The organism is Pseudaeromonas paramecii (assembly GCF_039540575.1).
GTDB lineage: Bacteria > Pseudomonadota > Gammaproteobacteria > Enterobacterales > Aeromonadaceae > Pseudaeromonas > Pseudaeromonas paramecii.
On the sequence record NZ_BAABFC010000009.1, the window covers coordinates 1 to 115,343 of the forward strand.

106 protein-coding genes, 2 tRNA genes and 1 other RNA gene (1 of these 109 running past the window's edge) are annotated in these 115,343 nt (G+C 58.5%); 28 read left to right on the forward strand and 81 right to left on the reverse strand.

Going from position 1 to position 115,343, the window contains the following annotated elements; genetic code table 11:
- Positions 1 to 59: 59 nt before the first annotated feature.
- From ABD847_RS05405 to ABD847_RS05495, 19 genes are all read right to left on the reverse strand, one after another.
- Positions 60 to 135 (reverse strand) — tRNA-Val (locus ABD847_RS05405).
- A gap of 5 nt (positions 136 to 140) precedes the next feature.
- A tRNA-Lys gene (locus tag ABD847_RS05410) sits at positions 141 to 216 on the reverse strand.
- Between the two features lie 147 nt (positions 217 to 363).
- Positions 364 to 1,131 (reverse strand): tol-pal system protein YbgF, encoded by a 768-nt coding sequence (gene ybgF, locus ABD847_RS05415; RefSeq protein ID WP_345011447.1) that lies wholly within the window; start codon positions 1,129 to 1,131, stop codon positions 364 to 366.
- A 13-nt stretch (positions 1,132 to 1,144) separates the two neighbouring features.
- Complete coding sequence (gene pal, locus ABD847_RS05420; RefSeq protein WP_345010804.1) at positions 1,145 to 1,642, reverse strand: peptidoglycan-associated lipoprotein Pal; 498 nt, start codon at positions 1,640 to 1,642, stop codon at positions 1,145 to 1,147.
- A 28-nt stretch (positions 1,643 to 1,670) separates the two neighbouring features.
- Entirely contained in the window at positions 1,671 to 2,972 is a 1,302-nt protein-coding gene (tolB, locus tag ABD847_RS05425) for a Tol-Pal system beta propeller repeat protein TolB (protein WP_425568406.1), read from the reverse strand.
- An 11-nt stretch (positions 2,973 to 2,983) separates the two neighbouring features.
- Positions 2,984 to 3,334, reverse strand: a complete 351-nt coding sequence (tolA, locus tag ABD847_RS05430) for a cell envelope integrity protein TolA (protein ID WP_345010808.1) — start codon at positions 3,332 to 3,334, stop codon at positions 2,984 to 2,986.
- A gap of 12 nt (positions 3,335 to 3,346) precedes the next feature.
- Positions 3,347 to 4,402 (reverse strand): cell envelope integrity protein TolA, encoded by a 1,056-nt coding sequence (gene tolA, locus ABD847_RS05435; RefSeq protein WP_345010810.1) that lies wholly within the window; start codon positions 4,400 to 4,402, stop codon positions 3,347 to 3,349.
- 16 nt (positions 4,403 to 4,418) lie between these two features.
- On the reverse strand, positions 4,419 to 4,853 hold the full coding sequence (tolR, locus tag ABD847_RS05440) for a protein TolR (RefSeq protein ID WP_345010812.1): 435 nt from the start codon (positions 4,851 to 4,853) through the stop codon (positions 4,419 to 4,421).
- Positions 4,853 to 5,545: a protein TolQ gene (gene tolQ / locus ABD847_RS05445; RefSeq protein WP_345010814.1), complete on the reverse strand. Its 693-nt coding sequence runs from the start codon at positions 5,543 to 5,545 to the stop codon at positions 4,853 to 4,855. Before tolQ ends, tolR begins: the two co-directional genes overlap by 1 nt.
- Positions 5,532 to 5,942, reverse strand: coding sequence for a tol-pal system-associated acyl-CoA thioesterase (gene ybgC, locus ABD847_RS05450; protein WP_345011449.1), 411 nt, complete (start codon positions 5,940 to 5,942; stop codon positions 5,532 to 5,534). The genes tolQ and ybgC overlap by 14 nt, the downstream gene beginning before the upstream one ends.
- A gap of 158 nt (positions 5,943 to 6,100) precedes the next feature.
- Positions 6,101 to 6,208 carry a cytochrome bd-I oxidase subunit CydX gene (gene cydX, locus ABD847_RS05455; RefSeq protein ID WP_345010816.1) on the reverse strand — a complete coding sequence of 36 codons (108 nt, stop codon included), beginning with the start codon at positions 6,206 to 6,208 and terminating at the stop codon, positions 6,101 to 6,103.
- A gap of 13 nt (positions 6,209 to 6,221) precedes the next feature.
- Positions 6,222 to 7,361, reverse strand: coding sequence for a cytochrome d ubiquinol oxidase subunit II (cydB, locus tag ABD847_RS05460; RefSeq protein WP_345010818.1), 1,140 nt, complete (start codon positions 7,359 to 7,361; stop codon positions 6,222 to 6,224).
- Positions 7,362 to 7,374: 13 nt separating this feature from the next.
- A complete protein-coding gene (locus tag ABD847_RS05465; protein WP_345010820.1) occupies positions 7,375 to 8,931 on the reverse strand; it encodes a cytochrome ubiquinol oxidase subunit I in 1,557 nt (518 codons plus the stop codon).
- A 466-nt stretch (positions 8,932 to 9,397) separates the two neighbouring features.
- Entirely contained in the window at positions 9,398 to 10,408 is a 1,011-nt protein-coding gene (gene ruvB, locus ABD847_RS05470) for a Holliday junction branch migration DNA helicase RuvB (protein ID WP_345010821.1), read from the reverse strand.
- 9 nt (positions 10,409 to 10,417) lie between these two features.
- Positions 10,418 to 11,026: a Holliday junction branch migration protein RuvA gene (gene ruvA, locus ABD847_RS05475; protein WP_345010822.1), complete on the reverse strand. Its 609-nt coding sequence runs from the start codon at positions 11,024 to 11,026 to the stop codon at positions 10,418 to 10,420.
- Between the two features lie 66 nt (positions 11,027 to 11,092).
- Entirely contained in the window at positions 11,093 to 11,623 is a 531-nt protein-coding gene (ruvC, locus tag ABD847_RS05480; RefSeq protein ID WP_345010824.1) for a crossover junction endodeoxyribonuclease RuvC, read from the reverse strand.
- 130 nt (positions 11,624 to 11,753) lie between these two features.
- On the reverse strand, positions 11,754 to 12,494 hold the full coding sequence (locus ABD847_RS05485; protein WP_345010826.1) for a YebC/PmpR family DNA-binding transcriptional regulator: 741 nt from the start codon (positions 12,492 to 12,494) through the stop codon (positions 11,754 to 11,756).
- A gap of 72 nt (positions 12,495 to 12,566) precedes the next feature.
- The gene (gene aspS, locus ABD847_RS05490) at positions 12,567 to 14,348 is read right to left on the reverse strand and encodes an aspartate--tRNA ligase (protein ID WP_345010827.1); all 1,782 of its coding nucleotides are present in this window, start codon (positions 14,346 to 14,348) and stop codon (positions 12,567 to 12,569) included.
- Between the two features lie 24 nt (positions 14,349 to 14,372).
- Positions 14,373 to 14,627: an FmdB family zinc ribbon protein gene (locus ABD847_RS05495; protein ID WP_345010829.1), complete on the reverse strand. Its 255-nt coding sequence runs from the start codon at positions 14,625 to 14,627 to the stop codon at positions 14,373 to 14,375.
- A gap of 216 nt (positions 14,628 to 14,843) precedes the next feature.
- On the opposite strand from ABD847_RS05495, the gene cmoA reads away from it, so the two are divergent.
- The 5 genes from cmoA to ABD847_RS05520 are packed head-to-tail and all read left to right on the forward strand — an operon-like array spanning position 14,844 to position 20,096.
- Positions 14,844 to 15,587, forward strand: a complete 744-nt coding sequence (cmoA, locus tag ABD847_RS05500; RefSeq protein WP_345010831.1) for a carboxy-S-adenosyl-L-methionine synthase CmoA — start codon at positions 14,844 to 14,846, stop codon at positions 15,585 to 15,587.
- Positions 15,580 to 16,569, forward strand: a complete 990-nt coding sequence (gene cmoB / locus ABD847_RS05505; RefSeq protein ID WP_345010833.1) for a tRNA 5-methoxyuridine(34)/uridine 5-oxyacetic acid(34) synthase CmoB — start codon at positions 15,580 to 15,582, stop codon at positions 16,567 to 16,569. The genes cmoA and cmoB overlap by 8 nt, the downstream gene beginning before the upstream one ends.
- Before the next feature lie 58 nt (positions 16,570 to 16,627).
- Positions 16,628 to 17,584 (forward strand): ATP-dependent zinc protease family protein, encoded by a 957-nt coding sequence (locus ABD847_RS05510; protein WP_345010835.1) that lies wholly within the window; start codon positions 16,628 to 16,630, stop codon positions 17,582 to 17,584.
- Between the two features lie 27 nt (positions 17,585 to 17,611).
- On the forward strand, positions 17,612 to 19,120 hold the full coding sequence (locus tag ABD847_RS05515) for an inactive transglutaminase family protein (RefSeq protein WP_345010837.1): 1,509 nt from the start codon (positions 17,612 to 17,614) through the stop codon (positions 19,118 to 19,120).
- 1 nt (position 19,121) lies between these two features.
- The gene (locus tag ABD847_RS05520; RefSeq protein WP_345010839.1) at positions 19,122 to 20,096 is read left to right on the forward strand and encodes an alpha-L-glutamate ligase-like protein; all 975 of its coding nucleotides are present in this window, start codon (positions 19,122 to 19,124) and stop codon (positions 20,094 to 20,096) included.
- Between the two features lie 52 nt (positions 20,097 to 20,148).
- Here the strand turns inward: ABD847_RS05520 and ABD847_RS05525 are convergent, their stop codons facing one another.
- From ABD847_RS05525 to rnm, 6 genes are all read right to left on the reverse strand, one after another.
- Positions 20,149 to 21,822 (reverse strand): hypothetical protein, encoded by a 1,674-nt coding sequence (locus ABD847_RS05525; protein ID WP_345010841.1) that lies wholly within the window; start codon positions 21,820 to 21,822, stop codon positions 20,149 to 20,151.
- Between the two features lie 66 nt (positions 21,823 to 21,888).
- Positions 21,889 to 23,337, reverse strand: coding sequence for a hemolysin family protein (locus ABD847_RS05530; protein ID WP_345010842.1), 1,449 nt, complete (start codon positions 23,335 to 23,337; stop codon positions 21,889 to 21,891).
- A gap of 12 nt (positions 23,338 to 23,349) precedes the next feature.
- A complete protein-coding gene (gene queC, locus ABD847_RS05535; RefSeq protein ID WP_345010844.1) occupies positions 23,350 to 24,069 on the reverse strand; it encodes a 7-cyano-7-deazaguanine synthase QueC in 720 nt (239 codons plus the stop codon).
- Between the two features lie 12 nt (positions 24,070 to 24,081).
- Complete coding sequence (gene rluB, locus ABD847_RS05540; RefSeq protein ID WP_345010846.1) at positions 24,082 to 25,071, reverse strand: 23S rRNA pseudouridine(2605) synthase RluB; 990 nt, start codon at positions 25,069 to 25,071, stop codon at positions 24,082 to 24,084.
- A 56-nt stretch (positions 25,072 to 25,127) separates the two neighbouring features.
- Positions 25,128 to 25,748, reverse strand: coding sequence for an L-threonylcarbamoyladenylate synthase (locus ABD847_RS05545; protein WP_345010848.1), 621 nt, complete (start codon positions 25,746 to 25,748; stop codon positions 25,128 to 25,130).
- Entirely contained in the window at positions 25,745 to 26,611 is an 867-nt protein-coding gene (rnm, locus tag ABD847_RS05550; RefSeq protein ID WP_345010849.1) for an RNase RNM, read from the reverse strand. The genes ABD847_RS05545 and rnm overlap by 4 nt, the downstream gene beginning before the upstream one ends.
- Positions 26,612 to 27,036: 425 nt before the next feature.
- On the opposite strand from rnm, the gene ABD847_RS05555 reads away from it, so the two are divergent.
- The 9 genes from ABD847_RS05555 to ABD847_RS05595 all read left to right on the forward strand — a co-directional run bounded on the left by ABD847_RS05555 (position 27,037) and on the right by ABD847_RS05595 (position 35,760).
- Positions 27,037 to 28,605 (forward strand): anthranilate synthase component 1, encoded by a 1,569-nt coding sequence (locus ABD847_RS05555; protein WP_345010851.1) that lies wholly within the window; start codon positions 27,037 to 27,039, stop codon positions 28,603 to 28,605.
- Positions 28,598 to 29,188 carry an aminodeoxychorismate/anthranilate synthase component II gene (locus tag ABD847_RS05560; protein WP_345010853.1) on the forward strand — a complete coding sequence of 197 codons (591 nt, stop codon included), beginning with the start codon at positions 28,598 to 28,600 and terminating at the stop codon, positions 29,186 to 29,188. Before ABD847_RS05555 ends, ABD847_RS05560 begins: the two co-directional genes overlap by 8 nt.
- Positions 29,189 to 29,190: 2 nt before the next feature.
- On the forward strand, positions 29,191 to 30,216 hold the full coding sequence (gene trpD, locus ABD847_RS05565) for an anthranilate phosphoribosyltransferase (protein ID WP_345010855.1): 1,026 nt from the start codon (positions 29,191 to 29,193) through the stop codon (positions 30,214 to 30,216).
- The gene (gene trpCF, locus ABD847_RS05570) at positions 30,213 to 31,616 is read left to right on the forward strand and encodes a bifunctional indole-3-glycerol-phosphate synthase TrpC/phosphoribosylanthranilate isomerase TrpF (protein ID WP_345010857.1); all 1,404 of its coding nucleotides are present in this window, start codon (positions 30,213 to 30,215) and stop codon (positions 31,614 to 31,616) included. The genes trpD and trpCF overlap by 4 nt, the downstream gene beginning before the upstream one ends.
- 29 nt (positions 31,617 to 31,645) lie before the next feature.
- Complete coding sequence (trpB, locus tag ABD847_RS05575) at positions 31,646 to 32,836, forward strand: tryptophan synthase subunit beta (RefSeq protein WP_345010859.1); 1,191 nt, start codon at positions 31,646 to 31,648, stop codon at positions 32,834 to 32,836.
- A complete protein-coding gene (trpA, locus tag ABD847_RS05580) occupies positions 32,836 to 33,642 on the forward strand; it encodes a tryptophan synthase subunit alpha (RefSeq protein ID WP_345010861.1) in 807 nt (268 codons plus the stop codon). Before trpB ends, trpA begins: the two co-directional genes overlap by 1 nt.
- A gap of 107 nt (positions 33,643 to 33,749) precedes the next feature.
- Positions 33,750 to 34,286 carry a septation protein A gene (locus tag ABD847_RS05585; protein ID WP_345010863.1) on the forward strand — a complete coding sequence of 179 codons (537 nt, stop codon included), beginning with the start codon at positions 33,750 to 33,752 and terminating at the stop codon, positions 34,284 to 34,286.
- Between the two features lie 63 nt (positions 34,287 to 34,349).
- Positions 34,350 to 34,646 (forward strand): YciI family protein, encoded by a 297-nt coding sequence (locus ABD847_RS05590; protein ID WP_345010865.1) that lies wholly within the window; start codon positions 34,350 to 34,352, stop codon positions 34,644 to 34,646.
- A 166-nt stretch (positions 34,647 to 34,812) separates the two neighbouring features.
- The gene (locus ABD847_RS05595; RefSeq protein ID WP_345010867.1) at positions 34,813 to 35,760 is read left to right on the forward strand and encodes an L-lactate dehydrogenase; all 948 of its coding nucleotides are present in this window, start codon (positions 34,813 to 34,815) and stop codon (positions 35,758 to 35,760) included.
- On the opposite strand, the gene cysQ is transcribed toward ABD847_RS05595, so the two are convergent.
- Entirely contained in the window at positions 35,761 to 36,528 is a 768-nt protein-coding gene (gene cysQ, locus ABD847_RS05600; RefSeq protein WP_345010869.1) for a 3'(2'),5'-bisphosphate nucleotidase CysQ, read from the reverse strand.
- Positions 36,529 to 36,742: 214 nt separating this feature from the next.
- Between cysQ and ABD847_RS05605 the strand changes: the two genes are divergently transcribed.
- Complete coding sequence (locus ABD847_RS05605) at positions 36,743 to 37,054, forward strand: ComEA family DNA-binding protein (protein ID WP_345010871.1); 312 nt, start codon at positions 36,743 to 36,745, stop codon at positions 37,052 to 37,054.
- A gap of 127 nt (positions 37,055 to 37,181) precedes the next feature.
- Positions 37,182 to 38,093: a UTP--glucose-1-phosphate uridylyltransferase GalU gene (galU, locus tag ABD847_RS05610; protein WP_345010873.1), complete on the forward strand. Its 912-nt coding sequence runs from the start codon at positions 37,182 to 37,184 to the stop codon at positions 38,091 to 38,093.
- A 34-nt stretch (positions 38,094 to 38,127) separates the two neighbouring features.
- On the opposite strand, the gene ABD847_RS05615 is transcribed toward galU, so the two are convergent.
- From ABD847_RS05615 to ABD847_RS05630, 4 genes are all read right to left on the reverse strand, one after another.
- Positions 38,128 to 39,087, reverse strand: a complete 960-nt coding sequence (locus ABD847_RS05615) for a response regulator (RefSeq protein ID WP_345010875.1) — start codon at positions 39,085 to 39,087, stop codon at positions 38,128 to 38,130.
- 108 nt (positions 39,088 to 39,195) lie between these two features.
- On the reverse strand, positions 39,196 to 39,669 hold the full coding sequence (locus ABD847_RS05620) for a response regulator (protein ID WP_345010877.1): 474 nt from the start codon (positions 39,667 to 39,669) through the stop codon (positions 39,196 to 39,198).
- Positions 39,662 to 40,981 (reverse strand): sensor histidine kinase, encoded by a 1,320-nt coding sequence (locus tag ABD847_RS05625; RefSeq protein ID WP_345010879.1) that lies wholly within the window; start codon positions 40,979 to 40,981, stop codon positions 39,662 to 39,664. Before ABD847_RS05625 ends, ABD847_RS05620 begins: the two co-directional genes overlap by 8 nt.
- Positions 40,978 to 42,393: an SLC13 family permease gene (locus tag ABD847_RS05630; protein ID WP_345010881.1), complete on the reverse strand. Its 1,416-nt coding sequence runs from the start codon at positions 42,391 to 42,393 to the stop codon at positions 40,978 to 40,980. Before ABD847_RS05630 ends, ABD847_RS05625 begins: the two co-directional genes overlap by 4 nt.
- A 242-nt stretch (positions 42,394 to 42,635) precedes the next feature.
- Between ABD847_RS05630 and ABD847_RS05635 the strand changes: the two genes are divergently transcribed.
- Together ABD847_RS05635 and ABD847_RS05640 are read left to right on the forward strand one after the other, a co-directional pair.
- Positions 42,636 to 43,316, forward strand: coding sequence for a DnaT-like ssDNA-binding domain-containing protein (locus ABD847_RS05635; RefSeq protein WP_345010883.1), 681 nt, complete (start codon positions 42,636 to 42,638; stop codon positions 43,314 to 43,316).
- A 10-nt stretch (positions 43,317 to 43,326) separates the two neighbouring features.
- Positions 43,327 to 44,142, forward strand: coding sequence for an ATP-binding protein (locus ABD847_RS05640; protein ID WP_345011451.1), 816 nt, complete (start codon positions 43,327 to 43,329; stop codon positions 44,140 to 44,142).
- Between the two features lie 212 nt (positions 44,143 to 44,354).
- Here the strand turns inward: ABD847_RS05640 and ABD847_RS05645 are convergent, their stop codons facing one another.
- The 3 genes from ABD847_RS05645 to gcvH all read right to left on the reverse strand — a co-directional run bounded on the left by ABD847_RS05645 (position 44,355) and on the right by gcvH (position 48,323).
- The gene (locus tag ABD847_RS05645; RefSeq protein ID WP_345010885.1) at positions 44,355 to 45,779 is read right to left on the reverse strand and encodes a diguanylate cyclase domain-containing protein; all 1,425 of its coding nucleotides are present in this window, start codon (positions 45,777 to 45,779) and stop codon (positions 44,355 to 44,357) included.
- On the reverse strand, positions 45,776 to 47,773 hold the full coding sequence (locus tag ABD847_RS05650; protein WP_345010887.1) for a putative bifunctional diguanylate cyclase/phosphodiesterase: 1,998 nt from the start codon (positions 47,771 to 47,773) through the stop codon (positions 45,776 to 45,778). The genes ABD847_RS05645 and ABD847_RS05650 overlap by 4 nt, the downstream gene beginning before the upstream one ends.
- A gap of 145 nt (positions 47,774 to 47,918) precedes the next feature.
- Positions 47,919 to 48,323 carry a glycine cleavage system protein GcvH gene (gcvH, locus tag ABD847_RS05655; protein WP_345010889.1) on the reverse strand — a complete coding sequence of 135 codons (405 nt, stop codon included), beginning with the start codon at positions 48,321 to 48,323 and terminating at the stop codon, positions 47,919 to 47,921.
- A 222-nt stretch (positions 48,324 to 48,545) separates the two neighbouring features.
- Here gcvH and ABD847_RS05660 point away from each other — a divergent pair, with 222 nt between their 5' ends.
- Positions 48,546 to 50,927: a putative bifunctional diguanylate cyclase/phosphodiesterase gene (locus tag ABD847_RS05660; RefSeq protein WP_345010891.1), complete on the forward strand. Its 2,382-nt coding sequence runs from the start codon at positions 48,546 to 48,548 to the stop codon at positions 50,925 to 50,927.
- Positions 50,928 to 50,939: 12 nt separating this feature from the next.
- Here ABD847_RS05660 and ABD847_RS05665 read toward each other — a convergent pair whose 3' ends face one another.
- Genes ABD847_RS05665 through ABD847_RS05680 form a run of 4 tightly spaced genes read right to left on the reverse strand, consistent with a single transcriptional unit; the run spans position 50,940 to position 54,594 of the window.
- Positions 50,940 to 52,106 (reverse strand): FAD-dependent oxidoreductase, encoded by a 1,167-nt coding sequence (locus ABD847_RS05665; RefSeq protein ID WP_345010893.1) that lies wholly within the window; start codon positions 52,104 to 52,106, stop codon positions 50,940 to 50,942.
- The gene (gene ubiH / locus ABD847_RS05670) at positions 52,103 to 53,299 is read right to left on the reverse strand and encodes a 2-octaprenyl-6-methoxyphenyl hydroxylase (protein ID WP_345010895.1); all 1,197 of its coding nucleotides are present in this window, start codon (positions 53,297 to 53,299) and stop codon (positions 52,103 to 52,105) included. The genes ABD847_RS05665 and ubiH overlap by 4 nt, the downstream gene beginning before the upstream one ends.
- Positions 53,286 to 54,017, reverse strand: a complete 732-nt coding sequence (locus ABD847_RS05675) for a hypothetical protein (protein WP_345010897.1) — start codon at positions 54,015 to 54,017, stop codon at positions 53,286 to 53,288. The genes ubiH and ABD847_RS05675 overlap by 14 nt, the downstream gene beginning before the upstream one ends.
- A 28-nt stretch (positions 54,018 to 54,045) precedes the next feature.
- The gene (locus ABD847_RS05680) at positions 54,046 to 54,594 is read right to left on the reverse strand and encodes a UPF0149 family protein (RefSeq protein WP_345010899.1); all 549 of its coding nucleotides are present in this window, start codon (positions 54,592 to 54,594) and stop codon (positions 54,046 to 54,048) included.
- A gap of 180 nt (positions 54,595 to 54,774) precedes the next feature.
- Here ABD847_RS05680 and zapA point away from each other — a divergent pair, with 180 nt between their 5' ends.
- From zapA to rpiA, 4 genes are all read left to right on the forward strand, one after another.
- Positions 54,775 to 55,092 carry a cell division protein ZapA gene (gene zapA, locus ABD847_RS05685; protein WP_345010901.1) on the forward strand — a complete coding sequence of 106 codons (318 nt, stop codon included), beginning with the start codon at positions 54,775 to 54,777 and terminating at the stop codon, positions 55,090 to 55,092.
- A 25-nt stretch (positions 55,093 to 55,117) separates the two neighbouring features.
- Positions 55,118 to 55,298: non-coding RNA, 6S RNA (ssrS, locus tag ABD847_RS05690), on the forward strand.
- A gap of 4 nt (positions 55,299 to 55,302) precedes the next feature.
- Complete coding sequence (locus tag ABD847_RS05695) at positions 55,303 to 55,890, forward strand: 5-formyltetrahydrofolate cyclo-ligase (protein WP_345010903.1); 588 nt, start codon at positions 55,303 to 55,305, stop codon at positions 55,888 to 55,890.
- A 63-nt stretch (positions 55,891 to 55,953) separates the two neighbouring features.
- Positions 55,954 to 56,616 (forward strand): ribose-5-phosphate isomerase RpiA, encoded by a 663-nt coding sequence (rpiA, locus tag ABD847_RS05700; RefSeq protein ID WP_345010905.1) that lies wholly within the window; start codon positions 55,954 to 55,956, stop codon positions 56,614 to 56,616.
- 64 nt (positions 56,617 to 56,680) lie between these two features.
- Here the strand turns inward: rpiA and ABD847_RS05705 are convergent, their stop codons facing one another.
- The 34 genes from ABD847_RS05705 to dnaQ form a co-directional block, all read right to left on the reverse strand.
- Positions 56,681 to 57,709 carry an MraY family glycosyltransferase gene (locus ABD847_RS05705; RefSeq protein ID WP_345010907.1) on the reverse strand — a complete coding sequence of 343 codons (1,029 nt, stop codon included), beginning with the start codon at positions 57,707 to 57,709 and terminating at the stop codon, positions 56,681 to 56,683.
- 139 nt (positions 57,710 to 57,848) lie between these two features.
- A complete protein-coding gene (locus ABD847_RS05710) occupies positions 57,849 to 59,015 on the reverse strand; it encodes a nucleotide sugar dehydrogenase (protein WP_345010910.1) in 1,167 nt (388 codons plus the stop codon).
- 86 nt (positions 59,016 to 59,101) lie between these two features.
- Positions 59,102 to 60,838, reverse strand: a complete 1,737-nt coding sequence (locus tag ABD847_RS05715) for a PglL family O-oligosaccharyltransferase (protein ID WP_345010912.1) — start codon at positions 60,836 to 60,838, stop codon at positions 59,102 to 59,104.
- 129 nt (positions 60,839 to 60,967) lie between these two features.
- Complete coding sequence (locus ABD847_RS05720; protein ID WP_345010914.1) at positions 60,968 to 62,350, reverse strand: MBL fold metallo-hydrolase RNA specificity domain-containing protein; 1,383 nt, start codon at positions 62,348 to 62,350, stop codon at positions 60,968 to 60,970.
- 114 nt (positions 62,351 to 62,464) lie between these two features.
- Positions 62,465 to 63,892, reverse strand: coding sequence for a phosphomannomutase (locus ABD847_RS05725; RefSeq protein ID WP_345010916.1), 1,428 nt, complete (start codon positions 63,890 to 63,892; stop codon positions 62,465 to 62,467).
- On the reverse strand, positions 63,892 to 65,316 hold the full coding sequence (locus ABD847_RS05730; protein WP_345010918.1) for a mannose-1-phosphate guanylyltransferase/mannose-6-phosphate isomerase: 1,425 nt from the start codon (positions 65,314 to 65,316) through the stop codon (positions 63,892 to 63,894). Before ABD847_RS05730 ends, ABD847_RS05725 begins: the two co-directional genes overlap by 1 nt.
- A gap of 3 nt (positions 65,317 to 65,319) precedes the next feature.
- The gene (locus tag ABD847_RS05735) at positions 65,320 to 65,805 is read right to left on the reverse strand and encodes a GDP-mannose mannosyl hydrolase (RefSeq protein WP_345010920.1); all 486 of its coding nucleotides are present in this window, start codon (positions 65,803 to 65,805) and stop codon (positions 65,320 to 65,322) included.
- Positions 65,789 to 66,754: a GDP-L-fucose synthase gene (fcl, locus tag ABD847_RS05740; RefSeq protein ID WP_345010922.1), complete on the reverse strand. Its 966-nt coding sequence runs from the start codon at positions 66,752 to 66,754 to the stop codon at positions 65,789 to 65,791. Before fcl ends, ABD847_RS05735 begins: the two co-directional genes overlap by 17 nt.
- A gap of 5 nt (positions 66,755 to 66,759) precedes the next feature.
- Positions 66,760 to 67,878 (reverse strand): GDP-mannose 4,6-dehydratase, encoded by a 1,119-nt coding sequence (gene gmd, locus ABD847_RS05745; protein WP_345010923.1) that lies wholly within the window; start codon positions 67,876 to 67,878, stop codon positions 66,760 to 66,762.
- On the reverse strand, positions 67,875 to 68,582 hold the full coding sequence (locus tag ABD847_RS05750) for a WecB/TagA/CpsF family glycosyltransferase (protein ID WP_345010925.1): 708 nt from the start codon (positions 68,580 to 68,582) through the stop codon (positions 67,875 to 67,877). Before ABD847_RS05750 ends, gmd begins: the two co-directional genes overlap by 4 nt.
- 1 nt (position 68,583) lies before the next feature.
- Positions 68,584 to 69,600, reverse strand: coding sequence for a glycosyltransferase family protein (locus tag ABD847_RS05755; RefSeq protein ID WP_345010927.1), 1,017 nt, complete (start codon positions 69,598 to 69,600; stop codon positions 68,584 to 68,586).
- Between the two features lie 3 nt (positions 69,601 to 69,603).
- On the reverse strand, positions 69,604 to 70,392 hold the full coding sequence (locus ABD847_RS05760; RefSeq protein WP_345010929.1) for a glycosyltransferase: 789 nt from the start codon (positions 70,390 to 70,392) through the stop codon (positions 69,604 to 69,606).
- Positions 70,393 to 71,559 (reverse strand): EpsG family protein, encoded by a 1,167-nt coding sequence (locus ABD847_RS05765; RefSeq protein WP_345010931.1) that lies wholly within the window; start codon positions 71,557 to 71,559, stop codon positions 70,393 to 70,395. It lies immediately after the preceding gene.
- Positions 71,560 to 71,570: 11 nt separating this feature from the next.
- Positions 71,571 to 72,500: a glycosyltransferase family protein gene (locus tag ABD847_RS05770; protein WP_345010933.1), complete on the reverse strand. Its 930-nt coding sequence runs from the start codon at positions 72,498 to 72,500 to the stop codon at positions 71,571 to 71,573.
- 4 nt (positions 72,501 to 72,504) lie between these two features.
- Positions 72,505 to 73,953: a lipopolysaccharide biosynthesis protein gene (locus ABD847_RS05775; protein WP_345010935.1), complete on the reverse strand. Its 1,449-nt coding sequence runs from the start codon at positions 73,951 to 73,953 to the stop codon at positions 72,505 to 72,507.
- The gene (locus ABD847_RS05780; RefSeq protein WP_345010937.1) at positions 73,953 to 74,981 is read right to left on the reverse strand and encodes a TDP-N-acetylfucosamine:lipid II N-acetylfucosaminyltransferase family protein; all 1,029 of its coding nucleotides are present in this window, start codon (positions 74,979 to 74,981) and stop codon (positions 73,953 to 73,955) included. The genes ABD847_RS05775 and ABD847_RS05780 overlap by 1 nt, the downstream gene beginning before the upstream one ends.
- Positions 74,971 to 76,191 (reverse strand): glycosyltransferase, encoded by a 1,221-nt coding sequence (locus ABD847_RS05785; RefSeq protein ID WP_345010939.1) that lies wholly within the window; start codon positions 76,189 to 76,191, stop codon positions 74,971 to 74,973. Before ABD847_RS05785 ends, ABD847_RS05780 begins: the two co-directional genes overlap by 11 nt.
- On the reverse strand, positions 76,191 to 77,144 hold the full coding sequence (locus tag ABD847_RS05790) for a Gfo/Idh/MocA family protein (RefSeq protein WP_345010941.1): 954 nt from the start codon (positions 77,142 to 77,144) through the stop codon (positions 76,191 to 76,193). Before ABD847_RS05790 ends, ABD847_RS05785 begins: the two co-directional genes overlap by 1 nt.
- Before the next feature lies 1 nt (position 77,145).
- On the reverse strand, positions 77,146 to 77,913 hold the full coding sequence (locus ABD847_RS05795; protein ID WP_345010943.1) for an NDP-hexose 2,3-dehydratase family protein: 768 nt from the start codon (positions 77,911 to 77,913) through the stop codon (positions 77,146 to 77,148).
- The gene (locus tag ABD847_RS05800) at positions 77,903 to 78,319 is read right to left on the reverse strand and encodes a sugar 3,4-ketoisomerase (protein ID WP_345010945.1); all 417 of its coding nucleotides are present in this window, start codon (positions 78,317 to 78,319) and stop codon (positions 77,903 to 77,905) included. The genes ABD847_RS05795 and ABD847_RS05800 overlap by 11 nt, the downstream gene beginning before the upstream one ends.
- A complete protein-coding gene (gene rfbA / locus ABD847_RS05805; RefSeq protein WP_345010947.1) occupies positions 78,316 to 79,188 on the reverse strand; it encodes a glucose-1-phosphate thymidylyltransferase RfbA in 873 nt (290 codons plus the stop codon). The genes ABD847_RS05800 and rfbA overlap by 4 nt, the downstream gene beginning before the upstream one ends.
- Position 79,189: 1 nt before the next feature.
- On the reverse strand, positions 79,190 to 80,266 hold the full coding sequence (gene rfbB, locus ABD847_RS05810) for a dTDP-glucose 4,6-dehydratase (protein WP_345010949.1): 1,077 nt from the start codon (positions 80,264 to 80,266) through the stop codon (positions 79,190 to 79,192).
- Between the two features lie 31 nt (positions 80,267 to 80,297).
- Positions 80,298 to 81,353, reverse strand: a complete 1,056-nt coding sequence (gene wecA / locus ABD847_RS05815; RefSeq protein WP_345010952.1) for a UDP-N-acetylglucosamine--undecaprenyl-phosphate N-acetylglucosaminephosphotransferase — start codon at positions 81,351 to 81,353, stop codon at positions 80,298 to 80,300.
- 192 nt (positions 81,354 to 81,545) lie between these two features.
- Positions 81,546 to 83,618 carry a YjbH domain-containing protein gene (locus ABD847_RS05820; RefSeq protein WP_345010954.1) on the reverse strand — a complete coding sequence of 691 codons (2,073 nt, stop codon included), beginning with the start codon at positions 83,616 to 83,618 and terminating at the stop codon, positions 81,546 to 81,548.
- Positions 83,615 to 84,379: a capsule biosynthesis GfcC D2 domain-containing protein gene (locus ABD847_RS05825; protein ID WP_345010956.1), complete on the reverse strand. Its 765-nt coding sequence runs from the start codon at positions 84,377 to 84,379 to the stop codon at positions 83,615 to 83,617. The genes ABD847_RS05820 and ABD847_RS05825 overlap by 4 nt, the downstream gene beginning before the upstream one ends.
- Positions 84,379 to 85,044 (reverse strand): YjbF family lipoprotein, encoded by a 666-nt coding sequence (locus ABD847_RS05830; protein WP_345010958.1) that lies wholly within the window; start codon positions 85,042 to 85,044, stop codon positions 84,379 to 84,381. Before ABD847_RS05830 ends, ABD847_RS05825 begins: the two co-directional genes overlap by 1 nt.
- Positions 85,045 to 85,125: 81 nt before the next feature.
- Positions 85,126 to 85,323 carry a hypothetical protein gene (locus tag ABD847_RS05835; RefSeq protein WP_345010960.1) on the reverse strand — a complete coding sequence of 66 codons (198 nt, stop codon included), beginning with the start codon at positions 85,321 to 85,323 and terminating at the stop codon, positions 85,126 to 85,128.
- 295 nt (positions 85,324 to 85,618) lie between these two features.
- Positions 85,619 to 86,626 (reverse strand): Wzz/FepE/Etk N-terminal domain-containing protein, encoded by a 1,008-nt coding sequence (locus ABD847_RS05840; RefSeq protein ID WP_345010962.1) that lies wholly within the window; start codon positions 86,624 to 86,626, stop codon positions 85,619 to 85,621.
- Between the two features lie 70 nt (positions 86,627 to 86,696).
- Complete coding sequence (locus ABD847_RS05845) at positions 86,697 to 89,465, reverse strand: SLBB domain-containing protein (protein ID WP_345010963.1); 2,769 nt, start codon at positions 89,463 to 89,465, stop codon at positions 86,697 to 86,699.
- Between the two features lie 32 nt (positions 89,466 to 89,497).
- On the reverse strand, positions 89,498 to 90,787 hold the full coding sequence (locus tag ABD847_RS05850) for a capsule assembly Wzi family protein (protein WP_345010964.1): 1,290 nt from the start codon (positions 90,785 to 90,787) through the stop codon (positions 89,498 to 89,500).
- Positions 90,788 to 91,201: 414 nt separating this feature from the next.
- On the reverse strand, positions 91,202 to 92,224 hold the full coding sequence (gene galE, locus ABD847_RS05855) for a UDP-glucose 4-epimerase GalE (RefSeq protein ID WP_345011453.1): 1,023 nt from the start codon (positions 92,222 to 92,224) through the stop codon (positions 91,202 to 91,204).
- 107 nt (positions 92,225 to 92,331) lie between these two features.
- Entirely contained in the window at positions 92,332 to 93,540 is a 1,209-nt protein-coding gene (locus tag ABD847_RS05860; protein WP_345010966.1) for an acetate kinase, read from the reverse strand.
- A 520-nt stretch (positions 93,541 to 94,060) separates the two neighbouring features.
- The gene (locus ABD847_RS05865) at positions 94,061 to 95,326 is read right to left on the reverse strand and encodes a TIGR03503 family protein (protein WP_345010968.1); all 1,266 of its coding nucleotides are present in this window, start codon (positions 95,324 to 95,326) and stop codon (positions 94,061 to 94,063) included.
- Complete coding sequence (gene dnaQ, locus ABD847_RS05870; RefSeq protein WP_345010970.1) at positions 95,314 to 96,042, reverse strand: DNA polymerase III subunit epsilon; 729 nt, start codon at positions 96,040 to 96,042, stop codon at positions 95,314 to 95,316. Before dnaQ ends, ABD847_RS05865 begins: the two co-directional genes overlap by 13 nt.
- Before the next feature lie 57 nt (positions 96,043 to 96,099).
- On the opposite strand from dnaQ, the gene rnhA reads away from it, so the two are divergent.
- A complete protein-coding gene (gene rnhA / locus ABD847_RS05875) occupies positions 96,100 to 96,564 on the forward strand; it encodes a ribonuclease HI (protein WP_345010972.1) in 465 nt (154 codons plus the stop codon).
- Between the two features lie 6 nt (positions 96,565 to 96,570).
- Here rnhA and ABD847_RS05880 read toward each other — a convergent pair whose 3' ends face one another.
- Positions 96,571 to 97,287, reverse strand: coding sequence for a class I SAM-dependent methyltransferase (locus ABD847_RS05880; protein ID WP_345010975.1), 717 nt, complete (start codon positions 97,285 to 97,287; stop codon positions 96,571 to 96,573).
- A 77-nt stretch (positions 97,288 to 97,364) separates the two neighbouring features.
- Here ABD847_RS05880 and gloB point away from each other — a divergent pair, with 77 nt between their 5' ends.
- Complete coding sequence (gloB, locus tag ABD847_RS05885; RefSeq protein WP_345010977.1) at positions 97,365 to 98,138, forward strand: hydroxyacylglutathione hydrolase; 774 nt, start codon at positions 97,365 to 97,367, stop codon at positions 98,136 to 98,138.
- A 98-nt stretch (positions 98,139 to 98,236) separates the two neighbouring features.
- Positions 98,237 to 99,766, forward strand: a complete 1,530-nt coding sequence (locus ABD847_RS05890; RefSeq protein WP_345010979.1) for a LysM peptidoglycan-binding domain-containing protein — start codon at positions 98,237 to 98,239, stop codon at positions 99,764 to 99,766.
- Between the two features lie 64 nt (positions 99,767 to 99,830).
- On the opposite strand, the gene ABD847_RS05895 is transcribed toward ABD847_RS05890, so the two are convergent.
- From ABD847_RS05895 to ABD847_RS05930, 8 genes are all read right to left on the reverse strand, one after another.
- On the reverse strand, positions 99,831 to 101,240 hold the full coding sequence (locus tag ABD847_RS05895; RefSeq protein ID WP_345010980.1) for an efflux transporter outer membrane subunit: 1,410 nt from the start codon (positions 101,238 to 101,240) through the stop codon (positions 99,831 to 99,833).
- A 16-nt stretch (positions 101,241 to 101,256) separates the two neighbouring features.
- Positions 101,257 to 103,221, reverse strand: a complete 1,965-nt coding sequence (locus tag ABD847_RS05900; RefSeq protein WP_345010981.1) for a MacB family efflux pump subunit — start codon at positions 103,219 to 103,221, stop codon at positions 101,257 to 101,259.
- Positions 103,222 to 103,224: 3 nt separating this feature from the next.
- Positions 103,225 to 104,427 (reverse strand): macrolide transporter subunit MacA, encoded by a 1,203-nt coding sequence (gene macA, locus ABD847_RS05905; RefSeq protein ID WP_345010983.1) that lies wholly within the window; start codon positions 104,425 to 104,427, stop codon positions 103,225 to 103,227.
- Between the two features lie 67 nt (positions 104,428 to 104,494).
- Entirely contained in the window at positions 104,495 to 105,352 is an 858-nt protein-coding gene (locus ABD847_RS05910) for an endonuclease/exonuclease/phosphatase family protein (RefSeq protein ID WP_345010985.1), read from the reverse strand.
- A gap of 7 nt (positions 105,353 to 105,359) precedes the next feature.
- Positions 105,360 to 106,187: a Rossmann-fold NAD(P)-binding domain-containing protein gene (locus ABD847_RS05915; RefSeq protein WP_345010987.1), complete on the reverse strand. Its 828-nt coding sequence runs from the start codon at positions 106,185 to 106,187 to the stop codon at positions 105,360 to 105,362.
- A gap of 237 nt (positions 106,188 to 106,424) precedes the next feature.
- Entirely contained in the window at positions 106,425 to 107,429 is a 1,005-nt protein-coding gene (locus ABD847_RS05920; RefSeq protein ID WP_345010989.1) for a LacI family DNA-binding transcriptional regulator, read from the reverse strand.
- 98 nt (positions 107,430 to 107,527) lie between these two features.
- Positions 107,528 to 109,456 carry a transglycosylase SLT domain-containing protein gene (locus ABD847_RS05925; protein WP_345010991.1) on the reverse strand — a complete coding sequence of 643 codons (1,929 nt, stop codon included), beginning with the start codon at positions 109,454 to 109,456 and terminating at the stop codon, positions 107,528 to 107,530.
- 78 nt (positions 109,457 to 109,534) lie between these two features.
- Complete coding sequence (locus ABD847_RS05930; protein WP_345010993.1) at positions 109,535 to 112,165, reverse strand: bifunctional diguanylate cyclase/phosphodiesterase; 2,631 nt, start codon at positions 112,163 to 112,165, stop codon at positions 109,535 to 109,537.
- 466 nt (positions 112,166 to 112,631) lie between these two features.
- Here ABD847_RS05930 and hpf point away from each other — a divergent pair, with 466 nt between their 5' ends.
- Together hpf and ABD847_RS05940 are read left to right on the forward strand one after the other, a co-directional pair.
- A complete protein-coding gene (hpf, locus tag ABD847_RS05935; protein ID WP_345010995.1) occupies positions 112,632 to 112,976 on the forward strand; it encodes a ribosome hibernation-promoting factor, HPF/YfiA family in 345 nt (114 codons plus the stop codon).
- Positions 112,977 to 113,279: 303 nt separating this feature from the next.
- Positions 113,280 to 114,446 carry a chorismate mutase gene (locus ABD847_RS05940; RefSeq protein WP_345010997.1) on the forward strand — a complete coding sequence of 389 codons (1,167 nt, stop codon included), beginning with the start codon at positions 113,280 to 113,282 and terminating at the stop codon, positions 114,444 to 114,446.
- Positions 114,447 to 114,510: 64 nt separating this feature from the next.
- Here the strand turns inward: ABD847_RS05940 and tyrA are convergent, their stop codons facing one another.
- Positions 114,511 to 115,343, reverse strand: partial view of a bifunctional chorismate mutase/prephenate dehydrogenase gene (gene tyrA / locus ABD847_RS05945; protein WP_345010999.1) — the 3' portion only. Its footprint extends 301 nt past the window's final position; the window shows 833 of its 1,134 coding nt (coding positions 302–1,134); its start codon lies beyond the right edge, outside the window; it ends in the stop codon at positions 114,511 to 114,513.

Below are 115,343 nucleotides of genomic sequence, written 5' to 3' on the forward strand. Positions count from 1 at the left end.
ACCAATTGATTAAGAGTCAACTGCTCTACCAACTGAGCTAACGACCCAAAGTAAAACTTTGGTGGACGCTACAGGGATCGAACCTGTGACCCCCTCCTTGTAAGGGAGGTGCTCTCCCAGCTGAGCTAAGCGTCCTGGGCTGGTGGGTCGTGCAGGATTCGAACCTGCGACCAATTGATTAAAAGTCAACTGCTCTACCGACTGAGCTAACGACCCAACCCTTGTCTTCGGCGTCATCGCCTCCCGACGGCGGCCTATATTACGGATTTAGATACCTGACGCAACATATAATTTGTGTTTTTTTTCTGTTTGCTCAGGCTTCGAACAAAGACCGTCAGTTTCTTAATCAATGACGTAAACCGGTTATTTCCCGGACACTTCCTTTTGTGCCAGCTGGGCTGCCGTGCTATCGGGGTACTGCTTGATCACCAGCTGGAAAAACTTGCCAGCCTTGTCAGCATCGCCTTCTGCCTTACTGATCAAACCCAGTTTCAATATAGCATCCGCTCTCTTACTGGAGTCCTTGTCCTTGGCCACCTGCAAAAAATGCGTGCGTGCCTGACCATTATCCCCTTGCTTCATCAGCACCTGACCAAGCCAATAATGGGCGTTACTCTGATAGCTGGAATTGGGATATTTGCTCAGGAACTGACTAAGCGCGGCCGAGCCCTTCTTGAAGTCCTGATCCTTGAGCACCAGGTTCACGGCACTTTCATAGGCTTTGGACTCTTCGGCAGAGGGCGGCGCTGCTGATGGTGCTTTCTGGGAAGCTGCCACACCCTTGTCTGAGGTGTCAGCCCCAGGCGCAGGAGTCGCCGCATCGGAAGGTGCTGCACTGGCAGCGGCTTTGGCCTTGTCGAGCTCCTCGTACATGGACTTTTGCCGCTCAACGGCCTGCTGGAGCTTATAATTCGCTTCCTCAAGGTCACCCCGTAACTGGCGCACCTCATTACTCAGCGAATCAAGCTGCTGCTGCATCTCAACCTGAACCAGGTTACGGGAGTTGAGGGCTCGCTCAAGACGAAGCACCCGCTCCTCAATAGAGCCATCTTCCGCCCACAGCGAATGAGACAGCCCCATAGAAAAAAGAGCGGCCATATAAATGGCCGCTTTTGTTCTTACGGTGTTCATCAACCGTTAGACCTTAGTATACCAGAACAGCGCGACGGTTCTTGGCGTAGGCGTCTTCGGAGTGACCGGCATCAGCAGGCTTTTCTTCGCCGTAGCTAACAACGGACAGTTGGTATACGTCTACACCCAGGTTTTGCAGGTACTTGGCAACAGCCTTAGCACGACGCTCGCCCAGGGAGATGTTGTATTCCGGAGTGCCGCGCTCGTCGGTGTGACCTTCGACCAGAACCTTGATGGCATTGTGCTCTTTCAGGAACTCGGCATGAGCTTGCAGCAGCTGAGCGTACTGACCCTTGATCTCATCCTTGTCGAAATCAAAGTACACTGTGTTGTCTTGACGCAGGGCTTCGTACTTCTGACGCATCAGCTCGCTGTCGGACAGGCCTTGATCAGCCGGTGCAGTTTCAGCGGCAGTTTCGGTCTGAGCAGCGTTGTCGCTGGAGCTACAAGCAGCCAGAGTCAGCATGGGCAGAGCTACCAGCAGGCTTTTCAGCAGGTCGTTGATTTGCATGTTTTTTCCTTGGTTTATTACTTTGGGGTTAATTCAAGAACGGTGACCAAGCTGGTGCACGCACCTCGCCTTGTGCTGAAGGCAGGTTCGCCTTGAAGCGACCATCAGCAGAGACTAGTGCGAGTCCTTTCCGACCTTGGTAAACCGTGCTGTATATTATCATACTCCCATTAGGAGCAACACTGGGCGATTCATCCAGCGAGGTCTGAGTCAACACATAAGTTGCGCCGGTTTCCAGATCCTGCCGAGCAATGCGATATTGCCCCTGAACACGACTGACCACGATGAGATTCTTCCCATCCGGGGACGGTGCCGCGCTCAGGTTCATGTCGCCTTCCCACGTCACTCGTTGGGTGTCGCCAGATGCCAAATTTACTCTATATATCTGGGGTTTGCCACCCCTCTCAGAACTAAAATAAACCGATTGACCATCAGGACTCCAGCTGGGTTCAGTGTCGATGGCATTGTTGTTTGTCACCCGACTCAAGGACCGGCTGGCAACGTCAATTAGATAAACCTCAGACTGTCCATCTTTGGAGAGAACGACGGCCAAACGACGCCCATCTGGCGACCATTCAGGTGCGCCGTTGATGCCGGGATAGGAGGAGATCAGGGTACGGGCCTGGGTCATAATGTCCTGGACAAAAATGGAGGCTCGTTGCTTCTCGAAACTGACATATGCCAGTTTACGTCCATCCGGTGACCAGGAGGGTGACATCAAGGGCTCTTTGGAGCGTAACAGCACCTTTTCATTGTAACCGTCATAATCAGCCACCATCAGCTGATAGGGATAAGCCTGTCCCCGTTTGACACTCACATAGGCGATTCGCGTCAGGAAGGCGCCCCGCTCTCCGGTGAGCTGTTCGTAGACGATGTCTGAGATCAGGTGCGCATACTGCCGCAGTTGCTTCGCCGGGACCACCTTGGCATCGGCTACCAGTACACCGCTGTTACCGCCATTGCCCTTGAGGACATCCAGCAACTCAAAGCTCACCTTATATTGGCCATCGCCAGCGGGCTCAATGTTGCCCACCACCAAGGCCTCAACCCCCATGGACGCCCAGAGGGAGTAATTCACCTCAGAGCTCTGATTGGGCTGTTGCGGCATTTCGTTACGATTCAGTGGGCTGAACTTACCACTGCGCATCAGATCGGAGCTGACAACATTAGCCACATCTTCAGGCAGCGCCTGAGCACCACTCCACTTGAATTGCGGTACGGCCACGGGACGTCCGCTATCGATACCACCAGTTACCAGAATTTCCAGCTCCGCCATCGCAGACTGCGCCATCAAGCACCAGGCGGCAAACACCCAAAATAATTTCTTCATCATGGCCTGCTTCAAGGTTCTAACGTCAGATTAATCGATTGGATTTGCTCAGAGAGCTCTGCCGGAGGCAGAGGCAACTTCTTCATTTTCTTGAATCCCTTCAAGGAGGCGGCACAGAGGCTGTTGTCCCCTGCCGTCTGCGCCACATCCACCACCATGCCGTCCGGCTCCAGCTTTAGCTGCAACTCGCAGTGCAGGCCTGCCAAGCTGGCATCCGCTTTGAAATGCTGCTCCAGTGCCTTGCTGACCTTAGCAACATACTGCTGCATCAACTGCTGATCTCGCTTGAGATGCTCGGTCGCCGCCAGGGCACTACCACTCATCACCAACAAGATTGCCATCCAACGGGTGGTGTTTATCATCCTTGCTTGCTCCTACCGTCCTGGTCGCAGGGTCAAGGACATCTCCTTGGCCTGGTCATACAGGTTCTTGGGCGGTGCCGGGAATTTTTGCAGTTTGTTGATCGCTGCAATGGATGCCCGACACACGGCCGCATCACCACTCCCACCGGAAGTACTGATCACTAGGCCATCCGGTGCCATTTTCACTTTGAGTACGCACTCCTTGCCAAACATGGTCTGGTCTACCAACCAATAACGCTGGATGGTTGCGACGATCAGACCCGTATACTCATCGAGCGGACCACCTGCGCCGGCCGGCCCCGGTTTGTTCCCAGGCCCATCCAGCTCATCGAATAGCTCATCTTCCAGCTGCTTAGCTTCTGATGCGCGCTTTTTGCGCTCCGCCTCGGCCTTCTTGGCCGCTTCTTCCTTCTTCTTGCGCTCGGCTTCGGCCTTCTTCTGTTGCTCTTGCTTACGCTTGAGCTCTTCTGCCTTCTTAGCCTCTTGCTGTTTCTTCTTTTCGGCTTCTTGCTTCTTCAGCGCTTCTTGCTTCTTGAGTTCTTCCTGCTTCTTGAGCTCCTCTTGCTTTTTGAGCTCTTCCTGCTTCTTCAACTCCTGCTGCTTTTTCAGCACTTCCTGCTTTTTCAGCTCTTCCTGCTTTTTCAGCTCTTCAGCCTTCTTGCGCTCTTCTTCCTTCTTCTTTTCCAAGGCTACCTTTTTCTCAGCCTCGACTCGCTGACGCTCTGCTTCTTTTTTGCGCTCGGCCTCAAGTTTGACCTTCTTAGCCTCGGCTTCCTGCCGCAGACGCAGTGTCTCCGCCTCTTTTTGCTGACGTTGCGCTTCTTGGGCTGCCCGTTCAGCCTCCTGCTTTTGCTGTTCAGCCTGCTTGGCTTCTTCTTTTTGCTGTTTGACAAACTCTGTGTGCTGCTTGAACTCCAGCTGATCAATGACCACGGCGTGCACCACACCACCACCGCCCCCGGCAGGACGTTTGGGTTTGTCCAGATTCCATTTCAAGATGAAGGCCAGAAGCAACAAACAGTGCAGCAGCAATGAAATTACCAACGGGCCAGTCATGCCTCGCTTCACGGCATTTGTCTCCCGGTTATTTCTTAGTGGCCGGCGGTTCTGTCATCAGTCCCACCGATGGCACACCCGCCTCTTTCAGCGCGGCCATCAACTGAACGACTGACTCATAAGGGACCTTGGCATCCCCTTGCACCACCACGGGAGCATCCGGATGAATTCGCAGGTATTGCGCCACCTGACCCGCCAAATCCACCAGATCCATGGTTTCTTTATGGCTATCACCGATGTCCAAGAAGTAGCGACCTGTGGCGTCTACCGAGGCAACCACTGGGGTGGTCATATCCTCTGACAGCGGCTGAGAATCGGCCTGTGGCAGATCGACGGTCACCCCCTGCATGATCACCGGCGCCGTGGCCATGAAGATAATCAGCAGTACCAACATGACGTCGATATAAGGCACCACATTGATCTCGGCCACCGCCCGTTTCTTCGAGCGTTGATGAACTTGCATCAGTGATCACCTTGCTTGCCGGCCACTTGCCGGTTGAGGATGGTTGAGAACTCATCCATGAAGTTGATGTAGCTGCTCTCGAGCTTCTCAACCTTGGTGCTGAATCGGTTGAACGCAACCACGGCCGGAATAGCAGCAAACAGACCCATGGCAGTGGCGATCAGCGCTTCGGCGATGGGGGGCGCCACCATGGACAGGGTGGCGTTCTTCACTGCCGCCAGCGCCACGAAGGCATGCATGATGCCCCATACGGTGCCAAACAGACCAACATAAGGACTGATGGAGCCAATTGTCGCCAAGGTGGGCAGGTGGGTTTCGAGATCCTCGACTTCACGGGACAGTGATACACGCATGGCACGATAGGTACCGTCCATCACCATCTCCTGACTGCGAATACCACTGTTGTGCAGACGGGCAAACTCCTTGAAACCGGAATAAAACACCAGCTCTACCCCCAGCAGATCGTCACGCCGGGAGGAGCACTCCTGATACAGTCGATTGAGATCGATACCGGACCAGAAACGCTCCTCAAACTGCTCGGCTACAAAGCGGGCCTCACGCAGCGCCCGAGTACGTTGCACTATGATGGCCCAGGATGCGATCGACATCCCGAGCAGGATCAGCATGACGATTTGGACCAGCGGGCTGGCGTCGAGGATGAGTCGTGTAAACGACAAGTCAGCGGGTTGCACTGCGTAAGACTCCGTAAATGGGTTCAGGTATGGGAATGGGTTTCATTTGCTGCAGGTTGACACAGGCAATGGTGACTTGACCACTGATCAACAGCCGGCCGCTCGCATCCAGGATCTGCTGGTGAAAAACCAGTGAGGCGCGTTTCAGTACAGCCAGTTGACAAGCGACCCGGATCTGGTCGTTAAAGCGGGCGGGCGCGTGGTAGTCCACCGTCACTGAACGCACGACAAAAGCAACACCTTGAGACAGCCAAGTATCTTGTTCCACCCCCAGTGAGCGGAGCCATTCAGTTCGGCATCTTTCCATGAATTTCAGATAGTTAGCGTAATAAACCACGCTACCTGCATCCGTATCTTCGTAATAGATACGCACCGGAATTTCAAACTGTGCCGTCACCGTCTTGCCTGTTGTCACTGCATGAATAACGGCCGCTACTATACCCCAGCTCAAATGGGGAAAGAAGCTGTGACGCTGACCATTTTGTTGTGTTCCGCCTCTTGCTTTTGCCGAAAAAAAAAGCCACCGCATTGCGATGGCTTTGGGAATGAAAAGACTTAATCGAGTCTTCTATCCAGGTTCTCAGTGTGTTCCAGCCATAAGGCATTGATGATGCCGAACGAGCAAGCCAGCAAGAGCCCCAGGATCCAGGTGAAATACCACATCTTGTCTCTCCTCTTAATAGACTGAGTGCTTGTTGGCTTCGACATATTCGCCGCTGACCCGACCAAACATCTTGTAGTAAGTCCAGATGGTGTAGCTCAGCACGATGGGCACGAATATCACAGCCGCATAGAACATGACGCTCAGGGTACGGTGTGACGAGGTTGCATCCCAGATGGTCAGACTATGCGCCGGCTGCAGGCTGGACGGCATGATGAAGGGAAACATGGAGAAACCCGCCGTCAGAATGATACCGGCAATGGCCAGGGAGGAGGTCAGGAACGCCAGCCCCCCCTTCTCCAGCTTGGCTAGTACCGCCGTCAGCAGCGCCATGACAATCCCCAGCACCGGGGCCGTCATCATCCACGGATAGACACTGTAATTATGCAGCCATACACCGGCTTCCACGGCCACCTCCTTGTTCAGAGGGTTGGATACGCCAGCCACACCGGCAAACTTCACCAGACTATAACCATCAATACCCTTGGCCACCCAGACCCCCGCCAAGACAAACAGCACGGCGGTGATGAGGGCACAGAGGCTGGCCGTCAGGCTGGCCCGACGATGCAGTGCCCCTTCGGTCTTCATCATCAGCCAGACAGCGCCTTGGGTCAGTATCATGAACAAGCTGACAAAGCCGGCCAACAGGCCAAAGGGATTGAGCAGGCCGAAGAAGTTACCCTCGTAGGTGGACCGCATGAAGGTATCCATGCTGAAGGGAACGCCTTGCAGCAGGTTACCAAAGGCCACACCAAACACCACGGGGGGCACAAAGCCACCGATGAACAGGCACCAGTCCCAGGTATTGCGCCAGCGCGGGCTCTCCAGCTTGGAGCGGTAGTCAAAGCCGACCGGCCGGAAGAACAGAGCCATCAGGGTTAGCACCATGGCTACGTAGAAGCCAGAAAAGGCCGTGGCATAGACCATGGGCCAGGCAGCAAAGATGGCACCACCGGCGGTGATCAACCACACCTGATTGCCATCCCAATGGGGCGCTATGGTGTTGATCATCACCCGCCGCTCGGTATCGGTTTTCCCCAGGATGGGCAGCAGGGCGCCTACCCCCATGTCAAAGCCGTCGGTGACGGCAAAGCCGATCAGCAGGACCCCAACCAGGACCCACCAAATCACGCGTAAAACTTCATAATCCAACATGACGCTTGCTCCCTTAGGCGCTCAGTTGCTCAAAGTGGTACTTGCCGGTCTTCAGGCTGCTGGGACCACGGCGTGCAAACTTGAACATCAGATACATTTCCACCACCAGCAGTACCGTATAGAAGGCACAGATACCGATGAGTGAGAACCACAGGTCTCCGACACTCAGGGTCGAGGCAGACATGAAGGTGGGCAGCACCTCGGCAATGGTCCAAGGTTGACGACCAAATTCAGCCACCATCCAGCCACACTCGATGGCAATCCAAGGCAGCGGTATGCCCCACAGCAGGGCCTTATGCAGCCACTTGCGCTCACCGATCCGGTGACGGGTGCTGTCATAGAAGGCCAAACCAATCAGCAGCAGCATCAGCATGCCGGCCCCCACCATGATGCGGAAGGTCCAGAACAGCGGCGCCACCGGCGGAATGCTGTCCTTCACCGCCTGCTGGATTTGCTCTTCGGTGGCATCCACCACATTAGGGGTGTAACGCTTGAGCAACAGACCGTAGCCCAGATCGGACTTCACCTGCTCAAACTGCGCCCGCAATTCATCAGACTTGTCACCCGCCTGCAGCTGCTGCAGCAGCGCGTAGGCCTGCATACCGGTACGGATGCGAGCCTCATGCTCCTTCATCAGATCCTTGAGGCCGGTGACCTCTTCATCCAGGGAGCGGGTGGCAATGATCCCCATCACATAGGGGATCTCCACCGCAAACTTGGTCTCCTGAGCCTCTTGACTAGGCAGACCAAAGACGGTGAAGGGAGCCGGTGCAGGGTGGGTTTCCCACTGTGACTCAATGGCGGCCAACTTGGCCTTTTGCACATCCCCCAGCTCGTAACCGGACTCATCCCCCAGCACGATGACGGAGAGAATGGAGGCCATGCCGAAGGCAGCGGCGATGGCAAAGGAGCGACGGGCAAAGGGCACATCCCGCTTCTTCAGCAAGTAGTAGGAGGAGATCCCCAGCACGAACATGGCGCCGCAGGTGTAACCGGCAGCGACCGTGTGCACGAACTTGACCTGTGCTATCGGGCTGAAGATCAGATCCGCGAAGCTCACCATCTCCATGCGCATGGTTTCGTAGTTGAACTCGGAGCCGGTGGGGAATTGCATCCATCCGTTGGCCACCAGTATCCACAGGGCGGACAGGTTGGTACCAATGGCCATCAGCCAGGTGGACGCCAAATGCTGTACCTTGCTCATCCGATCCCAGCCGAAGAAGAACATGCCGACGAAGGTGGACTCAAGGAAGAAGGCCATCAGGCCCTCGATGGCCAGCGGCGCGCCGAAAATATCGCCCACATAGTGGGAATAGTAGGACCAGTTGGTACCAAACTGGAACTCCATGGTCAGCCCTGTGGTCACCCCCAGCGCGAAGTTGATGCCAAACAATTTACCCCAGAACTTGGTCATGTCCTTGTAGATGGGGTTGTTGGTCATCACATAGACGGATTCCATGATCGCCAGGATGAAGGTCATCCCGATTGTCAATGGTACGAACAAAAAGTGATAGAGGGCTGTCGCGGCAAACTGGATCCGCGACAGATCGACCACAAGTTCATTAATCATGATGTTTCCTCACCGATTTCGACGATTCGGCGCCACCCAGCCGGGCCGAGCCTATCCCTAGCATAGGACCATACGCTAAATGCTCAAAAGGCTGCCCATGGGCAACCTCCTAACATTGCGTGATCAAATGCAACAAAATTACAACAGTAGAAGCAGAAACTTGTATTAAACATGGATGTTTATACCATTTCCGACACCAAACTGGCAACAAGCCTTAACCGCAGCTAAACCATTGGTGCGCCCCTGAATTTTGCGTCCCTTCGACGCCATATGCCAGCCGAAGGCGCCATTTTTATCCATCTTGTGTGACAGTCGGATGTTTTTCAGTCAGGACAACTGGCCGGCTGGTGGGAGGATTAGTATGAAAACAAAACAACAAGCCCTTACAGTGACTAAGCCCATCTGAAAAAATAAAACAAAACTGGGCTGCTGTGTCTCCCTTGACTGCCGGTGTGATCAGGCGGGATCAAAGCTCGCCATCGCGCTGCAGGCCAAAGTGCTGGTAGGCGCGGGCGGTGGCAATCCGGCCCCGGGGGGTGCGCTGCAAGAAGCCTTGCTGGATGAGAAAGGGCTCCAGCACATCTTCGATGGTTTCCTTCTCTTCGCCGATGGCGGCTGCCAGATTGTCCAGACCAACCGGGCCGCCCATAAACTTGTCGATAATGGCCAGCAGCAGCTTGCGATCCATGTAGTCAAAGCCTTGATGATCCACATCCAGCATGTCCAACGCCTGGGAGGCCACCAGGTCGCCGATGTGGCCATCGGCCTTGATCTCGGCAAAATCTCGCACCCGGCGCAGCAGCCGGTTGGCGATGCGCGGTGTGCCACGGGCGCGACGGGCGATCTCAAAGGCCCCCGCCTCATCCATAGACAGTCCCAGACAGCGGGCACTGCGCAGCACTATGTCAGCCAAATCCGCGACCTGATAAAACTCCAACCGCTGCACAATGCCGAACCGATCCCGCAGTGGCGAGGTCAGGGAGCCTGCGCGGGTGGTGGCACCGATCAGGGTAAAAGGTGGCAGCTCCAACTTGATGGAACGGGCAGCTGGTCCCTCGCCTATCATGATGTCCAGCTGGTAGTCCTCCATCGCCGGATAGAGCACCTCCTCCACCACCGGGCTCAGGCGGTGGATCTCATCGATGAACAGCACATCGTTGGCTTCCAGGTTGGTGAGCATGGCGGCCAGATCCCCCGCCTTCTCCAGCACCGGGCCCGAGGTGGTCTTGATGTTGACCCCCATCTCGTTGGCCACGATGTTGGCCAGGGTCGTCTTGCCAAGGCCCGGCGGGCCGAAGATCAGCAGGTGATCCAGCGCCTCGCTGCGCCGTTTGGCGGCCGCGATGAAGAGCTCCATCTGATCGCGGACCGGATCCTGGCCACGGTAATCGGCCAGCAACTTGGGACGGATGGCGCGATCCAGCCACTCCTCTTCCTGTTTGGCCGCCGGGGCCAGCAGACGATCGGCTTCGATCATGAAAACTCCTTAGACCAGGCTACGCAGAGCATCGCGGATGAGGCTCTCCACCGACATCTCGGGCTTGGCCACCTTGCTGACCACCTGAGACGCCTGGGCAGGTTTGTAGCCCAGGGCAATGAGGGCGGCCACCGCCTCATCCTCGCTGTTGCTCATGGCCGGCGTGTCCAGCGGTGCCGCATCGGTGTAAGGGGTGAACAGGGCGCCCTCCCCCCAGCCCTTCAAGCGATCTCGCATCTCGATCACCAGGCGCTCGGCGGTCTTCTTGCCCACGCCGGGCAGCTTGATGAGGCTGCCGATCTCCTCGCGCTCCACTGCCTGGACAAACTGTTTGGCCGACATGCCGGAGAGAATGGCCAACGCCAGCTTAGGGCCGACACCGTTGGCCTTGAGCAGCTCGCGGAACAGGCTGCGCTCCTGCTTGTGGTTGAAGCCATACAGCAGTTGCGCATCCTCACGCACCACAAAATGGGTGAACAGGGTGACCGGTTGGCCCACCGCCGGCAGTTCATAGAAGCAGGTCATGGGAAGTTGTAGCTCATAGCCCACGCCCCCCACCTCCAGCAGTATCTCCGGTGGTTGCTTCTCTACTATGATGCCGCTCAGACGCCCTATCATGCGTTGTCTCTCCCCGCTACTTGATGCCGGCTAGCATAATGAATAACTGTATTTATATCCAGACCTTCAACGCCAGCGCCCGCCGCGGCTGCCGGTGACGGCAGTGCCCCGACCCGCGGCGCTGATCAGGCTCTGCAATGTATGGGCATGGCACAGGGCCACCGCCAGGGCATCCGCCGCATCTGCCTGCGGCGTACCGGGCAATTTAAGCAGCTGGGTCACCATGTGCTGCACCTGGGCCTTCTCGGCGCCGCCACCGCCCACCACCGCCAGCTTCACCTGGCGGGCGCTGTATTCGGCCACCTCCAGCCCCTGATTGGCCGCCGCAACGATGGCACTGCCGCGGGCCTGACCCAGCTTGAGGGCCGAGTCTGGATTCCGTGCCAAGAAGACCTGCTCAATGGCAAACAGATCCGGCCGAAACTGGGTGATGATCTCGGTCACCCCATCGTAGATCTGCTTGAGCCGTGGCGGCAGACTCTCACCGCTGGTGCGGATACAGCCCGAGCCCAGATACTCTACCCGGCTTCCCTGGCTGCGTATCACCCCGTAACCCGTGATCCGCGAGCCCGGATCTATGCCCAAAATAATGCTCATCTTGTTACCTTGATTAGCATCCTGTGACCAGCAAGACACTGGTTGTGACGAAAAAGGGAGCCGCAGCTCCCTCTTCATTACCTGGTGCGTATCGCCCAGCGCCAGCTCAGTGACTGACCACAGGCCTGGCTTACAGCGCGGCAGCCACTTCGTCAGAGATGGCACCGTTGTGGTACACCTCCTGCACGTCATCCAGATCTTCGAGCATGTCGATGAGGCGCAGCAGCTTGGGTGCCGTCTCCGCATCCAGGTCGGCCTCGGTGGAGGCGATCATGGTGACAGAGGCACTCTCGGGCTTGAGACCGGCACCTTCCAGGGCATCCAGCACGGCACCGAACTCGTTGGGGGTGGTGTACACCTCGATGGAGCCATCGACATCGGCCACCACGTCATCGGCGCCGGCTTCGATGGCCAGCTCCATGATCTGATCCTCATTCCCGTTGGCGAAGGCGATCAGCCCCTTCTTGGTGAACAGGTAGGAGACGGATCCGTCGGTGCCCAAGTTGCCACCGCACTTGCTGAAGGCGTGGCGAACCTCGGACACGGTGCGGTTACGGTTGTCGGTCATGCACTCCACCATGACGGCGGTACCGGCCGGCCCGTAGCCTTCGTAGATGATGGTTTCGAGCTCGGCCCCTTCACCACCACCGGCACCACGCTGGATGGCACGGTTGATGGTATCGCGGGTCATGTTGTTGGACAGAGCCTCGGCCACGGCCGCACGCAGGCGGGGGTTGGCGGAGGGATCCGGATCGCCGATACGGGCCGCCGTGGTGATTTCACGGATCAGCTTGGTGAAGATCTTGCCCCGCTTGGCATCCTGTGCCGCCTTGCGGTGTTTGATGTTGGCCCACTTACTATGACCTGCCATGACTCGTTTCTCCGTAGTTTTGTCTCAGGCGCCAACGCGCGCCGTAAAATTGGTCTGCCCTTGTCGGGCTGCTTATGCCTTTTCTACCGGGGCTTTTTCCACCGGCACTGTGCGGATCGCCAGCTCTTGCAGCGCCGCCTCGTTGGCCAGGCTGGGAGCATCCGTCATCAGACAGGCCGCCGCCGTGGTCTTGGGGAAGGCGATGACATCGCGAATGTTGTCGGTACCGGTCAACAGCATGGTCAGACGATCCAGGCCGAAGGCCAGGCCGGCGTGGGGCGGCGTACCGAACTTGAGAGCATCCAGCAAGAAGCCGAACTTCTCCTGCTGCTGCGCTTCATCAATCCCCAGAATGGTGAAGACCGCCTGCTGCATGGGGCCCTGGTGGATACGCACAGAACCGCCACCCACTTCGTAGCCATTGATCACCATGTCGTAGGCGTTAGCGTAGGCCGCCAGTGGATCGGCCTTGAGCTGCTCGGCACTCAGGTTGCTGGGGGCGGTGAAGGGGTGGTGCATGGCCGCCAGGCCGCCCTCGCTGTCCTCTTCGAACATGGGGAAATCGATGACCCACAGGGGCTTCCAGCACTGCTCTACCAGCTCGAGATCCCGGGCCACCTTCAGGCGCAGGGCGCCCATGGCATCGGCCACCACCTTGGCCTTATCGGCACCGAAGAACAGGATGTCGCCATCGGCGGCACCGGTGCGGCTCAGGATTTCGGTGATGATCTCCTCACTCAAGAACTTGGCCACCGGGGATTGCACCCCCTCGGCACCCTTGGCCACCTCGTTGACCTTCATCCAGGCCAGCCCCTTGGCGCCATAGATGCCGACAAACTTGGTGTATTCGTCGATCTGCTTGCGAGAGAGCTGGGCACCACCGGGCACCTTGAGGGCCGCCACCCGGCCCTTGGCATCGTTGGCCGGGCCGGCGAACACGGCAAACTCCACCTGCTGGAGCAGATCCGCCACGTCGACCAGCTCCATGGGCACCCGCAGGTCCGGTTTGTCGGAGCCATAGCGGCGCATGGCCTCGTCGAAAGTCATCACCGGGAAGTCGCCCAGATCCACGCCGGCCACCTCCAGCCACAGACCACGGATCAGGGTCTCCATCTTCTCCCGCACCTGCTCGGCGCTCATGAAGGAGGTTTCCACGTCGATCTGGGTGAATTCCGGCTGACGGTCGGCCCGCAGGTCTTCGTCACGGAAGCACTTGACGATCTGGTAGTAACGATCGAAGCCGGACATCATCAGCAGCTGCTTGAACAGCTGGGGCGATTGCGGCAGGGCGTAGAACTTGCCCTTGTGCACCCGGCTGGGCACCAGGTAATCCCGCGCCCCTTCCGGCGTGGCCTTGGTGAGCATGGGGGTTTCGATGTCCAGGAAGCCTTCGCCATCCATGAAACGGCGCACGAAGCTGGTGATGCGGGCACGGGTCTTGAGCACCTGGGCCATCTCGGGGCGGCGCAAGTCCAGGTAACGGTACTTCAAACGCTGCTCTTCGCTGTTGTTCTGGTTGAAGTCCAGCGGCAACGGCTCGGCACGGTTGATGATGGTCAGCTCGTGGCCGAACACTTCCACCTCGCCGGTGGCCATATCGGCATTGACCTGGGAGGCGGGACGGGCCCGCACCACACCGGTCACCTGAATGCAGAACTCGTTGCGCAGCTCGTAGGCCAGATCGAAGGCGGCCTTCTTGTCCGGATCGAAGAATACCTGGACGATACCCTCGCGATCACGCATGTCGATGAAGATCAGCCCCCCCAGGTCCCGGCGGCGATGAACCCAGCCGCACAGGGTGACGGTTTGCTCGACGTGACTGGCATTGACCTGCCCGCAATAGATGGTGCGCATGGTGTATTCCTTAAAATGCTTCGATTAGTCGCCGACCGGACAGCCAGCGCATCCCCCCTGACCACCGCATTCGGGGGCAGCCAGGTTTTTCTTGGGGCCAGATTTAAAATCGGTCTCGTACCAGCCACCGCCCTTGAGACGAAAGCCTGGCACTGAGATCAGCTTGTTCAACGCCTCGGCGGCACAGGACGGACAGGTGCGCAACGGGGCATCGGAAAGTTTTTGCAACTTGGCGACCCGCTGGCCGCACTGCTGACATTGATATTCGAAGATCGGCATGGTGACGAAATGAATAGTCCGGAAAACAAGTTGAACGTCAAAAAGGCCCGCATTATAGGCTAAAAGCGGGGCTTTGATAACACCTGCCCCATCGGGCTTGACAAGGCACAGTGGCCATCACATTTTTCGCCCACCGGCGGGCAATTCTGCTACCATGCCGCCAGTTTTTGACGGGGTATTTCCTCCGTCTGGTTCCAGCTTCGAGTTTTCTCCAGCATGCAGCACAAAGACCAGCTTTTTGCCGCCCCCTTGGCACAACTGGGCGACTTCTGTTTTGACGATCGGGTGGCCGCCGTGTTCCCCGACATGATCCAGCGCTCCGTGCCGGGCTACAGCAACATCCTCTCTGCCATCGGCATGATGACGGAACGCTTCGCCCAGCCCAACAGCCGGCTCTATGATCTCGGCTGCTCCCTGGGGGCCGCCACCTTGATGATGCGCCGTCACCTGACGGCACCGGGTTGCCGGATCATCGGTGTCGATAACTCGGCTGCCATGGTGAGCCGCTGCCGGGATCAGCTGGCAGCCTTCCGCTCCGAAGTGCCGGTGGAGATCCTCGAGGCCGACATCTGCAATGTGGCCATCGAAGACGCCTCCGTGGTGGTGCTCAACTTCACCCTGCAGTTCGTCGACCCCGAGGCGCGGCTGGCGCTGCTGACCCGCATTCATGCCGGCATGCGCCCCGGTGGCATGCTGATCCTGAGCGAAAAATTCCGCTTCGATGACGCGCCGGTCAACGAGCTTCTCATCGACCTGCATCTGGACTTCAAGCGCGCCAATGGCTACAGCGAGCTGGAGATCAGCCAGAAACGCACCCTGCTGGAGAACGTGCTGCGCGCCGACAGCGTGGCCCAGCACAAGGCCCGCTTGGCCCAGGCCGGCTTCGCCCACAGCGAGCTGTGGTTCCAGTGCTTCAACTTTGGCTCCCTGGTGGCCATCAAGGGGACAGCCCATGATTGATTTCGGTGACTTTTACCAAAGAATCGCCAAGGGCCCCTTGAGCCACTGGCTCAATACCCTCCCCGCTCAGTTACACGCCTGGCAACATGAGCAAGCCCACGGCGACCTGCCCCGCTGGCAACGGGTGCTGGCCAAGCTGGAGGGCTACCAGGCGAAGCACATCAACCTTGGCGATCGGGTCGAGCTGGGCCTGGCGGAGGAGCTGAGCGCCGGCGAACGGGCCAAGCTCGAGAACCTGCTGCAGCATTTTCATCCCTGGCGCAAGGGTCCCTATCACCTGTTCGGCATCCATGTGGACACCGAGTGGCGCTCCGACTGGAAGTGGGAACGGGTCAAGCCCCATCTCTCCCCCCTGGCCGGTCGCCGCATCCTGGATGTGGGCTGTGGCAACGGCTACCACCTGTGGCGCATGCTGGGCGAAGGGGCCGAGCTGGCGGTAGGCATAGATCCGGCGGCCCTGTTCTTGTGCCAGTTTGCGGCCATCAAGCAGCTGGCCGGCCAGGATCCCCGCATCCATCTCTTGCCGCTGGGGATAGAAGCCCTGCCGGCACTTGAGGCCTTCGATACCGTCTTCTCCATGGGCGTGCTCTACCACAGACGTTCCCCCATCGACCATCTGCTGCAGTTAAGAGATCAGTTGCGCGATGGCGGCGAGCTGGTGCTGGAAACCCTGGTGGTGGACGGCGGCCCCAACGAGGTACTGGTCCCCGCGGATCGCTACGCCCAGATGCGCAATGTCTGGTTCATTCCCAGCAGCGCCGCCTTGTGCCTCTGGCTGGAGAAGTGTGGATTCGAAGAGGTCCGTGTGGTGGATGAATGTGTCACCACTTTGGAGGAACAGCGCAGTACCCCCTGGATGCGCAACGACTCCCTCGTGGATTTCCTTGACCCCAATAATCGAAGCCTTACACTTGAGGGGTATTCGGCCCCTAAACGGGCCGTCATCTTGGCGACCAAGCGAACGGACTCCCAAGGCCTTTAGCCCCCCTCGGCTGAGTTCTTATTTGTTGTAAACCTGAAACGGTAAATTGACGAACTCTATGAACAGCTCACTCCTGACTGCCTCAACCCTGCTCGTTACACTTTCTCTCACCGGCTGTGCCAACCTCACCAATCAGGCAGTGAATGAGGTTAAAGCCGACATCAAGCGCAGCGAGCAACAGCTGGGCAGCCAGATGACCCAAGGACAACAGCAACAGCTACAGCAGCAGGCCAGCACCCAAGCCCAGCTGGATCGTCTGCTGGCGCAGCAAAAGGATAACGAGGTGCTGATCGGCAGCCTGCTGAGTCAGCAACAGACCCTCAACCAGATGGTGAAAAGCATGTCCCGTCCTCTTGTCAGCCAACAAAGCCCCGTCAAGTTCAGTGAACCTGGCCTCAGCACCCCGGATGGCAAGCTGATCCTGGGTGAGTCAGAGTGGGTCTACGTGGCCGAAGCCCACGGCACCTTCCAAAGCCGGGTGGATACCGGGGCCGCGACCTCCTCCATCAGCGCCACCGACATCCAGGTGTTCGAGCGCGATGGTCACCGCTGGGTCAAGTTCAAGATGCCGCTGGATGAAGGTGGCAGCATCGACATGGAAGCCCCCTTCGTGCGCTACGTGCGCATTCGCCAGTCTTCCTCCGACCACTACGATCGCCGCCCCTCCGTGCGCCTCTCCATCCAGTTGGGCAGCCTCAAGGAACAGGCCGAGTTCAACTTGAAAGACCGCTCCCAGATGGACTTCTCCTTGCTGCTGGGCCGTGAGCTGATCAAGGACGTGGCGGTGGTGGATGTGGCGCGGGAATTTGTGCAACCCAAGCCCGAGGCCGATGGTGCCGCCGAGGTGACTGCCAAGTCACGCAAGGCCGAGACGCCCAAGCCGACACCGGCCACCAAGGTCACCCCCGTAGTCTCAGAAGCCGCTCCGGCGGTCGAGGCGCCGGCCAAGGCCGAGGTGAAACCGGCGGATGCCAAACCCGAGAGCAAGCCGGCCTCCGCCGCTAGCCAATCCTAATTCAGAGCAGGAACAGGTCCTTTTCCCATGGTTTCTCGCCGCCCGTTTTACATCGCCGTCATCGTCCTGTACGTGCTCGGCATTGCCCTCATGCTCTATCGCCATATCGCCTTCGAGGTGCCTTGGCTACCCGGTGAACTCAGAGACGTCTGGTCCCTGGAGGCCAAGGTCGAGTTTGACGCTGACGGTGGCCCGGCCACCGCCTCCCTGGCCATTCCCTCGACCCAGAACGGCTACACCCTGATCGATCAGGCTGCCGCCAGTCCGGGCTATGGCCTGACCTTTGGCAGCAAGGACAACGCCAATCGCGCCATCTGGACCATCCGCGAAGCCCATGGTCATCAGGAGCTCTATTTCCGCGCCGACATGCTGAGCGATCCTTACGCCAAGGTGATGCTGACGCCGCCGGAGGTGGTCAAGCCCCTGTTCAAGGAGGCGGTAGAGACCGCCATGCGCCAGCTGCTGGATGAAGCCAAGGCCGAATCGGCGGATCCCTTCAGTCTGACCCAGGCCATACTGCGCCAGCTGCAGGACAAGCAACTGAACGTCGAGCTGCTCAAGGAGCACAAGACCCCCGCCGAGCTGGTGGTGGACCTGCTGGGCATGAGCAATGTACCGGCCCGGGTGGTGCGCGCCATCAGCCTGGAGGACGGCCGTCGCCGCCAGAGTCTGACCAACTATGTACAGGTGTTCTCCGCCGATGGCAGCCAGTACCGGCTGTTCAGCGTGGAGCCTAAGCCCAGCAGTGCCAATCCGCTGCTGATGTGGGAATACCAGTCGGTGCCCCTGCTGGATGTCACGGGTGGCAGCAACTCCCGCGTCACCTTCTCCATCATCAAGAAGCAGGTCTCCGTGGCTCGCGCCCTGTCGGCCAAGTTCCAGAATACCGAGCTGCTGAACCTGTCGGTGGATGCCCTGCCCCTGGAAGAGCAGGCCCTGTTCAAGGGCATACTGCTGCTGCCCATCGGGGTCATGGTGGTGGTGTTCCTGCGGATCATTGTCGGCCTCAAGACCTCCGGCACCTTCATGCCGGTGCTGATCGCCGTGGCCTTTATCCAGACCAATCTGACCGTCGGTCTGTTGGGCTTCCTGTCTATCGTCGGGGTGGGTCTCGTCATCCGTTCCTACCTATCGCGACTCAACCTCTTGCTGGTGGCGCGGATCTCGGCGGTGATCATCACGGTGATCGGCATCATAGGTGTCCTCTCCTTCCTCACCTACAAGCTGGGGCTGACCCAGGGCATGAAGATCACCTTCTTCCCCATGATCATCCTCTCCTGGACCATAGAGCGGATGTCCATTCTGTGGGAAGAAGAAGGTCCCAAGGAGGTGGTCAAGCAAGGTGGCGGCTCCTTGCTGGTGGCCGTGCTGGCTTACTTGGCCATGGACAACGGCCTCATCCAGCACCTGACCTTCAACTTCCTCGGCCTGCAGCTGGTGCTGATGGCAACCGTGCTGCTGATGGGTAACTACACAGGTTATCGGCTGTCCGAGCTGAAGCGTTTCAAACCCCTGGTGGACGAGCTGAAGAAATAAGATGGCATTCTGGAATCGCTATACCTCGCCATTCAAGCTGGCCAGCCTCGGCATCATGGGGATGAACCAGCGCAACATCAATTACATAGGGCGCTATAACCCCAGATCCCTCTATCCGCTGGTGGACAACAAGCTCAAGACCAAGCGCATCGCCATCGATGCCGGGGTTACTGTGCCCAAGCTCATCGGCACCATCAGCTTCCAGCATGAGGTGGGGCGGATCACCAAGATGGTTCAGGATTGGCCGGGCTTCTGCATCAAGCCGGCCCGAGGCTCCGGTGGCAAGGGGATACTGGTGATCCTGAGCCACGAGAACGGCCTGTACTACAAACCCAACGGCCAGGCCTGCAATCAGGCGGATCTGGAGCGGCATGTCTCCAATATCCTGGCCGGGCTCTTCTCCCTGGGGGGCAAGCCGGACTTGGTGATGGTCGAGGATCTCATCAACTTCGATGATGTCTTTGACGGCTACTCCTTTGAAGGGGTGCCGGATACCCGGGTCATAGTGTTCAAGGGCTTCCCCGTGATGGCCATGATGCGGCTGTCCACCTCCTCCTCCGATGGCAAGGCCAACCTGCACCAGGGGGCCGTGGGGGTCGGCATCTGTCTGCGTACCGGCCGCGCCCTGCGGGCGGTGCAGTACAACGAGCCGCTGCGCTACCATCCGGATACCCAGAAGGATCTGTTCGAGCTGCAGGTGCCCCATTGGCACAAGCTGCTGACCCTGGCCTCCAGCTGCTACGAGATGTCCGGTCTGGGTTATCTGGGCACCGACATGGTGCTGGACAAGAAACGCGGCCCCATGCTGCTGGAGCTCAATGCCCGTCCAGGGCTCTCCATCCAGATCGCCAACGCCGCCGGCCTGTTGCCACGGCTGCGCGCCGTCACCAAGCTGGGCAAGGTCAGCATGAGTGTAGAGGAGCGGATCCAGTTTGCCATGGACAAGTTCGGCATCTTTACCGGCCCGCAGCTCTAGGTGGATCACGATAAAAAAGGCGCCCTCGCGGCGCCTTTTTTATTTTCGGACACTAACCACGGCGGCGGAACAGACCGGGTTGCACCTCGTCATAGGCCGTCACTATATGGGTCAATAACGCCCGCTGGGAGACGGAATAGGCGGCCGGATCGGCCCGGAAGCGCGCCAACTTCTTACCCCGCACCAGGATAAAGCGCGGCGGCTTGGCCTGCAGCGCGGCCAGCACGGCAGCCTTCACGTCATAGCCCGGGCTGACGTTGTCAAAAAACAGGTAAGGGGTCGCGGCGGCCCGATCGCTCCAGACATAAAACTGCGGCAGCGTCCCCTCCACCCAGAGGGTATCGTCTGGACTCGACTCGGCACGGATCTGCTGCACCTGTTGCCAGGTCTGCGCATTGAAGGGCCGCCCGGCGGTACCAGCCAGGTAGAGCGAGTAAGCGGTTAGGCTGACCAGCAGGACCGCACTCATCCCCAGGGTCAACGCCTGAGCACTAAGCCCTCTTTGAGGGAGAAAGCGCCAGCCGGCCAGGATCAGCAATCCCCCCGCCCCAAGGGCCACCCCCATCTGTAGCGCCACCTTGTCAAGCGGCCACTCAAACCGGGTCCAGTCAAACAGGGTATGGGGAATGAGCAAGAACAACCCCCAGCCCAGCAGCACAGGCCAGGCCCAGCGCCACCCCTGCCCCGCCCAGTGAAGCAGCAAAGCCAGGCTCAAGGGCAACAGGGGCAGTATCAGCTCGTCATAATGATCATACACATGACCGGACACCGAATTGGCCACCAGACCCGCCAAGCCCCCCCACAGCAGCACCCAGAGCAGACCGGACCTCAGCCTAAGCTGCTCGCCAAGCCCCTGGCTAAACAGCCCCCAGAGCACCCAAGGCAGCAGCAACAGCCAGCCGGTACGCAACAGGCCCACCAGCCCCACCGCCAGGGAAAAACCCGAGCCATAGCTGTGACCAAAGAAGACGCCATAGGCATAGAAAACGAAGTTGTCCCAGACCCCCTGCCGCCAGAAGTAGGCCAACAAGGGCAGGGCCACCAGCAGCAGGCCCGCTAGGGCACTGAGCGCCAGCCAAACCACCTGGCGCCACTGCCCCTGAGCCAACCAGAGACAGGCCAGCCCGGCATACCAGGCCGCCCACAACACGGCGTTGTTGGGACGCATCATGAACACCAGCCCCATGGTCAGGGCCGGCAGCCAGGCCTGGGCCAGCACAAAGCGCCCGGTCTGCAGCTGACTGGCAAAACCGCCGAAGGCCAGCAACGCCAGTGCCAGGCTCCACTCCTCGGTCATGTTGCCGTAGTAGTAGCGCAAGCCGCACAGCGCCAGGGTCGCCAGCAGCGCCAGCCAGCAGGCCGATACGGAACAACCCAGACGACGCAGACCACCATAGGCACTGAATAGTCCCAGGGTCAGCAGCAGGGTTTCAAAGGCTGCCATGCCGGCAAACCCGCCCAATCGGTAGCCCAGAGCATCCAGGGCAAAGATCATGGGGCCCTTGATATCCAGCATGTCGCGATAGAGTACGGCGCCCTCGGACCACATCTTGCCCATGACGGCAAACAAGGAGGCATCAAAGGCCGGCGCCATGCCGTACCACAGGGGGTTTTGTACCGTCAGCAGACCCGCCAACAGCAGGCAGAGCCAGCCTCTTAGCCAAGCCTGTTCATCTGCCAAAGACAAGAGCCGCCGGACCCGGCCCCCCATTTGCGATTGCTCCATGACCACTCCTAGGTGCAGCCAGACACAACAAGGCCCCGCATGCGGGGCCACTCCAATTCTTTTCGACTAGCTATCTTGCCGCCGTAACCACAGGGTTTCAATACGGTGCGCATTCAGCGTCAGTACCGTGATCTGCCAGCCATCCACCACCAACTCCTCTCCCTGACGGGGCAGACGTTGCAACTGCTCCAACAACCAACCCGCCAGTGTGTGGTAATGACTGGTGGGAGGCGCCGGGAAGCCGATCTGCCGCTGCAATTCCTGCAGCAGGTAATCCCCGCTGACCCGATAGCTACCCGGTCCCATGCGCACCAGATCCTGCTCCTCCTCTCCCGGCTCCGGCAGTTTGCCGGCAATCTCCTCCAGCACGTCACGTATGGTGATGAGGCCCTCGAAGTTGCCGAACTCATCCAGCACGAAGGCCATGTGGCTGCGGGCCTGGCGAAACTGATCCAGGGCGCCCAGCACGCTGAGGGTTTCCGGCAAACACAGGGGGTGGGGGTTGACCAGGGACTCCAGGGCCAAAGGCTCCTCTTGCAGCAGGCGCGCCAGCACATCCCGCTTGCGCAAGATCCCCAGCGGCGCATCCTTGTTGCCCTCCCGGATCACCACCAGGCGGGAATGGGGGGTGCGCGCCAGTTGGGCATGAATCGACTCAAGTGGTTCACTCAAGTCCAGCATCTCCACATCGTGGCGCACCGACATGATGGCCCGGATGGGCAGATCCGACAGCTGACTGACCCGTGCCAGCATGGACTGGGCCTCCCGCTCCAGGGGCGGCAGCGGCATGGCCTCCTCGGCAGAGGCGGGCTGGGTCGGCGCGGCTGTCAAGGCGCCATAGCGAAACCGCCACAACAGCCAGGCGGCCAGCATCACCAGGGTGATCAACCAGTAGAGGATAACCAGCGGCAGCTGGGTACCCAGCCCTTCGGCCAGCAGGGTCACCCCCACCAGCAGCAACAGGGCCTGGGCCAGCCGTAACAGACGATGATCCTCCAGCCAGCGCCAGCGATCGATGGGCAGCCGCCAGAACAGCAGGGGCACCAGCGCCCAGATCAGCAAGATGGGCCAGGGGGAGCGCAACAGGCCGATGGCAAGCGCCGCACTCTGGGCGGCAAACAGTAGACTGCACAGCCCGGCTTGCCAAAGACCGCGGCGAAAATCCACACCGTCCGGTGCTGCGGACTCGGTAGTCTCATCGGGCCGCAACAAGCCGTTGACCCCGCGCAGCAGCAGATAGCCACCCGCCAGCCAGGCCAGCCAGGGACGTACCGCCAGGGATTGGGCTTCGCCCGCCACCAGCAAGCAGGGGGCCAGCGGCAACAAGAAGAGCAGGCGCCAGGCGCCGCCCATGGCCAATCCCAGGGCCACAAAGCGGCGACGGCGATGACCCGCCCAGACGCAGGCCCCAGCTTGCAGCTCACGGCGGGAGGCCAGCCAGGTGCGCCCCTCCAGCAGCAACAGGCAGAGCATGCCCCAGTAGAGCAATGGATCCGTGGTCATCATCCCTGACATCAAGCGATTACCTCATCCTTGAGCTATGGGTGATGACTGGGCCAGCTTGGCCTCCAGACTGGCCATCACCGCGGCCGGATGCGCCAGATAGGCCGCCAGCCCCTTGGCCCGCAGCTGACAGGCTGGGCATTCGCCACAGCCCTCCCCCACCACACCGTTGTAGCAGGTCAGGGTCTGGTGACGCACATACTCCAGGCGACCGTAGCGATCCGCCAGGGCCCAGGTCTGGGCCTTGTCCAGCCACATCAAGGGGGTGAGGATCGTCAGCGGTCGCTCCATCCCCAGCACCAGGGCGCGATTGAGGGCCTGCACGAAGTCGTTGCGACAGTCCGGGTAGCCGGAGAAGTCGGTCTCACAAACCCCGGTGATGATCACCTCGGCCCCCACCTGATAGGCATAGATCCCGGCCAGGGTGAGAAAGACGATGTTGCGCCCGGGCACGAAGGTGTTGGGCAAGCCATTGTCCTGCAGCTGGCTACTGACCGGGATCGACGCCCGGGTCAGGGCCGAGGCGGCCAACTCACCCAGCAAGGAGACATCCATCACCTTGTGCGCCGTCACCCCCAGCTCCTGGGCAATCTGTCGCGCCACCTCTATCTCGTTGGCATGCCGTTGGCCGTAGTCGAAGGTCAGGGCATGCACCTCGTCGTAGCGGTTCAGCGCCTGGATGAGACAGGTGGTACTGTCCTGGCCGCCACTGAATACCACCACGGCCTTGGTTTGCTTGCTCATCGCCGCCGCTCCTTACCGTCCGCGACCGCCGGCCTTACCGGCACGCAATGGCGCCTTGGGGGCCACCGGGCTGCCAACCCGCGGCTTGGCCGGGCGGGCCTTGGCCGGTTGCTGAGGCTTCTCGCTGGGGGCGCGACGCTCCACATGGGCCTGACGGTTGTCACCGTGCTGCTGCTCCTGGTGCTTACGCACCGCCCGGCGGATCTGGGCCTTCTGCTTGAACTGCGCCTTGCGATCGTCCACCGCCACCTTGGTCTCGGTTTCGGCCAACAGGCCCACCAGCTTGCGCAGGTAGTTCACCTCTTCCAGACCCAGCTCCTTCCAGCCACCGCGGGGGACGTTCTTATCCAGCTGGATATCGCCGTAGCGGATCCGCATCAGACGGCTCACCTGCACCTCCTGGCTCTCCCACAGGCGACGCACCTCCCGGTTACGCCCCTCGCACAGGGTGACATTGAACCACTGGTTCATGCCTTCACCACCGGCGCGGCCAATCTTGTCGAACTTGCCTTCGCCGTCTTCAAGCTGCACACCGCGGCGCAACCGTTGCAGCATGGCTTCGTTGACCTCACCGAACACCCGCACGGCGTATTCCCGCTCCACCTCGTGGCGCGGGTGCATCAGGCGGTTGGCCAGCTCACCGTCTGTGGTGAACAACAACAGACCCGAGGTGTTGACGTCCAGGCGGCCGACGGCAATCCAGCGCCCCTCCTTGAGGATGGGCAGGCGGTCAAACACGGTAGGACGCCCTTCCGGGTCGTGCCGGGTACACATCTCGCCTTCGGGCTTGTGATAGGCCAGCACCCGGCAGATCTGCTCCTCGGCAGCCTTGGTATTCACCGTGTGTCCATCCACCCGGATCACGGCACCCGGCCCGACACGGTCGCCCAGCACAGCCACCTTGCCGTCGACACTCACCCGGCCGGCACTGATGATGGTCTCCATCTCGCGACGGGAACCTACGCCGGCCCGCGCCAGCACTTTTTGCAATTTTTCGCTCATGATCTTGTTTCCAAAGGGGGGCTAGGCCCCCGGTCAGAGGTGGCCTCGGGCCAGAATTATTCGAAACGGCTGGGGTCGCCGGCGCCCCGACGGACCACCACAGGGGTCTCCTCGGAGAAGTCCACGACAGTGGTGGGCTGCTCGCCCAGGTTGCCACCATCGATGATGAGATCCACCAGCTTGCCCAGGTGGTCCCGAATCGCCTCGGGGTCGGATTCGGTGATCTCGGCCCCCGGCAGTATCAGGGAGGTGGACATCATGGGTTCCCCCAGCGCCTCCAGCAGGGCCAGGGTGATCCTGTCCCCCGGCACCCGCAGGCCTATGGTCTTCTTCTTCTCGTTGAGCACCCGGCGGGGCACTTCCTTGGTGGCCTTGAAGATGAAGGTGTAAGGCCCGGGGGTGTTGTTCTTGATCAGGCGAAAGGCCTGGTTGTCCACCCGCGCAAAATGGGAGATCTCGGCCAGATCCTTGCACAACAGGGTGAAGTTATGGTCCTGCCCCAGTTGCCGGATGCGACAGATCCGCTCCATGGCGGACTTGTCGCCCACCTGGCAGCCCAGGGCATAACCGGAGTCCGTGGGATAGACCAGCACACCGCCGTCCCGCAACAAGGCAACGGCCTGGTTGATGAGACGCGGCTGGGGGTTTTCAGGGTGAAGGGTAAAATATTGACTCATGATTCCTCCCGGAATGCATTGGACGCACTCGCGTCGAGAAAGCGATCCCACACCGGGGTCGCCTCCTTGGGAAGCCAGAGCTGTTTGCCCAGCTCCAGCCAAGGGGTGGGGTAGTGAAAGTCCGAGCCGACCGAGGCCAACAGGCCAAACTCCCGGCTCCACTGACCCAGATTAGCCCGCTCCTGGGGGCTTTGCTGGGCCATGCTCACTTCCATGGCGTCTCCGCCGGCCGTGACAAAGTCGGCCAGCAGACGCTTGATCCATTTGGCGGTGAGATTATACCCCGTGGGGTGGGCAAGTACAGCCTGGCCGCCGGCCTGGTGGATCACCTGGCAAGCCTCGGCCAGGCTGACCCACTGCGGACGCACATAGGCCTTGCCCCGCCGCCCCAGATAGACGTCGAACGCCTTCTGCATGGTTTTGCACACCCCCTGGGCCACCAGATGACGGGCAAAGTGGGCCCGGGTCAGGCTGCCGCTACCCGCCAGGGCGCGGGCCGCCTCATAGGTGCCTTCGATATGCAGCTTGGCCAGCTTGCGATCCAGCTCCCGCGCCCGCCACTCCCGGGACTCGGCCTGCCGCTGGCATAAGGCCAGGAGTGCCGGATGGTGGCGATCCAATGCCAGCCCCACCACGTGGATCTCGTGATTCTCCCAGCTGCAGGAGATCTCGATGCCGTCGATCAGCGTCAGGGCCAGGCCATGGCGGGCAATGGCCCCATGGGCCTCATCGAGGCCGGCCACCGTATCGTGGTCGGTGAGGGCCAGCACATCCACCTGCTGTTCGGTCGCCCGCAGCATCAGGGCCTCGGGGCTGAGGTGACCATCGGAGGCGGTGGAGTGACTGTGGAGATCGAGGCGCATGGCGTTTCCTGCTCAAAAGAGGCTTGACAAGGTCAGGCCGTTATCGTTTAACTGTTACCACTTTAACGCATAAGGATGTTTCTCTCATGGCAAGCAAGCTGACCCGTCGTACCGGTTGGTGGTGGCACACTCCCAGTTAAGCGGGCGTGGGGCTCTTGCTGCGTAAGCATCCAAAGTTAAGCAAACAGACTACCCAAAGAAAGCCCGCTGCAAGCAGCGGGCTTTTTTATTATCTGCACAAACAGGGACGAGATGATAGCACAACACCACAAGCAGACATGGCGATGGCGGCATGCCGCTCCAACGCCGGTCACAGCCGTGACCCCTGATGCCGCCCAAGGTGGCCTGTCATCGTCAGTGAGAAGGAATTTCGATATGTCTGTATCTGTTCACCCCGGCCATGCGGCCACACCGGAGGCGCAGTCATGAACCGCCTCGTCCGTCAGCTGGCGGTGCGCCAGGCCGCCTACGTGGCCGATCCCCTGGCCCTGTTCAGTCACCTCACCCAACCCTTTGACAACAGCCTGCTGCTGGAGTCCGCCGAGATCGACTCCAAGGCCGGCACCCAGAGCCTGCTGCTCATCGATGCCTGCGTGCGCCTCACCTGTTACGGCAACCGGGTGACGGCCCAGGCCACCAATGCCAACGGTCTGGCCGTGCTGGCCTTCCTGGCCCAGGCCTTGCCGGCCGACGTCAGTCGTCAGCCGCAAGGGGATGCGCTGGAGATGGTCTTCCCGGCCATCGACGCCAACCAAGATGAAGACAGCCGCCTGAAGGCCTTGTCGGTACTGGACAGCTTGCGCCTGCTGCTGGCCCAGGACGAAGCGCTGTTTTTAGGTGGCCTGTTCGCCTATGACCTCATCGCCAGCTACGAGCAGCTGCCCGAGGTGGCGGCGCCGCAGAACGACTGCCCGGATTTTTGCTTCTACCTGGCCGAAACCCTGATCCACATCGATCACCTGCAAGGTCGCACCGATCTGCGCGCCCTGGTGTTTGGTGACACTGCCGAAGCGGCCCGTCTCACCGCCCGGCTTGACGACCTCAAGGCCCAGTGCGATCACTTCGTGGCTCCCGCCCTGCCCCTGGCACCCGCGCTCTCAGGCGGCCTGCAGGTGGACAAGAGCGACAAGCAGTATTGCGCCGATGTGGAGCGCCTCAAAGGCAACATCCGCAAGGGCGACATCTTCCAGGTGGTGCCGTCACGCTGCTTCAGCCTGCCCTGCCCGGCACCACTGCTGGCCTATCGTCAGCTCAAGCGCACCAATCCCAGCCCTTACATGTTCTACATGAACGATGAGGCCTTCACCCTGTTTGGCGCCTCCCCCGAGAGTTCGGTGAAGTTCGACCATGCCAACCGTCAGGTGGAGATGTACCCCATCGCCGGCACCCGCCGTCGGGGCATCAACCCGGACGGCAGCATCAACCTGGACTTGGACGGTCGGCTGGAGCTGGATCTGCGTCAGGATGCCAAGGAGACCGCCGAGCACCTTATGCTGGTGGACCTGGCCCGCAACGACATAGCCCGCATCAGCGAGCCCGGCACCCGCCATGTCAAGGATCTGCTCAAGGTCGACCGCTACAGCCATGTGATGCACCTGGTCTCCCGGGTGGTAGGCACCCTGCGCGCCGATCTCGACGCCCTGCATGCCTACCAGGCGTGCATGAACATGGGCACCCTGACCGGCGCCCCCAAGATCCGCGCCTCCGAGCTCATCCGCGAGGTGGAAGGCAAGCGTCGTGGCAGCTACGGCGGCGCCGTGGGTTACCTCAACGGCCAGGGGGATATGGACACCTGCATCGTGATCCGTTCCGCCTTCGTCAAGGAGGGCCGCGCCTACGTGCAGGCCGGCGCCGGCGTAGTGTTTGACTCCAAGCCTCAGGCCGAGGCGGACGAGACCCGCAACAAGGCCGCCGCCGTCCTGAACGCCATCGCCCTGGCCCACGGGCAGACCCTGACGTCCCTGCTGGAAAGTCTGGAGGCAAACCATGGCTAATACACTGTTTTTGCTGGATAACTTTGACTCATTCACCTACAACCTGGTGGATCAGTTCCGCGCCCTGGGCCACCCGGTGCGCATCTATCGCAACAGCCTGTCCGCCCAGGCGATCTTCGAGCAAATCAGCGCCTGTGAGGATGCGGTGCTGGTGCTCTCCCCCGGCCCCGGCGCCCCCCATGAAGCCGGCTGCATGATAGAGCTCATCGGCCTGTGCCGGGGCAAGGTGCCCATCCTGGGGATCTGCCTGGGGCACCAGGCCATCTGCGAATACTACGGCGGTACCGTGGGCTCCGCCGGTGAGATCATCCACGGCAAGAGCTCCCTCATCGACCACATCGGCAACCTGATGTTCACCGGGCTGAGCCAACCCCTGCCGGTGGCACGCTATCACTCCCTGGTGGCCACCTATGTGCCGGCCGAGCTGGAGGTAATCGCCCACTACCGCGACATGCCCATGGCGGTGCTGCATCGTGCCGACAAGGTGCTGGGCTACCAGTTCCATCCCGAATCCATCATGACCACGGAAGGGGCCCGGCTGCTGACCCAGAGCTTGGCCTATCTCACTGCCAAGGAGGCCTGATCATGGATACCCATGCCTTACTCGATACCCTGTACCGCGGCCAGGACCTAAGCCGCGACGAGAGCCGCTTCCTGTTTGAACAACTGCTTTCCGGCCAGATGGATCCCCTGGTACTGGCCTCCCTGCTCACCGCCCTCAAGATGAAGGGCGAAAGCCCGGCGGAGATCGCCGGTGCCGCCAGTGCCTTGATCGCCGCCGCCCGTCCCTTCCCGCGGCCCGATTACGACTTCTGCGACATCGTCGGCACCGGCGGTGACGGCCAGCACACCATCAACGTCTCCACCCTGGCCGCCCTGGTGGGCGCCAGCTGTGGTCTCAAGGTGGCCAAGCACGGCAACCGCAGCGTCTCCTCCAAGACCGGCTCCTCGGATCTGCTGGACAAGCTGGGCATCAAGCTGGATGTGAGCCCGGAGCTGGCCCGCCGCTGCCTGGACGAGGTGAACGTCTGCTTCATCTTCGCCCCCCACTATCACAGCGCCATGCGCTACGCGGTGCCGGTGCGTCAGGCCCTCAAGACCCGCACCATCTTCAACGTGCTGGGCCCCCTCATCAATCCGGCCCGCCCCAGCTACCAGCTGATGGGGGTCTACCGCCCGGAACTGGTCACCCCCATAGCCCAGACTCTGCAGCAGCTGGGCCTGCCCCGCGGCATGGTGGTGTACGGTGACGGCCTGGACGAGATCGCCATTCACGGCCAGACCCGCTATGCCCGGATCGAGGGCGAACAGATCCACGAAGGCGTGCTGACCCCGGCGGACTTCGGCCTGCCGACCTTCAGCCTGGAGACCATCCGCGGCGGCGAGCCCGAAGAGAATCGCCAGATCAGTGAGGCCATCCTCTCTGGCCGCGGCAGCGATGGCCAGAATGCCGCCATCGCCATCAATCTGGCCCCCCTGCTGCAGATGGCCGGCAAGGTCGACACCCTGCAGCAAGGTGCCGAGCTGGCCCTGGCGACCCTGAAGAGCGGCGTTGCCCTGACCAAGGTCGCTGAGCTGGCGGCCCTGACCCAAAGCGAGACCGCAGCATGATCAACTACACCTCCATCAACCAGACGGTGCTGGGCAAGATAGTCGCCGACAAGCTGGAGTGGGTGGCCGCCCGCAAAGCCAGCCAGCCGCTGGCCAGCTTCGAAGCCAGCCTGTCGCCCAGCGACCGCAACTTCTACGGGGCCCTGAGCCAGTCCCAAACCGTGTTTATTCTGGAGTGCAAGAAGGCCTCCCCCTCCAAGGGGCTCATTCGCGCAGATTTCGATCCGGCAGCCATCGCCCGGGTCTATGGCGACTATGCGGCGGCCATCTCGGTACTGACCGATGAGAAGTACTTTCAGGGTAACTTCGACTTCCTGCCCCTGGTGCGGGCCCAGGTGTCGGTGCCCGTCTTGTGCAAGGACTTCGTCGTCGACCCGTACCAGATCCAGCTGGCCCGCCACTATCAGGCCGACGCCGTTCTGCTGATGCTCTCGGTGCTGACCGACGAGGCCTATCGCCAGCTGGCCGCCGTGGCCCACAGCCTCAACATGGGCGTACTCACCGAGGTGAGTAACGAAGAGGAATTGACCCGCGCCATCGCCCTGGACGCCAAGGTGGTGGGGATCAACAACCGCAACCTGCGGGATCTCACCATCGATCTGGACCGCACCCGCCAGCTGGCTCCCCGGCTGCCGTCCGATCGCATCGTCATCTGCGAGTCCGGCATCTACCATCACCATCAGGTCAAGGACTTGAGCCACCATGCCCACGGCTTCCTGGTGGGGTCGTCCCTGATGAGCCAGCCGGATGTGGCCGCCGCCTGCCGCGCCCTGATCCTGGGACAGAACAAGGTCTGTGGCCTGACCCGGCCCCAGGATGCGGCGGCGGCCTGCCAGGCGGGCGCCCTGTTCGGCGGCCTCATCTTTGTGCCAAAGAGTCCCCGGCATGTGACCACAGAGCAGGCCCGTCTCGTCATGGCCGGCGCACCGCTGCAGTACGTCGGGGTGTTCCAGAATGCCCCGCTGCAGGAGGTGGCACAGACCGCCGCCAGCCTGGGTCTGGCCGCCGTGCAGCTGCACGGCCAGGAAGACGCCGATTACCTGCAGGCCCTGCGCCCCCTGTTACCCGCGGGTTGCCAGATCTGGAAGGCGCTGGCGGTGAGCGATCACTTTCCCCATGACCAGTACCAGGCACTGAGCCCGCTAGCGGATCGCCTGCTGCTGGACAGCAAGGTGGCCGGCCAGTGCGGTGGCACCGGCCAGGCGTTTGACTGGCAACTGCTGGATAACCTGGACAAGAGCCGGCTGATGCTGGCCGGCGGCCTCACCCCGGAGAACGCCGCCCAGGCCGCCGCCCTGGGCTGTCAGGGACTGGACTTTAATTCCGGTGTAGAATCGGCGCCCGGTCTCAAGGATGCCGACAAGCTGCAGCGAGCCTTCGCCGCACTGCGTGCCTACTGATCCTGGGCACCTATTGAAAAGGAATGATCATGACACTGCTTAATCCGTTTTTTGGTGAATTTGGCGGCATGTACGTGCCGCAGATCCTGGTGCCGGCCCTGCTGCAGCTGGAGAAGGCCTTCATCGAGGCCCAGGAGGATCCGGCCTTTCACGCCGAATTCCGCAGCCTGCTGACCGAATACGCCGGCCGCCCCACCCCCTTGACCCTGTGCCGCAACCTGACCCGCGGCACCAAAACCCGCTTGTACCTCAAGCGGGAAGATTTGCTGCATGGCGGCGCCCACAAGACCAACCAGGTGCTGGGCCAGGCCCTGCTGGCCAAGCGCATGGGCAAGACCCGCATCATCGCCGAGACAGGTGCCGGTCAGCACGGCGTGGCCACCGCCCTGGCCTGCGCCCTGTTGGATCTGCCCTGCCGGGTCTACATGGGGGCGGTGGACATGGAGCGTCAGAAGCCCAACGTGTTCCGCATGCGTCTGATGGGCGCCGAGGTGGTGGCGGTGCACGCCGGCTCCTCCACCCTCAAGGACGCCTGTAACGAGGCGCTGCGGGACTGGACCGCCAACTACGAAGATACCCACTACATGCTGGGCACCGCCGCCGGCCCCCACCCCTTCCCCACCATAGTGCGTGAATTCCAGCGCATGATAGGTGAAGAGGCCCGTGAGCAGCTCGACCAGGTGGAGCACCGTCTGCCGGATGCGGTGATCGCCTGCGTCGGTGGCGGCTCCAACGCCATCGGCATGTTCGCCGACTTCATCGACAAGCCCGAGGTGCGCCTCATCGGCGTCGAGCCCGGAGGGCACGGCATCGAGACGGGTGAACACGGCGCGCCCCTGGGCCATGGCACCAAGGGCGTGTTCTTCGGCGCCCACTCCTACCTGATGCAGGACCAGCACGGCCAGATCGAGGAGTCCTACTCCATCTCTGCCGGTCTGGACTTCCCCTCGGTAGGCCCGCAGCACGCCCATCTGGCCGCCACCGGTCGGGCCGAATATGTCTCCATCACCGACCAGGAGGCGCTGGACGCCTTCCAGGAGCTGGCCCGCCACGAAGGCATCATTCCGGCGCTGGAGTCCTCCCATGCCCTGGCCCATGGCCTGAAGATGGCCCGGCAGAACCCCGAGCTGGAGCAGGTGCTGATCGTCAATCTCTCCGGCCGGGGGGACAAGGATATCTTCACCGTCGCCGACATTCTGGAAAAGCAAGGAGCCCTATGATGAGCCGTTATGACGCCCTGTTTGCCAAGCTGGCTCAACGCAACGAGGGGGCCTTCGTGCCCTTCGTGACCCTGGGAGATCCCACCCCGGAGCTCTCCTTGCAGATCATCGACGCCCTGGTGGCTGGCGGTGCCGACGCCCTGGAGCTGGGCATCCCCTTCTCCGACCCGGTGGCCGATGGCCCCACCATTCAGGATGCCACCACCCGGGCACTGAAGGCGGGCACCACGCCGGATACCTGTTTCGACATCCTGGCCAAGGTGCGCGCCAAGTACCCTGAGCTGCCCATGGGCCTGCTGCTGTACGCCAACCTGGTGTATGCCAAGGGCATAGACGGCTTCTACGAGCAAGCCGCCGCCGCCGGGGTGGATTCAGTGCTGGTGGCCGATGTGCCGGTGGAGATGTGCGAGCCATACAAGCAGGCCGCTGACCGCGCCGGTGTGGCCGCCATCTTCATCGCCCCGCCCAACGCCGACGAGGCCACCTTGCAGAAGGTGTCCGAGCTGGGCAGTGGCTACACCTACCTGCTGAGCCGCGCCGGGGTCACGGGAGCCGAGACCCGTGCCGGCAAGCCGGTGGGGCCGCTGCTGGAGAGCCTCAAGCGCCATGCCGCACCGCCCGCCCTGCTGGGTTTTGGCATCAGCGAACCGGCTCAGGTGAAGGAAGCCATCGCCGCCGGCGCCGCCGGGGCCATCTCCGGTTCCGCCGTGGTGAAGATCATCGAGCGCAACCTGGCTAACCCCGCCACCTTGCTGGCGGAGCTGCAGGGCTTTGTCGCCAGCATGAAGGCCGCCACCGCCCGCTAAAGAGCCCAGGCCAGACCCAAGCCCGCCCTCCGTAGGCGGGCTTTTTCTTTTGTCTTCCCCGACGGCTGCCGTTAGACTGACCGCCAGTTCCCCCATCGAGATTGAGCATGAAACAGCTGTTCGAATTTATTCCCCTGCTGGTGTTCTTCGCCCTCTACAAGCTCTACGACATCTATGTGGCCACCGCCGCCCTCATGGTAGTGACCCTGCTGCAGATGGCGTTTATCTGGTTTCGCCACGGCAAGCTGGAGAAGATGCACTGGGTGACCCTGGTGCTGATCCTGGTGTTCGGCGGCTTCACCCTGCTGCTGCATGATGATGCCTTCATCAAGTGGAAGGTTACGGTGATCAACTTGCTGTTTGCCGGCGCCCTGCTCATCAGCCAATGGGGCTTCAACAAACCGCTGATCAAGCAGATGCTGGGCAAGGAGTTGCAGTTGCCGGATCTGATCTGGCGGCGGGTCAACCTGGCCTGGGCCGGCTTTTTCGCCCTGTGCGCCGCCCTCAACACCTACATTGCCTTTCATCTTCCGCAGGATGTCTGGGTCAACTTCAAGGTGTTTGGCCTTCTGGGCATGACCCTGGTGTTCACCCTGCTCACCGTCTTCTACCTCTACCGGCACCTGCCGGAAGAGAAGGAATAATCATCCGACCAGGGGCGCACCAAGCGCCCCTTCGTTTTAACCGACTGCCGCTAAGGAGTGCATATGTGGTATCTCATCTATTCCCAAGACAATCCCAACAGCCTGCCGCTGCGAAAAGAGGCCCGTCCGGCGCATCTGGCCCGTCTGCAGGCCCTGCGTGACGAGGGCCGCCTGCTGACCGCCGGTCCCAACCCCGCCATCGATACGGCCGATCCCGGTGAGGCCGGTTTTACCGGTAGTACCGTCATCGCCGAATTCGACAGCCTGGCCCAGGCCAAGGCTTGGGCCGATGCCGATCCTTACGTGGCCGCCGGCGTCTATGCCGAGGTGACGGTCAAACCCTACAAGCAGGTGTTCTAACCCTGCCCCAGGCCAGTGCAGCCAGCCTCATCCTGAGGCATATCTTGGTTGCACTTTCTCCTTGTTTTCAGACTATTCCAGGCATTCATATCGACATCCAGTCTACTGGCCTGTTTTTTGCCTAAACCTTAGGTGAATTACAACATCATCAAGAGGAACACCCAGCATGAAAGTGGCAGTGATCGGCGCCGGCGCCGTGGGAGTGAGTGTGTGTCAGTTTTTGCTGGATAACGGCGCCTGCGACACCCTGGTCTTGGTGGATCTGAATCAGGAGAAGGCGCAAGGGGAGATACTGGACTTCGGCCACACCACCTCGCTGAACTTCACCCGTAACGTCAAGATGGTGGCTGGCGGTTACGCCGACTGTCAGGGCGCCGGCATCGTCATCATCACCGCCGGAGCCCAGATCAAGCAGGGTCAGCAGCGGGATGAGCTGGCGCAGATCAACGTGGAAATCACCCTGCAGATCGCCCGGGAGCTGGAGAAGGTGGCGCCCGAGGCCATCCTGGTGCTGGCCACCAATCCGGTGGATCTGGTGAGCCGCTTTATCATCGCCAACACAGGTTACACCGCCCAGCGGGTCATCAGCGCCGGCTGCCTGCTGGACACGGCCCGCTTCATGAAGATAGTGGCGGATCACGTGGAGCTGGACCCCAAGAACGTGCAGGGCTATGTGCTGGGCGAACACGGTGCCACCAGCTTCATTCCCTGGAGCCTGTGCAGCATCGGCGGCCTGTCATTTGATGACTATTGCGACATGGTGGGCAAGCCCCGACTGGCCCGCAAGGCCTTGTTGCAGTCGGTCAAGCAGGCGGGCTTTGAGATCTTCAATCGCAAGGGCAACACCAACCACGGCATCGCCGCCAGCGTGTATCGCATCGTCCAGGCCATCCTGTTTGACGAAGGCTCCATCCTGCCGGTGGGCGCCTACCTGGAAGGACAATTTGGCATCGAGGACTGTGTGCTGAGCGTGCCCTGCCTGGTGAATCGCCAGGGCATCGCCACGCGGTTACCCTATCCCCTCACTAGCCATGAGCTGGCGCAGCTGCACGGCTCGGCCCGCCACCTCAAGGCCCTGACCGAGCAGGTAAGAAAACAGCAGCACCTGGCCTGATCAGCCTTTGGGTCGGGCGATGAACCAGGGGTTGAGCAGCTCGGCCTTGCTGTAACGCAGCGGCTCGCCCTCCAGGGTCACCACCTCGCCACCGGCCCCTTCCAGCACCGCCTGGGCGGCGGCCGTATCCCACTCACAGGTGGGCCCCAGACGCGGATACAGGTGCGCCTCCCCTTCGGCCACCCGGCAAAACTTCAGCGAACTGCCCACCGACAGGAGTTCATGGTCCCCCAGAGCGGCCAGGTAGTCCTGGGTTTCCACAGAGAGGTGGGAGCGGCTGCCGATGACCTTGAGCACCTCGGCAGGCTGCGGATGGCGAACGGCAATGGCGGTCTCGCCGGCATGGGAGCGCTTGAAGGCACCATAGGCCTGACCACCCCAGTAGCTCAGCTGCTGCACCGGCAGATGCACCACCCCGAAGGTCGACACTCCCTCCTCGATGAGGGCGATGTTGACGGTAAACTCGCCGTTGCGACGGATAAACTCCTTGGTACCGTCCAGGGGGTCCACCAGCCAATAGCGAGACCAGCCGAGACGCGCCAACTTTTGCGCCTCATCCGACTCCTCTGAGAGCACGGGAAGCTCCGGGGTCAACTGGGCAAGCGCATCCACAATCACCCGGTGAGCCGCCTTATCCGCCTGGGTCAGCGGCGAGTCATCCTGTTTGACTGTCACATCTATCGGGCCATCGTAAACCGCCAAAATGGCGCGTCCGGCCTCTTCTGCCAGCCGGATCACGGATTCAATCAATGACTTCTCTAATTGCATAGGGGCTCACTCCTTTATCAGTGGTGCCATATTACCCGCAACGGGTCGGCCTCCTTAGACCAATAATCAATGAGTTATAAACAAAGCTGTCTCACATCATGCCAGTGTGCTGCCCGGTTTGAGCGAGCCTGTATAGCTGTCAGTCCAGACAGACATGACCCGAGGCAAGCGACCTACCCTTTGGCGTGGAAACACACAACATAGGGATATAGACATGAAGAAAACCAAACTGTTGACCGCACTGCTGCTGGCGGGTGCCTTGTTCCAGACCAATATGGCACCGGCGGCCGAGCAGGCGGGCAATGCCGTGGAGCAGGTCGCGCCGGCCAGCGTGAAGATCAACATCAATCAGGCCGATGAGGCTCAACTGATGAACATCAAGGGCATAGGGCCCAAGCGGGCGGAGGCCATCATCGCCTACCGCACCGCCAATGGTCCCTTTGCCAGCCTGGATCAACTGGCCGAGATCAAGGGGATCAGCCCGGCGTTTGTCGAGGCCCACAGCGCCGAGTTGTCACTGGAATAGCCCTCCTCCATCAGGGGGTTGGCCACCTGGCCACCCCCTGAATTTCGTTGGCCTCGACTGGCAACTCCGCTAAGATAGTGCGTGCCACTTCACATTCTTGCCTCTACCCCTATAGGAAATTACCAAGATGAAGAAAGGGAACGCCATCATTCGCAAGGCCATCATCCCGGTCGCCGGTCTGGGTACCCGCATGCTGCCCGCCACCAAAGCCATCCCCAAGGAGATGCTGCCCGTCGTCGATCGTCCTCTTATTGAGTATGTGGTACGTGAAGCCATCGCCGCCGGGATCAAGGACATAGTGCTGGTCACTCACTCCAGTAAGAACTCCATCGAAAACCACTTTGACAAGAGCTTCGAATTGGAAGCCACCCTGGAGAAGCGGGTTAAGCGTCAGCTGCTCGCCGAAGTACAGAGCATCTGCCCGAAGGACGTCACCATCATGCACGTACGCCAGGGCGAGGCCAAAGGCTTGGGCCACGCCATCCGCTGTGCCCATCCGCTGGTGGGCGATGCACCCTTCGTCGTCCTGCTGCCGGACGTCCTCATCGATGAGTCCAGCTGCGATCTCAAGGCCGATAACCTGGCGGACATGGTGCGTCTGTTTACCGAGGACGGCATCAGCCAAATCATGGTGGAAGAAGTGCCCCGCGACGAGGTGGACCAATACGGTATCGCCAACATCAACGGTGAAGCCTTGACCGAAGGTCACTCAGCGCCCATGACGGCCATCGTCGAGAAGCCACCGGTAGACGAAGCCCCCTCCAACCTGGCAGTGGTGGGTCGCTATGTGCTGTCCGCCAATATCTGGCCGCTGCTGGAGAAGACCCTGCCGGGTGCGGGCGACGAAATTCAGCTCACCGATGCCATCGCCATGCTGATGCAGCAAGAGCAGGTGAATGCCTATTTCATGAAGGGTAAGAGCCACGACTGTGGCAGCAAGCTGGGTTACATGATGGCCAACGTGGAGTACGGCCTACGCCACAATGCCATCAAGGATGACTTCCGCCGTTATCTCAAACAACTGGCGGCATCTCTGTAAGTCTGCAGCAGACCACCGGCGCCCTGCCGGTGGTCTACTCCCATCCCAACCTTATGGTCAGGGTAGCCCCGCCATCGCCTTTCACCGCCATTTCCCAAGGCAGACGCCAGCCACGCTGGTGGGTGAGGTAATCACTCTGTTTAACGAGCCCCAAGGGCAAGCCTTCGGCCTGCTGCAGCCAGTGAGGTGACGCCAGACCGGCATTGGCATAGATCAGGGATTGCTCTTTGGCATTGAATAACAGGACGGCGGCATTGAGACTGCCCTTCAGCCCTGAGTCGCACAGATGCCAGTTCAGGTATTCCAGCACCCGGCCGGGCGCCCCCAATAGCTGACTCTCCCCCTGCTGAAACTGCCGATAGGGGCCGCTCAGCAAGCATTTCATCATGGCACCCATGAAGGTGGCATCAGCATCCAGCACGGATAATTCACTGATCACCAGCAGCAGCCGTTCCCCCATCAGGAAGAACTCGGGAATGAGCAGCGGGCTATCGCTCTCGTAACTTGCCAGCCAGGCGCCCAGACGCTGCGCCTTGGGGGGAGACATGGCCCCCAGCAGGTGACTGGCGGCCACATCATCGTGGGCAAAGAAACGCAAATGCTGATCCAGCTCGCGCCGGGCAGCCACCTCCTCCTCATCGGCCAGGCAGGCCTGCAACACCCGATGAAACTCCCCCCAGTTACGGATGGGTTTAATGACATAATCACAGGCACCGCCACGCAGGGCGCGGCTGACATCCTGCATATTGTCCTGGCCTGAGACCACCATGATGGGAATATGCGGGTAGCGGCGGTTGATACAGGCGATGACCTGGTGACCATCCATCATGGGCATCTGCAGATCACACAGCACCAGATCCGGCTGATACATGGCCACGGCGGCCAGGCCTTCCACGCCATTGGCGGCCTCGTACACCAGATTGCCGCCCTGGCGTAACTGTGCCACCAGCGTAGTGCGAAACACTGGCTCATCTTCGATAACCAGGATCTTCAACTGCTGCTCTGCCACCGCGTAAACCACCTGAGAGAATGAATACCATCACCATCAGGTTAGCCAAGGCCGCTCAGGAACAACAGGGCAAAGGCCGCAGACTTACATAATTTAATGCAGCTCTCGATACAGGGTGGCCTGATCCAGCACGCCGGCATAGGGCTCGTAATCCAGACGCTGCGCCAAGACAAACTCGGTCACCAGACGACGGCTGATCTGAAGTAGCTCATCCGGATCCCATGGCTTTTCAAAGTAGTGATCGATGCGGGCCGCATTCACCGCCTCTATGGTATCCCTATGAGTCGCCTGCCCCGTGAGCAGTACTTTTTTCGTCTCGGAAAAGCGGCGATCCGCGGCCAATTGCGCCAACAGCTCTACGCCGCTACGTCCTGGCATGATGTGATCGGAAATAACTAGCGCCACCTGAGCCCCTGCCGAATCCAGCTCATCCAGCAGGGCTTCACACTCCTCTGCAGATTCGCACTCTTCTAGCAGAAAATACTGCTCCAGTGGTTGGAGGTCTTTCATCACGGCGCTCAGCACCTCCCGCTGGTCGTCGACACAGATGATATAGAGCTTATCCATGATGCTTGGGTATCCTTATGCTGAATTCAGTACCGGCCGCCTGGCTGCATACCGCCAGACTGCCTCCATAACTGTCGACCAGCCCCTTGACGATAGCCAGTCCCAGCCCCAGTCCGAACCGTTGCCCTTCGCGCTTGGTGGTGAAGTGCGGTTCAAAAATCCGTTCCAACATCGTTGGGGGGATCTGGGGACCATTGTTACCGACCAGAACGCGTACACCTTGCGAATCCTCGTCAGCGCGGATCCAAATCGTCGGATTAGGGGTCTGTGCCAAGGCATCGCAGCCATTTTTGATGATGTTGACCCAGATCTGCACCCACTCCGTCTCGTTGGCCAGGAGCGGCGTCAAGGGTGACAGCGCCAGTTGCAGGTTGATGCGGCGCAAGGGGCTGTTGAGCAGTGCCAATGCCTCGTCTATGGTATCCAGCAATTGCACCCCAGGATGCCTGGCCGCCTCGCCACCGCCCAGCTGTTTGACGGAGCGCACTATGTTGGTGGCATGCTTCACCGCCAGCGCCATATCATGGCACTCCCGTCCCAGCTCCCAATGGCTGACGCCCTCCGCCAAGGCGGCTATATCGGCCTGGCCGACAGGCGCCCCCTCCAGCATGCGGGCAAATTGTCTGGCCTGCGTGGCCCCAAGACCGAAGGTCTGTTCCAGCACCCTCGCCTCCTGGCGAAGTTGGCTGCTGGAACGCAGCTGACCGGACCTGAGGGCCCGGTTAAAGAAGTCTTGCGCCGGTTTATCCGGCTGCCCAAGCCGGCCGCTGATAAAGCTGATCAGGGAGTGGCTGCTGTGGGCGATAACGGCAATGGCATTGTTCAGTTCATGGGCCACCCCGGCGGCCAGCTGCCCCAGGGTGCTCATCTTCTCCGCCTGGAGCAGCTGACGCTCGGTATGCATCTGCTGCAAATAGGCCTGGTTAAGCGTCAGTTGCCGCTGTTTGAGCTCCTCCATGATGACCGGCATAAACTGCTCGGTGAGGGACAGGCCGTCGGAATTGACCTCGTTAAGCGCCTCCGCATCCAGCCAGGCCACCCGACAGGGCGTCATGGCCTCCAGTCGGCAATAGCTGACGAAGCTGCGGGAGAAGAAGCTGTGCACTCCCATGAAGCGCCCAGCCTCCACCTGTAATATATCCAGCCATTCGCCCTCGGCTGCCGCCAAGTAGCGCCCTCGCACCCGCCCCTCCAGCAACAGATACAGACACCGGTTATGAGCCCCCTGCTCCAGCAGTCTCTCGCCGGGCTGGAGATCCCGCTGGTGTTCCGGCGCGGCAAAGTAGCGCTGACGCAACGAATCCAGGCTCATAGATAGCCTACCCACCCCATGATAAGCAGCATCAGATAACACAACAGTAGCCCCAGCAGACCGCACAGCACGCCCACCTTGGCCATTTGTCGGGTGTCGACATTCCCCGTGGCATGGGCCAGCGCATTGGGAGGCGTACTGATAGGCAACGACATGCCCAAGCTGGCAGCAAAGGTCACCGCCAGCAACAGGGCCACCAGGCCGCCCACCTCAACCAGGTTGGGCAGTGCCGCACCAACCGCCGCCACCAAGGGCAACAGCAGGTTGGCGGTGGCGGTATGGGACATGAAATTAGCCATCAGCAGGCTGACCAGGCTGGCCAGCAACAGCAGCAACCAGGGCGAAAAACTGGCAAACGGAATGGCCTCCACCATGTGTTTAGCCAGTCCGGTACTCTCCATGGCCAACCCCAGGGCGATACCGCCGGAGACCAGCCAGAGTACGTCCCAGGAGATGGTCTTGAGATCCTCTTTGGTGATGACCCGGGTGACGGTAAAGATGGCCACCGGCACCAGCCCCACCACATAGGAATTGATCCCCAGCGGCTCACCAAACAACCACAGGCCCAGCGTCAGCAAGAAGGTGGCATACACCAGCCACGCTTTGGGTGTCTTGAGGAAACGCCCCCGGATCTCCAGCCGGATGACTTGCTGCTGTGCGGGGAACAGCCAGCACAGCAGCCACCAGGCGACCAGCATCATCACCAGCACGAAGGGCACGCCGAAGACCATCCATTCCGCGAAACCAATCGCATGCTCGCCGGTGAGGTAACGCAAGGCGATGGCATTGGGGGGCGTGCCGATGGGCGTGCCTATGCCACCTATGTTGGCCGCCAATGGAATCGCCAGGGTAAAGGCAATCCGTCCTGGATCCTGGGGGGCAAACACCCCCAGCACGGGCACCAGGATGGAAAGCATCATGGCGGTGGTGGCGGTATTGCTCATGAACATGGAGAACAGGGCCGTGATCCCCATCAAACCCAACAACACGGCACGTGGATTAGTTCCAAAGGGATGCAACATCACCCGGGCCAGATTGATATCCAACCGGTACTTACTGGCCGCCATCGCCAAAAAGAAGCCGCCCAGAAACAGCATTATGATGGGCGCGGCAAAGGTGGCCATGATCTGCTTGTAGCTCATCAAGATCCCCAATTGCCCCTCTGGATAACCACTGACCAGCGGCTTGATACCACTGTCGGAGAGCAGCAGCAGCTCCAGCACTATGATGAGCACTGAGGTGGCATAGATGGGGATCGGCTCCAGGATCCAGCACAAGGCCGCCAGCAGGAAGATGGCAATCACCCGCTGTTCCAGCACCGTCAAGTCCGGGATCGGCAAGGCATCCCGGGGTAACAACAGCACGAACAGGGGGCAGATCAGGGGTAACAGGTATTTCAAGGCGCTCTTCATCGCTGGGCTCCTGGGACTGAGGTGGGTTTTCCAGCCACGGTGACGACAGCAAACACACGCTAGTAGCTTTAATTCAATAAGATGCGGATAACCGCCTTACTAGGGTGGTGCATTTGACCAAGCTTTTCCGTGAAGAGGATCATGGGGCCTGGGCAGCAAGTGGCCAGGCGACCGAGAAACGGTGGGCAGTCTCGCCGCTTTGCGACATAATGCGCCGGTAGTTTATCCCAGCCTGTGATGCCATGACGCCAGCCGAACATACCCTGCTAAGCCAGCCCAAACTCAGCCATCCGGCCCGTAGCCTGTACTGGTTGTTGCTGCGGCCGGCGTGCCTGCGCCAGGCGGATTATCAGGTGAACTACCCTGAGCTCGGCCGGGCGCTGGCCGTCGAAGATCCGACAGTGCCAGGTGGCTTTGCCTATCAGGTGAACGCCCGCCAGCTTACCGAGCTGTTTGATGAACTGATCCAGGCGGGCCTGGTGGCGCTGCCACCGACCTGGCAGGCAGAGCATTATCACCTCTGCCCCATCAGCCTGCCCCTGTTGCCCAGCAGCAGCACCTTGCCCTTGCCCCAGGCCGCCTTTGCCATGCATGCCGACTGGCGCCCCGATGGGCAGTTCACCAACCTCGCCAGGTTATGTGGTCTACTGGACAGCCAGTACACCGAAGAAGAGCTAGGGGAGTTCATCGCCTACTGGCTTGGGCGACCTGAGCAATTTGCCAATCAACATCAGTGGCAGCTCAAGCTCATCAAAGCACTGAAGGCCCGCCGTTATCCCAAACGAGCCGGACCAGAGAGCCTGCGGCAGCCACAGGGATATCAGCTGGTTGCGGAAGAGGAGCACCAGGGCCCCAGTAGCCGAGCCCTGGAGATGATGGCTCAGGCCAGACAACTGCAAGACAAAGGAACGCCAGATGAATGACAAGCGCCAGATGGGTGACACACCCTGGAGTGAACAAGGCCAGTCGGTGGATCTGGGCAAGACCCCGGATCCCCAGCTAAAGCGTCAGATGGATGGCCTGTTGCAGCGGATCCGACACCTGCAGCACTCCGGCCAATACCAGAATTACGACTACGAGCAATTACGGCAGCAATATGAACAGCAGGCCAATGCCGACGTACGCCAGTTGCAACAGCAGAGCCGTCGGTTACGCATAGAGCGGCTGATAGCCCAGGCAGACCTGAATCCAGAATGGCGCTTTGCCCGCATGGATCAGCAAGATCCCGTCTTGGCCCATGCCATCCAGACGGCCCAATACTTCATCAGCGGGTTCGAGCACTGGGCGCAGCAAGGGGGCAGCTGTGTGCTGATCTTTGGTCAGTACGGCACCGGCAAATCCACCCTGGCCGGCGCCATCGCCCATGAGCTGATAGAGCAACACCAAAAGTCGGTGATCTTCCAGCAATGGGCCTCCGTCGTCGATCGCTTGTTTTTTGGTGTGTTGGAAGATCCCGAAGAGCGCAATCACTATCGCCGCGCATTGGAAGAAGTGGATCTGCTGATCATCGACGAACTCTGTGCCAACCGAGCCAAGCTGGCGGAGAGTCAGAGCAGCTTCCTGGGCCATCTGCTGCGCCGCCGCCGCAACCTCTCCAAGAGCGTCATCCTGATCACCAACCACACCCCCGGCTCACTGCATCAGGCGGTGGGGGATTTCTGCTTCGAAGCCATCAAGGCCTTTAACCCCGTGGATATCCAACTCACCGGCCCCAGCCGCCGCCCCCATGTGGGCAACTACCCCGGCTAGCCACAAAGAAAAAGCCCGGATCAAAGACCCGGGCTAAAAAAGGTGCTACGGAATCGCGATAGGAATCGCGGGTTCAAGAAGAGACATGCCCTTATTGAAGGAGCTTCACACTAGCATATCTGCCGCAGTGCGCAAACGTTTTACAGGCAAATTATGCACTTTTTTATTGCGTCGCCCCACCAACTGGCGAGAGAAACACCAAAATAGTGCAATCAATCTAGCTTGAGGGAGGCCAATTCGGCCTGTTGGACCGCCTCACGACTGGCAACCCAATCTATGGTTGCCTGCTCGGCCACCACCACCTGATTGCCGCCCTGGGACTTAGCTTGATACATGGCCACATCGGCACACTGGTTGATGAGCTTGAGGCTCAGATCCCCCTGAGGGAACAGACACAGCCCTATGCTGGCCCCCAGGTAGAGGGTCTCCCCCTCATAGACCATGGGCACGCTGATGCAGTCGATCAGCTTCTGCGCCACCGCCCGTCCCCGCTCCGCCGACAGACAGGTGGGTAACAGGATCAGAAACTCGTCGCCCCCCATGCGTGAGACGGTATCGCTGCGCCTGAGGGTACTCACCATCCGCTCCGCCACGCTCTTGAGCACCAGATCCCCTACGTTGTGGCCAAGGCGATCATTGATGGGCTTAAAATTATCCAGATCCAGCAGCAAGATGGCTCCCTGCTGACCATACCGGCGGTTGGTCAGCAGCGCCTGTCCAAAGCGCTCAAACAACAGGCGACGATTCGGCAGACCGGTGAGGCTGTCATGGCGCGCCAGGGTAGCCACCTTGCGGTAGTTGGCCAGCGCCAGATAGATCATCAGGCCCATCAGCAAGCATAAGAAATAGCCGCCTCCCACCAACCAGGGATTCAGGCGGGAGGCTTGCTGCCACCCTTCTTTGGGGTAGGCCGCCAGTTGCCAACTCCCCTGGGGCAACATGACGTTCTGCACTATGGGTAAACGGTCAAAGGCGGAGGCCGGACCAAAAAACACCGCGCCTCTTGGCCCCAAGGCATCCTTGCCGCGAATGGCCAACACCAATCCCGGCTTGGGATTGGCCAGCCCCGCCCGGGCCAGCAACCAGTGATAATCCAGTACTATGCTCACCAGGCCCCAATAGTGCAGCTTGCCATCTATCTCCAAAAACAGCGGTCGCCGGCTGATGATACCCTGGCCCCCCTGCACCAGCTCCAGGGGCCCGGCCACCGTCACAGCCCGGCTGCGGATCGCCTCCAGCACGCTTTGCCGTTGCTCGGGATGCGCCAGATAGGCATAGCCGAGGACGGCCTCATTGCCCTGCCGGGGATAGACCTGGCGCACCACGTTATCGGGTGCCAAGGCGATATTGACGATGCCTTGATGGTCCTTGATCAGGTAGCGGGCAATCCGGGTGAAGTCCCCATCGGACAAGGACTTGTTCATGGACAGGGCAATGTCGAAGCCCTGCGTGAGGTTCACCGCGTCGTTGATGGCCAGCTCCAGACGTGCGCGAATGGCCGACAGCTGCAAGGTGATCTGCTCCCGCAGACTGCTCTCCCGGTTCGCCTCCAACAGCCGCACCGCCTCACGGTGCACGATCCCCAACACCAAGACACTCATCACCGCCAGCACCAGGGGCAAACGACGATGCATCATAGGCTGGCCTCGGTAGTCAGCTGTCCCAGCCCCTGCCAGGTGTCGACCAGCGGCCTATGGGTAAACAGATTGGGCACCACATTGACCCAAGCCTCCTCCGGCTGGGGACGGCCACAATAGTAGCCTTGCACATAGTCACAGCCCATCTGCTGCAGCAACTGTAGCTGCTCCTGGGTCTCCACCCCTTCGGCCACCACCTTCATGTTGAGACTGTGTACCAGCTCTATGATGGCGCGCACCAGGGCCTGATCACCTGGACTGTTGACCATGCCCGCCACGAAGCTGCGATCGATTTTCACCCGATCCGGCGCAAACCGCTTGAGGTAGATGAGGCTGGAATAGCCGGTGCCAAAATCATCCACCGCCAGATCCACCGCCAACCGCTTGAGTTCATCGCACACCAGGCTGGCCTTGTCAGGATCACGAATGAAGGCGGTCTCGGTCACTTCCAACTCCAGCGCCTGCCCCTCCAGCCGATGCCGCAGCAGGGAGCGCTCGACACTGTTCACCAGATGTCGATCCTGCATGCTGATGGCGGAGATGTTCAGCGCCAGACGAAAGTCGGGCCAGCTCTGCCGCCAGGTTCGCAGATGGGACAGTGCGCGCCCCAGCAGCCAGTCGGTCACCGGCACTATCTGACCCGACTCCTCCAGCAGGGGAATGAAGTCCGCCGGCGAGATCCACTCGCCGGCCTGATTACGCCAGCGCAGCAAGGCCTCGGCGCCGGACAACCGGCCCGTATGGAGCGAGTAGACGGGCTGATAGAAGACCGTCAGGGCCGCCTGCTGCACCGCCAGACGCAGCTCCTTGGCCATGCGCACCTTGGCCAGGGTCTGCTCGCTGAGCACAGGGGTGTAAGTCTGCAGGGTATCGCGCCCTTGACGCTTGGCCGCATACATGGCCATATCCGCATGAGCCAGCAGCTCATCGGCATCCATGGCATCCTTGGGATAGTGCACCAGCCCTATGCTCAGTGTGATGTGTACCAGCTCCCGGCTGAGCATGAAGGGTCGGCGCATGCTCTCCAGCAGCTGGTGGGCCACCTCATCGGCCTGCTGCCCGGTGGGGACTATCACGGCAAATTCATCCCCCCCCATGCGGGCAATAAAACAGCTGGTGGGCAGGGTGTAGCGCATGCGCATCGCCACCTGACGCAACAGATCATCGCCCACCACGTGGCCGGCGGTATCATTGATATTCTTGAAGCGATCCAGATCCACAAACAGCAAGGCGAAGGGTAGCTCAGGCGACTCGATCAGCAGATCCACCAGCCGTTCATGCATATAACGCCGGTTAGGCAGGCCGGTGAGGGGATCGTGACGAATTTGATGCAGCAAGGCTTGCTCCTGTTGCTTGCTGCGGGTGATATCTTCGGCCAACACCACGATGCGCGCCAGATGGCGCTCGCGACCTTGGGCGGTACACACGGGATAAAGCTGCACGCGCACCCAGCGCAGGGCATCATCGCCCTGCCCATGGAGCGCAAACTCCACGCGCTGCTCCCCCTCCGGACTAAGATGGCGCAGGCTGTCCAACAGCAAGCGCCGCTCGCCGGCAGCCACCCAGCGCAACCAGGACAAGGGCGAGCTCAGCAACTCCTCCACCGGACGGCCCCACAGCTCGGCATAGCCGGGCGCCACATAGCTAAATCGCCGCTGGCGCAGATCAAAGACGGCAAATACCTCGTGGATACGCTCGGCCATCTCCTTGAAGTGACCCTGGCTGGTCAGCAGCGTCATGAGCCGCTTGTGCTGGCTGGAAAAATAAGCCAGGCACAAGAGCAGCAACGCCAAGCCGATGAGCAAGATGGGCGCCACCTCCACCCAGATTTGTGAGAGCGAGAAGTTGGCCAACCAGGCGCGCCCCCAGCGTAACCAGGATGCGGCCAGCACCAGATAAAACAGTGCGACCGACAAGGCCGGTAACCAACGATGGCGCCACGCCAGCTGATCCTTGACACTGCTGAGCCATAGTGGGTTTTGCAACTGCATCATGGAGGCATCCCTTTCCCTGGCCACCCTGCGGCCTCTGTTACTTCTGACAGGAAAACATGATACCCACTACGGGTGAAAGATTAAGCAAGCAAGCACAAAAACTGCGGGTAACGCAAGATTTAGCCGAGTAGAAGCCGCCATCACCTCAAAACGGGGCCTCGTTACGCTGCAGCAGACTGTGGTAGGCCTCGGCATCCATCAGGGCATCCAGCTCAGCGGGATCCTGCAGTTGCATGCGAAACAGCCAGCCGCTGCCGTAGGGATCTTCATTGATCTGCTCAGGTCTGGCCTCCAGTTCTTCGTTGATGGCCAGCACCTCGCCGCCAACCGGGGCAAAAATATCGGCGGCCGCCTTCACCGACTCCACCACGGCGCAATCATCCCCCACAGTCACCACAATCCCCGGCCGCGGCAACTCGACAAAGATCATGTCCCCGAGGGCCGACTGGGCATAGGCGGTGATCCCCACCACCACCTGGTTGCCATCCTCGACCCTCAACCATTCATGGGAAGCCGTGTAGCGAAGCTCGCTGGGCAATTGGCTGTTCATGTTGACTCCTGAACTAGGATTTAGCCTGCTATCAGCAGTGTAGACACTCAGCCGCTCCCCCCCCTGCCGCGAAGACAGTAACTATTCAGCCTGTGAGCCAGACCACAACCAGGGTCGACGCTATCCAGCCTGCCGGTCTGGTCAAGCTGCTCTATGTTTATAGGGACACAGGCGCGGAGCCACTCCGCCTGCTGATGCCAACGCCCTACCCCTGGAGATCCTATGAGCGGTCGGCAACGCTTTATCAGTCTTCGTAACCAGCTGTTATGCATCCTCTTGCTTGTACTTGGGCTGGCCTGGCTCGCCCTGGATGCCCTGGCCCGTTACGAGGTCAGACAAAGCAATGTCCGGCGCATGGAGCAGGCGGCGGACACCTTGGCACAGGAATGGGATCAACGGCTGACCCAGCAAGCAGAACATAATCGCCAGGTGTTGCACGCCTGGCTGGCCGCTCGGCCCAAATTGGCAACAGACGAGGGGTGGCGACGCCTCGACCCTGTGAGCCCCGCCCTGTTCATCCACCATGGTCCGACGGCCAGCTTACCTGCGGCGCTGGCCCCGCAGGATGGCAGTCACCGCCTGCCCGCCCAAGCCTTGAGAGCCCAAGCCTTGACAGCCCAAAGCGACTGGCAACTGTATTGCGCTGTGGAGTGTCTGTTACTGCAACACCTAGTGCTGCCTGGGCCCCACCGAAAAGAGGATGTCTGGCTAGTGGCGCAACCCATCACCAGCCTGCTGCAACAGTTCAACCAGTCGCGAGGGATCCGCCTCACCCCCCTGGATGCACAAGGGCAACCCATGGCCAACGGGCAAACGCAGCCGGATCGCCTACCGTCATATCCGCAGGGGGATGGCATGGGGGCGAACCAATCCCTGCTGGAGACTCCCCCTGTGTATTTGAGCGTTCAACCCGAGACGCAGCAACGGCCAGCCCTGTTACTGACGCTACCCATGACCAAGCTGCTGCAGGAGCAAGCCCAGAGCCTGCGCCATTTTCGACTCTGGCTGGCCGTGGGACTCTTGCTGGCGTTGGGGTTCATCTACCTGCTGGCGGGCTATCCGCTGCGCCGACTGCGCCAACTGGTCAACCAACTGCCGGAGCTCCCCGACACTGGCTATCCCGGACTCAAGGCCCGCTTAGGTCAGCCATCCGGGTTCGTGGAGGATGAGGTGGATCGTCTGCACCAGGCCGCCCTGAGCCTGGCGGGACGCCTCGAAGCACTGGACAGTGCCGTCAGCGCGCAACATGCCGAACTCAAGGCCCATCAACTCTATGATCCCTTGACCGGACTGCTCAACCGCAGTTGTTTTCTCTTTGAGTTCAATCGCCAGCTCACCGCTCTGCGCCGCCAGCCGGACAGGATCGCCCTGGTGCTGATCGATCTGGATAACTTCAAAGACATCAACGATAGCCTGGGACATGAGGCCGGGGACGAGCTGCTCAAGACCCTGGCCCGCCGGCTACAGCAACAGGTGCGCGAGACGGATCTGCTGGCCCGGCTCACCAGCGACGAGTTTGCTCTCTTGCTGTGCCATCTCAAGCAGGTGGACGACATCCACAGCATCCTGGACAAGCTGTTGGCCAACCTGCATGAACCCCTGATGCTAGGCCATCATCCGGTGCAGATCGGTGCCAGCGCCGGCGTCGCCTTTGCCCAGGACGGCGAACACACCGCCAGTGAACTGCTCAGACGCGCCGATCTGGCCATGCATGAAGCCAAACGTCAGGGCCGACAAGGTTATGAGCTGTTCAGTGCCGGTCTGCTGGAGCAGAGCAGTCGACGCTTCTTCATTGAGACCCAGCTGGACAATGCCCTGCAGGATGGGCAACTCTACCTCAATTACCAGCCCTGGGTGCAACTTCCCAACGGCCGAGTCATGGGCCTTGAAGCCCTGGCCCGTTGGCGGCATCCGCTGGAAGGCTGCATAGCACCCTTGGAATTCATTCCGATACTGGAAGCCTCCAGCCAGATAGTCCGCCTCGGCTACTGGGTGCTGGAGCAGGCCTTCAGCCAATTGCAGCAGCTGGATCGCGCAGGGCAAAGCGGCCTGCAGATGGCCATCAATCTCAGCCCGCACCAGCTGTTCGATCCACAGCTCCACCAGCGACTGGCCAAGCTGAGCCAGACCTATCACATCATCCCAGGGCGCATCGTGCTGGAGCTGACCGAAGGGGTCATCATCACGGACTACCACCAAGCCTGCGAGCAGATGCACCGTCTGCAAGACGCCGGCTATCAGTTGGCCATTGATGATTTTGGCACCGGCTACTCCTCCCTGGCCTACCTGAGCAAGCTGCCGGTTGACCGGGTCAAACTGGATCGCTCATTCATTCTGAGGATGACCGAAAGCCAGCTGGACAGGCAGCTGGTCCAGTCGGTCATCGACATGCTGCATGCCATGGGCAAACAGGTCATTGCCGAAGGTGTGGAGTCCAGCTTGCAGCTGGAGATGTTGCGGCAGCAGGGCGCCGACGGTGTCCAGGGCTATTTTCTGGCCCACCCGGTCAGTGAATGTAATCTGCTCAGCCAGTTGCAACAACTGGCCAAGCGGCGGGATCTCTCCTACATGCCGCCGGATGAGGGCAGCCCCAAACGCCCCTGACCGGCGAGGGGATCACGCCAGGCCCAGCGCCTGCCGCAACAAGGGGGCCTGCCAGCCCGGCAGATGATTGAGCAGTGCCATACCCAGCCCACGCAGTTGTCGTGCCGGGGCCTGCTGCAGGGCGAACAGCTGTTGGATCCCTGCCATGGCAGCCAGATACTGACTAGCCTGCCATTTACGCTCCCGCTCGAAGGGGCGCAGCCACTGCCGGCATCCCCAGTCTTGACCCGCAGCCTTGCAGGCACTCAGGGTCCGCAACAGGCTAGCCACATCCAGCAGCCCCAGGTTGACCCCCTGCCCCGCCAGCGGGTGTATGGTGTGCGCCGCATCACCCACCAGCACCAGGCGTTCCTGCACAAAGTCCCGGGCCAGACGGGCCTGCAGGGGCAGGGTACGCCGCGGGCTCGCCAGTTGGCAGAGTCCCAGTTGACCGTCGAAGGCGACATACAACGCACGCAAAAAATCCGCCTCGTCCGCCTCACACAAGGCCTGGGCTCGGGCCGGCGGCAAGGACCAGACGATGGAGCACAGATCAGACTCATGCAGCGGCAGGAAGGCCAAGGGGCCCTCGGGGGTGAAGCATTGCCGGGCACAGGCGTCATGTGGCAGCGCAGTGCGCACATTGGCCACCAGAGCCCAGTGCCCATAATCACGGCGGAACAGGGGCACCCGGGCCTGCTGGCGCAACCAGGACTCGGCACCATCTGCGGCCACCAGCAAGGGACTACGCCAGACCTCGCCGGTCGTGCAGCTGAGTTCTGCCACCGTGACTCGGCGGATCATCGGCAGTAAGTGAACATCCGACTGCAGATCCACACCCAGCTGGGACGCCCGCTGCCACAGCGCCAAGCGCAGCAGATGGTTCTCCACTATGTGTCCGAGATCCGGCTCCATCAGGGTGGCGCAATCCAGGCTCAGCGCCGCCGGACCATCCAACTCCCACACCCTCATGGTGCGATAGGCGGTCTTGCGCGGGAGCAGCGGCCAGGCCCCCAGCTGCTGCAGCAGGGTCTCACTGGCGCGGGACAGAGCACTGACACGGTAATCGATACGCTCATCCGGCATGGGTGTGGGTCCCGCCTCCAGCACGCTGACGGCAAAGCCGGCCTGCGCCAGGCCACAGGCCAGGCTCAGCCCCACCATGCCACCGCCGACAATCACCACATCTGCCTGTCTCATACCCACTCCTTGCCCAAGGCCCGCCGCGTCAAGGCCAGTTTGAAATCATCACAACGGTTCATGGTGGCCAACAAGAGGTTACGCCCCAGCACCAGGGGCCCCACCTCGTTGGCAAACAACCGAGCCAGACTGCCGGTCATCCAGGCCAACTGCCGCTGATCGGGCTGCCGCCGCTGCCAGTAACGGCGCAACACCCGGTAGGAACCAATCGATTCCCCATCAGCCAGGGCCCGGGCCAGCTCCTCTTGCAAGACGGCGATGTCGCGCATCCCTAAGTTAAAGCCCTGCCCCGCCACCGGATGCAACAGATGGGCCGCATTGCCCAGCACCAGGGCATGCGGCCCCAAGGGCCAGGTGACCTGACGTCCTGTCAGAGGGTAGGCATGGCGCTGGCCGAGGCGCACGAAGCGTCCGGCCCGATAACCAAAGGCCTGCTGCAAACGGCTCAAGAAGGCTGCATCGTCCAGCAACAGGCTCTGCTGGGCCTCATCAGGGGCCTGACACCAGACCACCGAATAGCGTGACTCGGACAAGGGCAACAAGGCCAAGGGCCCCTGGGCGGTGAACCGCTCCCAGGCGCGTCCGGCCGGCGGCAGGTCGGTTTGCAGGGTGGTGATGATGGCCGTCTGGCCAAAATCGTACTGCTCGCAAGGCAGACGTAACTGCTGACGCAACAAGGAGTCCGCCCCGTCAGCCCCCAGCGCCAACTCGGCCTGCCAGGTGCTGCCATCGTCCAGCTTCAGCGCTATCTCCCGCTCGGAGGGGCTCACGTCCACCAGGTGAGCCGGGCAACGCAGCCGCACATTCCCACGCTGCGCCAGGGCCTCATATAACTGTGATCCGGTCGTCGCCAGCTCCACCACCTGACCCAGCCAAGGCAGGCGATATTCCTGCGCCGTCAGTTTCACCCGACCAAAGTGACCACTATCACTGACATGGATCTGCTCGATGGCACAGGCAGTGGGCGCCAGCGACGTCCACAGCCCCCAGCCTTGTAACAGCTCACAGCTGCCATAGGAGAGGGCGATCGCCCTGGCATCGAAACCGGGATGTATCGCTTGACCTGGGGAATTAGCCTCGAGCAGGACTATGTCCAGCGGCTGACCATCAGGACGCCGCAGCTGGGACAGGGCCAGGGCCAGGGTCGCCCCCACCATGCCACCGCCAACGATGGCGACATCACAAGCCGGCATGACGGCGCTCCTGGCTTGCCAAGCCCTGCTGGGTCAACAGCCGGGCCCTTTGATTGATCTCATGCATTTGCTCGGCGCTGAAGGTGTGCCGGGAGAAAGCCCAACGCACCGCCACCGGCGGCAGCGTGATCAGGTGCAACAGCGGCTTGAGTCTGGGCTCCTGCTCCAGCAGGCCCCGATCCAGCACCAGGCCGTTGAGCCGGCCAAGCCACAACAGCCGGATCAGTTGATCCAGATCCCGAAGCGAGTGAATGAGGACAGTACCGTCCAGCAGGGTGTTGGCCTGCTGTTGCAAGCGACTGTCCTGCAAGGTGCCCAGCAGCATGCCTTGTCGCGCCACATCACCCACGTCCGTCACCGCTTGGTAACGCTCCAGCTGCAGGGGGTCAATGGCCAGCACATACTGCGCATATCGCACCGGCTCACTGAGCCAGGCCGCCTCTGGCTTGATACTGGCCAGGCTCAATGCGATATCCAGCCCCCCCTCGGCCAAGCCGCGCACCTGACGCGCCAGCGGCCACTGCACAAAGTGCAATTCACTGCCCGCGGGCAGCAGGGCCTGCAACCGGAGAATATCCTCTCCCGTCGGCACCATGGCGGCCCCGGCAAGATAGGGCGGATCCGGTAACCAGCCCACCCGGTAATGAGCTGCCGCTGTCGGACTCAGCATCCCCAACAACAACAAGGCCACCCCGTTAAACATGCAACGCCAATTCATGCCGTGTGTCTTATGCCCAAAACAGAGATCAATGCAAGGTGGGAGCCGTAACGGGACGTGGACGTTGACCACACTCCTCAAACGCCATCATCACCGCCAGTTTGAGGTGTTCATACAACACCAGATACGAGGACTCGTCCTCATCACTCAGCTCGGCATCTGTATCCAACTGGGTGATGTTGCTCAGATCCTCCACCATCTCCTGCAACTCGTCGGAGATGTTGCTTAACTCCCGCTGCATCACGGCAAATCCGGCCAAGAAGGCCTGGGTCCAGTCGGCCAGATACTCCAGCCGCACCACCATCGGCTCGTCTTCATCCGGCAGCAACAATTCCAGGCCAGACTGGTTAAGCAACGCCTGCTGGCTGTGCTGACACAGCTCTTCCAGCCACTGGCGCACGGGAGCCACAAAGGCATGACCGTCGTTGACCAGGCCATTAAACTCCCCCTGCCAGCTCTGGGTATCCAGCGCCACACCACCGCACAGCAAGCCACACAGCACGCCATGCATCTCGGCCGGCGTGGCCATGACCTCATGCTCATCCAGCAGGCTGGCAGCCTGGGCAAAATCCATCATCTTTATCATCCCCAGCGGAAAAATAGGCAAACAGGACAAGAAAACAGCAAATCCCGTCGTTATCGTGGCAGATCCTAACACCCCGCTCCCAGCCTCACCAGCCGGCCCTTGAAAGTTGGGGATCCCCGCTATATAGTCGCCCCGTATTTGGCAGACCACTTCACTCATATCGAGGAAAGCATGACCGTAGCTACCGAGTCCATAGAGCTCACTATTCTTGGCCGGGTCTATAAAATTTCCTGCTTGTCCGGGCAGAGTGACGCCTTGAAAGCCGCCGCCGATGGGCTGAACCAGCATCTGAACGAGATGCGCCAGCGCTCCCGTGGCAGCAACAATGAGCAGTTGGCCGTGATGGCCGCACTGCATTTTTGCTATGAGCTGGGCCTTGAAAAAGCCAGCAACCGCAAATACTCTGAAACTATGGATGAGCGCATCAAGATGCTGCAACAAACCATAGAAACCGCCCTGCTGGAGCAGGGTCGCCAGCTGCGCGGATAAGCGCGTCTGGCACGCCGATTTAAAAATAGCCCTGGGGTGTGCGTCAGCGGGTAAAGTCCCTGAGCCGATGTTTTACACCAAGGAAGCCGCTTTTCGACTACTGTGCAGGCTCGGCCCGACCGAGAAGCCTACGGTTGGAACCAGGTTTCCGCCTTGAACCTCAGGGTTCAAGGGCCCACACCTGCAACGGCACCACCGGGGTTCCTCATCATGTTAGACAGACAAAGCCTGCGCGAGATGGCCCGTCGCCATCGCCAAGCCCTCTCTCCTTCCCAGCAACAACAAGCCGCCATGCAGCTTAAAGCCCGGTTCATGCAGCACCCCAAGGTGCAGGACGCAGACACCCTGGCTCTCTATCTGGCCATGGATGGTGAGCTGAGCACCCAGCCCTGCATTCAATGGTGCTGGGAGATGGGCAAGCAGGTCTGCCTGCCGGTACTGCACCCGGTGCATGCCGGACATCTGCTGTTTTTGGCCTACGAGCCAGACACCCCCATGCAGCACAACCGCTTCGGCATCCCTGAGCCGCGGTTGGACAGTCGACTGGTGGTGCCGCTGGACAAGATAGCCCTGATCTTCACCCCACTGGTGGCCTTTGACCGCCAGGGGAATCGTCTTGGCATGGGGGGCGGCTTCTATGATCGCACCCTGAGTCAGTGGCATCAGCACCAGCAAGGCCCCTACCCCATAGGGCTGGCCCACGATTGCCAACGGGTTGAACAGATCCCCGCCGAGGCCTGGGACGTCCCTCTGCCAGAGGTGCTGACCCCGAGCCATCACTGGCTCTGGCAGCCATAACGGCCTGCTGCGGACGACCGATTTCGCTATAATCCAGCCATTACCACCTGAAGGAGAACAAGCGTGACACAGGATGAACTGAAACAAGCGGTCGGCCAGGCTGCCCTCAAGTACATCACTCCGGGCAGCATTGTGGGTGTGGGCACCGGCTCAACCGTCAATCATTTCATCACGGCCCTGGGCAGCATGAAGGATGATATTGAGGCGGCCGTGTCCAGCTCAGAGGCGTCCACCGCCCGACTGCGTGAGCTGGGGATCCCGGTGCTGGATCTCAACGACGTGGATGAGCTGGATGTCTACGTGGATGGTGCCGATGAAATCAATGAGCAGATGGAGATGATCAAGGGCGGTGGCGCCGCCCTGACCCGGGAGAAAATCGTGGCGGCCGTGGCCAAGCGGTTCATCTGCATCGTGGATGAGAGCAAGCTGGTGCCGGTGCTGGGCAAGTTCCCGCTGCCGGTGGAGGTGATCCCCATGGCCCGCAACTACGTGGCCCGGGAGCTGGCCAAGCTGGGTGGTCGCCCCATCTGGCGTGGTGGCGTGGTGACAGACAACGGTAACCACATACTGGACGTCCACGATCTCAGCATCGAGCAGGCCAAACAGCTGGAAACCCAGATCAACGGCATAGTGGGCGTGGTGACGGTGGGGCTGTTTGCCCACCGCGGCGCCAATGTGGCCCTGATCGGTACCGCCAAGGGCGTCGAGACCCGCGAGATCGACTAATCTCAGTCCTGTGACAAAAGACAAAAAAGGCCGCAACTGCGGCCTTTTTTACGATACGGGCAAGTCAATCGAGCTCATCCAGACTGGGTTCTTTGGGCTGTCCCGCCCCCAGATAACCGCAGGCCACCATCAGGGGCGCCATGGCAACCACCAGGATTATCAGCCCATATTCCTCATACTGCATCGCCAGATATGCCAGCGGCATCAGCCAGAAGGCCGCAATGGCCCACAGCAGCACGCAGACCCAGAAATGGCTGTCCCAACGGCGCGCCAGAATTTGATAGGCATGCATACGGTGAGAGCGATGCCAATCCTTGGCCTTGAAATAACGCACCACCAGGGACCAAGCGCCGTCGACGATGAAGCCGCTCATCAGGATAAGCCAGCTCCACAGATTGAGCGAGGTCTCGGCCGCCAGATGCATCCCGGTGATGGTCACCAGCAGGGCCAGGGCCCCCGCCCCCACCTCGCCCATAAAGATCTTAGCTGGTGGCCAGTTCCAGGCCAAGAAGCCTAAGATGGGCGCACACAGCAGCAACAAGGTGGTGGTCCAGGCCGGCTCACCGGCCAGCGCCAGCAAGCAGGCGCTGCCAAAGATCATGATGAAGGCCTGGGAGCCCACAAAACCATCAATCCCATCCATGAAGTTGAACAGATTGATAAACCAGATCAGGGCCAGCCAAGGCAACAGCATCCAGACCCCGGAGAGATAGAAGCTGTAGTCAAACACCAGCAAGATGAGGTCAGGCTGATACCAATGCAAGGCGGCAAAGGCCGCCAAGGCCTGCAGCATCAGCCGGGTACGCAGATTTAGGCTGGAAAATTGACGCAACAGCCCGGTCACCAGCACCACGAAGCTGGACCACGCCAACCCGCGTGTGGTATCCAGCTCCAGCAAACCCTTGGCAAACAGCTCGAAGTACAGGGCGATGAAGATCAGCATCATGGCCAGGCCGCCGTCACGGGGCGTGGGTTCCAAGGGGCCATGGCGGAACTCCGGCATGGCCAGGGCGTGTCGCCAGAGGGCATAGCGACGAACCCCGCCGGTCAGCACGAAACAGGCGAGGAATACGATCAAGAAGATTGTCAGCATGTTGTTTTAGCCACTGTATCGTTGTTATGCAGCCCTTAAGCTGGGGCCTAGTATGCGGGATCTGCCAGGCAAGATCACCGTGGATTTTTGCCACCTGACCGATCCCTTGATGCCCCAAACGCCAGTGACGCTGGCGCGCTTAATCGCTACCGAACAGATCCCGGGTATAGACCTTGTCCGCCACATCAGCCAGCTCGGGTGCCATGCGGTTGGAGACGATCACATCGCTGATACGCTTAAACTCTTCAAGATCCTGAATCACCCGGGAGTTGAAGAAATGGCTGTCACCAAGCACGGGCTCAAACACCACCACCTCTATGCCCTTGGCCTTGATCCGCTTCATCACCCCCTGAATGGAGGAGGCTCGGAAGTTGTCCGAGTTGGCCTTCATGATGAGACGATAGATACCCACCACCTTGGGCTGCCGCCGAATGATGGAGTCGGCGACAAAATCCTTGCGGGTGGTGTTGGAGTCGACAATGGCCCGGATCAGGGTGTTGGGCACCTCGTGGTAATTGGCCAACAGCTGCTTGGTGTCCTTGGGCAGGCAGTAGCCGCCGTAGCCGAAGGAGGGATTGTTGTAATGGTTGCCGATGCGCGGATCCAGCCCCACCCCCTCGATGATCTGCCGACTGTTCAGGCCATGGGTCTCGGCATAGGTGTCCAGCTCATTGAAGTAGGCCACCCGCATGGCCAGATAGGTGTTGGCGAACAACTTGATGGCCTCCGCCTCATTGGCATCGGTCAACAAGACAGGCACCTCCTGCTTGATGGCCCCTTCCCGCAGCAGATCGGCAAATGCCTGACCACGGGGCGAACGCTCCCCGACTATAATCCGCGACGGATGCAGGTTGTCATACAGTGCCCGCCCCTCCCGCAGAAACTCCGGCGAGAAGAGCAGATTTTCGCAACCCAGCTCGGCACGCAGACGGGCGGTATAGCCCACCGGTATGGTGGACTTGATCACCATGACCGCCTGGGGATTGATGGCCATCACATCCCGGATCACCGCCTCCACCGAGCGGGTGTTGAAGTAGTGAGTCTCAGGGTCATAGTCGGTGGGGGTGGCGATGATGACCCAATCGGCGCCAGCATAGGCCTCGTGCTTGTCCAGCGTCGCCTTCAGCTGCAAGGGTCGCTCCTTAAGATAGGCCTCAATCTCGGCATCGACGATGGGGGACTGGCCACGGTTGATCATGGCCACTTTATCGGCATTGATATCCAGTGCCACCACCTGATGGTGCTGGGCCAGCAAAATGGCATTGGACAACCCCACATAACCGGTACCGGCAACGGCAATCTTCACAACAGACTCCTTAAATACAACAAACGGCCCAGGGCCAAATCAATAGGGGCATGATGGAGATAGCCCCAGGACATGCCCCACAAAAATCACTTCACCGCCGCACTGGGCTGAGCCGGTAAAGCCAGCGACGGCCGGCTTGCCGACGCAGCCGCAGAGGGCTTGGGCTGAAACAGCGGATCCGCCGGGAACAGTCGCTTGCCTTCGGCGCGCCACTGTCTGGCCTCATCAAACCTTTCCAAGCGATCCAGCACCATAGCCAGATTGCTGTAGACATTGGCCCTGGGCATCAGGCGGACAAACGACTTGGCCCAGTCCACGTAGGCGGCCAGCTCGGTGCTGTTATTGCTTTGCAGGCCATACATGAGGCGCACTGTCATGACGTCATACATGAAGCGGCTGTACCAGGGCATGGGATTGACCACCTGCTCCAGCAGGGCAGGCTCCTTGAAGCCGCCCCGCTCGAACTTGGTGACCAGGTAAGCGGTCTGTAGCCCGGTCAACATATAGGGCACGGTCAGCAGCGGGATGAGCAGCGCCATGGCCCGCAGCAGCAGCCAGTTGTGCAGCGGTAACGCCTTATAGGAGTCAGCCTCGGCCTCGGTAAACCACAGCAGCCAAATCAGGGCAAACCAGTGGGCAACCGAATGGTAGAAGGGGTACTCCACCATGGCGTGAAACAGTAGGGGAAAGGGCAGGATAAATAGGGCCCAGCGCAGACGACCGGCATGCCGCCGCAGCATGGACCACCAGCCCAAAGCCAGCAGCAGTAGCCCCATTACGGCAACCAGCCCCCCCTCCACCAACCAATAGAGAATTTCGTTATGGGGGTGATCCAGATTAACTATCAAGCCGATACCGGAGTAATCCATCTCCTTGGCATAGTACGAAGCCATAAAGGCCGTTTCAAATAAGCCGTACCCCACACCAATAATAGGATTGCTAAAAAACAGGCTGACCGACTCCCGCCAATAAATCCAACGAGTCTGTGGGGAGATAAATTCCTCAAGAGGCCTACCCTCTGAATGCAGACTCATGATAAAAAAATAGGCCGCAACACTCAGTATTATTGTGAACACCACCTGCAACTGCTCGGCTCTGCGCTCCCGACCGAATAAGAATAAAAATACGATGAGGACAATAGAAGAACCCAGTATCCCCGTACGAGAGCGAATGACCAACTCTAAAAAAACTACTGAAAAGATAACAAAGTATGCCAGCCACCCCTTAGGGTTTCTTATCGATAGGCATCGGTCATGCCAAATCAAAAATAGCGCTATCCCAATTCCTGTCGCCAAAAAAGAGGCCAACACATTGACCTGTTGAAAAACCCCATAGGGCCGGTTTATCAGGGTGTTGTAGCCAATCCAGTTGCCCGGCGTCAGCAAGAAATACTGTACCAAGGCAAACAGGGCCTCAAAGGCTACGGCACCCAGCAGCAGATAGAGCATCAGCAGTCGCTGGAGTGCACCCAGGCGCAACTGAGTCAGCGCAAACAGCAGCAGCATTCCGCCGGCAATCCCCATGAGTCGGGGAGCCCCGGCGTCGAGCGGCACATCCGGATGAGCAAACAGGGGGATACAGAGCACCACCAGGCCGGCCCACAACCAGCCCTGAGCTCTGGACAACATCAGAGTATGGCTCAGAGTCACATGCCACAGCCCCACGCCGATCAGCAAGGAGGCAAACAACCAACCCACCATGTTAAACGGCAGATAAAAGCCCGAGCCTCCCGGGTTGTGCATGAAAAAGTGCATGCCACCGAGCCAATACAAGGCGGCGATCACCATAAACAACCGCACGGTGCGGCTCGTTCCCTGCTGCATACTCTGTCCTAATGTCATCGACCAACTAATCCGGCGCCTACTTTACTCATCTGGGGATGCAAAGAGAACCTGACGTCACAAAAACCCCTACCTGACGCCGAATTCCAATTCAGGTATCGCTCACCTTATTCAAGGGCAATCTTGCTGCGCCGCACAATCCACCGCCAGGCCGGGAAAGGCCTGACGCAAGGCTTTCGCCAACGCCCGTTGGGCCTCCGGTTCCCCATGCACCAGCCGAATGGCCTTGGGCGGCGACGCCATCCCGGCCACAAACTCAATCAACCCAGCCTGATCGGCATGGGCAGAATAACCGCTAAGCCGGTGGATCTGAGCCGCCACCGGCACAGACTGGCCGTCCAGCCACAGCCGCTCGACGCCTACCTGCAGCAGGGCCCCGGGTGTACCCCTGGCCTGAAAGCCACACAGCAACACATCGGTTCTGGGATCGGGCGACAGGGCGCGCAGGTAGTCGACGATGCGACCGCCCTGACACATGCCGCCGCCAGCCACCACGATGACCGGCTCGCCGGTGGCCTGCAGGCGTGCGATAAACTCAAGATGAGCGCCATGTTCGGCCAAGGTGACCGCCTGGGAGAAGTCCAGCGGATGGCGCCCCTGCCCGAGTTTTTGCTGGGCCTCCCGCCGCCAATGACGGCGAAACTGACGATACAAACGGGTCACCTGAGCACCCAGAGGGGAGTCCAGCACCACCGGCAGTTCCTGCCACTGGCTCTGCTGCCCAGTCGCCTGCACCTCACAGAGGATCTGCTCCAGGTCGCTCAATAACTCCTGAGTCCGACCTATGCTGAAGGCCGGTATCAAGATGGCGCCGCCATCTCGTAGCGAGCGCTCCACCACCTGGCGCAAGGCCTGATGGCGCTGGGCCACGGCCGGATGGAGTCGGTCCCCGTAGGTGCTCTCCAGCACCAGCAAATCGGCCGCCGCTGGCGAGACCGGCGGTCGCAACAGGCTGGAGTTACCGCCACCGATATCACCGGAAAACACCAGCCGCTGCCCCTCCGCCAGCCGCACAGTGATGCTGGCCGAACCCAGGATATGGCCAGCAGGTTGCAACTGCAGATGCACAGCCTGCTGCGCCGACAGCGCCACCCTGTGCCAGGCGCCAAAGGGCAGTGGGCGAAGCTGGCGCTGCAGATCCGCCAGGAAGGCGGCAACCCAGCCCCGGGAGCGCCCCTGCTGCAACAGGCCATCGGCCAACATCAAGGGCACCAGGGCTGCGGTGGCCTCGGAGCAATACACAGGCCCGCGCCAGCCGGCCTGGCACAACTCCGGCAAGCGCCCAATATGATCCAGATGGGCATGGGTCAGCACCAGGGCGCCCACCCTGCGCCAGGGCAAGGGCCCCAGACTGACCGCTTCCTCCCCCTGCACCAGACCGCAATCCACCAGCAGGCTATCTTGAAAATCGCCGTCCGCCCCCAGCCGCAGCTCATGGCAGGAGCCCGTCACGCCGCAGGCGGCACCATGGTGAATGAGTTGATAACCCGTCATGAAAAAGGCCTCCAAAAAAGGAGGCCCATGCTGCCAAGTCAGCGGTGTTTTCTCGACTGCCAGAACCGACAGGCACAAGCCCCGGCGATCCGCTCCTCGGCGGGTTCGGTTGGCTTAGAGCGCCACCACCCGCGCCAGCACGTCAGCGACACATTGCTGCGCCGTCGCCATGCTATCAGTCTCGGCATAACAGCGCAGCTCGGGGGCATTGCCCGAGGGTCGCAGGTGCAGGATACGACCATCCTCCAGGGTCATGCGCAGGCCATCCGTGGTATCCACCCTGGCCACGCCCACGCCGCCAAAGCCCAGCTGAGCCAGCAAGGCCGCGGGATCCACCTGGCCTGCCGCCACGATCGCCTGGCTGCGGGAGGTGGGGAACTCCTTGATGCGATCCGAATGGCTGAAGCGCTGTGGCAGGGCTGCCACCAACGGAGAAATGGCCCCTCTGCCGGCCGCCGCCAGCAACATCAAAAACGGTAGCACAGCATCCCGGGTGGGTAGCGCCGCCAGCGGCTTGCCATCCAGCTCGATGTCGCTGCCCAGCAAGAAGCCGCCATTGGCCTCAAACCCTGCGATCCTTCGATATTCCTTGGCCAGTTCGGCAAATTCGGCAATCACATAAGGGGAGCCAATCTTGGTCAACGCCACCTTGGCAAACCGGCCGCAACTGGCCACAGCCGTGTTGCAGCTGACCGGGATCGCCAGCGCCTCAATCTGTAGCGCATCGGCGCACAACAGTCCGAGAATGTCGCCGCGCAGCCACTCCCCTTGCTCATCGGCCACCAACGGGCGATCGCCATCCCCATCGGTGGAGAAGATGGCATCCAACTTATGCTCTGCCGACCAGCGTCGCGCCTTGGCCTTGTCTTCCTCCCCCACCGCCTCGGTATCGATGGGCACAAACTCGTCACTGCGCTCCAGCGCCACCACCTCGGCGCCCAGCTGCCGTAACAAGGGAGCATAGAGATCCCGTCCGGCACTAGAGTGCTCGTAGACGCCGATGCGTTTGCCCGCAAGCAAGTCGGCAGGGAACAGCGAGCTGTAACGCTGGCAGTAAGCCTGCGCCGCCTCAGGGCGCCCATGCAGCGCAGGCAGCTCCAGCAAGGGGGCGAAGTCCACGTTGGCACTCAAGATCGCCTGCTCGTCCGCCTTGGTGATCTCCCCATCGGGCCGATAGAACTTGAGGCCGTTGCGATCAAAGGGGATATGGCTACCGGTGACCATGATGCAGGGCATCTTGTCCTGCATGGCCTGGTACGCCAGCGCCGGTGTGGGCACCACGCCGTAATAGATGGGCACAACACCGGCCTGCAACAAGGCGGCAGCGCAAGCCTGGGCCATGGCCGGACTGCTGGGCCGGTTGTCGATGGCCAGCGCCATCTGCGTCACGGCATATTCCCGCTTCATTACAGCCACAAAGGCATGGGTGAAGGCGGCACACACCTCGGGGGTAAAATCCACTACCAGACCGCGGGCACCGCTGGTGCCAAAGGCCACGCCGCCCTCGGCGATAAGGGTTGAACTGTTGAATGCACTGGACATTAGACGGGCTCCTCCATGCGACCATAGTGATCCTGCTCACGCACAATATCATCTTCCGCCAGATAGGAGCCAGATTGAACCTCGATCAGTTCAAGGGGCACCTTACCCGGGTTTGCCAGACGGTGCAGCTCACCCAATGGAATATAAGTGGACTGGTTTTCGGTCAACAGGAATTCGCGCGCACCCAGGGTCACCCTGGCGGTGCCAGAGACCACTATCCAATGCTCGGCCCTATGATGATGGCGCTGCAAGGAGAGCATTTCACCCGGTTTAACCGTAATGCGTTTAACTTGATAGCGATCACCCTGATCGATGGCGTCGTATTTCCCCCAAGGCCGATAGACCTCACGGTGCACCTGATGCTCGGTACGTCCTGCAGCCTTGAGGCCCTCTACTATCTTCTTCACATCTTGCACTTGGCGCTGATCGACCACCAGCACCGCATCCTTGGTCTGCACCACCACCAGGTTGTCGACGCCCACCAAGCTAACCAGGCTACTCTCGGCAAATACATAGTTATTGCCACTGGCGTGCTGCATCACATCGCCACGAAACACATTACCAGCCTCATCCTTGACGGAGATCTCCCACAACGATGACCAGGAGCCAACGTCTGACCAACCAGCAGCCATCGGCACTACCACCGCATCGGCGGTCTTCTCCATCACCGCATAGTCGATGGAGTCACTTGGGCAAGCCAGGAAAGCCGCCTTATCGACGCGCACGAAATCCAGATCCGGGTTGATGGTGCCCACCGCCAGACTACAGGCCGCATAGATATCCGGCCGAAACGCCTTGAGCTCAGCCAGAAACCGGCTGGCACGGAACAGGAACATGCCACTGTTCCAGTAGTATTCGCCGCTGGCCAGATAACCCTCAGCGGTGGCTGCATCTGGTTTTTCCACGAACTGTGCGACAGCAAACGCACCTTGCTGCGCGGCACCACGACGAATATAGCCATAACCGGTCTCAGCATGGGTCGGCACTATGCCAAAGGTCACCAGCTTACCCGCCAATGCATGGGGCAACGCCGCCTGCACCGACGCCGTGAACGCCGCCTCATCGCGGATCACATGATCCGCCGCCAAAACCAGCAGCAGAGGATCCTCCCCTTCGCCGGCCGTTTGCAGCGCCGTCAGGGCCGCCAAGGCAATCGCCGGTGCCGTGTTGCGACCCGCGGGCTCAAGGATGATGTTATGGGCCAACTTGCCCAGATGTCGCAACTGCTCGGCTACCAGGAAACGGTGGTCTTCATTGCAGATCACCAGCGGTTGCTCGCAAGCCAGTTGTTGCAAGCGATTCACCGTCGCCTGCAACATGGTAACCTCACCATCAAGCTTGAGAAATTGCTTGGGATAAAGCTCGCGGGATAGCGGCCACAAGCGACTGCCTGAGCCTCCGGCCATAATCACGGGGATCAACATCCGTTACGTCCTGTGCAAAAAATAGAGCTTGGTATGGGAATGAACGACCTCTGATTGCAGCAGTGACGCCACATCAAACCAGCGATAGGCGCCGTGTTGCTCTGCAGGTAATTGAGATAAGTCGTCGGTATTCAACGTCATCTCATAACCCAGCACCACATAGTGGGTCGAGAAGTCGCTACCAGAGAAGTTATCGTTATAGAAGTGCTCGAACGGCCCAAGAAAGCGGGCGTCGGACAACACCAGTTGCACCCCAAGCTCTTCTTGTGTCAACCGAATAAAGGCCTCGTCAAGCCGCTCATCCTTACGCACCCGACCACCGGGTACAAACCAATAGCCTTGGGCCGGACGGTTCAGGCGCTGCCCAAGCAGCACCTGCCCCTGCTCGTTGCGCACAATCAGATCGATGGAAATCAGCGGGGTTCCGGCAACAATCTGTCGGAAGGTGTCACTGTCAAGCCAGCTGGCAGGTCTATTTTCTGAAGTCATCCTGGTGCTCTAAAAACCACTGATAGGTCATGGCCAGGCCAGCACGCAGATCGATGCGGTAACGCCAACCCAGCTGGGCCAAGCGTGAGACATCCATCAGCTTGCGCGGTGTGCCATCCGGCTTGCTGGCATCAAAAACAATCTTGCCAGTAAAGCCCACCACGGCAGCCATGGTCTCGGCCATCTCACGTATGGTGCAATCCACGCCTGTACCCACATTGATATGGGAGAGCATGGGCTGGGTATGGGCCTGATAGGTGGCGCTATCCAGCTCCATCACATGCACGCTGGCAGCGGCCATATCATCCACATGCAAAAATTCACGCATCGGCGTGCCAGACCCCCACACCACCACCTCAGTCGAGTTGTTCAGCTTGGCTTCATGGAACCGACGCATCAGCGCCGGAATGACGTGAGAGTTCTCCGGATGGAAGTTGTCGTTCTCGCCATACAAGTTGGTCGGCATCACGCTGCGATAATCACGACCATATTGACGGTTATAGGATTCGCACAGCTTGATACCGGCAATCTTGGCGATGGCATAGGGCTCATTGGTCGGCTCCAGGATCCCGGTCAGCAGCGCCGCTTCAGTCATCGGCTGCTCCGCCAGCTTGGGATAGATGCACGAAGAGCCAAGAAACAACAGCTTTTGCACCCCAGACTGATGAGCGGCCTGGATGATGTTGCACTCCATCACCAGGTTCTCGTAGATGAATTCGGCAGGATAGGTGTTATTGGCATGGATACCGCCAACCTTGGCGGCTGCCAGATAGACCTCATCAATCTGCTGATTAGCAAAAAAAGCGGCTACCGCCGCTTGTGACGTCAAATCCAGCTCCCTGCGGGAACGGGTCACCAGCTCAACATCCTGACGCTGCGCCAGTTGACGACAAATGGCCGAGCCGACCATGCCGCGATGTCCTGCCACAAACACACGCTTCTTACTCATGGGTATCAGCTCTCCACGGACAGCGAAACATCGTAGCCGTTGGCCTTGAGCAGGGCATGCTGTTTGGCCTTATCCAGATCGGCGGCCACCATCTCGGCACACATCTCTTCCACCGTAATTTCCGGTACCCAGCCCAGCTTGGCCTTGGCCTTGGACGGATCACCCAGCAGGGTCTCCACCTCGGCAGGACGGAAGTAGCGCGGGTCGACCCGCACAATCACATCGCCGACCGTCACCCCAGGGGCATTGCTACCTGTAATGGCGGTGACAATCGCCTGCTCGTTCACCCCTTCACCAGCAAATTCCAGCTCGATCCCCACTTCGCGAGCGGACATCCGCACAAATTCCCGCACCGAGATCTGCTTGCCGGTGGCGATCACGAAGTCCTCCGGCTGGTCCTGTTGCAGCATCATCCACTGCATGCGGACATAATCCTTGGCATGACCCCAGTCACGCAGTGCATCCATGTTGCCCAGGTACAGACACTGTTCCAGCCCCTGGGCAATGTTGGCGATGGCGCGGGTGATCTTGCGGGTGACGAAGGTTTCACCCCGGCGTGGCGACTCATGGTTAAACAGGATGCCGTTACAGGCGTACATGCCATAGGATTCACGGTAATTGACGGTGATCCAGTAGGCATACATCTTGGCCACGGCATAGGGCGAGCGCGGATAGAAAGGCGTGGTCTCTTTTTGCGGGATCTCCTGCACCAGGCCATACAGCTCGGAGGTTGACGCCTGATAAAAACGGCTCTTCTTCTCCAGTCCACAGATGCGGATCGCCTCCAGCAGACGCAAGGTCCCCATGGCATCCACATCGGCGGTATATTCAGGTGACTCGAAGGAAACGGCGACGTGAGACTGAGCACCCAAATTGTAGATTTCGTCCGGCTGGATTTCTTGGATCAGGCGCACCAGATTTGAGGTGTCAGTCAGATCCCCGTAGTGCAAAAAGAAGCGCGGGTTGGCCTCATGTCTGTCCTGATAGATATGGTCAACGCGGCCTGTATTAAACAGCGAAGAGCGCCGCTTAATGCCATGAACCTCATACCCTTTTTCTAACAAAAACTCGGCCAGATAAGAACCGTCTTGACCAGTTACACCCGTGATTAATGCTTTTTTCATTGATAAACCTTCTCGCCTTTTTTCAATACATCCCAGAGGTATTTTACCAGAAAAGCCGGATAGTCCACCAGGAGCCGTTGTCTGACATGACTGTGTAAAATTGCGCGCTGAAGCCAACGCAGGCCAAACCGCTTTACCCACGCCGGATAATAATCAGGACGCAAAGCTGTCTGACTAATAAAACCACCACAAGTAAAACCAACAAAGGGCTGTTTCAACAGCGCCTTACACCGTAACAAAAACAATTCCTGACGAGGAAAACCCATGCCACACACCACAATGTCCGGCGGATAATCATTCATCTGCACAATGAAATTATCCCTGTCATCCTCCGAGGCAAAAAAGCCAGGATAAACAGCGAAATTCAATTTCGCAAAGCGCTGTGCAAGGACCAGACTGACCGCAGAAGTATCTTCCTGGCTCCCCCCCACCATCACCACACGCAAACCTTGCTGGGCAGCGTAAGCCAAGACATCACCGGCAATCGAACTAAAATCAAAACTAATACGAGCTATCTTATGCTGGTGGAAAAAAAGATTATGTAAACGAGTGAGCAAGGCACCATCAGAAAAGACATAATTAAATTCCTCACGCCCGGCCATGGCCTTGAAGCCATAAAAAGAGACTGGATTGACAAAGGTCACCAGCCGAGTGTGCAGATCATTAGCGAGCAAAGACGCCACATTGAATTCTGCAGAAAACAACTTAGCCCCCTATTCGCTTTATAAATAGATTAAGACGTTCAAATGCAGTTGGTAAATCGAGTCGTAGTGCACTAAACAACTCATGGGTCTTGACCTCGTCACTAAGAATATACGCAGCGGCACGCTCCAGACCATCGCGATAGCCATCCATCGAATGTGCGCAGACAAAAAGACCGCGGCTGGCCAATTCATCTACGGTATAACTCGACAATAGCAACTGGACGATACCCACATTAGCATTGGTCACCACGCAGCGATTCGTCGCCAGCGCCTCGGCCAACACCAATGAAAAACTCTCGCTGTCAGAAGGGAGAAAAACAATATCAACATCATGATACTTCTTGTACACCTCGGCATAAGGCAGGATGCGGTCCCGACCATAGACCAGGGAAAAACGGGGATCCTGGCTCACAACCGAACAAAAACGCCCCCCCTTATCAAAGCGGGCAGGATCGTGGGCAAATAACACCACGGCGTTCCCACCAACACCATTGACCAACTGCTGCCGCTCACACACCGGGAACCGCCCAACATCCACCCCCAGATAGGAGAGCCGCTCAAACGCCAGACGCCCCAATACCACCGCCTGATAGCTTGACAAGCAGACCATCTGCTCAGAGAGCCAGGAGGGGATCCGGTACCACAACTTGATGTGCCGCAACCACTCCTTGACACGAATCTCCCCCAGATGACGCAGGCAATAACCCAGTCCCAGGATATGTTCGTGTTCATGGAACAAAAACACCAGCCTCACGCCGCGGCGCCGCAAGCGCAGTAGCAAGGGCAACAACAGCCAGAAACAGATGGCATGATTGATCAACAAAATATCACCGGTCGACAAGTCATAGTCGACCAAGGCTTGCCGCGAGGCCTGCAAGCTTTGGCGATGGCTGTTATCCAGCCGGAATGTACGGATCCGCGCATCCTGTTCACACAAATAGACACCCAACTCGGCGATCACCGATGACCAGGCCGCATCCGTGCCCTTCTGCTTATACACATAAGCAATCTTTGTCATAGCTTATCTCACCTTATATTTGCGATAGATAGCCAGCAACCGACTCCCCTCCAACCGCCGAACCAGCAGGTTTTTCGCCAGGAAAATCGGATAATAGGCTTTCAATAACAGGGCATAATGCCAGGCACCACTGGCCTGAAATGAGGCCACCCGATCAGCATACGACTGCAGGCCCCGCTGGCAGCTGATCCCGCCCAACTCGCAATCGGCGATAACCGCCCCCAGCTGTTCAAAACGGCATCCAGAACGCCAGCACCGCCAGGTCAGATCGAAGTCAGCACTGATGGCAAAATCGAGCCGATAGCCCCCCAGGGACTGCAGCAGTGCCGTCGGATAAAATATGGCCTGGTGCGAGAAACAGTTATGACGCAGAAAATCACGCGCCCGCTGCATATTGGCCTTAAAACCAAAGGACAAGGCATCGTCCTGGTAGAACTCAGCATCGCCATAATACAGCACAGCCGGATCCCTTGGCTGCGACAAAAACAGCGCCAAACCACCGGCATGGAAACAGTCACCGGAATTCATATAGATAATATGTTGCCCCCGAGCCAGCCGAAGGCCTTTATTCATAGCATCATAGATGCCGTGATCTGGCTCTGAAACCAAAACAAACTCGACAGAGGAAGATAATTTAATAGATTTGATGTAATTGGCAACAGTAGATTCCGCAGCACCATCAACTACTATTATCTGTAGTGAATTTGACGATTTGCATTCAGATAAAATGCTAGAAATTGTTTTAACAAGACATGGCAAATTCTTGAACGTAACAGTAACAATGGACAGCATTCAATACTCCAAGAAATAATAGAATGGCATCATGGAAAAAGGCTCATATGTTCTCCACAGAGAAAAAACATCCTCTTGCGATCCCAAACCCAACAACCTATAGAGTTTGTAAACCATTACAAATGAGAAAATGATAACCAGCAATGTCTTGACTCGTTCAAAAACAACATACATATGCAAGCCAATCAAATATGCAATATAGAATAGCAAGACCCGCAGTGAGATTAGACCAAGGGGTGAAACAACAACCAAAACAAAAGCGGACGACAAAAGAAATTTGTATAACCACCCTTTGTCATGAATACCAAAAACATACAAAAAAAGACTAGAAAAGAGAATAATCAAAACATACTTGATATACCATGAAAACTCAAAAACACCACCCTGATAATATTCAAGCCTAGCTGCTACACCACCAAGAAAAGAAAAATGCCCAATAACAAAATATAATAAAGCAAAGAGAAAAAGCAGCACAACTATCGATTTTAATGGGTGATAACGAAGACACATCATCAAACCACCAATAAAAATAGAACTAAAATGAAACATAGCCGCAAAAAAGTAGCATACTATCTTTTTATTTCTCGCTATGGGCAATAGACAAAGAAGAAGAAATGTTAACGATATAGACTGGCGCACCAGTTGATTAATATAGTCAAAGGATATAAAAGCAAAAGAGAGAGAAAGACACAAGCCTGGATGGCGAATATTCTCATCCCCACGAACAAGGCAATAAAAAAACACAGATAACAATAAAGTTGAAAGCAGTGATGTAACAAATGCCAAACCAGAGACAGACAGGTCTAGCCCTACAACATTGAGTAAGTTATATAGTAGCAAAAGGCCTGGTTCTGAAAAATAGAGATCGTACCAAGACAAAACAGAAGCCTTATAAACTTCGAAATATCTAATGTAATCATCTGATGGAGTCAAGAAGAATGCGCGTGAAGAATAAACGACAGAGGAATAGAATGCAAAGACAAGCAAATTTACTTTCAACAGAAATGCATCTTTTCGTTCAAGCAGCGCAAATGTAAAGATTGAAAGCCAAAAAGAAAAGAATGGTATAAAAGCACCGAGGATCAGATTAAAGAATATAAAAGAGAGCTTTATATATGATAGACTGAAACTAAATTCGGATACCATTTCTTTTCGATAGCTATACATAGCTTCTGTTCTCAACGTTTTGTACCACTAACCCAACGCACGGCAGCGTTAAAGAAAGCAGCTTTGAAATATGATTTAAGTTTATCAATAAATGTTGACTCACTAGCGATATGAGAAGCTATCTTTTCGATAGCTGGCTTTGAGATTTCAACAACATCACTGGGGTCTATATAGACAGAAGATAAATTGATTAAATTAGTTTCCACTCTTTTATCAACACAATTCTCGCCACTCCCATCAAAACCAATATTATGGGTCAAACTCACCGTGGGAGTTAGGCATAAACCATTTTGTTCGAAAATAGTGGCGTACCAGAATATCGCCCAAGTATTGAGGTGACCACGGTAGTTATCCAATACCTGCCCCCAGAAGTCATGGCTATTATTCAGGTTAAAGCGGCGAATCTTGGCCAGTGACCAGGTGGCAATTAATTTGGCTGGTTCTTTATGGTATGCCTGCCAGCGATCCGCCCAGGTGGCCCACCCCCAACAATTCATCAGGGGGGAGAAATATGCCCCGCCTAATTCACTGGTATCAATAGGATGTGACCAGCCATTGATATGCCATACCCGCTTGTCGTCCGCGTACATCGCCAAGGCTCGATTCATAAAGGATAGAAAGTGAGGCGACACAATAATGTCATCCTCCAGCACGATGGCGCGACCGTACTGGTTAATCACCTGGGTAACGCCGTGCACGATATTCTTTGCCAGGCCTTGATTGGTCTCGTTAAGGTGGATATAAGTGTTGCCGCGACTAGCATACGGTGCTATCACCTCTCTGACCTGCTGCACTGCGCTCTCTGCTGCGCTGTTTTTTGCCGCATCAGAGAAAATAAACAGAGGCGATTCAGCAAATTCAGCATTGGCCTCCAATGCAGCCAATGTCTTGGCCGTGTGATCGGCGCGATTATAAACAAACAGGATAATGGGAGCAGGCATGACATCAGATCCTTAATAAGCTTCTAGCCCGTTCGGGGAAGGCGAGGCAGAGATTGGCCACCATGACAGGCAACAGCAGCAGCAGTACCCCACAGATCGACGGCAGGAGCTGAACTAGGTTTGGACTCCATGATCTGAATGGATTTATCAAAAACAAAACCCCATATACCAGTGAAACCAGGAAGGGACCTGCAACTGCGCGGAGAAATTGACTAAAGGGAGTGTTGAAAACAAAACGGTAGAGCACAAAATAAACCTGAATAAAATTGAAAGTGAAACTGACTACAATGCCTTGCGCTATATACTCAATTTTGCCAAATTGCCAACCAACGACAATCGCACAGACATTTACAACGGCAGAGATAAGTCCGCTATAAAACATCAACTTTGGCTTTTCCAATCCCTGATAAAAAGAACCGGAAGTCGACATGACGACCTGAACTGGAATAATCAAAGCGAGAATTTCAATGAGTGGAACCACTTGCTGCCATTGTTCACCAAATAGTAAACGGACACATTGATTTGCGGAAACGGCAATGCCACCGCCGGCTAACACCCCCAAATAAGACATACGCCTGATAAAATCATTATGCAGGCTAACAATTGAAGCCGAGTCAGCTCTAAATGCGGCTATAACGGGCTGAATCGCAGGAGTAATTGCCGACGTCAGCACCATCAATGGATAACGCATCAATTGATAAGAACGCTCATATACACCCAGCGGGCCGGGCCCAAAGAACTTCGCAATGAGAAAATTATCAAAGTTCCGCGAAAAGTAATTAACAAAGTTAAAAGAAAACTGATATGCAGAAAATCCAAGCAATGGCTTTATCTGATGAATCGAGAAAGCAAGTCTCGGTCGACCAACCAGGGTACGATCAGCAAACAACATAAACAGCGACCACTTTAGGGTCGCGGTAAACGCGAAGCGAAGGGCCAGGGCCAAGTAACCAGACATGAATTGTGCAGCCAACAGTGTCAGAGCGAGAGAACCAAGCTCAGATATTACTTCAACTTTGGCTATCTCAAAAAAGCGCCGTTCTCGAACCTGCGCCACATAGGGAACAGTTGAAATGGACTGAAAAAAAACAGCAATGCAGATGATCTGTGTGATGACCACATATTCATCACGCCCTAAAAATTGGGCCAGAGAGGATGACAGGAAATATAAGATGATGGCAACCGAAGCGCCGACTGCCAAGGTAAATCCATAAGCGGCGTCTCTGAGAGATTGACCGATCGCTGATTGATTAACCAAGGCAGGTGCCAATCCCACTTCGGATAGCATTTGGAAAAACAACACAAATACTTGAACAGCCGCCAACAAACCAAATGCTTCAGGAAGAAAGTAACGTGCCAATATGGCAACAGAGATAAACTGCATCAAATAGGCGGCTATACGCCCAATGGCACTATGCAGCAGTGCCTGACGAAAACTGGTTACCAGATCCATTAGCTGCAACACTCCTGACCGATCAAAGTGTCCCAACTGTTGAGCAGAGCTTCCTCACTGAATACTTGTCTAGCCAGTAGGATGTTGTGTTGCGACATTGCTGTGGGCAAGGGTGAAAGTTCAAGTTCGCCAAGGGTATCGAAAACATAAAAACCCAATTCACGAAAATAACTCCAGGGGGTAGTGTCCGACCGAATATACAGTCGCTTACCCAATGACAGAAAAGCAATGCAATTACCCATTGCTGCCTGACGAGGGTGATTGAAAATAGCAACGCTCACATTGTTTAGTTTTGCTGTGTAGTCGTCGAAAGCAATAAAACCTGTCATGGCATCGAAGCGTTCACCAAACCTCGCACGTCCTTCCTGAACAACCATTTTACCGTAATTTCTGTCGCCATAGGCTAGTGGGGCAAAAACTGAAGTATCTGGAGGCAGTCTATCAAATATTTCAAGGTGACAGTTTAAGGGGTCCGCTGAATTACCCACCTGCACTATTAATTCATCTGTTTGCATAGATGAAACCGTTGGAGCAGGTCGTCTTGCAACATGACTATAATACATAAGGCTTTGTACAAATGCGGCGTTAACACCGTATTTTCCCTTAACGAAATCATAATCGCCTGGCACAGTAGTAGAGATTGTAGAGATTCTTTTTAATATGTGGCGATAGCAGTAACGATAAAATCGCGACAAGTTGTTCTCTATGTTGTAGACATCTCCCCCCCACACCATTAGCGTGGTCTTTTTTAAAAACCACGGAAACAAAAACAACGCAAGTATAACTTTTTTCTCGAACAACCCATGTAGAATAATACGATCGACTGACATGGCCACTTGCAGGTAAACTTTCAAAAACAACAAACCAGCAGGTTTGAAAAAATTTAAAGCTGAGGGTAAGGGAAACTCCTCCTGTCGACATAACAAAAGGAAGTGACGAGTTTCGCCGCCTCTTGCAATTAAGGTATCCAGTATCGGTTTTGTGAATTTATCATACCCTGAAATATGTAATATGCTTCTATTGCTCATCAATTATGTAATCACTGAATTTTGGAAGAGAAGAAGAAAAGGCACAGGCATCATTATGGATTCGTTTCCGCAATTCACTGTTAACATTCCACTTAGCCAGAATGCGCAACACACCATCTGCAAATCCATCAACATCGAGGTAATCCACTAGGATGCCATTCTCGTCATCACGCACCATATCCGCCGCATATCCTATCCGATGGGAGACCACCGGCAAGCCAGCCAGCATGGCCTGCAGAACCATTACAGGGCCGGAATCATCAAGGCTTGTGTTAAGAAAAAGGCTAGCCCGATTGTATACAGCATTGAGGTCGACATTATTTTTTGCATAAGGATAAAACTCAATCAAATACCTGTCCGTAATATAACTGGGTACATGAGTTCCAAGGGGAAATAGTAGTGTAATGGGCATGTTATCTGTGTCATCATCTTGACTTTCTGACACAGATAACAATACACGACACAGCAGGTCGAAGCCCTTCCGCTTGTCTTCCGGCGCATAAGCGCCGATAAATATGGTCCTATTGTGAGCGCTAACAACAGGCCGAAACTCAGAAATACTCACCGGCAAATTGAATAGGTAATTGGCTATGAATTTTACTGAAGATTGATTTGCTTGTGCTTGAACAAATGGGGTAAACGAGAGAGTCCTAGCTTTTAAACTTGAAACGGCGATCGTTTTATCCATATTGCCACGCTGAATTAAATGTCGAAACACTGGTAGGAAGACATTAGGACAGCTTTGACAACCTGTCGAAAATTGCGCACAACCGAAACTGTAATGACAGCCACCTGTCATGTGCGCCATGTCAAAATTGACAACATAGACAACTTTAGTAGGAAAAGAAGAAAGTACTCTTGCCAGCTGGGTCAATGTTGTAAACGTCGATATCCAGTAGATAAAAATGACATCTTTATCTTTGAGTTTATCTATCCAAACTTCGTCAGGCAGTTCGAAGTATCTATCGAAAAGCCCATAGAACAAAAAATTTTTATCAACAAATAACCGAGTCAGCTTGGCTAAGCACTTCCGTGCAAAGTCAGCACCCCAATTCCATCTTCTAGTCAGGCGCACACTAGTCGATTCACGAGCTACCTCTTTGACGTAGAGAGTTGAATCGAAGCCCTGGGACTTACAATACTGATCCAGCAATAATGCAGCGGAGCCGGCACCGCCGTAATCATAGGTAGAAATATGTGCAACTTTCATCAGATACCTTCTTGCACCTTATACTCTTGAATGATGGCCTCCATGATTGAAATGGTTTCTTGAGTCGATTGTACGATCACTCCACCTTTCTCAAGATCAGACTCGATGGAAGAAAACATATTAAAGAACTGATCATCACAACCAGTCTCGACAAGACCTTGCTCGCCGTTGGACGCAACAACTTGCAACGATGTATTAAGAGATGCAGGCTTGGAGAAGGCGCGATCTACTACGACTCTATGTGTTGAAAAATCTATAATAATTTTGTTTTCATAGCAGGCACCTATTGCCCATTGGCAATTTATTATGGTGTCATTAGCAGCCAGCAAGGCTATACCGTGCAGGTCTACCTCATAGTCTGGTTCGGACCGACAAATTGAATATTGCAGTTTAGACGCCGGAAATAGTGCAATTGCAGCCGATATCGGATAGAACCCCACATCAAAGAGCGCTCCACCCGATTTTTTCGGATCATATCGAATATCAGTGGCAGCAAGATGAGGAATCTTGAAACTGAATGTTGCCTGCTTCACCTCACCATATTTACCAGAATTAATGACATCCTTAAGTGATGAAAACTGGTTGTGGTACTTATACATCTCAACTTGATAAAGCTTACAGCACTTTGCTTTGGCAATCTGATTTAGCTCTTCAACTTCATCCGACTTGATTGTAATTGGTTTCTCACAAATCACGTTCCGACCATGCAATAGGGCTATTTTGGCATAATCATAGTGTGTGGATATTGGTGTCGCAATATAAATAAAGTCCAATTCATCATCGGTGAGAACCACAGAGATATCATCGACCAAGGCCGTCGCCTGTTTTAGATCGTGATATTTGTTCACATCTCTGACAACAATATACTTTATCTCCCACTTTAGCTTTTCCATAACCGGGAGTATATTTTTAGTGACGTGATTACCACATCCAATAACAGCTATCTTTTTCATGTTAAATCACCGACAGGATGCCGCGAATATGCGGTGCAACAATCGCATCAACATCCCTGGTCAATCTCACCAGCTGATTTAGTGTCAACCATTTATATCGTGTCGTAGCTGGTACGTTTAGTACATCAACTTCAACGATCATGCTCTTATTTCTTTTATTGAATAGCCGTCCGCCATCCTCTGACATCCAGCGGTCAAAAATAACAGTCGCATTATTATCTTCGGGATTCATAAAATACTGAACAAAAGGAGTAGCTTTTCCGCCATGCGCTCTCTTGATATTACTAAAGGTAGCCTGCACCGTAGGACTTATTTGCACAATATTCGGATTACCTGGTTCTGCCTTTGCCTCGACAAGATAGTGGGGTACATCATTGATACGCTTTCTTATAAGCCCAAGAATCCCACCGTCATAACCTATTTGCGTCAAGATAGGCTGTTCCCAACCACCGCTGACCTCTCTGTCAGTTGAGTCAGTAACTCGAATACCATCGACTCGAAAAAACTCTCCAGAATGATGAACTATGGAGCCTTGCTCTTCGTCCAATCGCCAGCCTTTGCACTCCAGCAGCGGCATCCTTTCAACGTGCATGGTACAGTTTTTTACTTCATCATCATACCAAGCAATAATGTCAGATAACGTCGCTGATGATTCGTTGTTATAAAGTTTTTCAAAGGACAATTCAACAAAGACGTCATTAACATCAGCAAAGTATTCCTGATTATTGGTCTTATATTGTTCCAGCTTATCGAGATACTTATTTGCCATTTGTTGAAGCCCTCAAAAACTCATCATAACTTCTAATAACCTTGTCCTCTGCATAAACTCTATCGCAAAGAACCATCATCACTGCATCGGGGGTGAAATCTTTCATGACTCGCCACACAGGGCCATTGACAAACACACCCTGGCCACCACTTTTCAGATGAAATGAAGTGCGCTCTTTTCCATCATCTAACTCAAGCGTAAATGAGCCACTTGTAGCGAATATTATTTGTTGCAGCTCCTGATGTGCGTGATGCCCTCTTTCCTGACCGGCTGAAATAGCAGACAGAAAAAATATCCGTCTCACATCAAAATCAAACTGCCGACCTTTTTCTGCTATGGATATAGAACCACGCTCATCCTGTATGTGATCTAAATCAACTGTTTGCCAACTTATCAAAGAGTTCAAAAATCGTCCTCCAACATCTCAGCCAGATATGACTTATAGTGGCTATCTTTCATTGAAGCCAATATATTCTGGACATCCGCAACAGTGATCCAGCCATTTTTAAATGCAATCTCTTCTAGACAGGCAACCTTATATCCTTGTCTATGTTCTATCGTTTGAATAAATTGACCTGCCTGCATAAGACTTTCATGGGTTCCTGTATCCAACCATGCAAATCCCCGGCCGAGCAGCTCTACCCTTAATTTACCCGCTTCTAGGTATGCCTGATTTACACTGGTTATTTCTAATTCACCACGAGCCGATGGTTTTATATTTTTAGCTATATCCACCACCGAATTATCATAAAAATAGAGTCCGGTAACAGCATAGTTTGACTTTGGGTTATCAGGCTTTTCTTCTATAGAGAGTGCATTCAGCTCCGAGTCAAACTCAACAACCCCAAATCGTTCCGGATCCTTAACTTTATATCCAAAGATGGTCGCTGGACTGTTTGCTGATACGACCTTTCTGAGTAGTGGTGTAAATCCTTGTCCATAAAAAACATTATCGCCTAGGACGAGGCAGACAGAGTCATTACCAATGAAATCCTCTCCGAGGATAAAGGCCTGAGCCAGACCATCGGGTGATGGCTGGACAGCATATTCCAGTCTAACACCAAATCGTGAACCATCTCCTAACAGCCGCATGAAGCTAGCCTGATCTTCAGGAGTAGTGATCAGCATTATGTCTTTGATACCAGCCAACATCAAAACAGACATTGGATAATAGATCATGGGCTTGTCATAGATAGGCAGCAGCTGCTTAGATACCCCAAGAGTTATAGGATAAAGCCTGGTTCCGGATCCCCCTGCGAGAATAATGCCTTTCATGTTATTTATCCCCGTACTGCTGAGTTATCCAATTCTGATAGCTACCGCTTCTGACATTAGAGACCCATTGCTGATGCTCTAGATACCATTGAACAGTTTTACGAATGCCTGATTCAAATGTTTCCTGAGGCTGCCAGCCCAATTTTGCACCTATCTTACTGGCATCTATGGCATAGCGGCGATCATGGCCAGGTCGATCGGTAACATAGGTGATCTGATCTCGATAGGATCCCGCTTTAGGCACCATCTCATCGAGCAGATCACAGATGGTGTGCACCACGTCGAGGTTCTGCTTCTCGTTGTGACCGCCGATGTTGTAGGTCTCCCCCACTACGCCCGTGGTCACCACCTTGTAGAGGGCACGAGCGTGATCTTCGACATAGAGCCAATCGCGAATTTGGTCGCCCTTGCCATATACCGGCAATGGTTTTCCTTCTAGAGCATTGAGGATGACCAAGGGGATCAGTTTTTCCGGGAAGTGATACGGACCGTAGTTATTCGAGCAGTTGGTGACGAGCGTCGGCAGGCCATAGGTGCGACGCCAGGCGCGCACCAGGTGATCGCTGGATGCCTTTGAAGCAGAATAGGGGCTGCTGGGGGCGTAAGCGGTTGTTTCTGTAAAAAGTGGCAACTCACCAGCCTGTTCATCCGGGTGCGGCAGATCGCCATAGACTTCATCTGTAGAGATATGATGGAAGCGAAATGCAGTCTTACGATCCGCCTCCAAATTATTCCAATAGTTGCGCGCAGCTTCCAGCAGAACATATGTACCAACGATATTGGTCTCAATAAATGCAGCCGGCCCAGAGATGGAACGATCAACATGACTCTCTGCTGCCAGATGCATCACCGCATCCGGCCTGTGCTCGGCAAAAACGCGATCCAAGGCCTCTCGATCGCATATATCCACCTGCTCAAACGCATAACGTTCTGAATCTGCAACCTCAGCCAGTGACTCTAAATTACCGGCATAGGTTAACTTATCAACATTCACCACACTATCTTGAGTTTCGCGAACAATATGACGAACAACGGCCGAGCCAATAAAGCCGGCCCCTCCGGTCACAAGAATCTTCATACAACAACCCTGTAAATTGAAAACAGACGACTTATTCGATAATGGATTTTTTAACCCAACGGCCAATCCGCCAAGCGTATTGCAAGCCGATCGAGTAGACGATAAAGAGCAGTAAAAATGCGCCCATCATGACCACTTCCGGTACATGGAAATACTCGCCGAACAGCCCGATCAGCATCATGGTGATCCCCAAGGCCACCATAATGAAGAGTGACTCGCGAGGGGTGAATCCGGCATGCATCAGGATATGGTGCAGATGATTGCGATCGGCTCGTAGTGGTGATTGGCCTTTGAGGATACGGCGCATCATGATGCCCACCATATCCATCAAGGGCAGGCCGATGATCCATAGTGCTGTGACAGGGCGGAACGCATTGTCTGCCTGGGTTTGTTGGGAACCAAAGATCACCATAAATCCGATGACAAAGCCCAGCAGCATTGAGCCTGCATCACCTAAAAATATTTTTCGCTTGGAGGATAGCAAAGAGAGGTTGACGCACAGGTAAGGCAGCAGGGCGAGTATAAAAAGCTGACTAAAATCAGCCAGCAGTGGCATGTTGTCATGCAATAGGCCAGCCAAGCCCATAAAGCTTATCATGGCCATGCTACCGGCTAGCCCATCGATACCGTCCATCATGTTGTAGGCATTGATGGCGCCACAGATGGCGATGACGGTCAGGATAAGATCAAACCAGCGGACGCTGATATCCCCCATGCCGATGATGTCTCCCAACCGGTGCAAGGTGATGCCGGTGCTCTTGCATACGATGAGTACCAGCAGTGCTTGAACCCCCAAGCGTAACCAGGGAGAGATGTCCTTGGCATCGTCTATTGCCCCCAAGATCACGATGAACACACCACAGGACATCAGGGTCAAGAGCGCCGGTTCTTTCGGCAGGGTCAACAACATGCTTAGCAGGACGCCGATGCAGACAGCAATGCCACCAATCAGGGGAATGGCCCCCACATGCTGTTTTCGCTGATTGGGAATATCCACCAGATGGAGCTTGGCGGAAAGCGGACGCAACGCGGCGATCGCCAGGGATGTCCCTGCCACCGCCAATAAACCGGATTCAATCAGATTCATACCACCCTCGTGCTTTGCTTCAGCTTAATCGTTGAAATCTTGTTATGTTTGTCAGTTAGACAGCTTGGCCAGACAGCCCGCCGCCAAACTCATGACAGGCTGACCTCTCAAAGGCTAAGCCATTGTCGCTAAAACGCCAGTACCGTTGAAAAAGCGCTATTTCTACTCCCCCCGCAGGGGGAGAGGGTTATCTCAGTGCAGAGGCTCGGTCAGACTGTAGAGCCCATATCGGCGCCCCAATTTCTGGCCACCATCACGGGTCAAGGGTACCCAACTCAAGGTGCCAGTTTTCGTTGTCGGATAAATTTGTAGCAGGTCCAATGGGATGGTGAAGTAGATGCCCTTGGTAAAGCTGCCCTCTCCGTATTCATCGGCACTGACATCGGTAAAGGTGGCAAAGGCACCGGCCACTATGCCGCTATCAAAGCGTTTGGACAGATCTATGGTGGTGCCCACATCCTTGGCCAGATAACGGCCAACTGAAATCTTTGCCTGGGTATCTTCCAAGAACGGCAACTGCCAATAGCCTGTGATATGGCCAGTTGCTACGCTGTAATCCGCCAGCTTGAGGGTATTATTCCAGTCCCGCTGCCGGACATAGTTGACATCGGTGCCTAGAGCCCAGTCCTTACCATAAGGGCGATAGAGCACCTCGGCCCCCACACCGGCGTACATCATCTCCAGATAGCCGCCATAGGCCTGGCCATACCAGTCTTCGGCGAGACGATCCATGGCGGTCAGCTGGAAGTTGTTCAGCAACAAATCGGATGAGCTGACATATTCACGGATCCAGGTTCGCACCCGCGGCAGGGCATCCGTGTCCCCCGGAGGCGTGGTGTAGGTAAACTTGTCCAGATTATCGAACCAGTTCCAGTAGAGTGTGCCCCCCAGGCTTAACGGGCCGGTGAGTTTGAGATCCGCGCTCAGATCCAGGCCCAATTGATAGAGGTAGAAACTCTCCGGGCCACCAAAGGATTGCTGGAGCTGAGGCTTCCAGCCGTAGCTGAGCCGATCCGGTTGCGCATTCAGCAAGCGTTGTCCTTGCGGTCGCTGACCACTCTTGCGTTGGATGCTGGCCGTTGGCGACTGACCCAGCACGGGATCCTGCTGTTGCTGCCACTGGCCTTGATTGATCTCCCCCTGCTCAATCGGCATGCTCTGTTTGGTATAGACCACCTTGTATCCGGCTTGATGCTCAGGATAGGCATTGGCCAGCAAGGTGAAGGCTCGGGTTTCCGCCTCTTGCTTATCGCGATACTTGGTCTGCTCACCCGCCAGTGTCAGGCTGCCATCAGTGCCCTGATAGACAGCCGCATCCTTAAAGCCGGCATTCCGTTCAAGCGCCGTGCGCAGACTCGCCGCATCCAGTTTGGGACTGTCTGCCGCCAGCTTGGGTCGTGACTCATCCAGATGGGTCTGGTAGATGTCGTTGAAATTGGTGCGCAGAGTAAAGCCCCACATCAGGGTATTGCCACGCTGGTAGCTCAGGTGCGTATCAAGGGTCTCAAACAGCCGATACACGGCACCGACATTCCACGCACTGGACTGGAGGATACGGCCCGCCTTCTCATTGCTGTAATCATTGCCATCGTATTCAAGTTTGAGTCGCAAAGGCTGCCAAGGGGTCTGGTATTCCACACCACCGAACAACGCCGCCGGTCCATGGAACAGACTATCCACCTCAAACTTGCCACCACGACCGGAATAACCATCGTTGCGGACACACCAGGCGTCGCTCATCTTGCAGAAAGGATTGCTAATATTGCCGCTCTCGGCCATGTTGCCCCAGCCCATCCCCAGGGTGAAATCCAGCGGGCCCCAGGCTTTGCTGGCCACCAGAAATTCGCTGTCAAACAGGCCTGTGCCGGTAAAATCACGAATCCCAACGGCAACCTGGGGCAACCAGCGGCTCTCTTGCCATAGACGTAACTTAACGTCCATGCCCTTGTCCTTATAGGACTGATCACCACTGAAGTCTTCAGGTCCGTACAGCAGAGGTCGAACATCAGTGTAGCGCACCGTCGCCTCAAGCCAATCATAGGGCTGAACGGAAATCGACCAGCGTCGATACTGCTCGTTGTCCATGTAGTTGGCGCTAAACTCCCCTTCCCGCGCCATACGGGCGGTGGGCACCTGCAGCAGGCCGACCCCGCCAAAGTCGCTCTGGGACGGGCCCGGACCATCCAACCTGGGATTATAATCGTCTGCATTGGATGCAAAGGCAGCCAGACAGGCTAGGCAGACGAGGCTATTTCGAAACATCATGGCTGTAACCCCATCCCTTGTTGCAACAGGCTCACAATCGCCTGATTGATATCTTCGTATCCTGCTGGCAAGGCGCCCGCATCGAAACCCACAAACAGCACGGCGCCCGCACTGGCCTCCCTGTGCTTGCGATTCCAGCCATCCAGGCCAACTCGCACGGCGTCATCCTGTCCGGCCAGATACCAAGCCCAGCTGGATTCTGCCCAGGGCTGCTCTTGCTGGTCATTAAGGTAATCCGCCAACCATTGTCCGGCGATCAAGGGCTGGGGTCCCGGGTTGGCAACGGCCCCCAGCAGGGTTAGCCCTGGCTCACAGCTGGGCAAGTAGAGGCGATAGCTCCCTTCCAAGCGCAGGTTTTCGCCTTTGCGAATACGCAGACGATCCGGATCCAGCGAGACACGAATGGCCGCATGCAGCACCAAGGAGTCCAACTGCTGCTTAAGCTGTTTAACGGCCATGGCCTGCGGGCGCTGGCTATCGGCAAGGAACTGATAATGCAGCTTGTCAAGCCGGGACAGCAGCGCCTGCTTTTGGGCTTGCAGTTGCTGATCCAGTTGCGGGGTACTGATGCGGGCACAAGGCCGGTAGCCCAGCGGCTGCACCTGCGGCAACAACAAGGCATCCGCCAGCCGTGCCCCTTCTGGCAGGCTGACAGTTTGCTCCCCTGCGGGCCCCATGATCTGCAGCTCCGCTGCCGCCTGAGCCAGGTTGGTCACCAGCAACAGGGGCAACAATATGCCTTTAAGACGAACGGGCATCATCAGGACTCCTTGGGACTGTGAGGCTTGAGCTGGGTAAACAGCAACGGCGGCAAATCGGGGCCCAGCTGCTGGCGGCTCTGGATGACAGTGCCGGTCTTGGGATCCAGCCAGTAGCGGTTGCGATAGCTAAAGCGCCCCTGGGCCTCGCTGACCGCCTCCTCCACCGCCAGCAGGGAGCGTTTAGTCGGGCCCACATCGATCTGCTCTGGCCCTAGTACCTTGAAGCGTGAGATCAGATCCCGGCCACTGGTGTAGTCCTTATCCCAGACGGCATGCCAATGCCAGCTGGCACCATCAATATGCAGGCCATCTGCCAGGGGATCCGGCTGTTCGGACTGGATATGAGCCAGATTGACCGCAAGCCCTATGGTCTTTACCCACCTTCCCTGCTGCATCACAAACAGGTTGCGATCCGCAGAGACCCACTTGAGCTGCTGCTGCTCAGCATAGGCCAGCACCACAAAGGCGCGCGGCAGATCCCCTACCGTCAGGTAGGCACTTGCATAAGGCACACTGGCGATTTTATCAGCACTCAAGTCAATATCCGGCGTGCCTAGCAGGGCCACCTTGGCACTGTCGAGATAAGCATCGCCAGATTGCTGACTGCAGCCGTTCAGCCAGAAAGCGGATAACAGCATCATCAGGGCAGAAGAAGTTTTTGCCATAAGGCTTGGGTCACTCTGTCAAAAGCAAAAAACAAGAAAACCGTCCCTGACGGGACGGTTTTAGAGAGCACTAGGCACTACTTACTTGGTAGCAGTGACAGTGGTAGTCGCAGTGTTGTCAGAGCTGTCAGATGCAGCAATAGCTACGGCAACAGCGGCAGCACCAACGCCAGCAGCAGCACCGGTGGCGCCCAGAGCCGCGTCGGCTGCCTCTTCAGCAAACACAGCACCGCTGGTCAGTACCAGGGCTGCTGCCAGAGTAGCAACGATCTTTTTCATGGAGTCATCCTCGTTTGACTTGTTATGAAATCGGAAACCAGAGTGTTCTGACACAGGATCAAAACCCCCGCTCCCAAGCTTGAAGCCCCACAAGTATAACCTGATGTACCTCGTGGTCGCCTCAATTGTGTACCGTCACGCCCGGCGAGTAAACAGCCTGGGTGGCACGGAATTCCTGCTAGACCAGCTCCTCGACATTCTAGAACCTGGCCTAGATTATATGCCCTCTTACCAAGGGAGTGCCTAAACGCTGTGCCCTCACGTTAGCAAGAAGGCGGCCAAGCGCTGTCCCTCCCTAACAAGAGGAGCAAGTTGGTTTGGATAAGGAGCCTTCTACCCTCTGCTGGCGCCTGCCGATGGCATGCCGCAGCAGTACCAGCATCACTCCCAACATGCCGCCCAGCAAAGTGCCCAGCACGGCGATCAGTGCCCGCTTGGGCTTAGCCTTCTCCTCCGGCACCACAGCCGGATCCAGGGTCTTGAACACATAATCCGGGTTCACCTCCGCCAGCATCAGGGTCTTGGTCTGCTCTTCGATAAGCTTGTAAAACACCGTCTGCATGTCAGCCACCGAGGTGCGAGCCAGCTGATCCTTGAGATAGGCGATGTTGCGCTGGGTATCCGCCAGATCCCGCTGCTTCATCACGGCATTGAGATCCGCTACCAGCCAGTCCACCCACTGCTTGGCCAGCGCCGGGGAGTAATAGTCCACGCCGACGGTCACCAGGCCGGTTTTCTTGTCCTGATCCACGCTTACCAGCTTGGAGAAGGCCTTGTACAACTCCCAATCGGTGGGCTCGACGCTCTGGCCGGGCTTGACGTTACGTACCCATTTCTTCTCACCCACAGCGTACAACGCTGGATTGATGATGAGCTCGCCGGTTCCCTTGTCCATGCCGGTGGCCGCCATGATGGCTACCTCCAGATGGTGTTGCCGGATAAAGCCGGTGAGAAAATGCCGGGACTTGGCCACCTCAACCGCCAGCCCCGTCTTGTCGGTGCCGCCGCCCCCCAGACTGATGCCTGCCAGACTGGCCAGGCCGCCGAATTGACCGGCCAGGGCACTCAAGCCACCACCCTGCTGCTCGGCAGAGGGAGCCAGCTTGGCTTCGGCATGGAAAATATTCGGCAGCCAAAGGGCCACCGCCACCGCCAGGGCGGCGCCCAGTACTGTGGTGGCCAGGATCCACAGCTTGCCGCGCCATAGTGCGGCGAACAGCTCCATCAGGTCTATCTCGTCCTCGCTGCCGCCATAGCCGTTTGCCCAGGGCGCCGGCGGCAGTGTCATCTGTTCTTTTTTCATGCGTTCCGCTTCTTGATTGCTGGTATTAGCCAATGAGTTGGCGGCACGCATGGCTGCGTGCCGCCCAGGCTTACTTGATGGCCGACCAGGCGACGCCCAGTTGATAGAGGATCTGGGTCGCCGAGGTCCAGGTGCTCAGGCTGTCCAGGTAGTCCGAATCGATGGGTGCCACTATGGTATCCCCCGGCTCCAGGGCGCCGCTGCGGCGGCTAAACCAATAGCTGGAGTCCGGCAGCATCACGGAGCCATCGGCCTTGATCACATAGATGCGATCCGTATCCGCCTGCTTCTTGGTGCCACCAGCCTTATCCAGGTACTCCTGTACGCTCAGCCCCGGCTCGAAGATATGGGAAGAGGGCAGCTGGACCTGTCCCACCACTGAGATGACGTTCTGGAAGGTGGGCACATAGAGCTTGTCGCCATTTTCCAGGATGAGATCCATGTTCTTCTGTCCGGCCAGAATGGCCGGCAGGTTGATGGTCATCCGGCCGATGGCCTGGGTGTTTTCCAGCTGATCCACGAGCCCCACCGCCTCGGTCGGGCTGGTGCGGTAGGTGGCATTGCTGGTCTGGCGCCGCAGGGCCAGGGTGGAGATCTCCTGGCGCAGTTGCTCCTTGATGTACTTGAGGCGATCTGCTTCCTGCTTGCGCAAGGATTCACGGGCGAAGATCACCCCCTTGGCATTGGCGTAGTCGGTCAGCCCCCCGGCACGCTGCAGCAGGGTGCCTATGGTCTCACCACGGCGCACCGTGTAAGTGCCCGGATATTTCACTTCGCCAAACAGCTGCACCGTGGCTTCTTCCCGCCAATCCGGGTTGGCCAGTATGCTCAGACTGTCTTTGGACTTGACCAGCGGCGCGCCGCTGGCCTTGGTCAGATCGCTCAAGGCAAAGCGTTGATGAACCATGCTGAGCCCGCCATCAGCCTGCTCCTGCACTCTCGACAGTTCCGCCACATAGGCCGGCTCATTCATGCCACCCGCCGCCGCAATAATATCCGCCAGTGTGCTGCTATGGCCAATGGGATAGACACCCGGGAACTTGACTTCCCCGCGCACCTCGGCGATCTGCACCGGATGTTGGCGGCTAGCCTGGGCCTTGAGCTTCTCCAGCACCGGCTGCAACAGGGCCTCGCGACTGTCGGCTGCCAAACCAATCATGCTGGCCGTCTTGGCCACCTGATTGAGGGTGACAGTCCCCTTATCGGCCAGCTCGGAACGCGACACCAGAGCACCGGTTTGCGGATCAAGCACCAGTTGCTCCTGATTCTGGACCTGCGCGGCGGCGCCAGCCAGTTGTGCCTGATTAAGCTGACTACTGGTCATCGCCGACGCTTGACCAAAGCCATTAGAGGTCGCTTGCCCGACGCGGGCGTCTTGTACCTGCAGGGCACTCAGTTGCTGCTCACGTTGCCGCGCTTCCTCTGCCAGCTTGGTGGCTGAGGCATCGGCAAAGTCATTGGTACTGGCTCGACTGAATACCAGCACCTGATCGCGCGCCTGCAGCGGCAGGTCATCGGCACTGCCCGGCTGGGTGATGGCCCGTCCCAGGTTAAATTGCCGCACCTCTATCTCGTGCTGCGGGTTAATCTCCCGGACCACCAAGGCATAATCCAGATCGGCCGTGGCCTTCAGATCCCGCCGGGAGTCCTTGATCAGTTGGCTGATACGCATGCCGGGCTGGAAGCTGTAGGCCCCTTCGCGCACCACCGCACCCTTGAGCGCCACCGCCTTGCTGTATTCTGTGGTGCTGGGCAGCAGCTCTATCTTGTCACCATCGCGAATGGTAAAGCCGCGGTCGGCGCTCTTTGCCAGATCCAGCGAGAAGACCTTGAGGCCGGTTTCGGCGCGACGGGTCACGGTGACGCTGTTGATAGCCTCGGCCTTGAGACCGCCCGCCAGCCCCAGCACGTTGCTCAGAGCCGCCGGTCCGGACAGCTCATAGATGGCCGGCCGCTTGACCAGCCCTTCAATGCTCACCTCCACCCCCTTGGCGGGAATGAAGACCGTATCCCCCGGACGCAAGCGAATATCCTGCTCGCTGTTGCCCCAAATGAGCAGCTTGTACAGGTCTACCTCTTGTACCGTCTGGCCGCCGCGCTTGACCTGGATCTTGCGCAAGGAGCCCACCGTATCGATACCACCGGCGATCTGCAGCGCCTGGGTGACCGTGGTCAGGGCATTGACGTTATAGGCACCCGGTTGGTAGGCGTCGCCCATGACGAAGATCTGCATGGTGCGCAAGGTGCCAAAGCTGATGGCCGCTTCCACCCCGATAAACTGTTCGGCCACCCGGGCCTGCAGAGTGTCGCTCACCTGGCGAAAGGTCAGGCCGGCCACACTGATGGGGCCCAGCTTGGGAAAGTCGATACTGCCTTCACGATTGACACTCAGCTTGTAGCTGGCGTTTTCCTTGCCAAACAGCTGAATGCGCAGTTCATCGCCAGGCCCGACCACATAGTCATCGGGTACCGGAATATCCGCCAGCGGGGTTTGCGAAGTGGGCTGGCCGGCAAAAACGTTATAACCAAAGGGTTGCAGTGGCTGCTCCGCTCCATCTTGGGCTTGTGACGCCGTCAGCACGGGCCGCTGACTGGCCAGGGCAGGCTGCAGTTGCCGGGGGGTTAGAGAAGGCGCTATCGGCTGCTCTTGGGTCGCCCCGGTTTGGCCGCGCAACTCATTCACATCCAGACCATATTGGGCCGCCACCGCCTCCTGCTGAGCAGGCGAAAGTTGACTGAACTGGGCCATCATGTTGGCGGGAATGGCGGCCTGGGCCGGCATCAGCCCAAGATTGAATGCCACCGCAAACAGGGCGGCCTTCATGATCCTCGGTCTCATTGTCACTGCAATCCTATGAGTTAATAGATGAGTTAGTGGAAGCGATACTCGTAAACCAGGCCAGCGCTGAGCCTGTCTGTGTCATTGTTTCGCGGCTGATCCATCGCATTGAGGTTAACGGTCAAACGGCCGGCCAGAGCAGGCAGCACATATTGCGCCGTCCAGCCGTTACCCTCTGATGTCTGGCTATCGTGCACAGTCTGCCAGAAAAGTGACGCCTGGTGATCATTGGGGAGCTGCAGGTAAGTCCCCAGATGCCATCGCTTGCCATCCGGACAATCTGCGATGGCGTACGCCTTATGCTGCAGGCGTTCCGTTTGCGCTGCGTCGGCGGCCGAACCATGGGCCTGGCTGTATTCAACCACGGCGCGCACCATGATGCCCGCCAGCAGCCACTGGCCGTCCGCTCCCCACAGCTGATAATCCGGCCCTTCGGCTAAAGTCTTGGCCTGCTGGGTATAGAGGCCACCAGAGCCCTGCGCCGGCAAGGCATGGGCCAGCCGGACGTCCCAGCTCCAGCGCCCTCGCTGATTATCATTGGTGAGGGCATCGCCAAACTGACTCAATTGCGAGCCATCGCCACCCCCGAACCAGTTCTCATAGGTGAGCCCCAATTGCAGAAGGCTGCTGGGACGCGCCACCAGGCGAGTGGCCCACAGCTGATCTTCGGCGGCACTGTTGTCCTGCTTGGCCAGCAGGCTTTCCAGCCAGACACTGCCCAGGGCAGGGAGCTCAGGATGGAGATAGTTGAGTGCCACCGCTGGCAGCGGCGGCGCCTGCTCGGAGAGGCTCAGGGATGTCTGCCAACCCGGCCCCCACCAGCGCTCCAGCCACCCCAGCACCAGGTTGACATCCCCTGGGCCCAATGCCAGGTAGGTACCCTGATAATCGAAACGGTCATCTCGCTCATTCGCCTGCTGATAGCCGGCCGCGAGACGGACTGCATAGTTGTTCATCAGCCATTCCCGACTGGCCTGAATGCCATACTCGGTGCGGGGATGCCAGCCGAACCCTTGCCGTCCGACATCAGCCTGGGTGGCGCCACTCATGCGCAGGTGGCTGCGACCACGACCGAGCCGATCACTGTCCAGTCGATACTGCACATGATGAAATGCCAGCGCCTCGGCGGGGGTCAGTTGGCTGACGTCTACCGCGGCCAATGCCTTGCTCAGCAGGCTCCAGCGGATGGGAAAGGCGTTGGTTGGCATCACCAACAGGCCTCGGTCGGCCAGGTACTGCAGATCACTGCGTAAATAGGGATCGTCCGCCTCCAGCCAGGGTGAGGCATGAAGGCCCCCCGCGACCAGGATCCCGAGCAACAAGGTTAGCTGCCTGCCTGAGAACAAGATTTATGGTCCTTGTAAAACAATTAGTTACGGATAATGCCTTGTCTAAAGCCCAGGCTACCGCCCCTGGCTTACCGCTGCCACACTGCGGATAGAATGACGAGTTTTGGAGGGTTGACCGCCAGGCGGTCAACACAAGCGCCGACATCCAGTTAGGGATGATCGGCGCCAGTTAACGAGCAGGATTAGAACGATAGAACAAAGAAGCTGTCGGGTGAAGCCAGGTCACCTGATTGCGTCTCAGCCACTCTTCGATCAAACCAGTCTAGCTTCCGAGCCCTCGTAAATGCCGAGGCGTTCTGTAATTTTCGGTAAAGATTATACTCAGGCGACCCCATGAAATCAGCAGAAGTTTCTTTTGAATTTCATCGCGCTAGCATGATCGGATAATCACACATAGCCATCAGGGTTTTGTGACTGCCAGCGCCAAGTGTCCCGCATCATACACGCCAGATCCCGTGTTGCCTGCCAGCCCAACTCGGCCTTGGCCAGTGCCGGCTCGGCCCAGCACTCGGCGATGTCGCCTGGGCGCCGGGCCACGATACGGTAGGCGATGGCTTTGCCCGCTGCCGCCTCGAAGGCCTGGATCATCTGCAGCACCGAATAACCCTGGCCGGTGCCCAGGTTATAGGTATGCGTTCCCCTGGCCTGGCGTAGCCGAGCCAGCGCCTTGAGATGGCCATCCGCCAGATCCACCACATGGATATAATCCCGCACCCCGGTGCCATCGACGGTGGGGTAGTCATCACCAAAGACCGACAGCTGGGGTAGCTTGCCCACCGCCACCTGGCTGATAAAAGGCAATAGATTGTTGGGGATCCCATTGGGATCCTCGCCGATGAGGCCAGACTCATGGGCCCCCACCGGATTGAAGTAGCGCAACAGGGCTACCCCCCAGCGGGGATCGGCCTTGACCATATCCCGCAAGATCTCCTCCACCATCAACTTGGAGCGACCATAGGGGTTGGTAGCCGAGATGGGAAAATCCTCGCGGATAGGGACGGCAGCCGGATCGCCATACACGGTGGCTGAGGAGCTGAACACCAGATCAAACACGCCAAACTCGGCCATCACCTCACACAGGGTCAGGGTGGCGGCAATGTTGTTCTGGTAATAGGTCAACGGGATGCGGCCGGACTCCCCCACCGCCTTGAGGCCAGCAAAATGGATGACCGCATCAATGGTGTGGGCAGCAAAGACCGCTTGAAGCGCCGCGCGGTCCCGCACATCCACCTCATAGAAGAGCGCTGGCTGGCCAGTGATCCGCGCGATGCGATCCAGTACCTGCGGCTTGGCGTTGCAGAGATTATCCACGATGACCGGCTGTATGCCGGCCTGACACAAGGCCACCACGGTATGGCTGCCGATATAGCCGGCGCCACCGGTGACCAGAACAGTTTGTTTTTTATCCATCATGCTGATTTATTTATTTTTTTAAAACGGGGCCAGTCTAGAGGCCCCGTTTTCATAAGGCCAGCGTTAACGCCGGCACTGGTTATGGCCTAATGCCAAGGTGCAGCTTAACCCGCGAAGGCCGCCGCACCGCGTGCTATCACCAGCTCTTCGTTGGTGGGGATGACGAAGGCCTTGGCACTGCCTTCCGCGGTGATGAGGCCTCCCTGTCCGAAGCGAGCCGCCTCGTTGGCCTGGGCATCCTCCTGATAGCCAAAGCCGGCCAGCAGGCTCAATACCTTGCTGCGCATCACCAGGGAGTTTTCACCGATGCCGCCGGTAAACACCAGGGCATCGACGCGCCCCAAGGGGACATAGTAGGAGGCGATGAACTTGGCCAAGCGATAACAGAACATGTCAAAGGCCAGAGCGCATTGCTCGTCACCCTCTTCCAGCCCCTGGGTGATGCCGCGAAAATCGCTGGTCTTGCCGGAGATCCCCAGCAGGCCGGACTGCTTGTTCAGCACATCCTTGACCTGGTCCAGGCTGTAACCCAGCTCATCCACCATGAAGAACACCAAGGAGGGATCCACATTACCGCAGCGGGTACCCATCATGAGACCTTCCAGCGGGGTGATCCCCATGCTGGTGTCGATACTCTTGCCGCCCTTGACCGCGCAAAGGGAGCCACCATTGCCCAAATGAGCCGTGATGACATTGACCTCTTCGGCAGGCTTGCCCAACAACTTGGCCGCTTCACCGGCCACATAATAGTGACTGGTACCGTGGGCACCGTAGCGGCGCATGCCATGTTCCTTATACAGCTTGCTCGGAATGGCATACATGAAGGAGGCCGGCGGCATGGTTTGGTGGAAAGCGGTGTCGAAGATGGCGACGTGAGGCAGATGGGAGAAGAGGCGACGGGCGGCACGAATACCCAGCAGGTGAGCGGGATTGTGCAGTGGCGCGAAGGGAATGCATTTTTCGATGCCCGCTTCCACCTCGTCGGTGATCAGCTCAGGTTGACTGAAGAGCTCGCCCCCATGTACCACCCGGTGACCTACGGCTACCAGCGCCTGGGTCATGGCCTCTTGGCCCTTGAACACCACTTCCTCAAGGAATTGCAAGGCTTGGGTGTGATCGGCGCCACTGGCCAACGGGGATTTTTGCTTGTCGGCACTGCCAAAACGCCAGCTGATCTCCGCTTCGGGCAGGCCCAGCGCTTCGGCCAGACCGGTCAGATATTGCTCACCGGTTGCCGGATCCACCACGGCAAACTTCAGGGATGAACTACCACAGTTCAGAACCAGTACGGCCTGTTCAAACGTTTTATCCATTCTCTCCTCACAATGCTTTTGACGCCAGGCGCCACAGCCGATTCAGGTCAGGGTGAACCGCGACATCCACGATTCAGCGATGGCCCACCAAAATCGCCCCACGGAGACCCGTGATGGCACTGCCCTCACGTCGCCGGGTGCTGCTAGAGATGTTGAACGGATGAAGGCACACTCCATCGGCCAACATCACAGGAACCATGCCAACTTTGTGCGTTGCTGCCGCCAGTAGGACTAAGAACGTCATTCGAACGGCCTAGACAGGATCCAGATCACGGTTAAATTACCATCTTGCCGACCCAGCGAAAACCTTAATGACTCACCAGGAACCGGCTTTTTGCCACTAACTGCAGGGGAATTGATCCAAACGCTTACTTTTGCGCCAGCGTCGCGCCGCAGGAGCAAAAAGGGAGGCAGTGCCTCCCTTCTATCTATCTATTATCCGTGTGCTGGTATTGGCTGCTTGGCGGTAGCTGTTCCTCGCTGCCTTCGCCAAGAGGCGGGTTAGCTCCCTGACGCCGACCTAATCCAGACGATTGAGATCCAATTCATCGTCATCCGTGCTCTTGGGCTTGTCCGGCGCGGGAGCGAAGAGATCCGGCTCAGGTTGCAAGAGTGCACGCCGGAATGCGCGCTGCTTGAGCCAGAACAAGAGGCCGGCGGCCGAGCCCAACAAGACGACGCCCCCCAGGCTCAGCCACAACCACCACAGGCTGCCCTCGGGTTCGGGCACCGGCTCGGGGGCTAAGGCCATGCTGGCGGCGCTCACCTCCACTGCCTCGACCAGAGGATAGATATTAAATTCCTCAGACGGCAGCTTGATCATCACTTGGCGCTGACCATTCTTGGTGGTGCCAAACAGGGTCATGTTGATGGTGTAGCGCCCCTCAAGCTCTGGGCGCTTCAGCTGCACCGCCAGATGAGGATCCCCGTCCCCTTGCACGGCAAATTGCTCGCCCTCGTCAAACTCTCCCTGGACACTGCCGCGGATGGCGACACTGCCGGGCAGCAATTCGTCCTCATCCAGATAAAAATTCAGCCGAGGACCATATTCGTTGCTGGCCGGTGATTGCTCGATGCGCACCGGCAAGGGATACACCAGCAGGGTCTGAAACTGGCTGCGGACAAAAATCTCGTTACCGGTACTGATCACCACCCGATACTTGCCGCCGTCGACTCCCGTCATGTCCATGCGGGCGGTGACCACCCCATCCTCTGGCTTCTCATCCAGATCCTGGCCATTGTCCTTGAAGCGGCCAATCAGCCGCGGCTCACCACTGGGATCCACATCATTGCCGGCAAAGGCCAACAGCTTCATGGTCATACCCACATCGGACAAGTAAAAGGGATCCGTCGGTATCTTGCCGTGTTCCAGCAGACGTCCCGTCACCTTGAGCTGTTCGCCGCTGTAGACCCGCAGCGGCAGCTTGTCCAAGGCCATGGCGAGATCCGTCACCAGACGAATGCGATTGCGCGGATCCACCTGGGCTATGGTCTGCCAGGGTCCCGGCATGGGGTGCTCTATGGTGATGAGATCCTTGTCCGGCAGACTCAACCACCGTACAGACTCGGGCGCGCGAAAGTGATAGAGCTTGCTACCATCCGGTTGCACCAGGATGGCTGGCGCGGTTCCCGCCTCCCGGTAGATGAAGAAGGTGATCTCCTCCACCTTGGGGTCGATACGAAAGCGATTGTTAAGCAGGGGAATATCCGATGGGGCATACACCTCGTTGGCCCAGCCGGTCAGGGTCGTCAGCAGCAGCCAGAGGCCGCAAACTAGTCTCGCCACAGGCAGCGCCCTCCTTTCTTGGCCACCAGATCCAACCGGGCCTCATGCGCAGCCAACTCCTCGGCTGAGGCCGTCAGCACCTTGAGATTGAGCCCGCTGCGCAGCAAGGGTCGCGGCGCCTCCACCTGGCTGCCGCTGCTGGCCTCGTTGCCCGCCGACACCAGGTTGAGTCGGGTCTGTCCCCCGGTCATCAACAAATAGACATCGGCGAGGATCTCGGCATCCAGCAAGGCGCCGTGCAGGGTACGATGGGAGTTGTCGATGCCGTAGCGGCTGCACAGGGCGTCCAATGAGTTTCGCTTGCCGGGGAACAGACTCCGCGCCATCACCAGGGTATCGGTGACCTGGCAGAACTCCCGGGTCTTGAGCCCCAACCCCAACTTGTCAAACTCGTAATCCATGAACCCCACGTCAAAGGGGGCGTTGTGGATGACCAGTTCGGCACCGCGGATAAACTCGATAAACTCCTGCGCCACGGCAGAGAAGGGCGGCTTATCCGCCAAGAAGTCATCCGTGATGCCGTGCACCCGGATGGCTTCCTCATCCACCAGCCGATCGGGCTTGAGGTAGACGTGGAAGTGATTGCCGGTCAGCCGACGGTTGATCACCTCGACACACCCGATTTCGATGATGCGGTGCCCCAGGTAATGGGGGCCGCCCGCCTGGTTCATCCCTGTGGTTTCGGTATCCAGTACTATCTGGCGATTTGCCTGCATTGGGTTCCAGCGCCTTTTATGTCAAACTCGCGATTTGTTCATCTTACAACAGCCAAGATGCTAAAACAGGTCGCACTCTACACGGATGGATCTTGCCTCGGTAATCCGGGCCCCGGTGGCTATGCCGCCGTGCTGATCTACCAGCAGCACCGCAAGGAGCTGTCCCAGGGCTATGCCCTCACCACCAACAATCGCATGGAGATGATGGCGGTCATCGCCGGGCTCAAGAGCCTCAACGCACCCTGTCATGTGATCCTCACCACCGACAGTCAATACGTCAAACAGGGCGTCACCCAGTGGATGGCCAACTGGAAGCGCCGTGGCTGGCTGACCGCCAGCAAGGAGCCGGTAAAGAATCAGGATCTGTGGCTGGCGCTGGACGAGCAAGTCAGCCGACATAAGATCGACTGGCACTGGGTCAAGGGACACTCGGGACATCCCGAAAACGAACGCTGCGACGAACTGGCCCGACAGGCCGCCAGCGGCAACCAGCTGCTGCCTGATAGCGGCTACCGTCCCTGAGGCTCCCTAGATCCGCGCCATGCCGGGAATGGCCACCGGCTTGCGCAGTCGCGCAAGCCGTGTCACAGGCGTCAGCGGGAGGCGGCGCTTGCGTGCCGCCATGACATAGACGGAGGCCAGATAGCCGGCATAGTCCCGCCCCAGATTTTCTTTCCACCATTGGATGCGGCTGCGGCGCGACAGGGCCGAGAAGCCAAATCGCTCCTGGCGAACCACCTCAAAGCCCAGCAGATGCAACCAGTCTTCCACCCGCTCCGGCGAAAACATCCGTGCACACCAGGGCTGCACCCGTCGGGCCGGTGGCCACAGACGGCCCAGCCCCACCAGTCCGTGGGGGTTGAAGCCGCTGAGGATGAGCCAACCATCATCGGTCAGCACCCGCTCCACCTCTCGCAGCACCTGATGGGGATCCGGGCTGTAATCCAGGGTATGGGCCAGCAGGCAGGCATCCACGCTGCCGGTTTGGATCGGCAGGTCATCCTCACGCCCCAGCAAACTGAGTCCTTCCCCCTGGCAGCCCAGGGCACACTGATGACGAATCGCCGAACAGGCGCAGGAAAGCTGGCCGCTCAGCGCCCCCACCTTGAGCAAGTGGTAACCAAACAGCAGTGGGCACCAGGCATTGAGCCGCTCCTGAAGCTCGGCCGCCAGCCACTCCCCATGGGGAATATCCGTCCAGCGCTCAGGATAATGCAGGGGCCGATCCGTTCTGGCTGGTTTCACTGATACCTCGGTCTGACATTGCCTCGGGCAGTTAATCCCGATATAAGGATGCAAACAAAGTATGGAGATGCCGTTGGATGGCTCAAATCATCACCATATCGTCACGGCAGGATAACTATATCTGGCTGCTGATGAAAGATGGATACGCCGTCGTTGTCGACCCAGGTGAAGCGCGCCCCGTGGAGCGGGTGCTCAAAGAGCAGCAGCTCCAGCTGGCCGCCATCTTACTCACCCATCACCATGACGACCACGTGGGTGGGGTTGCCGAGCTGTTGGCCGCTCACCCCAACTGTCGTCTGTATGGCCCTGATGAGGCGCTACTGAACCATTTTCGTGCACTACAGGTCATGCAAGATGGCGATCGTCTGGCCCTGCCGGAACTGGACACCGAGTTTCAGGTGCTGGCGCTACCAGGACACACCCAAAGCCATATCGGCTTTTACGGCCCCCTGGGACTATTTTGTGGTGATGTGCTGTTTGGCGGTGGCTGTGGCCGACTGCTGGGCGGGACACCGGAACAGATGCTGACCTCGCTGCACCGGCTCAAATCCCTGCCAGGGGATACCTGGGTCTACTGCGCCCATGAATACACCTGGGATAACCTGCGCTTTTGTCTCACGGTGGAACCCGACAACCAAGCGCTGCTGGAACGAGTTCGCCGCTGCGCCAAGTTGCGCCGTCAGGGGGTACCGACGGTGCCCTTTCCGCTAGCTGAAGAGCAGACCACCAACTGTTTCTTACGCACGGATCAGCCGTCTGTGCGGTCCGCGGCGCAAATGATGGCCATGTCGGAATGTAACAACGAGATCGAGATCTTTGTTTTTTTGCGGCAAAAAAAGAATAATTTTTAGCCGAAAAACTGGCGTATATGTTGCTTTATAGTGCCAAAGGTTGATCCTCGCCAGGATCCTCCCTACCATCTGTCGACACTTTGACGAGCTGAGCAAACATGAAGCTAAGAGTAACCCTGTTGGGTGCCCTGCTGCTGACTGGATGCCAGACCTTGCAAACCACAGAGCAATCGGATCGCCCGGATGAGTCCATGCCGGAGATCATGGTGGTGCAGCACCATAGCGTGCAGGCAAGGTCGGCCCATGACCGATCGGAATCTTCCGAGCAGCGCCAAACCGACATCTGGGCCCACATGGCCAGCCAAATGACCCTTGAGGTGCCGGATGATCCTGAGATCCAGCGATTCCGTGACTGGTATCTGCGCCACCCCAAGACCCTGACCGACGTCGCCGAACGTGCCGCCCCCTTCCTCTACCTGGTGGTAGATGAGATTGAACAAAACCAGATGCCAATGGAGCTGGCATTGCTACCGATTGTAGAGAGTGCCTACAATCCGAATGCACGCTCCCATGGCAATGCTGTTGGTTTGTGGCAGTTCCTGGCGCCTACCGGCCGACGCTTTGGTCTCAAGCGGGATGCCTGGTATGACGGTCGTCGTGATGTGGCCGCCTCCACCCAGGCCGCCATGGCCTACTTCACCTACCTTAACGAGTTTTTCGATGGTGACTGGTACAACACCCTGGCCGCCTACAATGCCGGTGAAGGGCGGATCCAACAGGCCATCCGCAAGCAGCAAAAGGCGGGCAAGCCCACCGACTTCTGGTCGTTGCAATTGCCGCGGGAAACCCGCGCCTACGTGCCGCGCCTGCTGGCCCTGGCGGACATCATCAAGCAAGCCGATCACTATGGTGTGACGCTGCCCCCCGTGCCCAATCGCCCCAAGGTCAAGCGTATCGATACCGGTGGTCAGGTGGACTTGAACCAGGTCGCCGACATGGCCGGGCTCAGCCTGAGCCAACTCAAGGCCCTCAACCCGGGCTATAGCCGCAATGTCAGCTCACCCAACGGCCCCTTCCACCTGTTGGTGCCGGTGAGCAAGGCCGAACCCTTGGAGCTGGCACTGGCGGAACTCTCCCCGCGGCAGAAGGCCAACTGGGGCAGCTATGTGGTGAAACGTGGCGATACCCTGGGTGAAATTGCCTTGAACCACGGTGTCACTGTGGCTCAGCTCAAACGCAGCAATCAGCTGGACAACACCCGCTCCTTGCGCGTGGGCCAGAGCCTGGTGATCCCCAACGATCAGGCCCAGCAACTGCAGCGGGAACTGGATCGCCTCACCGCCAGCAACAATCGGCGGTTCCATACGGTCAAGGAGGGCGAAAGCCTGTGGAGCATCAGCCGCACCTATCAGATCTCCGAGGCTGAGCTGCGCCGCTGGAATCAACTGAGCGACAAGGCGGCTATCAAATCCGGACAACAGCTGGCCGTTCGCAAGCCGGCCAAGAGCGCCACGGCCAGCAAGGCCACCATGATCCGTTATCAAATCCGTCAGGGCGACTCCCTCTCCTCCATCGCCGAACAGTTCAACGTCAGCGTGACGGACTTGGTACGCTGGAATCAGCTCTCCGATACCCGCCGCATCAAGACCGGAGACACCCTGCGGATCCGCAGTCTGACCGGCGTCTAGTTCGGCGCGTCAACAAGCAAAAGCCCGCCAATTGGCGGGCTTTTTTGTTCCTGCTTGCTCACGGCTAGCTAGCCGAATGACTTGCCAACCAGTGCGTCAGACGAGGCGAAGTACCCAATGCTTGGAGGAGAGTCATCTGGTTGAGCAAGCGGTTATAGTGATTCTCCAGCAGGCTCTGCTGGGCTTCCCGACGGGATTTGCGCTGCTCCAGCCAGGTGGACAGATCGTCTTCCCCCAGGCGGTAACGCTGCTCAGCCAACCGCTCGCCGGCCTCGGCCAATGTCAGGGCCTGCTGCAACCGCTCCCCCTGCTGGGCGTAGTGCTGCTGGGCGGCCAGGGCGTTTTCCACCTCGCTCAGGGCACTGAACAGATCCTGCCGAAATCCCACCACCACCTCGGCATAATCCTGACGGGCCAGCTCGATGCTCACCTGCCCCTGTTGCCAATTGACAAACGGCAGGCTCAGCCCCGCCCCCAGCGTCCCCACCGGATCCTGACTGAAGCGCCATAGCGCGCTGCTGGCGGTCCCCAACGCGCCGGTCAGGGTGAAGCTCGGATAAAGGCTCAATCGCTCATTGTCGACCGCCGCCAGGCTTTCCCGTAACCGGTATTCCGAGGCCCGCAGGTCCGGGCGGCGGGACAACAACTTGGCCGGCAGATCCGCCGGCAGCGTCGGTATTGTCTTGTCGCTAAGCTGGTGCGGTTCGGCCTGCCATTGCTCCGGCGGCCGATCCAGCAGCAGCGCCAGGGCATTACGCGCCTCCACTAGCTGCTGCCGATAGGTGTAGAGGCTCGCCTCCTGGCTGACCACGCTCTGGGCCGCGGTCACCCGATCTAGACCACTGACCGCCCCCGCCAGGTATTGCTGGTCCACCAACTGCTGCACCCGCAGGCTGTCTTCCACATTGGCCTGCGCCAGGCCGATCAGCTCGTTTAGGTAGCCCAGCTGCCAGTAAGCCTGAGCCGCACTGCCCACCAGGGAGAGCGCGGTGGCGGCTCTGTCCTCTGCGGTCGCCTGAAGCTCCCACTGCGCCTCATCGCGCGCTGCATCCAGCTTGCCCCACAGATCCAGCTCGTAGCTAAGCCCCAGACTGGCGCTGCTGCTGTCACTCATCCCCTTGCCGGAGAGATCATGGCTGCGACTTGTGGCCAGCTCGGCACTCCAGTTGAGCCCCTGCTGGTGGCGGACGAGCTGCAACTGCAGCTGGGCCTTGCGCAGCTTGATGGCGGCGGTGGTGAGATCGGCATTATGGGTCAGCACCTGCTCGATCAATTGATCGAGCGCCGGATCGGCAAACGTCGTCCAATCGGCCTGCCCCTCCAGCTGCTGAACCGTTTGCTGCCAATGGGAGGGCAACGGCATCAGCGGCCGCTGGTAATCGCTGCGCAGCGGGCTCTGGCAGGCGGTGAGTCCCAAGGCCAGACAGAGCCCCAGGGCGGTACGGGTAAGTGCAAATCGCTTCAGACTGGTCACGGCCAACGCCTCACTATTACTCACGAGCCAAGGCCTCTATCGGGTCGAGCCGGGCGGCATTGCGCGCCGGCAGGAAGCCAAACAGCACACCAATCAGGGTCGAACAGGTCACGGCCATCAAGATGGAACCGACGGAAAACAGCATGCTGATGGCGGAGACAAACAGCGAGAACAGCAGCCCCACGCCGAAGGAGCAGAGGATGCCGATGGTGCCGCCCAACAGGCAAACCAGCACCGCCTCGATGAGGAACTGCTGCAAGATGTCCGACTGCCTGGCCCCCACCGCCATGCGGATGCCGATCTCGCGGGTGCGCTCGGTCACCGACACCAGCATGATGTTCATCACGCCGATCCCCCCGACGATCAGTGAAATGACGGCGATGGCGGAGATCAGCAGCGCCAGGGTCCCGGTGGTCTTCTGCACCGTCTTCATGATGCTGTCGCTGCTGTTGGTAAACACGTCCTTGGTGCCGTGCCGCAGGGTCAGCAGCTGGACGATCTGCTGATTGGCCACCGCATTGGACATGCCGTCCTTCACCCGGATCAGGATGGAGCTGAAGAACCGCTGCCCCTCCAGGCGCGCCATGGAGGCGGTATAGGGGAGCCAGACGTTCAGTGAGTCGGTATTGCCAAAGCCACTGTCCTGCGCCGCCAGCACGCCTATGATGCGGCAGGGCAGACTGCCCAGCAGCAGCACCTTGCCCATGGGATTGTCGTTGGCAAACAGCCGCTGGCGGGTGTTGTCATCGATCACCACCACCTGGGAGAGGTGCTGGATATGCTCCTGATCGAAGCTGCGCCCCAAGGCAAAGTCATAGCCCTTGACGCGGAAAAACTGCTCGCCGACCCCGCTCACCGAGGCATTGGCGGTCAGATTGCCATAGCGCAACACCTGAGTACTGCTGATGGAGGGGGTGGCACTGTCCACATAGATCTGCCCCTGCAGGGCCCGCAGATCGCCCGGCGACAGGGTCTCGACCCGTGCGGCGCGGGTATCCCCCCAGTCCTTACCCGGATAGATGCCGATGGTGTTGGTGCCCATACGGCTGATGTTATCGATCACCGACTGACTGGCACCACGCCCCAGCGCCACCACGCTGACCACGGCCATGATGCCGATGATGATCCCCAGCATGGTCAGCAGGGTACGCAGCCGGTGGGTCGCCATGGCGATCCCGGCCATCTTGGCCGCCTCGACAAAGCGGCCCCATCCGCTACGCCAGCCCTCCCGGGCACCCGTCGTGTCCAGGCTGGTCGTCTGGTCGCGGGTCAGCGCTAGGTCCTGCCGTAAGTGTTCGTTCACTCTGTCCGCCGTGATGCGACCATCGCTGATCTCTATGATGCGACGGGCATAGGCCGCCACCGCCGCGTCGTGAGTCACCAATATGATGGTATGCCCCTGGACATTGAGCTCCTGCAGTATGGCCATCACCTCCTGACCGCTGCGGCTGTCCAGGGCCCCCGTGGGCTCATCGGCCAAAATCACGTTGCCGCCGTTCATCAGCGCCCGGGCGATACTCACCCGCTGCTGTTGGCCGCCGGAAAGCTGGCTGGGTTTGTGGCCAGTGCGATCCGCCAGGCCGAGTCGACTCAGCAGCTCGGCGGCCCGCGCCTCCCGCACCGCCTTGGGCTTACCGGCATAGACGGCGGGAATGGCCACGTTCTCCAAGGCGCTCAGGTGCGGCAGCAGGTGATAGCGCTGGAAGATGAAGCCGAAATGATCCCGCCGCAATGCGGCCAACTGATCCGGCGCCAGGCTGCCGGTTGCCACCCCGGCGATCCGGTACTGCCCCTCACTGGGTCGGTCGAGACAGCCCAGCAGGTTCATCAGGGTGGACTTGCCAGAACCCGACGCCCCCATGATGGCCACCATCTCGCCCTGAGCAATGGTCAAATCCACATCCTGCAACACCTGGACCTGGGCCTCCGGCTCACCGAAGCGGCGTCCTACCCCGGACAGGGCAATCAAAGGTTCACTCATGGCCTACATTCCCGGTGGCGGGCCACGGTGCTGCGACTCGGCCGCCATGGCCGCCTGCTCGGTGGCGGCGATATCATCCCCCAGGATCACCTGATCCCCTTCCTTGAGGCCGTCGGTGATCTCCACATTGATGTCGTCCTTGCGCCCCAAGGTGACTGGCTGCGGCAGCGGCTTGCCATCCGGCCCCACCAGCCAGACCTGGCTACGACCGCCCAGGGTCCCCCCCCGTAACGCGGACAGCGGCACGGTCAGCACCTGCTTGCTCTCGCCCAGCACCACTGTCACTTCGGCGGTCATGGATACCCGCAACTTGTGGTCGGGGTTGGGCACATCGAACAGGGCGTTGTAATAGATGGCCGAATCGGAACTGGTACTTGAGCTGGAGCTGCTGTCGTCTTCGGACTCCGACTCTGGCGCCGGCTCGATGGCCCGCAGGGTGCTGGTATGGCGGGTCTGCTGATCCCCCAGCACGGTAAACCAGCAGGCTTGGCCAGGTTGTACCCGGATGACGTCTGCCTCGGAGATCTGGGCCTTGACCGTCATGGTATCCAGATCCGCCAACTTGAGGATGGTGGGTGCCGACTGGGTGGAGACCACCGTCTGTCCCTCTTCGGTGACGATGGCGATCACCACCCCATCAATGGGCGCCAGGATGCGGGTATAGGCCAGGTTGGCCTTGGCGTTATCCACTTCGATGCGGGATTGCTGCAGCTGGGCGGCCAGACTGTCCAACTCGGCCTGGGTCTGGGCCACATCCGCCTCGGCGGTTTCCAGATCCGAGGTGGCATTGGCGTCGTTGCGACGTAATTGACGCTGGCGGGTCAACACCAGCTGCTGCTTGCGCAGCAAGGCCCGCTTGGATTTTTGCTGGGCCCGGATATTATCCAGCCCGGCCTGGGCGGTGCGCAGATCGTTTTGCTGCAAGACAGGATCTATCTCGGCCAGCTGCTCGCCCTTCTTGACCGACTGCCCCAGGCTCACCGCCAGGTGTTTGAGCTGACCGGAAACCTGGGCCCCCACACTCACCTGCTTGAAACCCGCCAGGCTGCCGGTGGCCAGCACCTCTTCACGAATATCCTGGCGGCCGACGGCCACCGTCATGTATGACCTTGGCGGCGGTGCCAACAGGCGATGGGCGACCACCCCGCCAACTATCACCAGCACCAGACCGGTTAACCACCACCCCTTATGACAGCGCTTGTTCACCTAGTTACGCTCCTTGACGATTTCGCCAAGGCATTTTAGGGATGGGCCAGAGAGTCCCCTAGCCTGCTTACCTGCTTTTACCTGAGGATGTGGCCTCCTCCGCCAACCGAAAACGCAGGCGCAGTGGATTGTGATCCGACGCTGGATTGGGTGTGGCACTGGCCTGCAGCAACACCAGGCCACGATAGAACACCTGATCCAGGGGCCAATCGCCGATGCGCAGGCGTTGATCCGGGTTGAAATGGGCCGGCAGCAGTTGCTGACGAGCCATCCGTTGCTGCAACAACCGGCTGCGCCGTTCACTCCAGCTGTTGAAATCCCCGCCAAACAACACAGGGCCCGGATAGCGGCGGGCGAGCTTGAGCAAGGGGGCCAGCTGCTCCTCATAAGAAGCCGTGCCCAAGTCAAAATTCACCCCATGCAAATTGACCACCAGCAGGGGATAACGGCTGCCTTCCAGCGCATACAGGCTCACCAGGGCTGACTTGGGCAAGCGAAACACCGGCTCAGGGTAGGCCAACGGGCAGCTAAACAGCTCAGGCGTGCGGGCCGCGGTCATGACCCCAGCGGTGCGGCCTTGGTAGGTAAAGGCCGCCACCTGCTGCCAGGCATACCCCTGCTCCGTCAGCCGCCGGGTAAAGGACGGGGCATCCACGGACTCCTGAAACAGCAGCAGATCCGCCGGAACCTCGGCCAAGGTGTCAGCCCAGCCGGGACGCTGCAGCTTGTAGAGATTCCACACCAGCAGATCGAACTGCTGCGGCAGGCCGGCTTGCTGCACCGGCAGTACCGGCAGACGCCCACAGGGCGTCGCCAGCCGCTCCCCCTGGGCGGTTAGCAGCACAGGCGGGCTGGTGACGCTGAGCTCATCACAGCCCAGCAGCAGACACAGGCTCAGCAAGAGCCCCAACGACAGTGTTTTCATGACACTCCTAACCGCGTTTGGCACAACGGCGCTCCGCCGCCGGCAGCTGAGTGAGCCAGGCCAGCCAGTCCTGCACCTGATACCGGTACCCTAGCCGCTTACAGACCGCCTGGCCTGCCACCCGTTTATCGGGACGATCACTCACCGTAAACTGGGGTAAGGGGAGATCCGCCAGTTGGCAGGCCAGGGTATAGAAGGCCTGGCGGCTGGGATGATCCGGCGCCACCCCGTGGAAGGTCTGATCCCAGGCCTGCTGCCGGACTATTGTGCTGATGATGCCGACGGCATCGTCTTGATGCAGCAGGTTGACCCCCTGCTGACCGTGTTCTGCCGGCTTACCGGCCAAGAAACAGCCCGGGTAACGCCCCGGCCCCACCAGGCCCCCCAGGCGAAGCACCGTCTTGCGGGGAATGTCGCAGCAGGCCACCACCTGCTCCGCCGCCAGCATGCGCAAGGAGCGCGGCTCATGGCCATCGGGTACCGTCTGCTCATCCTTGTCGCCCTGATGGGCAAACACCGAGGTGGAGCTCAGGTACAGGAGTTGCTGCACGCCCGCGGCGGCCGCTTGCTGGCACAGGGCGGCAATCTTGACGGGATAATCATCCTGCCGCCCCGGGGCAATGGCCAGGATCAGGGTGCGTGCCTTAAGCTCGTCAGGCCAAGGGGCCGCCTGGCCAGTGGCTTGCCATACATGCGCATTCACCCCGGCCTGGCGCAACGACTGGCACTTGGCCTCCTGAGTGACGGTACCCGCCACGCTGAGCCCCAGCGCCGAGAGCCTATGGTACAGGGGGAGTCCCAACCAACCGAGTCCTACCAGGGTCACATCCTGCATCAACTGATCCTCCATAAAAAAACGGCCATCGTATGATGGCCGTTAAAAGTAACGAAGGAAATATCTGGATTGGTTGCGCCAGCTACTTCCCCAGCGGGAATAGTGAAGAAAACCAGATTCCGGTGATGATACTACCCAGTATCTCGCCCCGGATCTTTGAAGCGGATCACGCTTGAAAAGCATTTCTGAAAACGCTATCAGATTTACATCAAAAACTCGGGGCCTAGACCCCGAGGATTACCGCGTCTTGACGGAATTGCGCTCGATCAGTTCAGGCTCAAACTTCAACCGCAAACCGTCCACCGGCTTGTTGTCCAGCAAACGCACCGCCAGCTCTGCCGCCTGTTCCCCCATCTTCTCGATGGGATAGCGGATGGTACTGAGCTTGGGATGGATGAAGCGCACATAAGGGATATCGTCAAAACCGATGGCCGAGACCTGCCCGGGCACCTGGATACCATTTTCCAGCAGGTAGGAGATGGCACCCGCCGCCATGGCATCGTTGTAGCCCACGAAGGCCGTGAACTCCGCCTTGCGATCCAGCAACTCCTTCACCGCCACATGCCCCCCCACCTCATCGGGGTAAGCCTTGACCACCAGTGACTCATCAAACGGCAACCCGGCGTCTTGCAAGCCCTGGCGGTAACCGGCAAATCGCTGCTGGGCATCCACGAAGCTCTGATCATCCGAGGTGATAAAAGCGATGCGACTGTGGCCCTGTTCCACCAGATGACGAACGGCCACCCGGCAGCCTTCGGCGTTATCAAACCAGATGGATCTGTCTTCGGCGCCCTTCACCAGCCGATTGACGAACACCACTGGGGTATCGCGCTTGACGAGTTCCGCCAGCTCTTCGTCCGGCAAGGCCATGGAGTGCAGGATCAAGGCATCACACTGGCGCTGCAACAGGGTGTCGATGGCGTGACGCTCTCTGTGCTCATCGTGGTTGCCGGTGATGACGATGGAGAACTTGTTCACCCGATCCACCACCTGTTCGATCCCCAGCATCATCTGGGCAAAGAAGGGGCCACCACACAGATCCCCCACCAGTACACCAATGCAGTTGGAGCGCTTGCTCACCAGCGCCTGGGCAAAACTGTTGGGCCGGAAATTCAGCTCCTTCATGGCATTGAGCACGGCTTCCCGTTTCTCCGGCGCCACCTGGGCCGTGTTGTTGATCACCCGTGAAACGGTAGAAATCGACACATTTGCAAGCCTGGACACATCTTTGATTGTTGCCACGCCTGTACCCCCTTCGCTAATAACGCACACAGGGCCGAGTGTACCACAGCCGGCCCGCGAGAACTCAATCAGAAGCCTTTGATTTTCATCACCCTAGCTCAATATCTCAGCGTCAGCTCACCCTGGGTGAGAAAACGCAACGGACGCTTGAGCTGCTGCTGATAGATGACGTTGTACACCAGCACGTTCTGTACATAGTTGCGGGTCTCCCGATACGGGATGCTCTCCACCCAGGCATCCATCGGCATACCTGACTCGGTACGCCACTGACGAACCCGCCCAGGCCCGGCATTATAGGCGGCGGTGGCCAGCACACGATTGCCCTGATACTGATCCAGCAACTCCCGCAGATAGGCACTGCCCAGGCGAATATTCAGCGCCGGTTCCACCAGTTGCTGTGGCCTGGGTTGCGGGTAGCCCCATTTCTTGGCGGTGTGCTTGGCGGTGGCCGGCATCAGCTGCATCAGGCCGGTGGCGCCCACCGGTGACTTGGCCTTGGGATACAGGGCACTCTCCTGGCGGGCCAGGGCGTAGAGCAAGCTGGGCTCCAGGGCTCGGGCCTGGGCAAATTGGCTGAAGGTCTGACTCATGGGGGTGGGGAAACGCAGCTCCAGCACATCCCAAGCCTCGGCCCGGATGCTGGCCTGCACCGCCAGATCGTGCCAGCCCTTGGTCAGGGCCAGACCACCCAGTTGCAGTTTCTCTTCGTAGCTGACCTGCTCCATCAGGTAGTACCATTCGGCGCGGGCCAGATCTGTCTCATCCAGCTGCAACAGGGCCTCGATGCGTGGCAGGGCATCCCAACGGCGGCTGGCGCTCTTCCAGTCCAGCCCCCGCTTTAAGGGGGCCTGTTGTAACGAGAAGGGCTTACCCAGCTGCTGGGCACTCAGGAAGCCATAGTAGCTGCGCTCCTGCCGGCCCAGCTCGAACTGATGGCGCGCCGCCCCAGCATGGCCGGCCTGCTGCTCGGCTCGCCCACGCCAATAACGCCAGCGGGACTGGCCCTGCTGTTCTTGTGGCATCAGGGCGATGGTGCGGTTTACCGCCGACCAGTCGGATTCATAGATGGCGACCCGCGCCCGCAACTCCAGCAGCTCCGCCGGCCACGACTTGTCCATGCGGCTATCCAGCCAGCGACGCTGCGCATCGCTGCGATCCAGCAACAGGCGGCGGGCGATGGCTTGCTCCACGCTGGCCACGGCCGGCGGCCGCAGGCCATAGCGCTGCTTGGCCTGCGGCAGTACCCGCAGCGCAGCCAAGGCATCCTGATTGGCCCACCGCTGCAAGGCCAGCTCGGCCAGGCGGCGATCGCGGATCTCATGGCCCGCCGGCAGCAAGGTAAACAGCTTGGCGGGGTTGGCCTGCAGCTGATTGACCCGGTTGCCCAGCCGTTGCCAGCCAGCAGACTGATAGAGGCCACTTAAATATTTGACTAACGCGGCATTGCCTGCGGCATAGGCGAGCTGTTGCCGCTCCCAGACCCGGCTGTCGCTCAGGCGCCCGGCGTCTCGCCAGGCGGCAAACAAGCGGTCACACTCGCCGGGACGAGAATCACCGTGTTGCCACAGTGCGGCGGCACCATCAAAGGCCAGATCCCGCTGTCCCATGGCCAGCTTGGCGCGATAGTAGTAGCACTGCAGATCCACCGAATTGGGCTTGGCGGGACGCAAGCTCAGGAAGGCATGCCAGTTCTGCTCCTGCGCCAACAGGTGCAGATAGCGACGCTCCAGCCGGTTGGCCAGGTAGCTATTCGGATGCCGCAGCATAAATTGTTTGACCTCGGCCAGACGTGCGGTCTGGGGCTGCCAATAGAGATCGTAATAATCCACGTAGGGCGCCAGAGGGTAATCCCCCATGCGGGCCTGCAACGCATAGGCCTCACCGGTGCGCTGCTGACGCAGCGCCTCCAGGGCGGAGCGATAGAGATTTTGTTCCAACGAGAGAGCTTGTGCCTGAGGAGCAAACAGCCCGCCCATCAGCACAACACAAGAAAAACTGACCAGTAACTGCAGGTTACGCCACCACATCCAGACTACTCCACAAGGCCATAGCAAGTGCCCAGGCGCAGTATAATCGTTGGCAGTGCAAGTTACATCAGGCGGGCACTAGAGTGTTCCCTCATGTGGCAACTCTGCCGGCAGGTAACGCAGGGCATAGCGCTGCATGTGTTCCGCCGACAAGGGCTTGCTGGCCAAGAAGCCCTGATAGAAGCTGCAGTTTTGCTTGCGCAGAAACTCCAGCTGTTGGCGGGTTTCCACCCCTTCGGCGGTGACGTTAAAGCCCAGGTGGCGGGCCATGGCCATCACCGCCTCCACGATGGCCATGTTGCTCACATCATGGGGGATATCCTGGATGAAGGATCTGTCTATCTTCAGCTCGTCCACCGGCAGGCGTTTGAGATAACCCAGGGAGGAGTAGCCGGTACCAAAGTCGTCGATGGAGAAGTTGATGCCCAGCTGCTTGAGCTCACTCATCTTGTGGATGGCATCTTCGGTATTGCCCAGCACCACGGACTCGGTGATCTCGAGATTGAGGGCCGACGGCTCCATGCCGGTGGCACTAAGCACCTCATGGATATGCTCGACAAACCGCTGGTGGTGAAATTGCTTGGCGCTGACGTTCACCGACAGCTGAGGCAGACGCACCCCTTCCTCTTCCCAGCGCACAAACTGGTGACAGGCCTCGAGCAGCACCCATTGACCGATGTCGATGATGAGATCCGTCTCTTCGGCGATGGGGATGAACTCTGCCGGCGAAATCATGGAGTGACCGGGAGGATGCCAGCGCAGCAAGGCCTCCACGCCAATCAGCTCGCCGCTGTCCACCATGTGCTGAGGTTGGTAATGCAGCAGCAGCTCATTGTTGCCCAGGGCATGTCGCAGCTGATTGTGGATCAGCAGGCGCCGGTCGGCCTGACGTTGCATCCCGGCATCAAACAGCTTGATGGTGCGCCGCCCGGCGGCCTTGGCCTGGTACATGGCGGTATCGGCCTGCTTGAGCAGATCTTCGGGTTGCTGATCCCGGCTGGGAAACAGGGTGACACCGATACTGGCGGCGATGTGCAGATCCAGCCCCTGATACTGATAGGGCATGGACAGCACCTCAATCAGGCGCTCCCCCAACCCGCTGGCCTGCATCTCCGCCAAGGGGGGGCTTTCGCTCAAGATAGGCAGCAGCAGCACGAATTCATCGCCACCGAGCCGGGCCAGCACATCACCCTGACCCAGTTCGGCCTGCAGGCGCAGGGCCACCTGTTGCAACAACCAGTCGCCGGCGGCATGCCCCAGGGAGTCATTGATGGTCTTGAAATGATCCAGATCGATAAACAGCAGGGCACCGATCCATTCGGACTCGCGAGCGGCGATGAACGCCCGTTCCACCTGCTCCAGCAACATGCGACGATTGGGTAAGCCGGTGAGATCGTCGAAATAGGCGAGGCTCTGGATCTGACGGGCGCTGGCTTGCCGCTCGGAGAGATCTTCGAAGCAGATGACATAGTGCGTGATCTGCTGCTCCTCGTCGCGGACCGGCGTCCAGGTTTCCCATTGTGGATACACCACCCCCTCTCGGCGCCAGCGATTTACCTCCCCTTCCCAACGCCCCGCATCATCAAACTGTGGCGTGACATCCGTAGGCCAGGGCCAGAGCTCCTCCCCCAATCGTTTGCCCACCACCTCCCGCGCCGATAGGCCGGTGATCTGGCTGAAGGCATGATTGACCCGCAAGATCACCAGCTCGGGATCCGTGATGATGAGCCCCTCGTTAGTCTCGAACGCTACCGCAGAAAGCCGTAACTGGGCTTCGGCCTGTTGCCGCTCCAACTCACTGCCGGCCCGTTGGCACACCAGATTCAGGATGCTCTGTAGCAAGGACTCGTCGGGCAATCGCTCAAAGGTCATGGCCAGATGGCCGATCACCTTGCGCTTGTTATCTCGCAGCGCCACCCCGCAATAATGCGCCGCCCCACAGTAGCGACTTGGCAACGTCAGCGCCTCACTGAGGACCAGATACGGCTGCTCCGCAGTCTCATAGACGTGTCGACAGGCCGCGTTGCGCAGGGCGTAACGGTAGCTGCTGCTACCGTCGTTAAGACCATCACTCTCGGAAATCATGCGAGCAAAGGCACCGGCCGGGGTTTGCTCGGCCTCACAAACCCAGACCTGCTGAGCCTGCAGCACCAAACGGAGTTGGGTCACCAGCTCATCAAAGAAGGGCCGCCCCGTCTTGGCTGACAAGGCATGGTGAATACGTTCCAATTGCTGCTGACGTTGATAGGCCAACAGCTTACCGCCCTCACTATCCAGATTTTCCAGACCACGGCCGGCCATCAAGGAGAAGGTGCGCAAGATGGCGTGGCAATGTTCTGGCCAGGGCTCAAACTGGCTGGGACGACGGCAGACCAGAGCCCCCACCTGCTGACCATGACTCCTGATGGCCGCCAGCAACAGGTCCGTCGGTTCCTCATCCAAAAAACGCAAAGAACAGCGCGGATCCTGCTGAGCGTTGACAATATTAAGGATTTCTCCAGCAGACAAATCATCCCACAGCTGACGAATTTCGCTTAACGCGTGGATGCGACCGAGCCGCGTCTTGGGACCCAAGGCATGAGAGCAGACGATATGCTGTTTGCTGGCATCGTGCAGCCAGATGCTAATGGAGGGATAAGGGAGGATTTGTTGCGCCAGCAGGCATAACTGGTGAAAATACTCGCCGATTTCATCTGGATGATCGGTCAACGGCAGCTCTGCACTCGGTCCCTCTTTAGATTTGGCATTAAGCGTCGAGCTGGCGACGCCAAGAGCGTCAGATGAGAGGTAGGTTGGCAACGCGAAGGCCGGCGCATCGTTACAAACAGAGTCGAGCAGACGACTTATGGCATATCCGGACAACAGGCTCACAGGCTACCTTCAATGATGTCGGTTCTCCAGGCTCCATCCCCCCTCAGGAAGTGATCTATGCCAGGTTATGCGCAACTGCTGGCATATTTGGAACAACCGCTAAATTTATCAGTATGAAAACCGCAAAAATAATGCATTCCCCCCAGGAGATACTCAAGCGTTTTTTCCGGCTTCCCCAAGAACAATCACACTTCCACGCACAAATCTTTTGCCGCCCAAATTAAGTGATGCAGATCACAAAATTAAAGCGTTGGCGGGTTAATCTGAAAGTGAAAGAGCAACAGGAACCAAAGGGGGTTCGCCTATGTTAATCGATATCACCAGTAAAGTTCTTGACGTTACCCCGACAATCCAAGGCCGTATTGCCAGCCGGTTTGAGAAGCTTGAGCGGCTACAGGTGCCCTTGATCACCCCCCATGTCATCATTCATAAAGAGGGACTTGTTTTCACTGTGGAAGCCACCTGCGGCATTCCCAATGACACCTTGTTTGCCCAGGCTGAGCATGAAGACCTGCATGCCGCCATTAATGCCCTGGGACAAAAACTCGAACGCCAACTGATCAAGTATGCCGCACGCCCGCAGGCCCACAGAGCCCAGCGTTCCGGTAAAGAACAGTGCCGCATGGGCACGCTAATCGAGGCCATCTAATCTCCACTCATCTTTGCCAAGGCGCCCCGGTTGAGGCGCCTTTTTCGTCAATTGGCAGCGAATTCAGGCTAATTTCCCGGTGAAGCTTGCATAACCTTGTTTTTTAACGTATTGGTATGACTCCTTGATACCAAGGTTGAATTGCATGTTATTTTGGTCTCTGTTTTTCTATAGTGTCTCTTTTGCTGCGCCCTCCAGGGGATGCGCCTCCACGCAACCGAGAATCTGAAGACGAACAGTGCGAGGCCTCCCCCAGCGGGAGGCCTTTTTTTTGCTGTATGCCGGGAGTGAGGGAGGAACCGAATGGCGACACTGGATGAGATTCGCAACGAGATAACCCAATTGGATGCCGATCTGCTAGCCCTGCTGGCACGACGCCGTGAACTAAGCCTGGAAGTAGCCCGCAGCAAACGGGCCGATCAACGCCCCATCCGCGATACCCACCGGGAACAGGATCTGCTGGTACGGCTCATTCAGCAGGGACGCGCCCTGGGCCTGAGCGCCCAGTACGTCACTCAACTCTATCATCTGGTGATTGAAGACTCGGTACTGACCCAACAGGACTATCTGCAACGTCTGGCCAACCCGATGCAGGCGGCGGACGAGACCAGTGTGGCCTATTTGGGGCCGCTAGGCTCTTACTCCAGTCTGGCGGCACGCAAGTATCTGGGCCGCTATGCCCAGGTGAGCGAACACAGCTGCAGCAACTTTGCCCAAGTCATTGAGGCCGTAGAAAGCGGTCGTTGCCAATTTGGTGTCTTGCCCATCGAGAACACAAGTTCAGGCTCCATCAATGAAGTGTACGATCTGATGCAGCAGACCAGTCTGTCCATCGTCGGCGAATTGACCTACCCCATAGAGCACTGCCTGCTGGTGGCCGTGCCCACCGAGCTGGCGGCGATCGATACCCTGTACGGTCACCCCCAACCCCTGCAACAGTGCTCACGGTATCTGGCGCAACATCCTGACATCCATCACGTATTCTGTGACTCCTCGTCAGCTGCCATGGCCAAGGTGCAGGCGCTGGCCTCACCCAATGTAGCCGCCATTGGCAGCGCCGACGGCGGCAAGTTGTTTGGTCTCACCTCCATTGCCAGTGGGCTGGCCAATCAGCAGGAAAACATGACCCGCTTCATCGTAGTGGCCCGAGAGCCCATCGAGGTAGTGCCCCAGGTGCCCGCCAAGACCACCCTCATCATGTCCACCAATCAGTACGCCGGTGCCCTGGTGGAGGTGCTGCTGGTGCTGCGCAACCATCAGATCAACATGACCAAGCTGGAGTCCCGTCCCATTCAGGGCAACCCATGGGAGGAGATGTTCTATATGGATGTGGCGGTCAATCTGCACAGCGAAGCCATGCAGCGAGCCCTGCAGGAGCTCTACCCCCTGACCCGCAGTCTCAAGGTACTGGGCTGCTATCCCAGTGAAGATGTGGCGCCCACCGAGATTGCCCCGGCACTGCTGCCCTGAGGTTGACGCAAGATGCCAATAAAAACGCCAGGCGATTGCCTGGCGTTTTTATTGGAACAAATGACTAGAGGGACTCATGATGCCGAGCATCATGGGCCTGGGCCAACAGCAGTTTGCTCTCCCGCAGGAACTGGCCGGCATAGTCACCAAAGAACTCGGACACCTTGTGAAACGTATCGATGAAGCGCTGCCGATCGCCACTTTCGAGGAAACTGATGGCCTGGCCCATGCGTTGATGATAACGACGGATCATCTGCACGTTCAGGGGCGAGGACAGTATGATGTCGGCATACAGGGCCGGATCCTGGGCAAACAACCGCCCCACCATGGCCAGCTCCAACCGGTAGATGGGGGAGCTGAGCGCCAGCAGGCGCTTGAGATCCGCCTGTTCATCACACAGGTGCACGCCGTAGACAAAGCTGGTGAAGTGACGCAACGCCTGGATCAAACTCATGGCGTTATCGTGATCCGCGGCCGCCACGCTGTGCAAGCGCACGCCCCAGATGCGCATCTGATCCAGCAACCACTGATAGGCCGCCTCATCCCGTCCATGGCAACACACCACCACCTGCTTGGCCAGACTGGATACATCCGGACCAAACATGGGGTGCAACCCCAGCACCGGCCCCGCATGGGCGGCCAGCATGTGACTCAGGGGCCGCTGCTTGATGCTGGTGAGATCCACCAGCACACAGTCCGGTGGCAAACTGGTCAGACGGTCAATGACGTCGCAGGTGTTTTCGATGGGCACCGCCACCACCACCATGCCCGCCTGGCTCAGCAAGGCGTCAGCCTGCCCCCAGTCATCCCGCTCCAACACTGCCACCTGGTAACCCGACAGGCGGAACATGTTGACGAACAGCCGCCCCAGTTGACCGGCGCCGCCCACCACCACGA

What these genes read in the sequence shown, in the direction of transcription:
- ybgF (WP_345011447.1), bottom strand. Translation starts at nt 1,131, where the DNA reads ATGAACACCGTAAGAACAAAAGCGGCCATTTATATGGCCGCTCTTTTT.
- pal (WP_345010804.1), bottom strand. Translation starts at nt 1,642, where the DNA reads ATGCAAATCAACGACCTGCTGAAAAGCCTGCTGGTAGCTCTGCCCATG.
- tolB (WP_425568406.1), bottom strand. Translation starts at nt 2,972, where the DNA reads ATGAAGAAATTATTTTGGGTGTTTGCCGCCTGGTGCTTGATGGCGCAG.
- tolA (WP_345010808.1), bottom strand. Translation starts at nt 3,334, where the DNA reads ATGATAAACACCACCCGTTGGATGGCAATCTTGTTGGTGATGAGTGGT.
- tolR (WP_345010812.1), bottom strand. Translation starts at nt 4,853, where the DNA reads ATGCAAGTTCATCAACGCTCGAAGAAACGGGCGGTGGCCGAGATCAAT.
- cydX (WP_345010816.1), bottom strand. Translation starts at nt 6,208, where the DNA reads ATGTGGTATTTCACCTGGATCCTGGGGCTCTTGCTGGCTTGCTCGTTC.
- cydB (WP_345010818.1), bottom strand. Translation starts at nt 7,361, where the DNA reads ATGTTGGATTATGAAGTTTTACGCGTGATTTGGTGGGTCCTGGTTGGG.
- ABD847_RS05465 (WP_345010820.1), bottom strand. Translation starts at nt 8,931, where the DNA reads ATGATTAATGAACTTGTGGTCGATCTGTCGCGGATCCAGTTTGCCGCG.
- ruvB (WP_345010821.1), bottom strand. Translation starts at nt 10,408, where the DNA reads ATGATCGAAGCCGATCGTCTGCTGGCCCCGGCGGCCAAACAGGAAGAG.
- ruvA (WP_345010822.1), bottom strand. Translation starts at nt 11,026, where the DNA reads ATGATAGGGCGTCTGAGCGGCATCATAGTAGAGAAGCAACCACCGGAG.
- ruvC (WP_345010824.1), bottom strand. Translation starts at nt 11,623, where the DNA reads ATGAGCATTATTTTGGGCATAGATCCGGGCTCGCGGATCACGGGTTAC.
- ABD847_RS05485 (WP_345010826.1), bottom strand. Translation starts at nt 12,494, where the DNA reads ATGGCAGGTCATAGTAAGTGGGCCAACATCAAACACCGCAAGGCGGCA.
- aspS (WP_345010827.1), bottom strand. Translation starts at nt 14,348, where the DNA reads ATGCGCACCATCTATTGCGGGCAGGTCAATGCCAGTCACGTCGAGCAA.
- ABD847_RS05495 (WP_345010829.1), bottom strand. Translation starts at nt 14,627, where the DNA reads ATGCCGATCTTCGAATATCAATGTCAGCAGTGCGGCCAGCGGGTCGCC.
- cmoA (WP_345010831.1), top strand. Translation starts at nt 14,844, where the DNA reads ATGCAGCACAAAGACCAGCTTTTTGCCGCCCCCTTGGCACAACTGGGC.
- cmoB (WP_345010833.1), top strand. Translation starts at nt 15,580, where the DNA reads ATGATTGATTTCGGTGACTTTTACCAAAGAATCGCCAAGGGCCCCTTG.
- ABD847_RS05510 (WP_345010835.1), top strand. Translation starts at nt 16,628, where the DNA reads ATGAACAGCTCACTCCTGACTGCCTCAACCCTGCTCGTTACACTTTCT.
- ABD847_RS05515 (WP_345010837.1), top strand. Translation starts at nt 17,612, where the DNA reads ATGGTTTCTCGCCGCCCGTTTTACATCGCCGTCATCGTCCTGTACGTG.
- ABD847_RS05520 (WP_345010839.1), top strand. Translation starts at nt 19,122, where the DNA reads ATGGCATTCTGGAATCGCTATACCTCGCCATTCAAGCTGGCCAGCCTC.
- ABD847_RS05525 (WP_345010841.1), bottom strand. Translation starts at nt 21,822, where the DNA reads ATGGAGCAATCGCAAATGGGGGGCCGGGTCCGGCGGCTCTTGTCTTTG.
- ABD847_RS05530 (WP_345010842.1), bottom strand. Translation starts at nt 23,337, where the DNA reads ATGTCAGGGATGATGACCACGGATCCATTGCTCTACTGGGGCATGCTC.
- queC (WP_345010844.1), bottom strand. Translation starts at nt 24,069, where the DNA reads ATGAGCAAGCAAACCAAGGCCGTGGTGGTATTCAGTGGCGGCCAGGAC.
- rluB (WP_345010846.1), bottom strand. Translation starts at nt 25,071, where the DNA reads ATGAGCGAAAAATTGCAAAAAGTGCTGGCGCGGGCCGGCGTAGGTTCC.
- ABD847_RS05545 (WP_345010848.1), bottom strand. Translation starts at nt 25,748, where the DNA reads ATGAGTCAATATTTTACCCTTCACCCTGAAAACCCCCAGCCGCGTCTC.
- rnm (WP_345010849.1), bottom strand. Translation starts at nt 26,611, where the DNA reads ATGCGCCTCGATCTCCACAGTCACTCCACCGCCTCCGATGGTCACCTC.
- ABD847_RS05555 (WP_345010851.1), top strand. Translation starts at nt 27,037, where the DNA reads ATGAACCGCCTCGTCCGTCAGCTGGCGGTGCGCCAGGCCGCCTACGTG.
- ABD847_RS05560 (WP_345010853.1), top strand. Translation starts at nt 28,598, where the DNA reads ATGGCTAATACACTGTTTTTGCTGGATAACTTTGACTCATTCACCTAC.
- trpD (WP_345010855.1), top strand. Translation starts at nt 29,191, where the DNA reads ATGGATACCCATGCCTTACTCGATACCCTGTACCGCGGCCAGGACCTA.
- trpCF (WP_345010857.1), top strand. Translation starts at nt 30,213, where the DNA reads ATGATCAACTACACCTCCATCAACCAGACGGTGCTGGGCAAGATAGTC.
- trpB (WP_345010859.1), top strand. Translation starts at nt 31,646, where the DNA reads ATGACACTGCTTAATCCGTTTTTTGGTGAATTTGGCGGCATGTACGTG.
- trpA (WP_345010861.1), top strand. Translation starts at nt 32,836, where the DNA reads ATGAGCCGTTATGACGCCCTGTTTGCCAAGCTGGCTCAACGCAACGAG.
- ABD847_RS05585 (WP_345010863.1), top strand. Translation starts at nt 33,750, where the DNA reads ATGAAACAGCTGTTCGAATTTATTCCCCTGCTGGTGTTCTTCGCCCTC.
- ABD847_RS05590 (WP_345010865.1), top strand. Translation starts at nt 34,350, where the DNA reads ATGTGGTATCTCATCTATTCCCAAGACAATCCCAACAGCCTGCCGCTG.
- ABD847_RS05595 (WP_345010867.1), top strand. Translation starts at nt 34,813, where the DNA reads ATGAAAGTGGCAGTGATCGGCGCCGGCGCCGTGGGAGTGAGTGTGTGT.
- cysQ (WP_345010869.1), bottom strand. Translation starts at nt 36,528, where the DNA reads ATGCAATTAGAGAAGTCATTGATTGAATCCGTGATCCGGCTGGCAGAA.
- ABD847_RS05605 (WP_345010871.1), top strand. Translation starts at nt 36,743, where the DNA reads ATGAAGAAAACCAAACTGTTGACCGCACTGCTGCTGGCGGGTGCCTTG.
- galU (WP_345010873.1), top strand. Translation starts at nt 37,182, where the DNA reads ATGAAGAAAGGGAACGCCATCATTCGCAAGGCCATCATCCCGGTCGCC.
- ABD847_RS05620 (WP_345010877.1), bottom strand. Translation starts at nt 39,669, where the DNA reads ATGGATAAGCTCTATATCATCTGTGTCGACGACCAGCGGGAGGTGCTG.
- ABD847_RS05625 (WP_345010879.1), bottom strand. Translation starts at nt 40,981, where the DNA reads ATGAGCCTGGATTCGTTGCGTCAGCGCTACTTTGCCGCGCCGGAACAC.
- ABD847_RS05630 (WP_345010881.1), bottom strand. Translation starts at nt 42,393, where the DNA reads ATGAAGAGCGCCTTGAAATACCTGTTACCCCTGATCTGCCCCCTGTTC.
- ABD847_RS05635 (WP_345010883.1), top strand. Translation starts at nt 42,636, where the DNA reads ATGACGCCAGCCGAACATACCCTGCTAAGCCAGCCCAAACTCAGCCAT.
- ABD847_RS05640 (WP_345011451.1), top strand. Translation starts at nt 43,327, where the DNA reads ATGGGTGACACACCCTGGAGTGAACAAGGCCAGTCGGTGGATCTGGGC.
- ABD847_RS05645 (WP_345010885.1), bottom strand. Translation starts at nt 45,779, where the DNA reads ATGATGCATCGTCGTTTGCCCCTGGTGCTGGCGGTGATGAGTGTCTTG.
- ABD847_RS05650 (WP_345010887.1), bottom strand. Translation starts at nt 47,773, where the DNA reads ATGATGCAGTTGCAAAACCCACTATGGCTCAGCAGTGTCAAGGATCAG.
- gcvH (WP_345010889.1), bottom strand. Translation starts at nt 48,323, where the DNA reads ATGAACAGCCAATTGCCCAGCGAGCTTCGCTACACGGCTTCCCATGAA.
- ABD847_RS05660 (WP_345010891.1), top strand. Translation starts at nt 48,546, where the DNA reads ATGAGCGGTCGGCAACGCTTTATCAGTCTTCGTAACCAGCTGTTATGC.
- ABD847_RS05665 (WP_345010893.1), bottom strand. Translation starts at nt 52,106, where the DNA reads ATGAGACAGGCAGATGTGGTGATTGTCGGCGGTGGCATGGTGGGGCTG.
- ubiH (WP_345010895.1), bottom strand. Translation starts at nt 53,299, where the DNA reads ATGCCGGCTTGTGATGTCGCCATCGTTGGCGGTGGCATGGTGGGGGCG.
- ABD847_RS05675 (WP_345010897.1), bottom strand. Translation starts at nt 54,017, where the DNA reads ATGAATTGGCGTTGCATGTTTAACGGGGTGGCCTTGTTGTTGTTGGGG.
- ABD847_RS05680 (WP_345010899.1), bottom strand. Translation starts at nt 54,594, where the DNA reads ATGATGGATTTTGCCCAGGCTGCCAGCCTGCTGGATGAGCATGAGGTC.
- zapA (WP_345010901.1), top strand. Translation starts at nt 54,775, where the DNA reads ATGACCGTAGCTACCGAGTCCATAGAGCTCACTATTCTTGGCCGGGTC.
- ABD847_RS05695 (WP_345010903.1), top strand. Translation starts at nt 55,303, where the DNA reads ATGTTAGACAGACAAAGCCTGCGCGAGATGGCCCGTCGCCATCGCCAA.
- ABD847_RS05705 (WP_345010907.1), bottom strand. Translation starts at nt 57,709, where the DNA reads ATGCTGACAATCTTCTTGATCGTATTCCTCGCCTGTTTCGTGCTGACC.
- ABD847_RS05715 (WP_345010912.1), bottom strand. Translation starts at nt 60,838, where the DNA reads ATGCAGCAGGGAACGAGCCGCACCGTGCGGTTGTTTATGGTGATCGCC.
- ABD847_RS05720 (WP_345010914.1), bottom strand. Translation starts at nt 62,350, where the DNA reads ATGACGGGTTATCAACTCATTCACCATGGTGCCGCCTGCGGCGTGACG.
- ABD847_RS05725 (WP_345010916.1), bottom strand. Translation starts at nt 63,892, where the DNA reads ATGTCCAGTGCATTCAACAGTTCAACCCTTATCGCCGAGGGCGGCGTG.
- ABD847_RS05730 (WP_345010918.1), bottom strand. Translation starts at nt 65,316, where the DNA reads ATGTTGATCCCCGTGATTATGGCCGGAGGCTCAGGCAGTCGCTTGTGG.
- ABD847_RS05735 (WP_345010920.1), bottom strand. Translation starts at nt 65,805, where the DNA reads ATGACTTCAGAAAATAGACCTGCCAGCTGGCTTGACAGTGACACCTTC.
- fcl (WP_345010922.1), bottom strand. Translation starts at nt 66,754, where the DNA reads ATGAGTAAGAAGCGTGTGTTTGTGGCAGGACATCGCGGCATGGTCGGC.
- gmd (WP_345010923.1), bottom strand. Translation starts at nt 67,878, where the DNA reads ATGAAAAAAGCATTAATCACGGGTGTAACTGGTCAAGACGGTTCTTAT.
- ABD847_RS05755 (WP_345010927.1), bottom strand. Translation starts at nt 69,600, where the DNA reads ATGACAAAGATTGCTTATGTGTATAAGCAGAAGGGCACGGATGCGGCC.
- ABD847_RS05760 (WP_345010929.1), bottom strand. Translation starts at nt 70,392, where the DNA reads ATGCTGTCCATTGTTACTGTTACGTTCAAGAATTTGCCATGTCTTGTT.
- ABD847_RS05765 (WP_345010931.1), bottom strand. Translation starts at nt 71,559, where the DNA reads ATGTATAGCTATCGAAAAGAAATGGTATCCGAATTTAGTTTCAGTCTA.
- ABD847_RS05770 (WP_345010933.1), bottom strand. Translation starts at nt 72,500, where the DNA reads ATGCCTGCTCCCATTATCCTGTTTGTTTATAATCGCGCCGATCACACG.
- ABD847_RS05775 (WP_345010935.1), bottom strand. Translation starts at nt 73,953, where the DNA reads ATGGATCTGGTAACCAGTTTTCGTCAGGCACTGCTGCATAGTGCCATT.
- ABD847_RS05780 (WP_345010937.1), bottom strand. Translation starts at nt 74,981, where the DNA reads ATGAGCAATAGAAGCATATTACATATTTCAGGGTATGATAAATTCACA.
- ABD847_RS05785 (WP_345010939.1), bottom strand. Translation starts at nt 76,191, where the DNA reads ATGAAAGTTGCACATATTTCTACCTATGATTACGGCGGTGCCGGCTCC.
- ABD847_RS05790 (WP_345010941.1), bottom strand. Translation starts at nt 77,144, where the DNA reads ATGAAAAAGATAGCTGTTATTGGATGTGGTAATCACGTCACTAAAAAT.
- ABD847_RS05795 (WP_345010943.1), bottom strand. Translation starts at nt 77,913, where the DNA reads ATGGCAAATAAGTATCTCGATAAGCTGGAACAATATAAGACCAATAAT.
- rfbA (WP_345010947.1), bottom strand. Translation starts at nt 79,188, where the DNA reads ATGAAAGGCATTATTCTCGCAGGGGGATCCGGAACCAGGCTTTATCCT.
- rfbB (WP_345010949.1), bottom strand. Translation starts at nt 80,266, where the DNA reads ATGAAGATTCTTGTGACCGGAGGGGCCGGCTTTATTGGCTCGGCCGTT.
- wecA (WP_345010952.1), bottom strand. Translation starts at nt 81,353, where the DNA reads ATGAATCTGATTGAATCCGGTTTATTGGCGGTGGCAGGGACATCCCTG.
- ABD847_RS05820 (WP_345010954.1), bottom strand. Translation starts at nt 83,618, where the DNA reads ATGATGTTTCGAAATAGCCTCGTCTGCCTAGCCTGTCTGGCTGCCTTT.
- ABD847_RS05825 (WP_345010956.1), bottom strand. Translation starts at nt 84,379, where the DNA reads ATGATGCCCGTTCGTCTTAAAGGCATATTGTTGCCCCTGTTGCTGGTG.
- ABD847_RS05830 (WP_345010958.1), bottom strand. Translation starts at nt 85,044, where the DNA reads ATGGCAAAAACTTCTTCTGCCCTGATGATGCTGTTATCCGCTTTCTGG.
- ABD847_RS05835 (WP_345010960.1), bottom strand. Translation starts at nt 85,323, where the DNA reads ATGAAAAAGATCGTTGCTACTCTGGCAGCAGCCCTGGTACTGACCAGC.
- ABD847_RS05840 (WP_345010962.1), bottom strand. Translation starts at nt 86,626, where the DNA reads ATGAAAAAAGAACAGATGACACTGCCGCCGGCGCCCTGGGCAAACGGC.
- ABD847_RS05845 (WP_345010963.1), bottom strand. Translation starts at nt 89,465, where the DNA reads ATGAGACCGAGGATCATGAAGGCCGCCCTGTTTGCGGTGGCATTCAAT.
- galE (WP_345011453.1), bottom strand. Translation starts at nt 92,224, where the DNA reads ATGGATAAAAAACAAACTGTTCTGGTCACCGGTGGCGCCGGCTATATC.
- ABD847_RS05860 (WP_345010966.1), bottom strand. Translation starts at nt 93,540, where the DNA reads ATGGATAAAACGTTTGAACAGGCCGTACTGGTTCTGAACTGTGGTAGT.
- dnaQ (WP_345010970.1), bottom strand. Translation starts at nt 96,042, where the DNA reads ATGCAGGCAAATCGCCAGATAGTACTGGATACCGAAACCACAGGGATG.
- rnhA (WP_345010972.1), top strand. Translation starts at nt 96,100, where the DNA reads ATGCTAAAACAGGTCGCACTCTACACGGATGGATCTTGCCTCGGTAAT.
- gloB (WP_345010977.1), top strand. Translation starts at nt 97,365, where the DNA reads ATGGCTCAAATCATCACCATATCGTCACGGCAGGATAACTATATCTGG.
- ABD847_RS05890 (WP_345010979.1), top strand. Translation starts at nt 98,237, where the DNA reads ATGAAGCTAAGAGTAACCCTGTTGGGTGCCCTGCTGCTGACTGGATGC.
- ABD847_RS05900 (WP_345010981.1), bottom strand. Translation starts at nt 103,221, where the DNA reads ATGAGTGAACCTTTGATTGCCCTGTCCGGGGTAGGACGCCGCTTCGGT.
- ABD847_RS05910 (WP_345010985.1), bottom strand. Translation starts at nt 105,352, where the DNA reads ATGAAAACACTGTCGTTGGGGCTCTTGCTGAGCCTGTGTCTGCTGCTG.
- ABD847_RS05915 (WP_345010987.1), bottom strand. Translation starts at nt 106,187, where the DNA reads ATGCAGGATGTGACCCTGGTAGGACTCGGTTGGTTGGGACTCCCCCTG.
- ABD847_RS05925 (WP_345010991.1), bottom strand. Translation starts at nt 109,456, where the DNA reads ATGTGGTGGCGTAACCTGCAGTTACTGGTCAGTTTTTCTTGTGTTGTG.
- hpf (WP_345010995.1), top strand. Translation starts at nt 112,632, where the DNA reads ATGTTAATCGATATCACCAGTAAAGTTCTTGACGTTACCCCGACAATC.
- ABD847_RS05940 (WP_345010997.1), top strand. Translation starts at nt 113,280, where the DNA reads ATGGCGACACTGGATGAGATTCGCAACGAGATAACCCAATTGGATGCC.